Genomic DNA, 115,343 nt, shown 5'->3' with positions numbered 1-115,343 from the left:
TTTTTTAAAAATAAATAAAAAATAAAAAATATTTTTTTATCTAAATATTTAAGTATTTATCAAGTTCATAGTCAAATACTCGTGTTCTATAATCATCCCATTCTGCTCTTTTGATGTTATAGAATTGGTTATATACATAATCACCTAATGCATTTTTAACTACTTCATCTTTTTCTAGTGAGTGGTATGCTTCCCATAGACTTGTTGGTAATGTGTCAATACCTTTTGCTGCTATTTCATCAGGAGTTAATGCAAATGCATTGAATTCTGTAGGTTCTCCTGGTTCTATTTTATTGTCCATTCCATCAAGTCCTGCTTCTAGTAGTACTGCAAATGCTAAATAAGGGTTACATGATGGATCTGCGGATCTACATTCAATTCTTGTACCTAATCCACGTGAAGCAGGAATTCTAAGTAGTGTGGATCTGTTTCTGAATCCATATGCTATGTAGCATGGTGCTTCATAGCCAGGTACTAAACGTTTGTATGAATTGATTGTTGGTGATAATATTGCAGATAATGCTTTTGAATGTTTTAATAATCCTCCTATGAAGTACATTGCTTCTTGGGATAGTTGTGTTTCTGTATCTGGGTCATAAAATATGTTTTTACCATCTTTGAATAGACTTTGGTTACAGTGCATTCCACTACCATTTATTCCGTAGAATGGTTTTGGCATGAAAGTTACTTTATATCCTAAATTATCCACTAATGCTTTGATTGTTTGTTTGAATGTGATTACCGCATCTGCTGTTTTTAATGCATCATCAAATCTAAAATCAATTTCTTGTTGTCCTGGTGCAACTTCGTGGTGGCTTACTTCAATATTGAAATTTAATTCTTCAAGTCCTAGTATTATTTCTTTTTTTATGTCAATTCCTTGGTCTAATGGTTCCACATCGAAGTATTCTGCAGTATCTGCTGGAATATAATTTCCATTTTCATCTTTGTCTATTAAGAAGAATTCTGGTTCTGGACCCATATTGAATTGGTATCCTCTGTCTTCTGCTATTTTCAATGATTTTTTGAGAACTCCTCTTGGATCTCCTTCAAATGGTGTTCCATCTGTGTGATATACATCACATATGAATCTACATGTTTTTTTATCATCAGGTCTCCATGGGAGTGTTGAAAATGTACTTAAATCTGGTTTTAATTCTAAGTCACTATCATTTATTCCTACAAATCCTGCGACTGAGGATCCATCAAATAATAATCCATTTTCTATGATTGATTCTAAGTCATCTGGTTTGTTTAATGATACTGTTAGACTTTTGGGAGTACCATGTATATCTACAAATTGGAATCTCATAAATTTAGAATCATATTCATCTACTTTTTTAATAACTTCATCTATTTTGTCATCTTGTGTTGACATAAAATTTTCACCTAATATGTGTTCATAATGTTTTTTTTCTTGTATAGAATACTATTATTATTATGTTTATTCTATGTGTAAATTATTTCTATAGGAAATCCATTTCCTTTATTTTAATTTTAATCGGAAGTATACTTTATAATTGTTCTTATGATTATTTATATATATAAATGTTTTGAAAAGTAGTTTTAGAAAATTAATTTAAATAATGAAAATAATTTAAAAAAAATATAAAAAAATTAAAAAATAATATTATTTTTATCTAAAAATATAAAAAATATCTAAATTATAGATAATATGGTTTCGGCTATAAAAGTTGTTAAATAAGTTTCTATAAATGCAGCTATAATTAACAATATGATTACAAGAATTACAGACATAATAATACTTTTAATTAAATTTAAAGACTGAATTAATTGTTTTTTAACAGTTAACTCTTTATAAAATATTCCTTTAATCATTCTAATTATTAATTTTGTTATAATAAGAGCAGTTGCAAAAGAAATAAACAACGCTGTAAACTCAAAAATTCCATGTGGGATAATATATAATAAATATACATCAAGTGAAGTAAAGGTACTAAGAGATCCAAGTACTGCACCATTAATCATTAATGTACATATGGAAAATACTGAGAAAAATATTCCTCCTATCATTATAAGAAGATTTGCTTGTAAATTATGTTGAAATAGTGATAAAAACTCAATAGTAGGTGTCTCTTCAATAAGGTTATTGATAATTTCTATTAAAAATGGTTTAAATGAGTCTACAAAAAGTACTCCTAATATTATTGAAATAATGAAGAGAACTATTGCTATTAGAACATATTTTTTCATAAAATGACAATATTTTCTTAAATATTCTCTAGAAAAGAATTCTTTCAAACTAAAATATGAAATAATAAACACCTCTTATTTTTTAAGATATATTATTATTAGTAATATAATCTTATTTAATTTTAGTTTAAAAAATAATATATTTAGAATTCAATTATTCTAAATGAGCTTATGTCAAAAATATCCCATAAAAGTATTTTTGGAGCTAAAACAATGTCATCTCGTTTTAATATATATTTAATTGTTTCATTAACTTCTAAGGCTCCAAAGATTGAAGGTGTAATTCCAAGTACTTGTGGTTTTTTAGTACTTATATTTAATAAATATTCTTTAGATTCGTCTAATGTTTTTCCATATGATTTTAATTTAAATAATTCTTCGTAGGATGGTGTTGTTGAATCAATTACTGTTAATTGACCTAATGTTTTTTCTACTGCACTATGAATGAATGCAATACCTTGTTTTTTAGCTTCTCTTGAAATCATTACTCTTGTGTATACATTATCAACTGCATCAATTAGCACTTCTGTTCCTTCAAGAACTTCTGCTATGTTGGATGGAGTTATTGTTAAATCATAGCCTATAATATTTAGATTTGGATTTATTTTTAACATTGCTTCTTTTGTTATTTCTACTTTTGATTTATTAATTGTGTCTAAGTTACTTCTTATTTGTCTGTTTAGGTTTGTTTTATCAAATACATCTTGATCTATGATTGTTATGTTTTCAAAACCGGTACGTACTAGTTGTTCTATGATTGTACCTCCAAGACCGCCGCATCCTAAAACAGTTACTGGTGTAGTTCTTAGTTTTTCTTGTTCTTCTGGAGTAAATACTTCTATTTGTCTTGAAATCATTTGATTGTATAATTCTATCATTTTAATTCCTTTCAATATTTATTCTTATACTATTTTTCTATTATTATATTTTAAAATAATACTATATAACAATTGTTATATCTTTTTTTATAAAAATAAATTATAACATTAATTAATAAATAAAATTCTACAAAATAAGACTAAAAAAATATATGAATGAAATGTACATTCGATACATTTTAAATTTTAACTTATACTATTATTTTAGTATAAGTGCCGGGGGCGGGATTCGAACCCGCGACCTCACGGTATCCCAGGAAAAAGTCAGAGCTCTGCTTAATACCCTATGAGCCGTGCGCTCTAACCAGCTGAGCCACCCCGGCGTGGCTGCTTATTAATACTATATCTATGAATTAATATATATACTTTATGATATATTTAAATAATATTCTACTAAATATATAATATATAAGTTATTGGATTATGTGATTTCATGGTAAAAGATAAACATGTGATTGAAGCTTTAGGAAAATCAAAAGTAACAATAGAAAATGGTAGAGTAACTCATGTAGAAATGCCTAATATAGAGTATTGTCCAATATTTGGAAAGTATCATAAAATAGATAAACTCACACCAGAATTTATCAAAAAAAATATACAATATAGAATTAATGACTTTGGAATGTGTACTAAACACAGAAAAGTTAAACTAGATGATATGCTAAGTGTAGGAATCTCTGAAATCTTAAGAAGTAATGTTAAATTAGGACATATTGATTGTGTAGTAGGGGCATGTGATGGAGTAGGTACTCTATTAATGACAAATCCTGATATAATACAAGGAGTAGGTGGAAGAGTATCTGGACTTATAAGTACATCACCAATTCCTGAAGTAATAGAAAAAGTAGGAAAAGAAAATGTGCTATTTCCTGAAACTGCAGATTTAAATCCTATAAAAGGAATAGACTTAGCAATAGAAAGAGGTTATAAAAACATAGCAATCACAATACTTGCAGGCTCATCCCTACAAAAAATAAGAGAACATACAATACCTTCAGATGTAAATATATATTTATTCATAGCACATACAACAGGCATCTCTTCAAAAGAAGCCCAAGATGCATTCAAATATGGAGATATAGTAACAGCATGTGCTTCAAAACATATTATATATTATGCTGAGAAATTACAAGCATATTATTATGGAAATTCAGTTTCAATATATGCTGCAAGTGAAAAAGGACATGAATTCCTAGATAATAGATTGCAAGATATTAATAAACCTTTAAGTATAAATAAATATCCACAAGACAAAAATCGCATGTCAAGACCATTAATATAACAATTATATAAAATAATAAAAATTAAAGGAAGTATTATTAGTGACACAATTAAGACAAGCAAAAAAAGGAATAATAACACCAGAAATGGAATATGTTGCAAAAAAAGAAGAAATAGATGTTGAAAAATTAAGAAAATACATAGCTTTAGGAAAAGTAGTTATACCAAAAAATAACACTATTGATACTCTTCCAACAGGTATAGGAAAAGATTTACATACTAAAATAAATGCAAATATAGGTTCCTCAACAGAAATGGAAGATATTAATACAGAACTAGAAAAATTAGATATACTAGTAAAATATGGTGCAGATGCAGTTATGGACTTAAGTACAGGGCCAAAACTACATGAAATCAGAAAAAAAATAAGAGAACGAACTAATATACCTCTAGGGACAGTACCTATATATGAAGCAGGAGTAGAAACAACTAAAACAGGTAAAGCTATAGTGGATATGGATGATGACACTATATTTAAAACAATAATAAATCAAGCAAAAGAAGGAATAGATTTCATAACAGTCCATTGTGGGATAAATCAAGATGCAATTGAAGCAGTAGGGGATTCAGAACGGATTATGGGTATAGTAAGTAGGGGTGGTGCATTAACAGCAGCATGGATTATGCATAATGAAAGAGAAAACCCATTATACAAGGAATTTGATTACTTATTAGAAATTTGTAGAGAATATGATGTAACACTATCCTTAGGGGATGGTTTAAGACCAGGATGTACTGATGATGCAACAGATATAGCACAAATAAGAGAATTAACAACTCTTGGAAGATTAGTTAAAAGATCTCGGGCAGCAGATGTACAAGTAATGGTTGAAGGACCCGGTCATGTTCCAATAACACAAGTTAAAGTAAACATGCAAATACAAAAAACAATATGTGATGATGCACCATTTTATGTTCTAGGACCACTAGTAACTGATATAGCACCAGGATATGATCATATTACTGCAGCAATAGGTGGAAGTATAGCTGGAGCAAGTGGTGCTGATTTCCTATGTTATGTTACTCCCGCAGAACACTTATGTATACCAAACAAAGAACATGTTAAACAAGGAGTAATAGCTTCTAAAATAGCAGCAGAAGTTTCAGATATAGCAAAACAAATACCAAGTGCACTTAAAAAAGAACATGAAATGGCAGTAGCAAGAGATAATTTTGACTGGGAAAAACAGTTTGAATTAGCAATTGATGGAGAAACGGCTAGAAAATATTATGAAAGTACAAAAACATCTGATGAAGAAATGTGCAGTATGTGTGGGGATTTCTGTGCAATAAAAATGGTTAAAAATCATGAGAAAAAATAACAATACATACTCAAAATCAAAATAATTTAATATAACTTAAAACATAATTTAAATTAATAAAATATTAACTTAATATCTATTTAAAAAAAGGGTTTTTAAAACTATTAGAATACAAGGAGGTAAATTATGGCACGTAAAAATGATAAAACACTACCGGCAAGTGGGGCTGGTATTGTAAGATACTTCAATGACGATACATCTGGAATCAAACTATCACCTAATCAAGTAGTAATAGCAACAATAATTATAGCATTAATTTGTATAGCTTTAAGATTTACTACAAGTGTAGGTTACTAACAACCTATTTCTTTTTTTCAACTATTCTTACTTTTCTTGAATAATCTTTATTATCTATAAAAAATATAATTATTAATAATGATAATTATTTAAAGAACTAATAAGTTCGCCTAATTTATTTTTATCAGGGAGAATAATAAAATTAATTACTAACAAAATAATATATAATTAATATATACTGAAAATTGATTTATTTTTAAAAAATTATGGATGTTTTATAAAATAAATATGATAAATCAATTATTTTTGGGATAATGGGAATCTAAAAAAAATAATAAGGAATGGATTATTATGAGTAATATAGAAGGAAATTTTAATGATAATACTCCAGAAGTAAACAAACCACACCATATTTCTGGAAAAAATCCAAGATCAGCTCAAGTTTTACATAATGTACAAGCAAAACCAAAATCACAAGATAAGGATATCGTAGTTACAAAAGTAACTGAAGAAGAAACAGAATACCAAACAAAAGCATCATATCTTATCCAAAAAAGTTCAATTAAACTTAAAAGAAGAGTAGCACCAGGATTGTCACAAATCATTATTAGAAAAAATGAGGAAGCAAGACAAAAAGCAGCTGAAGCTAAAGCAGCAGCTGAAACTAAAGCAAAAGAAGCTAAAGAAGCTGCAGAAGCTAAAATAGCTGAAGAAAAAGCAAAAGCAGCTGAAGCTAAAACAGCAGCTGAAGCTAAAATAGCTGAAGAAAAAGCTAAAGCTGAAGCTAAACTTGCAGCAGAAAAAGCTAAACGTGCTGAAGAAAAAGCAAAAGAAGATGAAGAAAAAGTCAAACTCGAAAAAGAAAAAATGGCTGAAGAACTAAAAGTTGCAGCAGAAAAAACAAGAGAAAAAGTAAAAGATGTAGCAGAAAAAGCAACTAAAAAAGTTGAAAAAGTTGTTGAAGACATTAAAAAATCTGCAGAAAAAACTACAAAAGCTGAACCTTCAAGCAATGGAAAATCTTTCACTCAAAGTCTCAGAGAACAAGGTTTAATTGCTTCCGATGTTGCTAAAGATGAACCTGTTTCTGAAACTCCAAAAGAAACACCTAAAGCTGCTCCTAAAAAAGAAGTTAAATCTGAACCGGTTAAAGTTAGTGCTTCAAATGATGGTAAATCCTTCACTCAAAGTCTCAGAGAACAAGGTTTAATTGCTTCTGATGTTGCTAAAGATGAACCTGTTTCTGAAACTCCAAAAGAAACACCTAAAGCTGCTCCTAAAAAAGAAGTTAAATCTGAACCAGTTAAAGCTAGTGCTTCAAATGATGGTAAATCCTTCACTCAAAGTCTCAGAGAACAAGGTTTAATTGCTTCTGATGTTGCAAGTGAAGAAAGTATTTCTGAAGCTCCTAAAAAAGCACCTAAAAAAGAAGCTCCAAAAGAAACCAAAGCTTCCAAAAAAGCTGAAAATGGTGAAGTAAAAACATTCATGGATTTAATAAGATCTGAAGGTTTATTATAAAATAATTGAGGAGGCAACATACTGTATGTCTACAAATATTAAATGTAGAAAAATATCAAAAGGAAAAACTACTGGTAGTGCTATTGTAACTAAAGATTCTATTAGTTTTTTAGGTGGAGTAGATCCTAAAACAGGAATTGTTATAGATAAAAAACATGAATTATACAATCAGTGTATTACTGATAAAATATTAATAATACCTTCTGGTAAAGGTTCTACAGTTGGTTCATATGTTATTTATCAAATGGCTAAAAATAATACTGCTCCAAAAGCAATAATTTGTCAAAATGCTGAACCTATAATTGCAATTGGTGCTTTAATTTCAAAAATACCTATGGTTGATAATCCCGATAGTGATGTAGTTACTACAATAAATAATAATGATAATATTACTGTAGATGCAGATGAAGCTTTAATAACAATTAACTAATCTTCTTTTTCTATCTTTTTTATTTTTTTAATTTTTTATTAATACTTTTTTTAAGCCTAATCTTTAAATATAACAATAATTATATTAACATATATTGATGTTTTGATTTTTATAAAAAACTATATTTAGGTAAGACTAAATTAATATATTATTGAAAACAAATATAAAAATACAAATAAAATAAGAAGGAGTGAAAATAATGAGCAAAGAAGATACATTCATAGTTGAAGATATGCACTGTAATGCATGTGTAAACACAATTACAAAAACACTAACAAACAATGAAAACATAACTGATGTAAACTGCAATCTTGATTCCAAAGAAGTAACAGTTACTTATGATGACCAATTCGATGTTGAAGAAGTACTAAGTGCATTAGATACAATAGGATTTCCAGCAACTATCAAAAAAAAACCATAAATGTTGGTGGAATGACTTGTGTAATGTGTTCACGAGCAGTAACTTCAGCAGTATCAAAAACACCTGGAGTCTATTCTATACATGTTAATTTAGTGTCAGAAACAGCTGATGTAATATATAATCCAAAAAGTATAACAATAGAAGATATAGGAGATAAAATTGACAGTATAGGATACGACTACATGGGTATTCACGATAATAATTCTATTAATAATAATATAATTGAAGAAAAACGAGCAAAAAATCAAAGACAAAAAATATATAGAATTATTGTTGGATTCTTTTTTTCAATAATTTTAATGGCTATAATGTTTGGTGACTTCGGTTTAGGCGAAAATAAATCCTACATATCATTAGCAATTTCAATTATACCATTTATATATGTAGCATATCCAATATTTAACTCTGGATTCAATGCTCTAAAAAATAAAAACTTAAACATGGATGTCATGTACACATTAGGTATGAGTGTTTCCTTTGTAGCTAGTCTACTAAGTACATTTAACTTACTAGGCTCATCACAATTCATGTTATATGATACAAGTATCATGTTAGGTGCCTTCCTAATGCTAGGAAAATACCTTGAAGACAGAGCAAAATCCAAAACATCAGATTCAATAAATAATTTAATAAACTTAAAAGCAACAGAAGCTACTGTTGAAAAAATGAATCAAGATGGAGAAATATTCCAAGAAAAAGTTGACATAAATAATGTGCTAAAAGGAAACATAGTAATAGTAAAACCTGGAGAAAAAATACCAATTGATGGTCAAATAATAGAAGGTACAAGCTATGTTGATGAATCACTAGTAACTGGGGAATCAAAACCCGTACAAAAAGAAGTAGGGGATAATGTAATAGGTGGATCCATAAACAAAGATGGTTCTTTTAAAATCCGTGTAACAAACACAGGAGATAAAACAGTACTTTCACAAATTATATCAATGGTACAAGATGCACAAAACTCAAGTCCACCTATACAAAAACTTGCAGATAAAGCAGTAACATTATTTATACCAGTAATTCTAATAATTGCAATAATAACATTTATCATATGGTATGGTGTATTTGGAAGTCCATTTTTATACAGCTTAAGCATATTCATATCAATAGTTGTAGTAGCATGTCCATGTGCACTAGGTCTTGCAATACCTACAGCACTAACAGTAGGTGTAGGATTAGCAGCTAAAAATGGAATATTAATAAAAGATGGTGAAACACTGGAAGTATCTGAAAAAATAACACATGTATTACTTGATAAAACAGGAACAATCACAGTAGGTCATCCAGAATTATCAAATATTATAAATTATTCAGATAAAAGTGATGAAGAAATACTAAAAATTTCACAATCAATAGAACAATATTCACAACATCCAATATCTTCAGCATTATTTAACAATGAAGAAAAAACAGGATTTGAATTATATGCAGTAGAAGATTTTGAAAACATATCGGGTAAAGGAGTAAAAGGTAAAATAAATGATGAATATTATTTCATTGGTAATAAAAAATTATTGATAGAAAATAATATAAACATACCTGAAAATATTCTAAATGATCTTGAAAAAGAAGAACTAGATATGAAAACAAGTATTATTCTAGCTAATACAAATGAAGTAATAGGAATAATATCTGTTGAAGATATTATAAAAGAAAATAGTGTAAAGGCTATTGATGAATTACATAAAATGAATATCAAAACAACAATGGTTAGTGGAGATAATAAAAATAGTTCCAATAAGATTGCAGAAAAAGTAGGAATAACTGATGTAGTTTCAGAAGTTTTACCACAAGGAAAACTAGACTATGTTAAAAAACTACAAGCAGATGGTGAAATAGTTGCATTTATTGGGGATGGAATTAATGATGCTCCATCACTCACAAAATCTGATGTAGGTATCGCGATAGGTACTGGTACTGATGTTGCGATAGAATCAGGGGATATAATCTTAATTAATGGGGATTTATTAAATGCAGTTGCTGGAATTCAAATAAGTAAGAAAACAATGTCAAGAGTAAGACTTAACCTCTTCTGGGCATTTGCATATAATATAGTATTAATTCCAATAGCTGCAGGAGTACTAATTCCATGGAATATATTTTTCAGACCAGAATTCAGTGCTTTAGCAATGGCATTAAGTTCAGTTACAGTAATTACATTATCTTTACTACTTAGAAGATATACGCCCGAAATATTTGTAGATGAATAAAAAAGTTTATTCATCTTTTATCTTTTTTTTAAAAAATAGTTTTTTTTAGATATTCTTTTTTATAATTTCACGTAGAACTGCTGTAGCATAACATCCTCGTGGAATAAAGAATTCTACTCTAATTCCATTATTAATTTCCTCTACATGGGTATCTTCAATTTTAAAACGTATAGATCTACGTACACCATGGCTACCAAGTTTTGGTGTTTTTGGACATTCAAAAGATTTTTTTGTAATATTTTCTTCCTTAATTACTTTTTCTTCAATTTCTCCTTGAATACCTTCTGCTAATGGAACTTTAGATCCAAGAAGGGGTGCTGTAGGATTCACAGTGAAATTATTTATATCCTCTTCAATAGTAGTTTCATCAATTTCATGAATCCATCTTTCTTCTTGGTCAATAATTATATCTCCAGGATAATATTTGTTAATACCTATTTTTGAACGTTCATTTATTATCTTATTAAATAAGTATGATTCATATGCATTTACAAACATTCTTTTCAATGGTTTAGGTAGTGATTCTATAGCTTTGATGTAATCTTTTTCAGTAATTTCTCCTCGTTTTTCCTTTGCATGTATTAATTCTTTAAGCATGGATTTTTCATATCTCATACTTTTTGGCATAAGATTATATGATTCCTGTAATTTACCTTCATCATATAATTGTCTTGCTTCATGTGGCTGATTGTGTTCATTTTCATTAGGATTACCAATATATGTGTCTACTGCTTTTTTAATATCACTTTCAACTAAGCATTTACCAACAAGATGGGTTGTAGAACGAACTTCTCCAAATCTTTGATATCCATAATAGTTGGGAACTCCGGTTATTTTTAGTGATTCCAGAACTTCTTCTGCTATTTTTTTATCTTCACAGGGATCATCAGTATTTTTTATATTTATTTTAAATTTATTTCCCTTTAATTGTCCCATACGAAGTTTTTTCTGGTTTTGTTTAATATCTAGTACTTTTACATTATGAAGTACTTCTTCAAAGTTAGGTAATTCTTCTGGTGTTATATTGCTGATACATAGCCATTGTCTTGTTATTGCAGATCTATCTTTCATTCCTGCAAAACCTGTTCTTTTACGACTAATATGTAATGCTCTTGCCATGTCTAGTACAACATCAAGTGTTGTTCTACCATTTTTTTCTATTTGTATCCAAGTGTTTGGTCCTTCTCCTGTAGGTAGTGCTAGGGGAACTTCTTCAACATAGAAATCTTCATTTAATTCTCTTATTGTTCCATTAGTTCCTTTATTATTTGTTATGAATGTTTCTGCATTTAACATGATTTATCTAATCCTTATATTTTAACTATTTCGTGTAATTACTTTAAAAAAAGAGGGGGTGACGTGTTTTATTCTACATAAGCAGGGTTATATGTATGAGAATTATCTGAACTGCTTGAACTACTATCAGAACTACTTCCAGAACTAGAACTACTACTTCCTGAGCTTCCAGAATTTCCTGAACTACTTGAACTACTTCCAGAACTTCTAGTATTTCTTCCTGAAGTTCCTTGGCTACTACTTGATGATGTACTTGAAGAGGTACTTGACTGTGTACTAATTGATTGTTGTGATGATGTGCTTTGTGAATTATCTTGATTGCTGGTGGAATCAGCTATATCGGTTGATATATTTTCTGTTGTATTATTGTTATTGTCCGTTATTAATTCTATTAAACCATCATCAGTATTAGTGTCATTGGTTAAGTAAGGTATAGCACTGTATATGGCGACTATTAATAATATGATTATTATTGGTATTGATAGTAAAACTATTTTTTTTTCTTCCATAAGAATATCACGGTCTCATAGTATTATTTTAATTAATTGTTATTATGTATTATTTTTATAAAAAATGTATAATAAACTTTAAGAATTAATAATTAAATAAATATTATATAATATAATTCTTTTAAGAGAAATGAAGGGGGGAAACCTATGGTTAATAAATCATCAAGAAATATGATTATTCTATTAATATTAACATTGATATCTCTTGTCATAGTTGCATTTAATTTAGTTAATGATGCATATATAATTATAGCATTATTTGCAATAGACTTTATGATTGTAGGTATTGCAGCTACTGCTATTATTTATCCAGGATTATCATTTAAGAAATTAATTAGAAAATTTATATTGATAATAATATTTGGTATTATTTTCTCATTAATAAGTACAGTGGTCATGTTAAATATGTTAGATGTATCTGTGGGAAATATAGTTTTAACACTATCTGTAATTAGTTTTATATTACTGTTAATTGCAATACTTAGGAAAAGACGTATAGGTAATTCTGATAAAATTAGTCAAAAATCATCTGATAAACAAGGTATTTCTAAAAGAGATAATATAGATAACTCAGGTTCTGAAGAAAAAAACACACCTATACCAAGAACAATATTTGCAATATGTGTATTATGTATTGCTTCATTAATTGGAATGGAAGTACCACCATTTAGTATAATTCCATTATGGTTTGGTTTATGTGTACCATTTATTGTATTTATTCCAGGATATTATCTGATAAACATAGTACTTCCTCGTAAGGATGAAATAGAATTCTATGAAAGAGTAGGTATTGCAGTATTTACTAGTCTTATAATCACATCACTAATAGGACTTATATATGTACAACTTAATCACATGCTTAATATGAGACATGTATCTATGGTTGTTGTATTGTTCACATTATTTATAATAGTACCATGGTACATCTATAGACTACGAAAAATAGATGTTCGGGATAGATTCAGCAGTAGAAAAACAAATATATTACTAATATTAATTACAGGTATAGTGATTGTATGTGTAATAGGATCAGGGGTTTATTCAACAACACAAACAGTAGATCAAGGAAATACAACATTTGTAATTGAGGGTATTAATAAAACTGTTGATGAAAATGGATATTGTAATTTTACAAATGGTGAAGTAGTAAATAGTACATTCACAGTTACAAATAATGAACATAAAGCAATGAATTATACAGTAAAAGTAGAAGTACATAATGATTCAGTAGATAATGTATTATCTGAAGAAACATTCTCATTAAATGATGGAGAATCAATAACACGTCCAGTTAATATGACTATGGGTCTTGGACAAAAAGATATACAATACGTGTTATATACTGGTAATAATACTCCATACATAATACGTCATTTATATGCAAATGTATCTGAGGAATATTAACTAAAAATAAGAAAGAATGTTATGTTTTTTGTAGGGAATTATTTTCCCACAGCATAATATTCAAATCCTAATTTTTTCATATAATTATTTTCATATTGATTTCTACCATCAAAAATAATATTATTTTTGAGATAAGATTTAATTTTATTAAAATCAGGACTTCTAAATTCTTTCCATTCAGTTATTAAAACAATAGCATCAGCATTTTCTAGAACTGAATATTTGTCTTCATAATAATTAATATTCATGTCTTTGAAATAAAATGTTTTAGCAATATCTATTGATTGTGGATCATATACATTTATAGTAGCACCTGCTTCAAGTAATTCCTTGATTATTATAATTGATGGAGCTTCACGCATATCATCTGTCTCTGGTTTAAATGAAAGGCCCCATACTGCAAAAGTATAATCGGATAAATCATCACCAAATGTATTTTTTATTTTATGAACAAGATATTGTTTTTGTGAATTATTAACTTCTTCAATACTTTTTAGTAATTTAGGTTCATAATTATTGTCTGTTGCAGTTTTTATTAAAGCAGTAACATCCTTAGGGAAACAACTTCCACCATATCCACATCCGGGGTATAGGAAACTGTGGCCAATTCTTGAATCACTACCAATTCCTTTTCTAACATAGTCAATATTTGCTCCAATCTTATCACAAATATTAGCAATTTCATTCATGAAAGAAATTCTGTTAGCTAACATGGAATTAGCAGCATATTTTGTCATTTCAGCACTTCGAACATCCATTAGAATCATACGTTCATGATTTTTTGTAAATGGTTCATATAAGTTTTTCATATACTCTGCAGCATCACTATTATCAGTTCCAATTACTACTCTATCTGGGTGCATGAAGTCATTTACTGCATTACCTTCTTTTAAAAATTCTGGATTTGATACAACAGTTACATTATATTTTTTATTTCTTTTTTCTAGTTCTATTGTGATTATTTGTTTTACTTCATCAGCTGTTCCAACAGGTACTGTGGATTTATCCACAACTATCATGTCATGTGTCATGTTTTGTCCTATTTCTTTTGCTACTTGTTGAACATACTGTAAATCTGCACTACCATCTTCTCCCATAGGTGTTCCAACTGCAATAAAACATATTTCTGAATTTTCCAGTCCTTCTGTTAATTGGGTTGTGAAGTGTAGATTTCCTTTTTTGTAGTTAGTGTCTATTAAATCTTTGAGACCTGGTTCATATATAGGTACTATTCCCTTTTTGAGTGATTCTATTTTTTCTTCTATAACATCAACACAGTATACTTCATTTCCCATTTCCGAAAAACATGTTCCTGTTACTAGTCCTACGTATCCTGTTCCTATAATTGTTATGTTCATATTAATTCTTTCCTATTTTTTTTTATATTGTTTTATTATTTGACTTTACAAATTATAAATCTATCATTTTCAAATACTTTCTCAGTACTACTTAGTTTTATTGTTTCAAAGTTATTCTCATTAATTTCTTTGGTAAAGTAATATGATGGATAGTAACTTCCATTTACATATTTAACATTTAAATTATCATTTTCTGTTGAATTAGGAAGTACTAAGCTTTTATCATACACTATATAACCTATACTTTCATTTTTTAGTGTAGTGTATGATGATTTAGTTAGTGATTTATTAGTATATACATCAAATGCATAGTGTAGAGGTATTTCATCTACACTTGAAATAATTGTTCCAAAATATTGATTATTGATTAGTATTGATTTGTTTTGTGTATCTTCTGTATTGAACCAAGTTATTACTTCTGTTTCATCTACTGTAGGTGGAGCTATTTGAAATGTTGAAATTTCAGTACTGGTTGATGAATTTGTAGTTGACGTATCATTTATTGCACTATATCCAAATCCAAATGATATAATAATTAATAGTATAATTAATATTTTACCTATTTTAATATTTTTGTATGATACTTGTTTGATAAACTTAGAAACACCATAACCTCCAAGAATAACAGTAGGCATAATGAAGTATATTAACATTCTAAATGTATGAACTGGTATTCCAAACCAATGAAGATTACTAAAAATAAATGTAATCAAAGCCCAACAAGATATAAACAATAATTCCTTATTTTTAAATGAATAAAATAAACCTAAAACTCCAAATATTAAAGGAAGTATTCCTATACACTTAATATATCGTTCTAAACCCATAGCTTTTTGATTTATGAATAGTGAAAATGGATCAGATGTTATTGAAAAAATACCATCTAAGATTTGTGTTAAATAATGAGAATTACTTGAAAATAATAAAAACAATGCAACTACTCCCATAAATCCAATTACTAAACATACAATAATATAACTTGTTATTATATTACTTCTTCTATCAATAACAGTTTGAGTAACCATCAATGCAGTTAATAATATCACATAATAAATAAATGATGAAAAATGTATTGAAAGTATTAGTAAAGCAATAATTGCTGAAAACAATGAATATACTTTAGACTTATTTTCAAGAGTAGATAAATAAAAGAAATAAATACCCACAATGAAAAAGAGGATAGCTATAGATTCAGGAATTGGCAAAATCATTCTAGTAAATATAAAACTTGAAATTAATAACAATCCTGATGTAAATCCTGCCACTTCATCATATAATTTATATGAAATAAACATCACAATAAGTACACATATTACGGGTACAATAACCTGTAAAAGTCGTGCTGCATTAATAAAACTACCTTGAGTAATAATTGAAGCTATTATTAATAAAATATGAAACAATGGTGAATAACCAATGACTTTTCCATGAGGTGCATTAAGATAGGGATCTACACTAGTTAATCCATGATGTAAGTATGTTATTGCATAATTTATATGAATATAAATATCCCAACTTAAAGGCCAATTAGATGATAATGTGACTATTAGTGCTAATATTAAAACCAGTAGTGCTGGTAAAATCCAAAAATTTTTACTAGTTAATCTTAAATTCAGTTTATTCACCTTCTTTTTTTAATTTTTCTCATTTAATTAATATGCATTAGGATCAGTTAATAATGTTCTTAGAGTTTTAAAAAATATTTTAATGTCTAAGCTAATTGACCAATTTTCAACATAATAGATATCATGTTCTATTCTTTTAACAATAGATGTATTTCCTCTATATCCATTAATTTGTGCCCATCCTGTCATTCCTGGTTGTACATGATGTTTTATCATATATTTAGGAACTGTTTCACGAAATTTATTTACAAAGAAAGGTCTCTCAGGTCTAGGTCCAATAAGACTCATTTCACCCTTTAATATATTATAAAATTGAGGTAATTCATCAATACTTGTTTTTCTAATAATTTTACCTACTTTGGTTATTCTAGGATCATTTTTCTGAGTCCAGTTTTCATCATCAATATATTCATTTTCGGAATACATACTTCTAAACTTATACATGAAAAAAATCTTCCCATTTTCTCCAACACGTTCTTGTTTATAGATTACAGGACCTGTTGATGTAAGTTTTATAAGTATTGCTGTAACAAGTAATAATGGTGAAATAATTATAGAAACTATAATTACAAATAAAATATCAAAAATTCTTTTGATAATCTTATTATATGAAATATCAAGAGGTAAGTATCTAACACTTATTAAGGGTATATTATCAATTAATTCAATACTTGGATTGGATGTAATATACCTGTAATAATCAGGAACGATATCTGCCCTAACACCCATCTTTTCACAACTTTCCATAATATATTCTAATCTCGTATAATGCCTTGGTGAAATACTAACAATAACTCGGTCAATCATAACTTTACTTAATATATTTTCAATATCATCAACAGTTCCCATTACTTTAATATCATTCACTGTTCCAATAACATTATCATCTAGGAAACCAACTACTTTATAACCAAGGTATGTGTTAACATGAATTGTATCTACCAGTTTTCTACCAACTTCACCAGCTCCTACAATTAAAATATATTTTATATTAAATCCTCTTGTTCTAAGTACACGTAATATTCCTCTAAGTATTGCACGTTCAATAATTGCAAGAATAAGATTTACTACTAAAAATATTATTAAAAAATTCACGGGAACTATAAGTATGTCTAATGTACACATTACTGATAAAAATAAGTATTCAATGAAATTTGCTTGTGCAATCTTGGATGATTCTGAAAAAATACTTCTATTAGTTCTTTGAGGAGTGTATAACTTAAACATATAATATAAGAATAGATAAGATGGTATTAATAAAATAAATAAAACTAAAGTGGTTTCAAAATTAAAATGATAATTAAAACCGTGTTTTTCGAAGAGAGGGGAATTTATGAATAATATTGATATTAATAAAACGAATATATCTAACATAACATTTAATATGTTGAATACTTGTTGATTTTCTCTTATCATAGTCTTTCCCTCAATAATATAATAATATATATTTTTCATATCTATTAAAAATTATTAAAGTATATTGTAATAAATTTTTTTTTAAAGATAAGATATAATTAATTTAAGATAATATAATGTCCATATACTTAAATGGGTTATTATGTTAATTAAAAAATTATCTGTCTCTTTATAATGTTTATCGTAGAATATAGCCATAGATTTATGAAATGCATATAATAATTTTTTATTTTTACCACTACCGCCTTTATAATGAATAATTTCATGAGCACCATAATAAATTACGTCATAACCTAATTCTTTAATATTATAACATAATTCAATATCCTCTCCATACATGAAATAAGATTCATCTAATCCATCACATTCTATAAATATGTCTCTTGGAATTAACATGTATGCTCCAACAATACAATCAACAGGATATATTCCATTATCATCAAGGTATGATAAATTATACTGGTTGAAATGTTTACTATTTGGAAATAATTTTGAAAGACCAGTCATTCTATAAAATGATACTTTGAATGTTGGAAAAGATCTACGACAAGCCTTGTCAAGACTGCCATCAGGTAATGAGACTTTACAACCAAGAGCACCTATATTTTCATGTTGAATAATATAATTAAGAGAAGCATTAATAGTTTTATCTTTTACTACAACATCACTATTAAGTAATAAAATATAATTACCACATGAATTATTAAAACCTATATTATTTGCATAGGCAAATCCACCATTAGTTTTACTTCTAATAAATTGAATTCTATTGTTATTTCCAAAATCTTTAATTAATTTTTCTAAACTATTATCAATAGAAGCATTATCTACAACAATGATCTCATAATCTATTTTTTTAATAGTATTTAATAACGAAGTCAATGTATTTTTAGTTAAATTATATGTGCAGTAATTTACAATTATAATTGAAAGATCCATAGTTTATCTCCATTAAAAGGGGTATTTAAATACATTTTTTATCATGAGAAATTCAATTTTCAAATAATTATAAAATGATATGTCGGATGTTCTAGATAGTTTTTTTCTAGTTTTAATTCCTTCATGTATACCATCTAGGTAATATGTACCATAACCCTTTTTACTAAAAAAGATGTATTTAATAAGAATACCTATAAATATGAATGGACTGTTAATAATCTTCATCCATAAAGACCAATTTTTATAGATTAAATATATATTATTTCTTGCAGAAAGTTTTACCTTAAATGGATTATGTTTTGATCCACTAGTAGCACTACCATAATGATAAACATGGGCGCCTGCGGAGTAATATGATTTATAGCCATGTAGACGAGATCTAAAACTTAAATCCATATCTTCAACATAACTTTCAAAGTTATCATCAAAAAATCCTATTTTATCAAATAAGTCTCTTTTATATAATGCTGCTCCAGCACATGCACTAAATACTTCACAATCCTCACTATATTTACTAATTTCATGATTAAAACCTATCTTTTTACTCCAACCAAGTATATTATATTCATCACCTGCATCATCAATATAATCTGGGTTATGATACTGAATCATTTTGGATGATACTGAAAATATTTTTGAATCATGTTCAATTGTTTTAAGTAAATTATCAAGACATTTTTCTGTTACAATGGTATCATTATTTAATAAGAATACATATTTCGTTTTTGATGCTTTAATTCCTTGATTCACTGCATATGCAAAACCCTTATTTGTTTTATTTTCTATTAATGTTATATCTGGAAAATTAGTTTTAATAAATTTAACACTATCATCTATTGATGCATTATCAACAATTATGGTATTATGGGGTGTTTTAATTTTATTTAATGAGTTTAATAAGTTATTTAATAATTTTCTATTATTGTATTGGGGGATTATAATTGTAATTTGAGGATTGGATTTATTAATCATTAAAATCAACATAAAATTTTTTATAAAAAAAAGAAAGGAATTATTTTGTTATATTATTTACATGTTTCATGTATTGATTACATATCTTGTTAACTTCACCTTGAGCAACAACTTTTCCATGATCTAACCATATTGCCTTGTCACATAAGTCTCGAACTTGGTTTATGGAATGTGATACAAATAATAATGAAACATCTCCTTGCATCATTTCATTCATTCGTTTTTTACATTTTTTTTGGAAAGATGCATCTCCTACAGATAATACTTCATCTAATATGAGTATTTCAGGGTTTATTGAGGTTGCTATTGAAAATGCTAGACGAGATTTCATACCTGAAGAATAATTTTTCACAGGAACATCTATAAATTCACCTACTTCTGAAAATTCGACAATTTCATCATATTTTTTATTCATTTCTCTTTTTGAATGTCCTAGAAGTGATCCATTAAGATAAATATTTTCAGTACCTGTGTAATCTGGGTCAAAACCTGCACCTAAGGCTAGTAGTGGTGCCATTTGACCTTTTACATTCACTGAACCTTTAGTAGGTTTCATAACACCAGATATTATTTTAAGAAGTGTACTTTTTCCAGCACCATTTAATCCAATAAAACCTACTCTTTCACCCTTTTTAACCTGTACTGAAACATCTTGTAAAGCCCAAAAAGATTTAAAACGAAGTTCTCGTTTCAATGCTTTAATTACATATTCCTTTAAATTATCAGTTTTAATCTGGCTCATATTAAATTCCATACTGACATTTTTAACGTCAACTACTACATCATCACTCATTCTAATCCCTTTTTGTCCCTTATTAAATGTATAATATAAACTTATCTTGGTATCTGTATAGTAATAATAATCCAATTATTACAAGTATGACTCCACTAACCATTGCGTATATTAATGGATACATAGGATATAATTGGCCATATAGGAAGCAATCTCTTAAACATACAATCACTTGGTATAATGGATTATATGTTTGTATAAATCTAAATGCAGCAGGAACTATGTCTTCTGGATAGAATAAAGGCATACCATACATTAAAAGCATCATAAATACTGAGTATAAATGTTCTATATCTCTGAAGAATACATTTAAAGTCCCCATGATAAGTCCAGCACCAAAAGTCATTAAAATTAATGCAAGTATTGGTAAACTGGTAAATATTATGAATACTGTGAATTTCACATGTAATACTAACATTATAACAAATAAAATTACTAATGATAATAAAAATGTGATGAAGTTGGATAATACACTAGATAATGCATAAATGTATTTAGGAACATATATATTTTTCCAAATAGAAGAACTATTAACCATGCTCTTCATAGCCATACTAGAACCACTTCTAAAGAATTGGTAAGCCAAGAAACCTGTTAAATAAAATACAGGATAGTTCTGCACGCGATGGAATAATGTTGAAAAAACAATTGTTAATACAATCATCATTAGTAAAGGGTCAAGAAAACTCCATAAAATCCCTAAAACAGATTTACGATATTTAATTTTAACATCTCGTCTAACCAATTCACTTAATAATGATCTAAATCTATATAAGTTTGAAAATTTACCTTTCATTTGATTATTTTCCATTTCAATGCCTCATAATTTCATATTAAGTTAATTATTATTTAATTAAATAAATCTAAAAAAATAACAAAATATTGGTATATATCTAAATATACTTTTATTTTTTAAATATTTTATATATTTCTATGAATATTAATTCCATACTTCAAGTATTCTTTCGACTCTATTTGAATAACTATGCTTTTGAACTATATTTTTATCATAAACCTGTTTTTTACCTAGATTTTCTTTAATTAATCTATCTAATTCTTTTGGATTTTTATAAGTTTTCACTTGATTATTAAATAAGTTATCCATATCTATATCATCTGAGATTATACAAGCACCACATGCTACCGCATCAAATATTCGATTTGAAATAAATCCCTTTTCTCTCATATCATCCCAGTGATCATTTAATAAAATATCACATGATGAATATGCTTTATGAAGTTCTTTATTAGGTATATGTTCTCCATGGATGTACTTTGTATCAATTAAATTATTCCAATTTGCACCATACACTGCTAAATCATATTCTGTGGGTAGTAAATCCTTTAAAATCTTTCTATAAATTTCTCTAGAATTACCTACAAATAATAGTTGATGTTTATAGTGCTCGTCATATTCTGGATAAAATCTATCTGGATCTGTACATTGTAGTAGACAACTTACAGGAACATTAACTTGTTTTCTAATATGATTGCTCCATTTATCTGATGCAATAAATACATGATTATATTGATTATATTCATCAGTATCAATCATATCTGGGTGGGATATATTCCACATAATATTATAATGCTGTGTTTTGGGTTCATACTTTGATAATCCTCTCAAAACAAGTACCATATCAACAATAGAATCACCAGAATCATTCCATTCGGGTAATATTTGTATTTTAACTTCATAATTCTGTTTTAAAAATTCTTTTTCAAGACCTTCTGCAACATAGAAATCACCCCATGCATGAGTTTCATTCCAGGAAGGAACTGGTATTTTTATAGCAATCTTTTTTCTATTAATATATTCTTCAAGCACGTGTTTTAATGTGTTTGCTCTTTGAGTATATGTATGTTTGTTTAGTATAATTTCGTTTAGTTCACTAATTTTATTTTTCATTTCATCAGGATGTGTTAAATAATATGTTATTAATTCATTTAATTCTTCAGATGAATGATATTCTGGTATTTTTCCATCAAGAAGCTCTTGATTTCCAATAGAACCATTAGTTAAAACTAATTTACCTGATGCTGTTGCATCAAATACTCTACTATTTACAGATCCAAATTCTCTTGTCACATGATTAGCATCATCTAGTACTATTTTTGTTGAAGCATAAACTGAGGGTATTTCTTCATAATTAATAAATCCTTTATGGTATTTTTTTAGTTGGGATATCTTGTTCCAATTAGCTCCATAAATATTAAATTTATAGGCTATGTTTTCTGGATTTAAACAGTTTACTATTTCACGTTCTGCATCCCAATAACTACCAGTAAAACAATAATCACAAGAATATTCTTCTTTTGGTGGAATGGTTTCATTAAACATTTCAGGGTCTGTAGCTAATGGGTAGAGTATTGTTTTCTTTCCAGTTTTATCTTGTATATAATCACATGCTTTCTGACTACTTGCTAAGATAATATCATATTTCTTGAAAAAGGGGGCATCTGTCCAGCGTTTAAACCAATTTCTAGGCCATGCTATCTTAATTAATAATCCATTATCTGATTTTATTTTTCTTAAATCATATCTGTCAAGTAATGATATAATTACATCTATATCTTCATCAACATAGTACCAGTTCTTTTGACTTTTAGATGGACGTTGTGCAAGATACTTAATATTCCATCCAAATTCTTCTAATTTATTAGCAAGAGTTAAAGCAGTAAAATAATCTCCAGCAGTAGTGTTTTCATCACTCTGTGTAACTACAAATGCTACTGTTAATGATTTGTCTGTGAAAATATGTTTACTTTTAAGTTTATCCATTAATAATTCATGTCTTAGCCAAGTGTTCCATTTTTTTATGAAAATTTCTTTATTATTTAATCGACGATTTTTAACATCTTCATTATTATTTGTTTCCTGAGTACCAAATTCATAATGGTATAGTATAGCGTTTGGATTAAAATAATTAGTGTATCCTTTTTTATGAAGTTTTAAACATAAATCAACGTCTTCATAGCCGTACATATATTTTTCATCAAATTTATCTACATCTATGAATGTACTTTTTTTAATAAGTAATGTTGCAGCAGTAACTGCTATTATAGGAATAGTTTCTTTATTTTTTTGTGATATAAATTCTTCACCATTATCTTTGTTAAATGGTTTTATAAATCCATCAGATTCCTTAAATATTATTCCTGCATGTTGTGTTGTATATGATTTTTCCTTGTTAATTTTTGAAATAGAACAATCGGGGTAGAATAGATGAGCACCAACAGCACCCACATTATCTTTAGTTAGTATAGTGTGCATCATATGGTTAAGAAAACCATTTAATGGTTGTATATCGTTATTTAGAAATAATAAGTATTCTCCAGATGCTATTTCACATCCTTGATTATTTGCATATGAAAATGATTCGTTATTCTTATTTTGAATAACTTGCACAGGTATTTCTGGAAATTTATTCAATATGTCAAGTGAATCATCACTAGAAGCATTGTCTATGAGTATTAATTCATAATTTGGATAATAATCACTGATACTCTTAAATGAATTAAGAAGGCGAGATAAATGGTGTTTACCATTATGGTTTACAACGATTATAGAAACAAGAGGAGCAGTTTCATTAAACTCTGGAATCACTTCCTTATTATTTTCTTCTAAAATAGCTGAATTAATTTGTTCCATTTGTTCTTTTGTTAATATACGTTTGGGTCTGCGTCGTTCTTCAATTCTTGAATTAATTTTATCTTTCAGTATATTTTTTGAATCAGACATTTCATGTTTAAGCTTCCTTAATTTTTTGAATTCATTAGTATCTCTGATAAATTGAGGTATTTTCAATGCTATGCGCTCCCATAAATATAATTTAATATATATTCTTTAATTCATTGTATAAAATATTATAATTTTTCAATAATAATTATTAAATACTTTAATCAAAAAGTTATACATAATAAAAAAAATTTATAGATGATTATAATGGTATCTAAGAAAAAAATAGTTTTAATTGCAATCATTGCTCTTATTGTAGTGGTAGGAGTTTATCTCTTAGTAAATTATCATCAAGCAGAAACATCATTTTCAGGAGAACATCATATATTAGTATTATGTACTGATCCTTCTGAAAACCGTCCTGGTGTAGGTGCAGTGGATATGGCATTTGTTGTCACAGTAACTGATGGTAATGTTGGAAATATAACTCCAGTATATCCTGGAGGTTTAGCACATCCAACTTTAACACCTACTGCTGATATGCAAGCTGAAGGATTAAATTTATGGTATTTACATGATTCCTTATGGAGTGATGATTTAGAAAATGGTACAAAAATAGCACAAGAAATAGTTGAATATCATACTGGTATGACAACTGATTTTGTTGTAATAGTAACTCCAACTGCAATTGATGCATTAATTAATGCAGTAGGTCCAGTATATTCTGATGGGGAATTAGTAGAAAATGTAAGTTCTATTGATTTCTTAAGAGAAGATCAGTCAAATAATGGTGCAACAAGAGGAGATGCAGTAGAAGGATTAGCTCAAGGAATCATAGAGTCCGCTCAGAAAAATAATAATAAAGCTGATTTAATTAAAGCTGCATTAGAACAATATACTGCAGGTAATATTCAAGCAGTTCCTGCTGACAAATTCTCACAATTTGTATCTTATGAGGGTTTTAATAGTCTTCTAGGATAATTTATATAAATTATTCCTTTAAATTTCCTTTTTTTTAAAAAAATAAAAGGGGATTTATTATAATTGGGATGCAGCAAGTTTAGCATCTTCAATAACTTCTTTTTCATTAATAGTTTTAAGTTCTTTATCTTCAAGTAATATGTTTCCATTACAAATAACAGTATCTACATCACTACCAAGTGCAGAATAAATAATATTACTCAAAGCATTTCGAACTGGAGTCATATGTGGAACATTTGTATTAACAAGTATAATATCAGCTAACTTACCTTCTTTTATTTCTCCAGTATTAATTCCTAAAGCTTTTGCACCATTTTTTGTAGCCATATTAAAGGTTGATTTAGCTGGTAATACTTTAGAGTCTAATGTTTTTACTTTTTGAAGAAGTGGGGTTAATTTCATTTCACTAAACATATCTAGATTATTATTTGAAGAAACACCATCTGTACCAATAGACACATTAATATTATTATTTAAATAATCATGAACTGGTGCAATACCTGATGCTAATTTCATATTACTAGAAGGATTATGTGATATAGATACTTCTTTTTCTTCAAGAATTTTCATTTCATCATCTGTTGTCCACACGCCATGAGCTGCAATAGTATTTTTATCAAGTAATCCAATATTATTTAAATATTCAAATGGTGTTTGATTTTTATCATTTTTAAGATCAGTTACTTCTTGTTTTGTTTCGGAAACATGAATATGTAATTTTAAATCATTTTTATCTGCAAGTTTCTTAGATTCACATAATATTTCCTCAGAACAAGTGTAGGGAGCATGAGGTGCAACTGCAACTTGTACTCTTCCATCACAAGTATTATGACATTTACTTATAAAATCTTTTGTAACTTTTAGTTCTGATTTTCTTTTTTCTTCATCAAATAAGTCAATCATACCATAACCTAGAAGAGCTCTCATTCCTGATTCATCAACAGCTTTAGCAGTTTCTTCCATGAAGAAATACATATCATTAAATGTAGTTGTACCCGTTTTAATCATTTCTGCCATAGCTAGTTTTGAACCTGCATAAACTAGATTTTCATTTAATTTAGCTTCTTTAGGCCATATATATTCATTAAGCCATGTTTGTAAGTCTTGATCATCACCAACACCACGTAATAATGTCATTGCAACATGTGAATGAGTATTTATTAATCCAGGCATTGTTATTTTATTTGATCCATCAATGATTTTATCAGCATCACTATTTGTTAATTTATCATTAACTTCTTGGATTTTATCATCTACTATTAAAACAGATCCTTTTTTTATATCTTCTGATAAAATTATTGTATCTTTTATTAAAATACTTGTTGTCTCAGTCATTATATTACCCAATTTTTTCATTATTTATTAATTTTTAATATATAATTCTTTGTACAAATAGGTGTGTACTTGTTGAAGAAAAATCGTGTAAAAAAAAATGAGATGGGTTAGGGAGGAATGATTAATTATTATTTTTTTGATATAAATTTTGAAATTTCTATTCATTTTTCACATATATATATATATGTTTTTTTCATAATTATTATTAATTAATTAAAAATATTTTATTATAAATAAAGTAATCTTTAAATTTTCTTTTAGTATGAAAATAATAAAGTAAAAATTAATAAAACTTTTTTTAATTAATTATTTTTTAAAAATTTAATTAAATGGGGGAAGTTAGTTTTGAATGTCAGAAAAATATTTGGTATATTATCAATTATTTTCATTGTTTCTGTAGTATCATTATCAGCTATTTCTGCAACTGATTCAGATACATCAACATATTCTGAAAATATAGTAGAACAAACACAAACTGGTATTACAAATGATATTTCCGATATACAAACAGTAAATAATGATAATAAAACTAGTAAAACAACTGATATTAAAAAAACTTCTGTAAAAAATATAAAAACAGAAAATATTCAAACAGTAACTGATTATGACTCATTGAAAACTCAATGGAATAATATTCAGGAAAATGGAGTAAATGGTACAGAATATACCATTAATCTAAAAAATGGTGAATATAAAATATCTGAAACATTAATAGCAAATACATCATCACCAGCAGTGACAATCACACTAAATGGTGAAGATGTAAATAAAACAATAATTGATGGACAAGGATTACATAAATTCATCTATATAAATAATAAGATAAATAATAAAAACTCTGTTCTTAAACTTAATAATTTAACAATACAAAATTGTTTAGAAGATAATAGTACTGGTTTAGGGATGGATGGTGGTGCAATATATGCTAAGAATTATAAAACAATTGTAGATAATTGTAACTTTATTAATAATAGCATATTTATAAAAAATAAATTAACAGGTTTTGGTGGAGCAATACTTACTTATAATATAACTGTTAAAAACTCAACCTTTAAAAATAATAGTGCAGAATCTGGTGCAGCATTAGAAGTTGTGTCTGCTGGAAGTATAATTGAAGATTCTCAATTCCTTAATAATAATGCAACATTATATGCAGCTGTTTATTTTGCAGGTAATTTAACAGTAAATAGATGTGAATTTATTAATAATACAGCAGGTCAAGCTAGTGCATTATATAGAGTAGGTTATCTTCCATCTTTAACAATGGATAGATGTACTTTTATTAATAATAGTGGTCATAGTGCAGCATATGATTCATATTGGTTATATGCAGGTGCACCTCAAAATATTTCAAACTGTGTATTTATTAATAATACTGGTGGAAGCAGAGTTAATGATCTTTACCTATATGGTCAATGGGATTTTGAAGCAGTAGCAAACTATACTTATTTTGCTGGTGTAGCAAATCCTGTAAACTCATACTCTAAAAGTGCACTAATTGTTGATAACATAATAGCTGTTCTTGCTAATAATCATACTCAAGGTGCTACTGTCACACAACTTGAAAAACAATTAATTGTTAAAGCAACAGCAATAGGTATATATAACGATCATGAAGTTACAAGTATTGGGAATGGATATGAAATTCCACTTTCTGTTGATTGCGATTACTTTAATGTTAGTGGTGTAGTATTAAATGAAGAAAACAAATTCACTTACGTATTTGATTTAACTACTTTGCCTGAGAACTTTGATGATTTCACAATTTATGCTGATGGCGTTAAAGTAGCAACTGTAACTTATAAAAAAACAGACATTGAAATAAATCCAATCATAAGTAAAGCAGGTCAAAATATAACAATAAATGCAACTATATCAGAGAATGGCATGTTATTAAACAAAGGTAAAGTAGCATTTAAATTAAATGGTAAAACAATTGGACATGCAAACGTATCATTAGGAACAGCATCACTTAATTATCAAATACCATATTACACAGCAAAAAATTACACAATAACTGTAGTATATGGTGGAACAAATAAATTTAGTCCAGCAAGAGTAAACACAACACTCACACTAAAAAAACTAGCTACTAAAAACACTATAAAAACAACAACAGTTAACAATACTCTTAAAATAACAGTAGAAACAATAGATGAAAATAACAAACCAGTAACAAGAGGAAAACTAGCAGTTAAAATAAATGGTGCAACAATAAACACAACAACCACAACTGGAAACGAAACAATAGAATATAAAATAGCAAAATCATGGAATAATAAAAAAATAACAATAACTGCAATATATGGTGAAAACTCACTATATGATACAAACAGAGTAAATATCACAGAAACACTATCCATCCAAAAAAACAATACTACTACAACACAAAAAACATCACTAAAATCCACAAACACTACCACAACACAAAAAACATCACTAAAAACAGCAGATACAAATATTTACTACGTATCTAACACAGGTTCTGATAACAATGCAGGAACAGAATCAAATCCATTTAAAACAATAGAAAAAGCAATAAACACAATAAACACAACAAAACAAGCTTCAACAATATACTTAATAGAAGGAACATACAAAGGTAAAGGAAACACAAACCTCACAGTACCTGGAGATTTAACAATAAAAATAATCGGACTTGGAAACACAAGTATTGATGGAGAAGTAAACTACACTATAAAAACTCAACTTGACCCTGGAGAATATTATTGGGGATCAAGCCCTATATGGTATCCATATAGTAACACTAGTGGTAACTGGGCAATGAACATTACAAAAGGTAATGGAAAAATAACAATTGAAAACCTCACAATAAAAAATTGCTGGAGTCCAGGAGGATCATCAATAGCAGCATATGCTACAGCAAATATTGATAACTATGGTAACCTTGAAGTAAACAATGTTAGCTTCATATTCAACCATGGAGGTGTAGGTGCAAGTATACGTAATAATAACGGATCTACATTAACAGTAAATAATTCATTATTTGATGGAAATAGAAAATCATCCAGTACTGGAAACTATGGTCCAGGTATATATAACAATGGTACAGCAAGTGTATATAACAGTCTATTCCAAAACAACTATGCTCGTTGGGGAACAATAACCAATGATAAAATAATGACAATTGTAAACTGTACACTAAAAGATAACATAGGATATGATGGTGGAAGTACCTACAAAACAGGATCAGGAATAACAATAAACACAGCATCAACAGATTTCTATGCAAGTATGAATAACACTGGTGTTAAAACTGTAATCGATGGATGTACATTTATTAATAATGAACAATTAGATGTATATGCTGATATAAGTGAATTTAATCTAACAAACTCAGTATTTAATAAAAGTACTGGTGTTGTAGTTACAGGAAGTTCTGAAAACTATGGAATAACACAAATAATTGCAAACAATACATTTGTAGATTCAATAGGATCAACATTATACAACAGTCTTTCAAGTACAGATAAAATAATACTTACATTAAGATTAGAAGCAAAATACAAATATATTATAGAAAATAACACAGTATCTGGTCTAACAGGTACTTCTTCACGAGCTATAGAATTATCTGCAGATAATTCAATAATTAAAAATAATACCGTTGATAGAACAATATCAATCAATGGTAAAAATAACACAATTGAGGAAAATAATATAACAACATCTCAAGATGCATATACAATTATATTGAAAAATGGAAATAATTCAGTTAAAAATAATTACCTTTATACAAATGGATATAGAGGAAATGCAGCAGTAAACTCAACAAGCACAACAAACATAGTAGAAAATAATTTACCTGAAGTAGTTGAGATAACAATTGATGATGAATCATACAATACATTCTTTGATGAAAATGGTAATTTAAGACCTTCATTTGGAACAATAGAACAAATAACAATCACTGGAGCTCTAACTAATAAAAATATAATTATAAATAAAACAATTAGTATCATACAAGGTAATAATAAAATAACCTCATACAATGTTACTATAAAAGAAAATGGTGGAAAACTTGATGTATCTGGATTAATTATTCAAAATACAAATAATAATCCAATAATTATATTAAATAATAATGGTGTTGTTCAAAAAGTTAAATTCCAAACAAATAATGAATATGCTATTATTTTAAATGGTGAAAATAACATAATCAAAAACAATGAATTACTAGCAGATGTACTTGTAGGAGATAATGCAGTAAAATCTAGTCAAAATAATGAAATATCTTCAAACACACCAATATACATTAATTATGTATTGTCTGAAGAAACATACAACACATACTTTGATGAAAAAGGATATATTAAACAATTATCCTCTGATAAAGATATTCATTTCATGATAAATGGATCACTATCAAATAAAAACATAATCTTAGATAATAATAAAACAGTATCTATACTTTATTACAATAATTCAGTATTATATAATACAACAATTACAACACTCGGAACAACAAATCTCAATATAAGTAATATTACTATCATAAACAATAACAATAGGGAAGCTATTAACCTAAACACACCTACAAACACAATATCTTATGTAAATATAACAACAAATGCTAATGCTATAAACGTTATTAATTCAACAAAATTACTCATAAATTACAATAATATTAATGTAAATAGTAAATCTAATGTAACAGCAATAAGTATAAAAGATTCAAAAACATCAATTAGTATACAATATAATAATATTACAACAAAAGGACTTTCAACAACAGTTGATGAAACAGGACATGCAGGAACAACAGGTATTGAAGCATTAAACACAACTGGTTTAATAATACAAAGAAATAATTTAAACACAACATTTACCCATGTTGAAGGAGAATATGATACAATATATTCTATAAATTTAGTAAATCCTGAACTTTTAACATATGTACGGATATTGTATAACAACATAGTAACAGATGGTAATAGTTATGCATATGGAATAAACATGATAAATCAAACAGTACGTTTTGAATATAATAATGTAAGTACTGAAGCAAATGGTCAAGCAACAGGACTACAAGCAACAAATATAAATGCATATATTGCTGATATATATCATCCATGGGGAATAAGATATTCTACATTTAAATCAGAAACATCTAATTCATATGGGGTAATTTTATCTGCAGCTCATGATTTAGCTGTATTTTCAAATAAGTTTTATTTAAATGGACTTAACGCCATAGGTGTAAATACATATAAAACTAAAAATGTGACAATAGTAAGCGATACATTTGAAATGTATAATGATAATGTGAAAGCTATTGAAATTATAGATTCATTAAAAACAAATATAACTTCTAATGCAATAGATATAATTGCTAAAAATAATACAGCAATTGAATTATTAAACACTACAACTACATTAGTAACTAAAAATACAATAATAACAAATACAAAATACAGTGTACTTATAAATGAAAATTCCTATGAAAATGCGGTAACAAATAATATATTATATTCTGAAGAGTTAGCTGATGATTCTGTATTAAAACTTAATTCAAATAATCGTGTAAGAGAAAATCTTCCAGAAAGTATAACTACAGATTTCTATTTAACTGATAGTACATATTCTCAGTTCTTTGATGAAAATGGTATTTTAAGAAATAACGTACCTGCAGGAATTAAAATAATGCTTACAGGTAATTTACATGATAAAGTATTAAATATAACTAAACCATTAACTATTGTTTCTGATGGTACAACATATTATGATTGTAAATTAATACTTTCAGCTAATGAAATTAATATTACAGGAGCTAAATTCATAGGAAATAACACTAAAATAATAATAGATGGTAATTCATCTAATTTAGACTTTGCTCTAGATATTGAAGGTGTTTTAGGTAATCAAACTATAATAACAATAAATGGAAATTACAATACAATTAATTCAACAGGTACTATTGATGTAGATGCTGATAAAACTAATAATAATACTAATATTATTGTAGAACATGTAACTGGAAATTATAATACAATAACTCATGGTTATATGTATTCAGCTTATTCAAATAATACCATACTATTATTCTTAGAAAATGCAAAATATAATAATATAACAGCACAAACATTAGTAGCTCAATATGCTAATAGAGCAGTGGATGTTTATATGAAAAATTCTGATTATAATAACTTTACTTTTGGAGGATTACAATCTCAGTCATCTATTAACTTTATTGGAATAATATTAGATAATTCATCTTATAACTATATAAGTAAACGACCTAATGATTATTCAGCAAGTATTAGTGTACGTGGATCTAATCTTGAATCAAACATGGGATTACTCTTAATGAATCAATCTAACCATAATAATATAATTGGAATAACTTCCATGTTAAAACTGAACATGCCATCAATATTATTAATATTAAATTCCGATTTTAATAATATATATAATTGTACATTATATACACTAACTACTGATGGATTTGCAGTTAACATTACAGAAGGTAGAAATAACACTGTTGAATGGAACTTTTTAAATTCAACTAGTCTTTTAGGAGATAATGCAGTAATACAAGAAATGGATGGTGAAACAGTACAGAATACTGTAAGATATAATTACGGATCAACTTCTTTATATAAATCTAGTCAAATAAAATTAGATGATATTGTAGGTCATATTGGTGATATGGTTGAATTAAGTGCTAATGTAACATATAGAAATGGTACTATGTGGAATTCACCATATGTATCTATTGATAAAGGTTATGTTGTATTTAAAGAAAATGGTGTTGTAATTGGTAAAGTGGATGTTGATGAAACTGGATTTGCTAAATTAAATTACACAATTCCTGATACATCTAAACAATTAAATATATCTGCTGAATATTATGATACTTCACTTGCATATTATCACAGTTCAATTAATAAGGTATTATCTGTAAATAAATATGGATCATCTGTTTTATTGTCTGATGTGGTTAGTGTTGGTACTCGTGCTACTATAATTGCTATAGTACAAGATGAGAATAAAAATATCATATCTAGTGGTAAATTAGCATTTAAATTAAATGGTGTAACTATTGGTTATGCTTTTATTGAACAGAATATAGCAATGTTTAATGTGGATATAACTAAGTACAGTCCTAAGAATTATACTATAACTGCTGTGTATGAGGGAAGTAATAAGTATGAATCTGCAAGACAAAATTCAACTTTAGTTATTCAAGCAGGAGAACCTACATCTGTACAATTAACGAAACAAAATAGTACTCATTTCAAAGTATCTGTAATGGATAGTCAAGAAAAATTAGTAAATTGTGGTAAAATCGCTGTTAAAATTAATGGAGTTACAATTAATGTTACTAATTTAGTAAATGGATCTGCAATTATAAACTATGAAATAAAAAAACCAGTCTTAGTTACTGTAGTTTATGATGGTAAGAATATTTATGCTAATAATAGGGTAAATATAACTGTAACACCTTAAGAATAGAAACAGAGAATATATTAAATGAAAATTTTATTTCATTTTAATATATTTTTTTTATCATATTTTTTTTTTTGAATGATATTTGTCTTTTTGAGAAAAAATTATTTTTTTTATATTATATTGGATTCTTATTTTTTTATACTTGTTTTATTTAAATTACTAGTAGTATTATTAGTATTATTATGATGATTAGTAGTATTGCAAGAAATGTTATGTTGTTATTGGTTGTAGTAGTTTCTGGTTTTGTTTCTTTGATTTCTTCTTTTATTGGTTCTGGAATTTCATCTATTTTCTCTTTTACTTCTTCAACAACTTTTTTTTCTTCTGTTGTTGTTTGTGGTTGGGTACCATTTATAAATCCATCTTTTCTTAATTTCTGTGTGAATGATAATTTTTCATCAGTCATATGGGTAATCTCCTAGATAACTTTTTTTCTTATTTTTTAGTTTTCTTTCTTTTATTTTTTAATAGTATGTATTATTTTTAATTGTTTTATTTGACTTATTATCAATTATGGTTGATTATTATCTTTTGTTTATTTTATTTAAACTTTATTTTAATCATGTATTAATTTTTGATTTATTTTTGCTTTTTATTTATAAAATACTTGTTTTTTAAAGTTTTTTTATAAAATATTATTTTTAATTATTAATCATGATAATTCTGCAAGTGATTTAAAATATATTCTATTTTAAAAAATTTTTTACTAATGAAAAATAAATAATATAATATAAAAAACTAGAATAAAACTATTCACACTATTTTTTTTAAAATAAATATAGGATAAGATGATAATTATGTTTGATGAATCAATAAATAAAGAATGGAAAATGAATTATTTCAAAATATTAGCTACAAAACAAGATGATGTAACAGAACTTAAAGAAGCAGATAAACTTAAAATAGAACATTTTCCACCCGTAATAGGAAAATACTATTCAAACAAAATTGATGAAGAACATCTTAAAAAAAATATGCAATGGAAAACTCAAACTATCCAAATCAAAACTATCACCAAATTACCATGAAAACATCGTTAAAATAGATTATGAAAAAGCAATAAAAACACAACTAAACTCATTAATGGAACAACAAATAGCAAAACTAGAACAGGAAGATCCAAACTTCCTAAAAGATGATGAAAAAGAAGAAATTGAAAATTCAAACTTTCCATTTATTAAATTAATGACATTAGTATACTCTAAAGATACAAATGAAATGACAGAAGAAGACCAGGAAAAATGGAAAGCATACATGAATCAATTTATAACACAACAAATAGGATTTGTAGTAATAAACACCTATTTCACAATACAACTATATCAAGATAATATGTACACAACACTATTCCAAACACCCTACAATAAAGAAGAAGTATGGAATAAATACACAGACAATCAAAATGCAATATGTGTAGCATATGATTTTAAAGAAATAACACCAACAACAGTAAAACAATTACAGAAAATATTCCCAGTACTTTATACAAAACAAGCACTCACATTAGAAGATATTGAATATCCAATATATAATAGACACTGTGCATCATTAATAAAAATAGTAGAAACAATCAATGAATATGATAATGAATGGACATACATAACAAACCATAAATACTCCGAAACAGAATATCGTATGCTAGATGGATTACTAGAGCCAGTATATACAAATACGATGAACAATACAAAAATACAAGAAATACTATCAGATAACTATCTAGAAATAAAAAATTCCCAACTAAGCTATAACTATGAAAAACTAATCACTAAGTTAAATAAAGTACTAGAATCAAAAGAACTTCATAATATAATTGATGATAAATTTAATGAAGTACTAAATATAACACCAGAAACAATAGAAGTAGACTTTATAAAACCAGAAGCAATATATCTTGGAAATAAACTATCAAAAGAAGATGAAGAATACTATAAAACAATAATTGAAAATGAAAATGTAAAAATCTTCAAAATAAAAGAAAAAGATGGAAGACTATTCAAAGCCCTAATATAGTGATTAAAATGACAAAAACTTCCTATACAAAATTAGTAGAAGTTTATGAAAAAATAAGTAATACTTCTAGTAGATTAGAAAAACGGGATATAATATCTGATTTTCTTAAAGAAATTAAAGAAACCGACCCTGAAATAACATATGATATAACACTACTTCTTCAAGGAAAAATATTTCCACCATGGAGTGATAAAGAAATGGGTATCTCCACCCAATTAATTATCAAATCACTATCCAAACTTCTTGGAGAAAAAACAAAAACAATAGAAGATAAACTAGCAACAGTAGGAGATATGGGAGAAATCACACAAGAACTAGTAAAAAACAATAAACAAGTAACATTCTTCAAAGTACCTCTAACAGTAACAAAAGTAATCTCAAATCTTCGAAAAACAGAATCAATCACAGGAAGCAATTCACAAAACAAAAAACTTAACTTCATACTAGAATTATACACTTCAGCAACACCATTAGAGGCAAAATACATAACAAGAACAATAACAGAAAAACTCAGAATAGGCGTAGGTGAAGGAACACTGGTGGATGCAATAGCACAAGCATACAACATGGATAAAGAAATAATAGATAAAGCATACATGTTATCCAATGATTTAGGTGAAGTAGCAATAAGAGCACAGGAATCTGAACAATCAGTTAAAAATCTGACAATAACACCAGGTAAACCAATAAAACCAATGTTAGCACAACTAAGTCCTGGAATAAAAGAAAGTATAAACGAAATGGAACATGTTATCTGTGAAACAAAATATGATGGAATACGTGTACAAATACACCACTATGATGGAAAAACAAAAATATTCACAAGACGTTTAGAAAATGTAACAAATGCATTACCAGAAGTAGTTGAATACATAGAAGAAGCACTACCAAATAAAGACTTCATTGTAGAAGGAGAAGTAATAGCTACAAAAGATAACAAGCCAATATCATTCCAATACATTCTTCAAAGAGTAAAAAGAAAATACGATATAGAAAAAATGCGTGAAAAAATACCATTAAAAGTATTTTTATTTGATGTATTATTCTTTGATAAACCAATAGCAGAAAAACCACTAGGAGAACGAAGAAAACTATTAAATGAAATAGTAACACCATCAAATAATGTAGAACTAAGTACTATGAAAATAGTAACACCATTAAATTACATTGAAGCTGAAGAACTATTCACATGGTCTATAGATGCAGGACATGAAGGAATAATGTTCAAAGACATAACAAGTCCATACTCACCAGGAAAACGAGGAAAAAATATGCTTAAATACAAGCCAGTACGTGAAACACTAGATTGTGTAATAACTGGTGGAACATATGGTAAAGGAAAAAGAGCAAAATTCTTTGGATCATACCTATTATCATTATATGATGAAAAAACAGGAGACTATAAAACATTAGTTCATGCAGCAACAGGAATGGATGATGAAATGTTAGCCTCATTAACAGAACGTATGGAAAAATTAGTAATAACTCGTGCAGAACAACAAGTAACATTTAAACCCGAAGTAATACTAGAAGTAGCCTATAGTGAAATAGTGGAGAGTAATGAATATGAAACAGGATATTCTCTAAGATTTCCAGCAATCAAAGGACTTCGGGATGACATAGGATTAGATCAAGTAGATACAATTTCTAAATTACAACAAATGATTGAGTTACAAAATAATTAAATACTATTTAAATTATATGAATTAACAAGAAAAAAGGTTATGCAAGATAAACAAATATTTAAAATTTCGACAATAACTGTACTAATTGGAATACTTGGCTTAATTTTAACTTATGGCTATGTAACTCCAGAACAATTAACAATAGATAAGATAGATAATTCAAAACTAGATAATCAAGTTGAAATAGTTGGTGTAATTGAATCACAAACAATTACAAAATCAGGAACTAGAATAATTAAATTAACTGATGATACAGGTAATATTAACTTAGTTATTTTTTCATCTACTCTTATCGAAACAGAATTATATAATGGTATGAATATTACTGTAACTGGAAAAGTAACAAATTATAATGGTCAAATAGAATTAATTTTAGAAGAAGAAAATAATTTAAGAATTTAATTATTCTTCTTTATTATTTTCCATATGTTCTGTTGTGTAATGATTAGTTTTTTCTTCATCTTCAGGGGCTTGACTTAGTTCTTTTATATTGTTTGGATATTTTCCCAGAACTCTTTCTCTAAGTGACATCTTTTTTATTTCTGCAAATAGCACACGATAATTTTTATTTTCATTTTGTAAATTATTATATTCTTCTTGTAGTTTATTTAATCGTTCAACAATATGTCTGTAATCATTACGTGCTCTTCGGGTATCTTTTTGTTGTTGTTTAAGATCTTCGTTTATTGTTTTAAAAATTTCATTAATATTTTTATTATCTTCTCTTAATTGTGTGTAATTTTCTTCGAGTAAATCATAATTTTTTTGAAGAAGTTTATTTTCTTGTTCTGGAAATTCTATTTTACTACTAAGTTCAATGTTCTTATTTTGAAGATCTATTTTTTCAGAGTTAATTGTCCTATTTAACTCTTCTATTTCTGAGTATCTTTCTTGTATTTGGTTATACTTTATTTCTAATTCATCATATTTTGCATGAGTAATATTGATGTCATCTTGTAATTTTTTATTTTCTTCTTCTAATTGTGCTGTATCATTCTCAGCATGGTCTTTTTCGAGAAAATCTATTTTTTCTTGTAATTTTTTGTTTGTTTCTCTTAGCTTATTTATAGTATCTATGGTTATGTTTGGGTCGTTAAGATATAATTCAATGAGATTTTCAACTGTTAATCCAATGTATCCTCTAGTAGTTCCATTGTTTTCTTCGATACTTTTTAAAAATTCATCCCATTTTTCTCCATTTTTAAATCTTATGGTAGCTGTTTTTGAACTCATTTTTTTTAATCCCTTGAATATTTGATGTGTACTTTATGTGTACTATATTTTTTCCTGTGAAAATGCTTTATTTATATTATAACTATTTGTTGGGTTATTTATTTTTTTAAGTAAACATGTATGTGTACATTATGTATATTTTATTTTTTCCATACATCATCATGTGTAAACTTATTATTAAGCATCTTTTTTTAATATAACATCTTGTGTACTTTAAGTGTACATCTGTGTTTGATTAATATAATTTATATTGTTCATTGTTATATATGTTTTGTGTAAAGTGTACTTTTTCTTAATATTATGTGTACTTGAAGTGTACATTTGTATTTCTTAATTAATTGTTATTTGGGTGTATAAATGATATATTGTATTTTTGTTTACATTATGTATACAAAGTAAAGTTGGATGTACACAATAAAATAGATTATGTAAACATGTATTTCTAATAGGTATACATTATGTATACAACACATAGTTAATGATAGATTATATTTAATTAATTTAAACTCTATATATGTGATTTAACATATAATATTTTAAAAAAAAGTTGTGTTATAAATGAATATCGATAAAGAAAATAAGAAATTACTTTTAATACCTGCTATTTTTTCATTTATAATTGCTTCTATACTCATATATAAATTCACATATCCTATATCATGGGATGTTTATTATCATATTCACATGGCTGATTTATATATGAAACAAGGACTAGTTTTTTGGGATTATGAAACAGTTGCACCTATAGGTAGATTAATAATGTATCCACCATTGTTTCATCTAATGCTAGGATTATTTTCTAAGTTATCTGGAATATCTTTAATGAATTTAACAAGAATATTACAACCCTTTTTTTCTTTTTCTTAATTTTTGTAATAACGTATTGTGGATATAAATTTTCAGATAATATAATAACGGGTATGTGTACAGGATTTCTAGGAATGTTTTCATTTGTCACATTCAATAGGAGTGTAATATGTACACCTGCAACAATTGCAATAGCTTTATCTATGTTAGCTTGTCTTTTCTTTTATCAAGCTATTCAATATAGTAAATCTTCTAATATAATATTATCTGCAATTTTATTGGGTTTAATTTGTAATTTACATATGGCCACAGCATTAATGACAATTGGTGTTTTAGGATTATATGGATTAATTCAATTATGTAGATTTAAGTTTAAAATTAATCATGTTTTATTATTTATCTTTGTGGTTGTAGTAGTAGGTTTGCCATGGTGGACTTATGTGTACATTAAGTACACATTAATTTTCAATTCAATTTCAGGTAATTCATTACTTCTGACAGATTTTATCTTCAAATACTATGGAATAATATGTTTTATATTCACAGTTATTGGTTTTTATAAATTATTAAAGGAAAAAGAAGATAAATCTTTATTTTTAATAGTATGGGCATTGTCATTAGTATTATTAAGTCAAATAACATATCTTGGTGTTGAAACAGTTTCAATTAGAATTTTGGAAGTTGCATCATATCCACTTATAATTATATCTGGAATTGGTTTTATGTATTTTATATATTCATTAAAATCAGTTAAACTAAGGGTGATAATTATCATTATGTTAGTCATAGTTTCTACTTTTTCAACAATAATGTATGTTGATAGTTATACACCTGATTTATTAGGTGAGGATGATTATAATACGACAATATTTCCTGAGAAAATGCATGTATGTATAGATCCAATTGGTACAATTATAAAGCCAACAATCATATCATCTCGGTTTGGAAATTCACAATTAGCTTATGATAGATATGATGTCATGTCATGGTTTATGAAAAATTCTAATAATTCCTTTGTAGTATCAGAGGATTCAATAATGGATACAATTATAGTATGTAGTAGTAATTCATCAGTTGTTTATGGTGGTTTCACTGAATCTATTCCGGATTATGTGGTTGATCCAGTACATATTGTTAAAAATCATTCAACAATCTATGAACTAAATGATTTAGGTATTGATTACATATTACTAAGACAAAATACATCAACTCCAAGTTATGTGCAAGTAGAATACACTAACCAAAATTACAAAATATGCTCTATTAAAACATAAATGGTGAATTTGCAATGAAAAAACAAAGTAAATACGTAGTAATAATATTGGTTATTCTCTTGATTGGAATAATTCTAATTAATAATATATATGTTAATTCAATAGATGTTTCTGAAAAAACAGTGATAATATCAACATGTACTGGTGAAATGAGAGGATTAGAAATAGGAGTTTCTGTATATGCAGGATATAATCAAGTTCCATTAATATTATCTGATAAAACATTACCCAATCAATTAGACGAGTGGTTACCCAAATATGTAAAACAAAATGATATTAAAAAAATAGTAGTTGTAGGACCAATATCAGCACAACAATTACTCAAATTACATTCCATGAATATACAAGTTCAACAAGTAAATGGTAATTCTATAGCAGATATTTTAACAAAAATAGCAGATAATACAAATGATAAAAACAATGATACAATAATATTCACAGCATCGGATCCTATGGCTGGTTTACTTGGTGCATATACAAGAACACCTGTTTTTGTCACAGCAACAAATAGTACATATGATTCATCAGAGTATTTAAATCCTGATTATGAAGATTATATTAAAAAACATGATATTAAACATATAATTATTGTAGGATATTTACCTGAAACAATAAAAGACACATTTAAGAAGTATAATTTAACAATAGAAGAAATAAGTGGTTCTACATCCGAAGAAATAAGTGAAAATGTAAATAATAAATTAAAATATGATGGATTAATAAATAACACAACTCGTGCTTACTATGGATTTTATGGTGAACTACCAACAATAGTACCAAATGCCATTAAAGATAATGCAATGCTTATAGAAGATTCATCAGGTCAAAAAGAAATAATAGATTATATTACACAAAATAATATAACAGAAGTATACATTACAAGAAACACAGAATCCGATTATATACAAATGGAAGAAGAAGATTATGTCTCAAGTGATATAATAAATCAACTTAGAAAAAATAATATTACAATAAAATATCTTACAAGAAACAGAACACTTGATGAAGCCACAGGATTATATGATGTTAAAATAATTAGTGTAGAAAACCTAGAAAACCAAACAACAAACCAAAAAAACATAGAATTAACAAACACTATTAAAACAAAACCGCCATTATTATCCATGTTAACATATTCCAAATGGGTTGATTCAAATAATATATCATCAACTATAGAAAATAACAATAATAACTATGCTGTTAAATGGAGTACAATACATCCATACTATTGGAAGAAAATAAATGAAACATCCTACTATGCAACAACAAACACTGGATATGAATATCAATGGAACTTCAATGGAACATTATGGAATGTAGACTACATATTTAATGGTTCAAAGTACTATAATGTAACATGGATTGAAAACAATGATAACTCATGGACTGAAATACAACCATACCAGAACTATACATGGATGTATAATAATAAAACATGGGCATGTTATGATGAAAACAATAATCTAGTTTACTATATTGAGAAAATATAAAAAAATGTATACATTAAAAAATGCATATAATAACATACACTATAATTTTTTTTATTTAATTATAAATTTAATTTAAAGGAGAATATTAATATATGAAACAATTATTCGGGACTTTTGGTGTAAGAAGAGTAGCTAATACAGTTTTAACTCCTGAATTTGCATCAAAAATTGCAGCAGCTTATGGAACAAAAGTAACTGGAACAATAGCTGTAGGTTCAGATCCAAGAACTTCATCTGAAATGATAAAATATGCAGTAACTGCAGGATTATTATCAGCAGGATGTAATGTAGTGGATCTTGGAACACTTCCAACACCAGCCGTACAATACGCAGTAAGACAATACTATGATGGTGGAATAATGATTACTGCTTCACACAATCCACCAAAATACAATGGACTAAAACTATTAGATGCTGATGGAATAGGAACACCTGATGATTTAGAAGAAGAAATCGAAGACATTTATTTCAATGATAAACAAAAAAGAGTAACATGGGATAAAATTGGAAAAGCATACAAAAGAGATATCATTGACGAATACATTGATGAAGTACTAAAAAGAGTAGATGTAGAAGCAATAAAAGAAGCAAATCTAAAAGTAGTACTGGACTGTGGATCTGGAGCAGCATGTGGAACAACTCCATACATTATAAGAAAATTAGGCTGTGAAATCACAACACTTAACTGTCAACCAGACGGAGCATTCCCTGGAAGAAATCCAGAACCAACAGAAGATAATTTAGGTGACCTAATAAATGTTGTTAAAGCAACAGGTGCAGATATAGGAATAGCACATGATGGGGATGCTGATAGAACAATATGTATTGATGAAAAAGGTCAATTTGTATTTGGGGATAAATCATTTGCATTAGTAGAAAAATCCATGCTTGAAAAAAATAATGGTGGAAAAATTGTAACAACAGTTGCTACAAGTAATGCAATAGCAGATATAGCACTAGAAAACAATGGTGAAATCATACTTACAAGAGTAGGAGATTTAGTAGTAGCACGTAAACTACAAGAAATTGATGGATTATTTGGTGGAGAAGAAAATGGTGGATTAATCTTCCCTGATTTTGTATATGGAAGAGATTCTGGATTAGCTACAGCAATGCTACTTGAAATATTAGCAACAAGTAAAAAACCATTATCTAAATTAATAGATGAACTACCAACATACTTCTCAGAAAAAAGAAAAGTTGAATGTCCTGATGATAAAAAAACAGTAGTTGCAGAAGGAATAATAAATGATACTACTGAATATGAAGTAGATACAACTGATGGTGTAAAAGTAATAACAGATGATGGATGGGTAATTATCAGACCATCTGGAACAGAACCAATCTATAGATGTTTCTCTGAAGCAAAGACTCCTGAAAAAGCAGCAGAATTAGCTGACTGGGGAATGACTTTAATAGAAAAATATTTGGATTAAATATTCATATTTTTTCTATAATCACTTTTTTATCTATTTTTTCATAACTTAATTTTTTAATTTAGTATTTTTTATATATCAAGTTCAATATAATTAATTTATAGTCTTTATTATAAGATTTCATATAAGAAAAATTATTTTTAATTTACAAAGAAAGTAGTATAAATAATTTTAATTAATACTTTTCAATTTTAATTTTTTTTTAGTTTATTTTAATTCAAATAATCAAATATTTAAGGAGAATATGAATCATGGTAGATATTCAAACAGAAATAGCTAGTCGTGTTAAAGACATGAGAGAAGTTTGTGAAATAAGTGTACAGGACATGGCAAGTAAACTAGATGTACCTGTTGAAACTTATACTAAATATGAAACAGGAGAAATAGATATACCTGCAAGTATTCTTTATGAAGCAGCTGCTATATTTAATGTGGATACAAGTCTACTTTTAACTGGGGAAGATACAAGAATGAGTGTATTTGCAGTAACTCGTAAAGATAAAGGAATACGAATTGACCGTAGAGAAGCATATGATTATGAAAATTTAGCATCAAACTTCACCCATAAAGCAATAGAACCATTCATAGTTACAGTAATGCCACGTGATGATAATTACATACCAGAACCAAATTACCATAAAGGTTATGAATTTGTCTATGTACTTGAAGGAAATCTAAGAATATATATTAAAGATAATATAATTGACTTAAATCCGGGAGATTCAATCTACTTTGACTCGTTACATAAACATTCAATGGTAGCAATAGGTGATAAAAAAGTTAAATTCTTAGATGTACTAAACAATAAAGGTGGTATTGATTAATATGGCATCCTTATTAGATAAATTTGTACCAAGAACAGAATTTGAATCTTATGATGATTTCAATGAAAATCTAGAGATAAATGTACCTGAAGACTTTAATTTTGCTTATGATATAGTTGATGTTTATGCAAGAGAACATCCGGATAAAGTAGCATTATCTTGGTGTGATGATAATGAAGATAAAGTATTCACATTCAAGGACTTAAAAATCTTAAGTGATAAAGCAGCAAATTTCTTTCAATCAATTGGAGTTACTAAGGGTGAACCTGTACTTTTAACACTTAAAAGTCGATATGATTTTTGGTATTGTATGTTAGCTTTACATAAACTTAAAGCAATAGCAGTTCCTGCAACACATATGCTTAAACCTGAAGATATTGAGTATCGTATAAGTGCAGCAAATATAAAAACTGTAGTAACTATCAGAGAAGATGGTGTACCTGAAAGCTATGCTGAAGTGGAAAAAACATTAGGACTAAATCTAAACAAAGTATTTGTTGGAACTGAAGATAAAGAAGGATGGTATGATTTAAGAAAAGAAGTTGAACAAGTTTCAGATAATTTTGAAAGACCTGTTTATGAAGATGATAGTGTTGAAGATATCTCAGTAATTTTCTTTTCATCAGGTTCAACAGGACAACCAAAAATGATTCAACATAGCTTTGGTTATCCATTAGCACATATTGTTACATCATATTACTGGCATCAAGTTGTGGAAGATGGCCTACACTACACTATAGCTGATACTGGTTGGGGAAAAGCATTATGGGGTGAAATATATGGACCATGGATTGCAGGATCTGGAATATACATATATGATTATGAAAGATTTCATCCATTCGATGTTCTTTCAAAGGCATTAAATCATAAAATTACAACATTATGTTGTCCACCAACAATGTATCGTTTTTTTATTAAAGAAGACATTGATAAACTGGATTTTTCTTCTCTAAAACATGTAACAACTGCAGGTGAACCATTAAATGATGAAGTGTATTATAAATTTAAGGATTTAACTGGTCTTAGTATAAGGGAATCATTTGGTCAAACAGAAACAGTTGCAACAATAGCAAACTTCCCTTGGTTAGATATAAAATTAGGGTCTATGGGAAAACCAGCACCATTATTTAATATTAAATTATTAAATGCTGAAGGAAAAGAATGTGATGTTGGAGAAACAGGTGAATTAGTATTTGATATATCAGATGGTTATCCACTAGGATTATTCAAAGGATATTATAATAATCAAGAAAAAACTGATGAAACAATATATGGTGGTTATTATCATACTGGTGACTCTGCATGGCTGGATGAAGATGGTTACTATTGGTATAAGGGACGTATAGATGATGTAATTAAAAGTTCTGGATATAAAATAGGACCTTTTGAAGTAGAAAGTGCATTATTATCACATAGTGCAATTCTTGATTGTGCAGTAACTGGAATACCACATCCAATAAGAGGTCAAATAGTAAAGGCAACTATTGTATTAGCAGATGGTTATAAACCAAGTGATGAGTTAACAAAAGATATACAAAATCATGTAAAACATGTTACAGCACCTTATAAATATCCACGTGCAATAGAATATGTTGATGAGCTTCCAAAAACTATTAGTGGTAAAATCATGCGAAAGAAAATAAGATTGGATGATGCTAAAAAATACAATGAATAATTGTATTTAATTTCTTCTTTTTTTTATCAAAAACTTAATTTAGGATATAACTTTTCGTTTAATTTATTTAGTTCATTGTTTTATTAAATTAATACTTTTTTTAAGAAATATATTTTATTTGGTAGAAAAATACATATAATTTAAAGTTACTTTTATTTTATAAAAAATACTTGGTTGTATATAGGTATAGTATTTCAAAAATAAAAAATTTAGAAAAAGATTATTTAAGGAGGTTATTTTTTTTTAAATCTAGTTATGTCTTTGAATTAATTCATCAAAAACATCATCTAATGGAATACCTTTGTATGCAAGGTTTAACAAGGTAAAAAAGATGAGGTCTGCAGATTCATGAACAAGATCTTCATTATTTTTTGAAGCTAAAATAACTTCTGTTGCTTCTTCACCTAATTTTTCAAGTATTTTATCTTCTGCTTTCTTATGGGAATCTTGCATTAACTCTGAAGTATATGAGTCTATAGGATTTTCTTTTCTATCTACTAATGTATCATAGATTTCTCGAATTATATCATCTTTCATTTATCTCACTTCTTTATAGTTGTATTTTTATCTCTTAAACTACCTGTTATAGCTATTAGTGGGTGTTGAGCATCAGATATGATTTCAATGTCATCTAAAGTGAATATTCCATTTTTCTCAGCAGTTTTTTCAATACCTAACTTAAATTTCTTACTAAGTTTAATAACATATGCTGTAATAGTATCATTACCCATCTGATTAGATGCTACTAGTCGATGATGACCATCAACAACTAAATATTTATGAGGCTCTGTTTTTACAACAATAATTGGCTCTGCAAGACCTCTTTCAATTTCATAAGTTCTACCTTGTAATTCATCAGCATATACCTTATCTTGAGTAGGTTTTAATTCATTTATAGGAACTTGTTCTTTAGAAAGAAATGTTTTAACACCATATAATTGTTCCAGAGTATTTCTGAATTGATCCACTTTTTCAGGAGTTGATCTTTCAATATGAGATCTTAAAATATCTGTATTAGTAATAATACCTAAAACCTTTTTATTTTCATTTGTTACAGGTAGTCTTGAAATTCCCATACGGAACATTACTCGTGATGCATCACTAATAGATAATTCTTCATTAGCTATAACAATGTCATCGGACATCATTCCTTTAACAGTAGGTGTTATATCACGAATAAGAAGATCTGAAGTAGTGATTATTCCAACAATTTCCCCATTTTCCTCTACAGGAAATCCATCATGACCGGTTTCTTTGATTATTTCTTTTATTCTACTTATTGGCATATCGGGTGTTACTGTTATTACATCACGAGTCATATAATCTTTTACTTTTTTATGATCACTCATTCTTAATATCCTCCTTATTTGAAGTTATAGCACATGAAAAGATAAATTAAATTACAATTGGTCTAATTTATCTTTAATCATTTTATTGGTTTCTCCAGCATTAGCTTTTCCTCTAGTTAACCTCATTACTTGACCAACAAGGAAGTTAACTGCATTTTCTTTTCCATTTTTATAATCTTCCACAGCATTAGGATTTTCATCAATTGCTTGATTAATAGCATTTGCTATAGCATCATCTTCAACAACACCAATAATATCCATTTCTTTACCAATTTCTGTTGGTGTTTTACTATTATTAGGCATTTGTTCAATTAATTTATGTGCTGCTTCTGGTGTTACTTGTTTGCTTTCAATTAAATTAACTAATTCAATAATATCTGATGCGGTTATTTCACTTTCAGCAAATTCTAATTTATTATAGTGTAATACCCGTTTTAATTCATCTCTCATTAATCTTGCTGCAACATTAGCATCTACTTCTTTACAAACTTCTTCAAATGCATCAGCTAATTCAAGTTCAGAAGTTAATACTTTTGCATCAGCTTTATCAATTCCATATTCTTCTACAAATCTTGCAGTTTTCAAGTGAGCTGGTTCAGGCATATTTTGTCTGATTTCTTCAACATGTGCTGGATCAATTTTTAATGGTGGAAGATCCGGATCTGGTATGTATCTATAATCATCTGCATCTTCTTTTAATCTCATTGGAACTGTAATCATTTGAGATTCAAGATATGCACGTGTTTCTTGTTGAACTTCTCCACCTCTTCTAAGAATATTCTTTTGTCTGATTAATTCAAATTTAAGTACTTTGTAAGCTCCTCTTATTGAGTTAACATTTTTAACTTCAGCTCTTTTTCCACCTTCAATAGATATGTTAACATCAGCTCTCATTGTACCTTCACCACGAGCACTTCCACTGTAGTTTAATACTCTTATTAATTCATTTAAGAAATTTCTTGCTTCTTCAGGTGATTTCATGTCTGGTTCAGTTACAATTTCTATAAGTGGAATACCTGATCTATTAAAGTCAACAGTTCCTTTATCTGGTTTGTATTGTCCTGGATCTTCTTCAACGTGGATTTCATGGATTCTAACTCCATTTAATTCTCCATTAATTCCCACAGGAACGGATGTTCTTTGATATCCACTTGATAAGTCAGGATAATCATAGTGTTTTCTCATGAAATACACTATTTCATCTGAAATCTCACAACCAAGCATCAATGCTACTTTTATAGCATTGTCTAATGCAGATTGGTTTGGTGGATATGGTTTTGCACCAGGTTGGTTTAAACATACTGGGCATATATTAGTGTTATTAGGTGCTGATTGATAGTTTGTAGGACAACTACAAAATAGTTTTGAATTTGTGTTTAATTGTACGTGGATTTCTAGTCCACACATCATATCTGTAATAAGTATTCCTCCAATTTTAAATAATCTTTTATTATAATATTTTATTATATGTTTATTTTTGATTCTCTATTAATTTAAATTTTTAGTTTTATTTAAAGTGAGTTAATAATTTTTTTATAGATTTGTATTAGAAATAGTATTTAATTAATTAAACATGTGTTAAATAATAAAAAAATAGTTTTTGGGGGATATTATATTTTTTTGATATCTAAATTGTCATAACACATATCAATATATCTTTGAATAAATGGGTCTAGTTCAGGTCTAAGATTATTTCCTTGACTTAGTAAGTTCATATCGGAGAAGCTACCTTTTAAGTTTTTACCTGCCCAGTAAACTTCTTCTTCGACTCGTTTTCCAAAACGATTTCCATACATTTTAAATAGGGGGAATTTTGTTAATCCATTACTTCCTGCTTTAAGAAGAACTCCTATATTTGCAAGATTATCGGTCCATGTTCCGGTTATTATTTCAATATTAGGGAATTTAATTCGTACAGCTGCAACAATACTTGCATAATACAATGATGATGGTTGTGGTGTTAAATGGTATTCTGTATCAGGATGAGGGTTTAATGAATAAAATATTATTCTATCTATATCTAATTCTTCTATAAGTTCAAATAAATCATTTAAATGTTCTATTTCTTCACCTAAACCTATTATGATTGTGATAGCTTTTTTATATCCTAATTCTCCTGCTTGTACTAACATATTTTTAATGTCTGTTATGGATTTACTTGGGCATATTTCTTTGTGAAACTGTGGATTTGCTGTTTCAATAGCGCCTGTAACTCCGATGATTTCTTCACCATATTGATCTAATTCCTCAGTAATTCCAATATTTAACCATACAGGGTTGTCTGTAATATCATATATAGTTTGTGAAATTTCTATTAATTCATCTGTACTATATATTCCATAACCACCTGATAAAAATTCAATATTCCAATTCATTCTTTTTGTTAGTTCAGCTTCAGCATATATTCCTTTCACATGTCTTTTTGCTTTTTCTGGGTCTTGTATTCTATCTTTTTGTGATGACATATAACAGAATTTACAATCACCTTTTTCACACCACCATGATAGAAATATTGCTCGTTCAAGACTAATGTCTTTTCCATGTATTTTTTCAGTTATGGCGTTAGCTTCTATTAATAAATCAAATATTTCTTTGTTTTTTACTTTTTCAATTACGTCCATGTCTTTTATTACTCCCTATTTTTAAAATATATCCTGTTATGTTATTTGTTTTTTATTAAGTATAAATATCTTTGTTTCATAGTTTATTGTTAGTATTTTTTTTTGTTTGTATATGGTTGTTGTTTTTGTACATGTATTTTTTAGTTTTTATTTTCATAACCGTAATGTTTAAATACTATGAAAACAAACATTATATTGTGCCTCAAAAACAATACTTATTCTTAAAGTTTGAGAGGTAAGTTTATATATAACTAATTATAAATAAACTATTGTAAGATGGAATAAAAATTATGTGCCGTCGTGGCTCAGTAGGTAGAGCGTTCGGCTGTTAACCGATTGGTCACAGGTTCAAGTCCTGTCGACGGCGCTATAACTTTTGGGCCCATAGCTTAGCCAGGTAGAGCGCCCGGCTCATAACCGGGCGGCCATGGGTTCGAACCCCATTGGGCCCATTTTACATATTACAAAAAAATTTGCTCCGATAGTGTAGTCCGGCCAATCATTTCGGCCTTTCGAGCCGAAGACTCGGGTTCGAATCCCGGTCGGAGCATTTTCTAGAAACTTTATTTTATTATATTTAATTATTAAATTTCAGATTCTAGAATTATTTTAAGCGAAACATTCCTTATATAAAGTATGCGGATTTATATTTTATATGCGGGGGTGCCCGAGCTGGCCAAAGGGGACAGGCTTAGGACCTGTTGGCGTAGGCCTCCCAGGGTTCGAATCCCTGCTCCCGCACTTCAGAAGGATTGTGTTCATAATTATTTTAAATGCCGGGGTAGGATAGTGGTTATTCTTCGGGACTGTGGATCCCGTGACTCGGGTTCGATTCTCGGCCCCGGCCCCATTTAAAAAACAAATATTATTTAATTAATATTTTTCATAAGTATTTGCTCCGATAGTGTAGTCCGGCCAATCATTTCGGCCTTTCGAGCCGAAGACTCGGGTTCGAATCCCGGTCGGAGCATTATTTTTATTGAAGGTATGTAATACTTTTTACTATTTTTGTATTATCAATAATTTAAAAAAATAATAAAACAAAAAAATGTTTTATTTATTAACTTCTTTCATAAATCTATTTTTAATTTGTGATGGACTAAGATCAATAATAGGTGCATCAGTATTTCCTGGTTCTACTTTTATATGTAAAAATACAGGTCCTTTTTTATTTAAAATAACATTCATATCTATATCATCAGTACTTTTTCTAGCATCAATATATGTTACTTCTGTATATCCAATACTTCTTGCAATATTTGATAAATTCACCTTTGAGGCATATGTTTCCTGAGACCCTGTTGAACCATATGCTTCATTATCAATCAAAGCAATAATTAAATTACTTGGATTTTGAGCATAAACTGTGATAAGTTCTCCAAAATTCATAAGTAATGAACCATCACCATCAATAACAATAACTTTTCTTGAGTCATCTTTTTCTTCTAATGCAAGAGCTAAACCTAAACCTATTGGAGTAGCCATACCCATAGATCCAGACATATAAAAATTTTCTTTTCTATCACACATTCCATATAATTCACGGGAAGGAAATCCAATATTAGAAATAACTAATTCATCACTAAGATTTTCAACTATCTTTTTTATTGCATCATATCTTTGCATTATTATACACTCCTCTTCCAATAACTTATATCAAATAATAATGCATATGATTCACCTGATATTTCTGATAAATCCCATGCTTTTTTAATAATTTCCTTACTTTCACAAGGATTAATAACTTTTTCATATCTTATATCTAAACTATCAAAAATCTTAGTTGTAGCTTTACCCATAGGTACTTGACCATATACTGCTTCACCAAATGTACCTCTATGACTAATAATCATAATTATAGGAAAATTATATAATTTCATAAGAGAAGCTAAAACATTAACACTATTTCCTAGTCCAGAATTCTGCATTAAAATTGCTGGTTTTAGACCTCCCATATAGGCTCCAGCACATATACCAAAACCTTCTTCTTCTCTAGTTACTGGTACATGTTTTATTTCATCATCTTCATCAATTAATTTTAATAATTTTTTTAAGTTTGCACATGGAACACTTACTATAAAATTAATTCCAGCATCTTTAAGTCCATCATATATAACATCAGTACTATCCAAAAATAATCACCATATTTTTTCATGAAAAATAATTGTTATTGTATAAACATAAGTATACTACTTATTTTATTTAATTTTAATTAAAAAATAGTTTTTTTACTTAATAAAAAAAAATTGGAAGTTAAAGTTTTTTAAAGAAATAAAAAGTTTATTCTTCAAAATAGTTGGATATATCTAATCCTTTTTTATCTGCAATATTTGTTAATTGTTCATGTAATGTAGAATCTATTGGAACTCCATTATTATAACGTTCATCAATTGTTTGAATTTCACGATCTCCTGGTACTACTCCATTTTCTTCTCTTATTTCACGAACAAATTGATCTACATAGAATTTAAATTGCATGGAACCTGCAAAAAATTCAGGATTAATAGCAATAAGTAAATCTCCTTTAGTACACATTTCTTCAGGAGTTGCTGTTCCCTGAACTTTATCTCCACATTCTGCTCCTACAAGGGGTCCTGCAAGTAATTCAAACATAAATGCAAGAGCATATCCTTTAAATCCACCAAATGGTAATATTGATCCTTCAAGTCCTTCAGCAGGATCAGTTGTTGGATTTCCCTCTTTATCTAAAGCAAATCCTTCTGGTATTTCTTCATTTTTTCTTTTTGCTTCAAGTAGTTTTCCACGAGCAGTTATACTAGTAGCCATATCTACACAAATATAATTATGAATATCATCGGAAGGTATGCTTATTGTTATAGGGTTAGTTCCAAGTAATGCGGTTTTACCTCCAAATGGTGCTATTGCTGGTTCTGTATTTGAAATTACAATACCAATCATATCTTGTAATGAAGCTAAGTCTGCATAGTATCCTGCAATACCATAATGGTTACTATCATGAATACCTACAATTCCAACTCCAGTTTCATCAGCTTTTTTCACTGCTAAATCCATAGCTTTTACAGTTACATAATGTCCAAATTTATGGTTTCCATTAATTAATGCAGTTGATGGAGATTCTTTTTCTATTTCATAATCTCCTTCAGTTTTAATAGTTCCAACTTCCATACTTTTTATGTATTGTGGAAATCTTCCAATTCCATGTGTTGAAAAACCTTTAAGATCACCATCAGTAATTACATCAGCAACAATTGATGCTTCATTAGAAGCAACTCCATATGCTTCTAATATTTCTTTAATTAATTTAGTTTCATTTTCTATGCTTATTTTCATGTAGTAGTCTCCTTAGTATTTATGGTTATAATTCTATGTTTTCATTGTCATGTGTGGTAATTAACACACGATTATCTTTGTCTTCTTTGATTTTACCAATAATATATGCATCATGATATTTATTAAGTAATTCTAATGCTTGTTCTTGGTATTGTTTATCTAGTATTACTGTAAATCCAATTCCCATATTAAATACATGATACATTTCTTTATTTTCAATACCTGTTGCTTGTATTGCTTTAAAAACAGGTAATGGTTCTGGTAAATTATCTATGATATAAGTCATATCATGATTTAATCTTTTTAAGTTACTGAATCCTCCACCTGTAATATGGCCTAATCCGTGTACTTCAATATCAGAATTTAATAATTCTATAATTGGATCCACATAAATTATTGTAGGTTCAAGTAATGCTTCTCCAACTGTTATATTATTATTAGTTGGTAATTTGTCATTTACATCATAGTTTGCTATGTCAAGTAATGCTTTTCTAGCTAAACTTAATCCATTACTATGAACTCCACTACTTGCAATACCAATAATAACATCACCATCTTTTATATCAGTACCCGTTACTATTTTATCTTTATCAACAGTACCAATTCCAGTACCTGCAAGATCAAAATCTTTAATTATTTTTGGTAAAGAAGCTGTTTCACCACCAATCATTGCTATTTTTGCTTGTTGACAACCTACTTTTAAACCTTTACCTATTTCACTTGCAATTTCAGGGTCTGGTTGTTCTACTGCTAAATAATCAACCATAGCTATAGGTTCTGCACCTACACATAAAATATCGTTAACAACCATAGCAATACAATCAATACCTACAGTATCAAATTTATTCATTAAATTTGCTATTAATATTTTACTTCCAACACCATCAGTACTCATAGCTATTGCACGTGACCCGAAATCAACCAATGCTGCAAAATGTCCTTTATTTTTTATAATATTTCTGTACTCTAGTGTTTCAGAGAGTTCTCCAGTTAGTGCACGTACAGTTTGTTCTTCTAAACTAATATCTACACCTGCTTCAGAATATGTAACCATTATTTCACCTATAACTTTATTGATTTTTTCATTTTTTTAAATTAATTTATTATATATAATTTATTCATGTCTTATTTTATAATAGGTTATATTATATTAACTTGAATAATGTTATTTTAGATATTTTAAGACATTAATATAAATTTTTATAATAGTTATCTTGTTTCATAAAAAGAAAATTATATTTTATTATAATTTTTTGATTTAGTTATAATGTATATATCTTTTTTTTAATTCTTAAATATTAATCTATTTTTTTTATTTTTTCTTTTAAAAAATAAGTTGAAAATGGGGGTGAATTTTGAGAGAGTTCCTTTTTTTTATTGTAATCTTGTAGTTTCCAGATTCATAGGAGTTTTTGTTTCAATTTTATATGATCTGTAAATACTACTTGCAAGATCTAATGCTTTATATGCATCTCCGTGACATACTAATATTTTATCAGGTTTAGGAGATAATCTTCTCACATATTCCATTAATTGTTTACGGTCACTATGACCACTAAATCCATCAATTGTTATTGTTTCAAGATTTACTTGGAATAGTTGCATTACTCCATCTTTTTCTAAAGGTACTTCTTCAAATCCTTTTTGTATTCTACGACCAAGTGATCCTTCTGATTGATATCCTACAAAGATTATTGCATTTTTCTCATCTTCACATAATTCTTTGAAGTATTCTACGGAGTTACCACCAGTTAACATACCTGAAGTTGATAATATAATACATGGCTCAGGATTATCAATTAATTTACGTCTTTGTTGATTGTTTGTAACTTTTTTAAATACTTCTGATGTGAATGGATTTTTACCTATATGGAATATTTGATCTCTTAAATCATTACTTAAGTATTCTGGGTGTGCTGTATGTATTGCTGTAGCTTCCCAAATCATACCATCAATATATACAGGTACATCTTTAAGAATTCCATGATTTATGTATTCTTCAAGTACAATCATAATTTCTTGTGCACGTCCTACTGCAAATACAGGGATGAGTATTTTTCCACCTCTGTTTAGGGTATTATATATTGTTTTAATTAATTCTTTTTCAGCAGTATTACGTGTTGGTGTTATATCTTCATGTCCTCCATATGTACTTTCCATCACCATTGATTCAATACGTGGGAATCTAGTCACTGAAGGTTCGAGTAATCTACTTTTCTCGTTTTTAAAGTCTCCTGTATATACAAAGTTGTGTTTACCATTTCCTATATGTAAATGTGCCATTGCTGATCCTACAATATGTCCTGCATTATGTAATGTTAATCTTATATCTGGTGAAATATCAGTTACTTCTCCATAATCTAATGTAATTGTTTTATTTATTGTTTCTTTCACATCTTTTATATTAAATGGCAATGGTTTATCTTCTCTGTGGGATATATCTAGATGGTCTTGTTGTAGAAGAGTCATCATATCTCTTGTTGGTGTAGTACAATATGTTGGTCCATCATATCCATAGTGATATAAGTATGGTACAAATCCAGTATGGTCTAAGTGTGCATGAGTGACAATAACTGCATCAAGTGTACTTAAGTTGAATTCTGGTACATTTAAATAGGGAAATGCTGTTTTTTCATCTACTCCCGCTACATTAACTCCACAATCTAATATAACTTTACTATTAGGTGTTTGTAAGAATAAACATGAACGTCCAACTTCTCTAAATCCTCCAAGGGATGTTAAACGAACCCAATCATTGTCAAATGAGGCTTCACGATGGATTCTTTTTCCGAGTTGTTGTAAGAATTCTTTTCTTTCTTTACTGTTTCTTCTTAATGTTAATCTAATTCTTTGAACAGTTTCTGATGTAATTGGGGGTGTTCTTAATATTTTTGGAGCCCATCCTGTTTGTTTTACAATTTCACGTGAAGTTGCACCATATTTTCCAATAACAAGTCCTGGTTTTCTAGATTCTATGATAACTTCACAAGTAACTTCATCAAATGAAATATCTGTAATATTAGCATCTGAGGGTACAATTTCTTCTATTTTTTCAATGGTTTCTGTTGGGTCTAGAAGTACTGATTTATCTGATCTTATTATTATACGTTTTCTAATATCTTTAGCTAAATCTCTTATTATATTTCCATTATCTTTGATTATTTCAGGATTTTTTGTATATATAACAATTTCAGGTCCTTCAAATTCAACTTTTGCTAGTTTTACTTTCTCTGGTAAATATTCAGTAATTTTTTCTGTGATCTCTTCAATCATACTCATAATTATCACTCTCTCATATTGTTCATAGTTTCTTTTTTTAAAATTATAGAAACTTTTATTTTTAATTATAAGTTTTTTTCTTACTTTAATTAGCTATATTTAGTTAATTCTTAGAGTTTAGTAAAATTGAAAAAAAATTAATAATTTTATTTCTCTGTCATAATTCGTGTTTTATTGATAAATTCAAGTATAACTAGTATAATATGTAGGTTAAATATTATTAAAATTTGAATTATATCGTTTTATTATCTTATTACTTTCTTTAAAATTAAGTTTCATTTATTTATACAGATTTAATTTTATAATAATTAGCGTATGTAGTTAAATTCTTGTATAAATTAATTTGCTATTAAATTATCAAATTTATTGAAAGCAATTTTTTAAAAATAATTAATAATTAATTTGTTTTAACTTATATATAACTTTTTTATTAAGTTGGTATAATATTTTAATATTTTAAAAAAAAGAAGAAGAGGTATATTATTTATATTTGTGCTTTTATTTCAGCAATTTCTTCTTCAGTATATATTTTCATTCCATCTTTTGTAATGGTTCCTAATCTGTAACCATTTCCAGAGTAAACGTCACGTTCCATTGCTGATGTAATTGCTTTAATTGCTACTTTTTTACCTTCTTCAACTGTTAAATCTTCAGTGTATCTGTCTTCAAGTACTCCAAAAGCATATGGTGATCCAGAACCTGTTGCAGTACATTTTTCTTCCATGTAACTTCCACTTGGATCTAATGAGTATAATTTTGCACCATTTTTATCTACTCCACCAAGAATAGTTTGTACATAATATTGTCCTGATTTTAGTATGTTACTTGTTAAAACAGCAACTGCATCCATAGACATTTCTTTTTCGTTTCTTAATTCATATAATGTAATTTCAGCACTGATTATGTCCATTAATGATTGTGCATGTGATACTGTTCCTGCTATGGTAGCTCCAATCCTATCATTTAATTGGAAAAGTTTTTCGGCTCCTTTGTTTGCAACTAAACTACCCATAGTAGCACGAGTTTCTGTTGCTAAAACAACACCATCTTTACATACAAATCCTACGGTGGTTGTTCCTTTAACATCTTTATCTGATTGGTTCATTATTTACACCTCATTTATCTTAATTTAGTGATTATTTTTATATTACTTTTATTGATAATATCTTTGATTTTTCTAATGATATCTCTTTTAATTTTTCTTTTTAGATATTTTCAATTTAAAGTATTCTTGTTATTATTTCTTCAATTTTTTTTATTTACTTTGGTATGGTAATATTTTATTAATTTTATTTTATATACTTTTGGTTATTAAAATATATTTCAATATAAATAATTATGGTTTAGGCTGGTATAATTTTAAATAATTTATTTTTTTAAAAAAAAGAATTAAAGATTAATTTTAAAACTAATCTTTTGTCATATATTTTGCCTTAATTTCTTCAGCAATTTTCATAAATCCTTCTGATGCTTTAGATTCTGGTTCGGATTTAACAATAGGTACTTCATATTTATCAGCAGCTTCAGATACGCTGGTCCTAAATGGTAAATCACCTAAATAATCAACATCCATAGCTTCAGCAAATTCTTTACCTTTGCTTTCTCCGAAAAGGTTTATTTTTTTGTTACAATCAGGACATTCGAAGTAAGACATGTTTTCTACTAGGCCAATATTTTTAATATCTAACATTTTAGTCATACTGACACATTTAACAACATCTTCTTCAGAAACTGAACTTGGAGTTGTAACCATAATTGCTGCATCTAAATCTGGAATCATTTGTAAAACAGTTAAAGGTTCGTCACCAGTGCCTGGAGGGTTATCAAAAATCATAACATCAAGATTACTCCATGCAACATCAGATATTAATTGTTTAATTGCTCCTGTTTTTTGTGGACCTCTCCAAATAATAGGTGAACCATTATTTTCAATTAAGAAAGCCATTGATGCAACGAGAATACCATCATCAGTTTCAACAGGTATTAATTTATTACCTTTAACATTTAATTTTTCATTTTCAATACCTAACATTTTAGGTACATTAGGTCCGTGAATATCCACATCATAGATAGCAGTTTTTAATCCCATAGCATTAAATGCTTGAGCTAAATTAACAGCTACTGTAGATTTTCCTACTCCACCTTTACCACTCATAACAGCAATTTTATATTTAATATTTGCTAAATTACGAGTTATATTAATATTTTGTTCAATTATAGCTTTTTTATCTTCATCAGATAAATTTGCTCCATGTTCATGTGCCATTAGTTATAACTCCTTTAGTAAATAGTAACTATTTTTCTATACTATTCACATATTTATATAAAAATCGTATTATTTTCTTTCTTATAATATTCTATATATTAAAGTTATATGTTGCTATCTTATAAAATTAATTAATATTTATTATCCTAATTAGTTACCAGTATAGCTCTATATATTAATAATCAAAATAAATTAAAAAAAAATTAGAAAAATGGAAGGGAAATAGAATTAAAGAAAATAATATTTTATATAATTGCTGTTTCAGGAAGTATTTTAACTAAAATATGGTCATACATTTTAGATTTTTTAATTTCAGCAATATCACCTAATCTATATCCTTCAACAACCACATTTTCAATTTCTTCATGGAACTTATCATATGGAAGTTTCACACGAACTCCATCTAGTTGACTTACAATAGCCATTGGTGAGTTAACATGTTCTACTTCAGGAACATTTCTTTCAATTGCAATTTTAACAATAACTGGTGATATTATCAATGGATCATCATTTAAATCTTCTTTTTGTTTTGAAATTATTGTTTCAGCAGTATTGGCTAATTTTCTTAAAGCTCTTATATTTTCTCCACGTTTAAGTCGACGAGGAATTCTTCCAAAACCTTCAATGTAAGCATTAGCATTTATTTCATCTGCATCTATTACAGGACTACCTGTTACAATAACAGGAATGTTAATATCTTCAAATAAAAATTTCTTTTTACGAATACATTCTTCAAAACTACCTAAAGAAAAAATAGCAAGATCATGTTCTTCAATAAGATCTTTTTCTTCTTTATTTATTTGTGCAATACCTTTTCCAGCACCTCTTGCAAGTCCAATCATATTTGTTTTAGTACCATATCTTCTCATATATTCAGCAATATCACAAGCAGCATGAGGAAGATGTTGATGTGCAAGAGTTGGTGAAACTACAGCTATTTCAGTACTGGCTAGAGGTGATACTTCAACAGCACCTAATAATTCCTTAGCTTTTTTTTCAATTTTATCAGTATCCTCAGATGGAATTGCTATAGTTAAAGTTATATCAAGTTGTGATTCATTTTTCTGTAAAATAAATCCACCTAAATCTTCAATTAACTCTTCCATTTCATAATGTTTATGAACTCCACCTGTATAGGTCATTGTTTCATACATAATTTATTCTCCAGTAATTCATATCTTTCTTTAATTCTTTGAATAATATTCTTTGATACATTTTTATGTGAAGGAATTATAATGACATTATCATTATCTTCTAATTCAATATTCATATAATCAGGTAAAACTATGAAATCATAATCTACATTACTAATTATATAACCCATATCAGAAACAATATCTTTTAAAAAATTACTATATACTTTAACTTTAGTATTATTTCTACTACTTTGTTTATTAATATTAGTATTAATTAATTCTGTAATTTTTTCTATTTCATCTATATTAGCGGATGTATTGAATTTATCTTCTAAAATACGTATACTTTCATATAACTGTGAATATGTATTTAATTTAATAGCGATTGTTGGAATATCTGTTTTTGTTTCAGAAAGTAATACAGCAATATCTGCATCATTTATATCTGTTGGTTTTACAACAGAATATTCTTTCACACCAGCTATTTTCAAAGCATCTTCACACATAGGAGTGGTAATAATTTTCATAGTATTCACCAAAGAGTATAATTTTTTTCTTATATTATTATATGTTGAATTTAGTATTTCTATTATACATATTATTATAATTAATTAAAAATAAAACTATTAAATATTTAAATTAAAAAGGATAACTAAAAGATTTTAAGAATAATATTTTAAATTAGTTTAATCAAACAAAAATTATGGGGTGGTACTATAAAAATCGATGTTAAATTATATAATGCAAATACAACTGATGTAGCAATAGTCATAGATTTATTAAGAGCAAGTACAACAATAACAGTAGCATTAAATAATTTTAAAGAAATAATTCCAGTCAATGATATAGAAAAAGCATTTAAACTAAAAGAAAAATATAATGCAGTTCTAGCTGGTGAAAAAAAAGTTCTAAAATTAGATAAATTCGATGTATCTAATTCACCATACTATATTCAAAACTTCAAAGGAAATACATTAATCCTAAAAACAACCAATGGAACAAAAGTACTAGAAAATATGCAAAACAACAATAAAAATGCAGATATATTAATTGGATCATCAATCAATGCTAAAGCAATTGCTGAAAAATCATTAGAAATGGCAGAAGATGAAATTCAATTAATCATGGCTGGTAGACATCAAAATTTCACAATAGAAGATGGGATAGGTGCTGGAATAATAATTAATGAAATAGTAAACCTTGCAAAAATAAAAGAAATACCTCTAGATATCACAGAATCAGGTCAAGTAGCTCAAATGATAGCAGAAGATCATAAAATAGCTCAAGATTTAATATATACATCAAACAGTGCAGATATATTACGATCACTAGGATATCCAGAAGATATAGATGTATGTGCTAAAATCAATGAATCGAATATAGTGCCAATTTATAAAAATAATAAAATAACTCAATTATAATAATTCTCAATCATCAGGTGATACTATGACTAATGAAAATATGAACATGGATAATATTCCTAAAAGAATCTTTATCAAACCACCTATTGTACATTTACCTAAAAATATTCCTAAAATTTCTGATAATGAAGCAATAGATAATGCTGAGGAAATAATTGAACCTATACATGAACCATCCTTAGAAATAATTGGAACTGCACACATATCTGATAAAAGTATAGATACAGTAAGAGAAGTAATATATGATAAAAAACCAGAAATAGTAGCTATTGAATTAGATGCAGGTAGATTTCAAAACTTAATTGATGAAATGAATGGAATTAAAAGAGAACAAAACTTTGATTTAAAAAATATATTGAAATCATCAAATCTAACTGTTACAATAGTAAGTCTATTTCTATCAAATATGCAAAAGAGAATGGGTGAGGAAGTAGGAGTAAAACCTGGTTCTGAAATGTTAGAAGCATATAAAATTGCAAAAGAAGTAAATGCAGATATTGCATTAATTGATAGAAATATTCAAACAACATTTAAGAGGACATTAGATGGGATGAGTTTAAGAGAAAAACTATCATTTGTCTGGGAATTAATAAAATCATACTTAATAAGTGATGATGAAGAAGAAGAGTTATTTAAAGAAGAAGTAGAACATCTAAAACAAGATGATGTAATTATAGAAGTTATGGATTATTTTAAAGAAACATCCCCTGGTGGATACAATGCCCTAGTTCATGAACGTGATGCATATATGGCATATAATTTAAAAAGTTTAGAAGATAAAAATGTTGTAGCAGTAGTAGGGGCTGGACATAAAAATGGAATAATGGACTATTTAAAAAAACCGAGTACGATACCACCCATTGAGTCAATTAATACAGTAAAAGAATCAAAAATATCCTTTATAAAAATAATTCTCTATCTAATACCTGTATTATTTATTGTAATGTTCATAGGAGCTTTCATGCAAGGTATTAATATTCAAGGAGGAATAATAAACTACTTAATTTTTGCTTGTGGTGGAGCATTCATTGGTTCATTATTATCTGGATCAAAAATACAATCGGCTCTTGTGGGTATGGTTGTAGCACCAATTACGATAATACATCCATTATTGGCTGCAGGATGGTTTTCAGGAATTGTTGAAGGAAAATTAAGACATGTGGGAGTAAATGATTTAACAGAACTATCAAATTTCGAGTCATTCAAAGATTTATGGCATAATTCCTTATTTAGAGTGATTTTAGTAGTTCTTGGAACAAATATTGGATGTACAGTTGGATTTCTATTAACATTAAATAATGTGTTTTTACCCTATGTGAATATAGTCTTTGGAATTTAAATTAAAAAGTGAGTGTTATGGTATATTATATATTTAGGTGTGATTGTGGAAGAGTACTATACTCTAAGGATATTTATAAAACCAAGAAATGTACTTGTGGAAAAACATTAACTGTTAAGAAAAGAAGAATTTTTAAAACAGTAGATACAATGGAACAAGCAACAGAAGCAGTTCAAGATATGCAAGAGGAGATATATGGGGGGTCTTGTTTTAAAACAGCAGATAAACTATAATTTATTTTTTATTTCTTCTGTCATTACACATGCTTTACATGGGCTTTTAGCAGTAGCTTGTCCACAAAGTTCACAAGTGGTTAATTGTACTTCTTTAGATGGTAGTTTAAATGTTTTTTTAAATGAATTAAATATATTTTTCTTAATACCTTTTTCTTTTTCTTCTAGTTTATTTAAGTATAATTTAACATCACTTCTTAGAGAAGTAACAGAATATGGGCATTCTTCATCATGAATTGGTATATTATTTACAACACACCATATTCCCACATCTTTTTCAGGTAACTGCCATAATGGTTTTATTCGTGGAACCATATTTTTATGAATTCTATTTAGTGCGGGTGTAAATTTTGGAAATTTATTTTGATCGTTTCTAGCAAAAGTCATTAAAAATGATTGAATTTCATCATCCATATTATGTCCTGTAGCAATTTTATCACAATGATACATATCTGATATCTTATTTAGTAAATATCTTCTATAAACTCCACAGGGCATACATGTACTTTTATATAAATCATGAATTTCATCTAGGGAATAACCCCATTCATCTTTAAATGAATGAATTACAAGGGAAATATCTAAGTTTTCACAATTTTCTTTAGCAGAATTTATTCCTTGTTCTCTGTAATCACAAATTCCCTCATCAATACAAACAGCTTTTATTTCAAAATTTATATCTGCTTCTTGTTGGTATTGATGTAACATATGTAATGTGAGAATACTGTCTTTTCCACCAGATACTCCAATCATAACTTTATCATTATCTTCAATTAATTTGTAGTTAGTAATTGTATTGAAAACATTATTCTTAACATATTCATTAAATTTTTCTGGTTCTATTTTCATAATAAAACATTTTCCTTAGATTTAATATAAAAAGAGTAAAAAGAAGGGAGGTTAATTATAGTAGTTCTTCAGAACCTTTTTTAACAGTTTCTATAATTGTATCAAGTTCTTCAGTAGTTAATGAAGGATGTACTGGGAGTGAAATAACCTGACTTGCAGCTTTTTCAGCTTCAGGACAATTACCTGTAATTCCTAGTGTTTGATAATATGGTTGTTTGTATAATACAATTGGATAATGAATACCAGTTCCAATTTCATTATCAGTTAAATATTGTTTAAAATTATCTCTATCTTTAGATACTCTTATAGTGTATTGGTGGAATACATGAGTAACATTATCTGCAGTATATGGTGTGGTTATACCTTCAACATCAGCTAATCCTTCATTAAGATATGATGCATTTTCATTTCTTTTTCTATTGAATTCATCAATATGTTTAAGTTGTATTAATCCGATACTAGCTGCAATATTAGTCATACGGTAGTTGTAACCAAGTAATGATTGTTCATATCTTTTACTTTCACCATGTGCTCTTATCATTCCTGATTTTTCAGCTAAATCATCATCATTGGTTGTAACCATTCCACCTTCTCCAGTGGTCATATTTTTTGTTGGATAGAAACTAAAACAACCTAAATCACCAATACTTCCTATTTTTTTCCCATGATATACAGCACCATGTGCTTGAGCTGCATCTTCAATAACTTTTAAATCATGTTTTTCAGCAATTTCCATGATTGGATCCATATCTGCTGGCTGTCCGTATAAATGAACTGGCATTATTGCTTTAGTTTTATCTGTTATTTTTTCTTCTATTTTTTCTGGGTCAAGATTAAATGTTTTTGGATTTATATCTGCATATACTGGTGTTGCTTGGGAATATAATATTGAATTGGATGTTGCTGCAAATGTAAATGGTGTTGTAATTATTTCATCACCTGGTTTAATGTCTGCAGCAATTAATGCTGTATGTAGTGCTGTTGTTCCAGAAGTAGTAGCAATTCCATATTTTGCTTCAACATATTTTGCAAATTCATTTTGGAATTCTTCTACTTTTGAACCTTGAGCTAACATACCTGATTTTAAAACTTCAGTTACTGCTTCTATTTCTTCATCACTGATTATTGGTTTTGCTATATTTATCATATAATTCCCCTTTTATTTTATTATTCATTTTTTATTGATGATAATTGTTAATTATAATAAAAATAATTGTTTATATTAATTTTAACTTTTTTTAATCTAAGTAATAATAATGATTACTTATTTGAATTTTAAGTTCTGTTTTAATATTTTTAATTTAATCTATAAGAATATTAGTATTATTCATTTTTAGTTTGTAGTTATTTAATTTTAATTATTTCACTATTCTTGTATTTTAATTCTAAATTACCTAATTTTTTTTATATCTAAATAATATAATAGAATAATATAGATTTTAATAATTTAATATTTTAATTATTTAGGACGTAACATGAATGGATACACATATTATTGAAGAAGGATTAGTTAAAATAGAAGTGCCTGATTTTGAAAAAGTATCAGCAAAGGCACCTGTATTTTATAATCCTGTAATGGAAATGAATAGGGATATATCGGTTGTAGTAATTAATCAGTATAGAAAAGAAGTAGATCATGATATTTCGATATGTGATGCTTTTGGAGGAACAGGTATTAGAGGTGCAAGATATTCTAAAGAAATACCTGGTGTTGAAAGTGTTGTGGTAGGTGATGTAAATCCATTAGCAGTAGAAATAGCTAAAAAGAATATGGAACTTAATGGCATTTCAAATGTGGATGTTCAAAAAAATGATGCTAATATACTATTACAATCCAATAAGGGATTATTTGATGTTGTGGATATAGATCCATTTGGAACACCTGCAATGTTTATTCAATCAACTGCTGCAAATATTAGGCCTGGTGGATTAATATGTATAAGTGCAACAGATACTTCAGCTTTATGTGGAACTTATCATGATCCTTGTCTTAGAAAGTATGGTGCAGAGCCTCAAAAAACAGAGTATTGTCATGAAAATGGGATAAGAATATTAGCAGCATCAATTGCAAGAAATCTTGCAGTTAATCAAAAATATTTACATATACTATTTTCACATAGTACTGAACATTATATGAGAATTTATGCAATTGTAAAAAGAGGAGGTAAAAAGACAAATGAATCTCTTGATAATATTGGATTTATAGCTCATTGTCCAAATTGTTTACATAGAGAATTAATTCATGGGTATGCACCAACTATTCCTGAGAGTTGTCCAAATTGTGAGGGTAAATATGATGTGGCAGGACCATTATGGTTAGGTTCTATATGGGATAAAGATTTTTTAGGGAATATGATAAAAACTGCTGAAAATCTAGAATTAAATAAGAAAGATGAATTATTAAAGTTATTCAATAGTTGTTATGAGGAAGCAGAAGGGCCAGTAACTTTTTATGATATTCATAAAATCTGTAAGAAATTAAAAATAAGTTCACCTAAAATCAATGATGTTATTGATGAAATTAGAAGTAGGGGTTATTTTATTTCAAGAACTCATTTTAAATTAACAGGACTTAGAACAAATATGCCATTAGATGAATTAAAACAATTAATTCTTGATATAAAAGAAGAAAAACTAGGTGTTGAAGCTTAGTTCTATTCGAACTATTTTTTTTTAAAAAAATAATAAACTAGTAATTTTTACTAATTTATTCATAATTTAACATGTTATGTGTGTAATAATATTGTAATTCTGATGCATGTTGTATTTCATATGATCTGTATGGATTGTTAAAGTAAGGGAATATAGATCCTGTTGCAGCATGTAGAATTCCACCCATGTGACCAAATTGTTTACAACATACTTGGTAATATAATGGGAATCCACATCCTGGATTTACAAATATACTTCCTTGACGTACAGTTCCATGCCATACCATTGGCATAGGTCCTTCTTGACCATGTTCTGAAGCTAATTCCATTACTCTGGACCAGGCATCATCAAAATTATCATATATTTCACCATCTACTTTATAATTCCATTTATCGTCAGGTACACCATTTATACCATAATCTAATACTTGGTTCCAATCAATATTTACTTGAGCACCTGCAGTATCCATAAATGCCATTTCTATAATGTAAATATTTCCATTCATGAAATTTCTATAATTAGAACTACCTGCATAATGTAATACTATAGCACATTTGGAGCCATGTTCTTCAGCATATTGTGCTAAAAGATTTGCATGAACATGTTCTGGATACATGTCGGGATTTGCAATTTTTACAAAAGCTAAACGTCCTAGTGGTTCAACATCATCGGATGTTTGTTCAGATGTGACATAAACTAATCCTATAAGTAGAAAAATGATAATGATAAATGCTACATACCATTTCATTAATTTTCACCCTTTTGTTTTTAGGATTTATTTTATTAAATTTTAATCCTTATTATTATATGTATATATTTTTTTAACTTTTTAATCTTTTTTTTAATAATTTTACATGTAATCTATAATCAAAAATTTATTATAAAAAGTAATATTTTTGTTATAATCAGTTAATTTCTAGTGTAAACATAACTACAAAGAGGAATAATACTAATTTAAAAAGGAGATTACACCTAAAATGAGAAATATAATTAGATGAATCTAATGGATTTTACTGTTAGTAATATGTATTATTTCAACAATTGTTCATAATGTCTTATTATAAATATTTTTTTTTATTTTCCAATATTTGTTTAAGAAAAAAATAGTAGGTGTAATATATCTACTATGATTTTATTAGTTTTCCTATTTTTTTTACAATATATATTAGTTATTTAAGAGATATTGTTTTAAACAAATTTTTTTAACTAATAGTATATGTTTGTAAATAATTTATTCATTTAATTATTTTTTTGATTTTTTTCAAAAACTATATAAATATGGATAATTATAAGATAAGTTATCTATAGTTTCAATAGAATATAGGAAACTATAAATTAGAATTTTATTTAAAAAAATACGGATAATCAAAAGGGATTACTATGGATGACATGTATACTGAATATGGTGCAGAACCAGAAAATATGGCTTTATCTATGGATAATTTAGATAAACAAATATTAGAATTATTAAGTGATGATGGACGTAAGTCTTATAGGAAAATATCCAGAGAATTAGGAGTTTCAGTAGGAACTATTCATAATAGGGTTGATAAACTAACAAAATCTGGTATAATAAATAAGTTTGTTCCAGTAATTGATCATGAGAAATTAGGTTATACATTAACTGCAATCATAGGTTTAGAAATAAAAAGTGGAACAATAGCTTTTTTAGCTGATAAAGAAGAATTTAAAGATAATTTATTAGCAGTATATGATGTAACAGGACAATTTGATGGTATTATTGTTGCTAAATTTAAAAATACATTTGAATTAAATAAATTTATTAAATTATTATTAAAAGAAGAAATTGTTATTAGAACATATACACAAACAGTACTTAACATAGTCAAAGAAGAATTAAATTCATCTATGATTAATTTTGAAAGTTAATTTCTCAGACTTGTTATTTTTTCATAAGAATCATTAGATTCTTACTATTTTTTTTATTATCTTTTTTATTTTAGAATATATTTTATTCAATATCTACAAATCATATTTCTTTAAGAGTTATCTATGAATATTAAGAAAAAGATATTAAATTATAATTATCAATATAATAAAAAAAATTATTAATTTTCATGTTTTAATAAATTATTAAAAAAATAGAGGGGAGCGATTTAAATAATGTTAGTTCCAGAATTTCCAGATACTCAAGATAAACAACCTACTATTCCAATTTCATTAACTAGGGTAGGTGTTACAGGTGTAAAAAAACTATTAAAAATAAAAAGAGAAGATAAAAGACCTATTATTTTATTACCAACATTTAATGCGTTTGTGGATTTGCCAAGTACTCAGAAAGGAGTACATATGTCAAGAAATCCAGAAGTAATCTCTGAAATAGTAAATGAAATGGAGTATGAATCTGAAGTACATATGGAAACTATATGTGCGAATATTGTAAAAAAATTACTTGAAAAACATGAGTATGCAGTATGTGCAGAGACAGAAGCAAGAAGTGAATATATAATAAATAAGTTATCTCCTGTAACAAAAAGAAAAACTCAGGAAACAACTCAGATTATAGCAAAAGCTGTTGCATTAAAAGATGATGATGGTAATATTAAAATAAGAAAAATGATTGGTGCTGAAGTAGTTGGAATGACTGTTTGTCCATGTGCACAAGAATCTGTTGAGAAAGATTCAAAAGAGAAATTATTAGAATTTCTAGATGAAGAAACTACTGAAAAAGTATTAAATGTTGTAACATTTGCTTCACACAATCAAAGAGGAATAGGTACTATTCTTTTAGAAGTATCAGAACAACAAGAAGTAAATGTGGATGATTTAATAACAATTATTCAAAATGCAATGAGTTCTCCTGTTTGTGAAATTCTAAAACGACCTGACGAAAATAGAATTGTTACTAATGCTCATCAAAATCCTGTTTTTGTAGAAGATTGTGTTCGTAATATGGCAAAGGGTTTATTAGAAAAATATCCTGATTTACCAGATAATTCAACAGTAACAATCAAACAAGTAAATCAGGAAAGTATACATCAACATAATGCATATGCAGAAAAAACAGCATCTCTTGGTGAACTAAGAGAAGAGATTAATTAAAGAGGTATTTTTTATGGAAGTAATGGAGTTATCAAGACAAATAATGGATTATTTAGATGCATTCAAAGGTTCAAAACCAGTGGTTCATAATCCAGAGGCAATGATTATTAGAGGAACTTCTGGAACAAAATTAAAACCTGATGAAATAATTCCAAAAATAACAGATTTATTCAATGAATTAAATATTACAAAAGTGGAAGTTAATTCTGAAAAATCTAGGCAAATGATTGAACAAGTAGATGCAACATTTAGGAAAACAACTGAAGTTTTTGATGAATCAAATGGTGTTGCAGGAATTGAAAAATTAAAACACACATTTGAAATAACAGGTTTTGTAGCTGATTATTTAATGGGGCAAATAGAAGATATTGGAATTTATGTAGTTATGTGGATGGATAAATCAGGATTTGGACCAATGTTTGTAGAAACAATGGTTGTAAAATTACATCCACTTGAAGAAGATTAATTAATCTAATTTAATTTTTTTTTCAGAGGTTGATTTTCTTTATGACTTTATCTAAAACAGAAGCACGAAATATTTTAGATTTTAATCTGCCAGATATACTTAATTTACTTAAAAAAATCAATACAAATCGATTCAACAATAATATTACATTTTCAAGAAATGTTTTTCTACCTTTAACTCATATATGTCAAAATAATTGTGGTTATTGTACTTTTAAAGAAACTCCTGAAAATACTGATATTTTATTAATGAATCCTACTCAAGTTGATCAACAAATATTCAATGCTATAAATTACAAATGTACAGAAGCATTATTTACATTTGGTGAATCTGCAGATAAAAATGAATTAATTCAAGAAAAATTAAAAGAATATCATTGTGAAACAATGGTTGATTATGTGTATAAACTATCTAAAGCTACTTTAAATAATTATGACATACTGCCTCATACAAATATGGGCATTATATCTAAAGATCAACTTCATCAGCTAGCTAAAGTAAATGCATCAATGGGATTAATGCTAGAAACAACAAATAAATCTCTCTTAAAAACAATAGCACATAAAGATAGTCCTGGTAAAAATCCTAAAAAAAGAATAAATTATATTAAAAATGCTGGAAAAGAAAAAATACCATTTACAACAGGATTACTAATAGGAATTGGAGAATCAAAAGAAGATCATATTGACTCATTATTCGAAATCAAAAAATTACATGAAAAATATGGACACATACAAGAAATAATTATACAAAATTTCACACCAAAAAAAGGAATACCTATGGAAAATTATCCAGAACCACCCATCATTGACTTAATTAAATTAACAATATTATCTAATATAATGTTTCCTGATGTAAGTATACAAATACCACCCAATTTAAATCAAAAACTCATATCTATTTTTACAATAGCAGGGGCTGATGATCTTGGCGGAATATCTCCAATAACAAAAGATTATGTAAATCCTGATGCACCATGGCCAAAAATAGATGAAATAAAACAAGAATTAAACAGTATTAATTATAATCTAGTAGAAAGATTACCAGTATATAAAAAATATATTAATAAAAATTATTTAAGAGAAGAAGTTTATGAAAAAACAGTTAAACTTCAAAAACGAATTGAAACTAATTGACTTTTATATCTACAACCGTATGATAAACACCGGGAGAATATTTTTTAATAGAACGTTTATTCAAAACTTCTATTTCTCTATCTTGTTTTGCTGCAGCTTCTTTAACACGTTCAACTGGACGTGTAAATAGTATAGGTTCTGGTGTTGACTCATGATAATGAATAATACCTCCTTTTTTAAGATAACTTATTGCACTATCTAAGTAATGATGTGTTGTACCAATATAGCCCATCATAATTCTATCTGCAACATGATTAAAATCTTGAAGACCACAATCACCAAGAATTGGTTCAACAATATCTTCTACTTTGTTTAATTTAATATTTTCACATAGGAAATTATATGAAACTGGATTAATTTCTATAGCATAAATTTTATTCGGTTTCGAATGTACAGCCATAGGTATTGTAAAATAACCAATTCCTGCAAACATATCAATAATTGTTTCATTACTATCTGGTAATGTACTCATATGTTGACGCTCACCAGTATTACCCTTAGACCACATTACCTTCGCAACATCAATTTTAAATTTACAATAATTCTCTTTATGAATAGTTTCGGTACCTTCACCATAAATCATTTCAATGTCAGGTTCTCTTTTTTGGCCGTGTATTTGTCCGAGTTTTACAACTCTGTTAATGTAGGGAAACTTAATTAATTCCTCTAAATTATCTGGTTCTTTTTTAACGACCAATATATCTCCAATTAATTTACCTTTCATATATTATCCCTTTATTATATATGTACACCCATGTAATTTATTAGTTCAATTAACTCTTCGAATGCCATTAATTCATTTTTCAAAACATCATTTTTATTCATACTTCCAGTCATTTCTCCATCTAATGTTAACATATCAGGACCTCTATGTACAAGACGGAATTTACCATCAGATCTAAATATTTCCTCAGCTCTTAAATCATGTACAAAACATCTACCAGGAATTATAACAGTATCTTTAACTTCTCCTAAATCCAATGATTTCAAATCATCTTCAGTAATTAAGCAAGCGATTTCTTGTTCAGTAGCAACAACATTAACATAATCAGATGCATTAAGATTTTCTAATATTTTTTCAATATAGGGGGCCGATATTTTACTAGTAATAAGTGTAGCTTCTGCTCTAATATCTGTTAATATTTCAAGATATTCCTTATTTTTATCTTTAGATAATGCATAAGGACTATCTGTTTCAGGATCACAAATAGGTGTTCCAGTAACACGTAAATTATATTCTTTTGCAGTATTTCTTACAAGTTGTTCAAATTCAGCTAAACTTTGTTCTTTAATTCCGGGAATCACAGGATCACTATTTAATATTAAACCTTGATTTCTAGTATTAGCAAATCGCATTAAAATTAATGCTTTTGCACCCCAACTTTCAAGATTTTCACAAGTTCTAGCTAATTCCTCCCCATCATTAACACCAGGGATTATAATAGATGCTGCGTGAACATCACATGATTCACAAAATCGTTTCAAGGATTCAATGGATGCTTCAGGAGTTGGATCATGCATCCATGTTTTTCTAAGTGCTGGATTTGTTGAAAATGCAGTAAATGTAGTTTCAATAACATTATTATTAATTAATTTGTCAACAATAGCAGGATCATCAATTCCTTTTCCACTAGTATAACCTAAATGAGAAGATAATCCCATATCCTGTATTCCTTGGGTTAATTCAATTAAATGAGGATAACAACTCACATCACCATCACCAGTAATATTAACTAATGTGTCTTTAGGAATTTCTGTTTGAAATATGTTTGTTTGTAATGTACTTAGTACTTGATATGCTGGGAAATAATCTCGTTTCATATTTGTATCGGTTGTACAATGTGAACATCCAATTTGTCCTGGTGGACAGTTTTTACAACCTAGTATTTTTGTTTCTCGAACATTTTTAAAATAACAATATTCACAGAAACCTCTACAGTTTTTACCGGGAATTCCCCCAACATCAGCCATTATTTGCATACATATGTATTTCTAAATTATGAGTTTTAATAGTATCGTTACATTGAATATAATAATATAATTTTCATAATAATATCCTGTTACAAATTTAAATTTTTTGAAAACTAATTTCAATCTTATTTTATCTATGTTTTTTAACAATAACTCTTTTTAAAATAAAATTTTATAATTAATGTAAATCATATATTTATATATTAATTAAAAATCGAAACTATTAATGATTTAATAAGGTAGTAAAAATGATTGGAAAGAGTACACATATTGTTGATTGTCGTGAAACAAGAGGTATTGGTGAAGGAGGTGGAATTGCACAGCGTGGTACATATGCTCAATGTGGTGATGATTTACTGGCTGTAGCAATGTCCCCCGGTCGTAGACATATTACTAAACCTGTTTGTGAAATAACATTTGCATTAAGGGAAGCAAATATTCAAACAAGCACATTAGTTCTTAATGCAGGATCAGGAGTACCAAAAGACACACCAACTGGTGGAGGACAGGGGTTATTTGGTGTAACACCAAAAGAAATTTCTCAAATGAACAGACATAAAATAGTTTTAATCCACTTTGGTGGAGTGAAAAATCATATTATTTACAAAGCAAGGCATGTTTTAAAAAATATCAATAAACCTGTTATTATAATATCACAGTATCCAGTTGATTTCGAAGATTTTGCTAAAATTGGAGTAAAAACAGCAGGGGTAATGCCTGAAAAACCAGAAACACAAGGGACTATTGTTGAATTAATAACAGATGTTATTCGTGGTGAATCATGCACTCAACAAAAATTGGATGAAATTATTGATAAAGTTGAGAATGCAATTATAAAATATGGTAATTAAATTGGGGTAAACATATGGATATACTATATAATCTTGGTTTAGTTATCTTGATGAGCTTTTTTGCAATAATTGCAGGTATTTTTGAGGATTTGGAGTCTGATGTTGCATCTACTAGTAATCCAAATTCTCAAGTTCAACTAGCACCACAAATAGGTAACTTACATAAATTATTTAATAGAGCAGTATCTGGAGAACCATTACTTGTAGGAACAATGGCTGTTATAGCTGGAGCAATAGCACAAGTATTATTAACATTAAACCAGCCATTACTTGTTGTATTAATTTTATCTACAGGAATAGCAACAGGAATACAGGTTATTTTTTCAATTACTTCATATATGGGACGAATAACAAGTCAAGCTTTATATAATCAACCTTTATTTATGGATGTACTATACAAACACGTACCTACAGCAGCAGCTCATGCTTTTATAAACTTATTTTCAATTACAATAGTTTCATATATTATGGTTTATATGTTAACACCATCAATTCCATTAACATTACCAATAGTATCATTACTTCTAGGATTATCTCTAGGATCTATTGGTTCAGCAGTGGGTGATATACATTATGGTGCTGAAAAGTTATATCAACATCATAAATTTGGTTCTGGAATTCCAGTATCTACAAATGGGGATATAACTACAAAAGAAGCATTAGGTTCAAGAAATTCCATTGATGTTGTAAATTTCTGTTCTAAGTTTGCAGGACCATTAACAGGGTTATGCTTTGGAATAATCATATTTTTAAATTTCTGGATATTTTTAGTATTTGATGTTTCAACAGCTTTAATTGTAAGTGGTGTAATAGTAATAGGAATAACAATTTTAAATTATATACTAGAACGTAAAGCTCGTTCTAATTATGGTAAATATGAAAAATAATTGGAGAATTATATAATGATTGAATTATTAATAAGTATAATCTTAGGCGCAACACTCATTGGAATAGGTGTACATTTCATACCTGTGGGTGGTGCACCTGCAGCTTTATCTACAACAGCAGGTATACCTACTGGTGCTCCAATGATAACAATAGGTATGGGAATTACAGGAATTCTAGCAGCAACATCTGTTATAACACAACCTGAATTAATAATTATATTAGCTGGAGCATTAGGTTCTATGATTATGATGTCTATAACTATGTTATTTTCAAATATGATTCATATTTATGGTGTAGGTGTTCCACCAGCATCAGCAAATTTTGAGAAAGATCTCGTAACTGGTTTTAAACAAGAAGAATATGTAAGTCCTGGAACCACAGGACATGGAATTCCAACAATATCATTTATCAGTGGATTGATAGGTTCTCTATTGGGTGGAATTGGTGGAAGTTTAGCTTTCTGGGCAATATTTAATGAAGTTCAATCTAAACATACACTTGAAATAGCTGTTAGTGGATCTATTTCAGCAATTCTTGCAATAATGATTTTCTTTATAATTGCAGTTGTAGCATCATATAATATTGGTGGAACTATACAAGGATTCTATGATAAAAAATTTAGACTTAAAATAATACCAGGTACAATTTCATGTTTCATAGCTTCTGTAATGTTAGCTATAATATATATGGTAATATTAGGGGGAATGTAATTGGCAGATGATTTAATTCCACATCAAATCATAATTCTAGTAGCAGTAATAATTGGTACAATATCTATTTATTTAAGTGGTATTTCTATTATTGGAGGTATTTTTTCCATAATTGCAACAGTACTAGCAGTAATCATGGGAACAAACACATTACGTTACATTGGAAAATATAGTTTAGGTACTGGAGTACCTTCAATTATTTACATGTTAACAGCATGTAGTTTAGTAAGTGTACTTGCTGGATTATTTTTATCTTTAAGCTTAAATCAAAGTATACTATTTCCTATATTTAGTTTAATTATTGCAGTAATTGTAAGTTTAATAGTGGCATTAATATGTAAAACAGTATTTAAAATCCAAGTAGAAATTTTACCAAAATCATTCATGTTAATTGCATTAGCAGCAACTTTATCAATTGTCTCCATGTCAACATTAATAGTTTCCACACATGATGCTATATCAATATATAATCATGTGATTAAAACAGGGTTAATAATATTATTGATGATAATAACAGTAATGGCTATTCAAAATCCATATAATTCATGTATGGGTCCTAATGAAGATCAATATAGAACATTAGCTCTAGCAATGTCAAATGCATTTTTAATGTTAATTGTAGTTTCAATGATTAGTTTACTTAATAATGCCTTTTGGTATATTTATTTAATAATATCATTTATAGGATGGATAATAACCATAAAACAATATTTCAAATACACAAAACAACAAGCAGCATCTATCAGATGGTCTGGACTTTGGCCAAATAGCGATGATGAGGAGTTATAATGGTAAATAATACAACAATTATAATTGATGATGATTTAGTTTTAGATGTAAATTCAGGAATAATAGGGACAAAAAATAACTTGAGCTCAAAAACAGCTCAAAATTTTCCAATAGAAGACGTGATACATGAAATTGATAGGTTGGAAGCGAGTATAAATAACTTAGAATCTTCTTTAAATCCTAAAACAACATCTAATCTATCTGAATCTGGACGAGAAGGAGTATATGAAAAAGAAGGATTATTGACAAATATAATAATTGGTGTAATCATTGCATTAATTTTCATTATCTTATTATTATAATTAATGGAGGTAATTTTTTGGTAGATAAAAAAGAAGTAATTCAAGGATGGCCTCTTGAAACAGGAGATTATAGTGTGGGTGATGAAACAAGTCCAGTAGCTGTAGTTTCATTAGGTTCTAATATGAATGAAGATTTAGTAAACGCAGGAGCTGCTATATCGGGTCCATTACATACTGAAAACTTAGGTATTGAAAAAGTAGTGGCTAATGTAATTTCAAATTCAAATATACGCTATGTTTTAATATGTGGGTCTGAAGTTCAAGGACATATAACTGGAAAAACAGTAGAAGCATTATATGAAAATGGTATTGATGCAGAGAAAAAATCAATAATTGGATCTCCAGGAGCAATTCCTTTTGTTGAAAACTTACCTATTGAAGCTGTTGGACGATTTCAAGAACAAGTTTCAATTATAAGTATGATTAATAATGAAAATATTGATGAATTATCTGAAAAAATAAAGGAATGTTTAGATAATGATCCTGGAGCTTATGATGAAGAAGCAATGATTGTAGAATTAAATGAATCTGAAGAAGAGGACGTTGAATCAACAGATGATGAAATAGAAACACCTATTTCAGGGGAATCTGTAGATACAATATCTTTAAATTTATTAGCTATTGAAAATAGGATACGATTAATGCAGGATGAAATTAAACAAATAGCCAGTCAAGAAAAAATATCTTCAGGATACTATGCTGGAAAAATTGAAGGTATTGTTATAGGATTTATATTAACAATAATTCTTGTACTAATAGTAGTTTCAGGTATGTGAATAAAATGAATACTTTATTAAAAAATATTGGTGAATTAATTGATTCTGTTGATTACAGGGTGCAACTAATTAGTAGAAATCAACGATTAATAGCAGGGATTGAAAATACTCGAATTAAGGGTATATTAATTGGAATTATATTCACATTACTCCTTGTAGGAGTTCCTATTATATATTATAAGGGAGGATTTTAATGTCTGATAATTTAAAAGAAGATCTTGAAGTTATTGATGAAAGATTAAGTCGTCTAGAAGAAAAATTAGAAGAATCACATGGAGAATTTTCTCAAAAAACAGGAAAATATATTGGAAGGGATATTGGAATATTATATGGTATTGTAATTGCACTATTATTAGTAATAATTTTAATGAAACTTCATATAATTTAATAAAAAGAGGTATAATATGTTCAAATTTGAAAAAAAACAAGAAGTATTTGATATTTATGGTGTAAAAATAGGTGGACAACCTGGTGAATATCCTACAGTATTAGCCGGAACAATTTTCTATGCAGGTCATAATATATTGTCTGATGAAAATAAAGGCGTATTTGATAAAGATAAAGCAGAAACATTATTAAATACAATGGATGAAATGACTGATAAAACAGGAAACCCTAATATAGTTCAAGTATTCGGCGCAACACCTGAAGCATTAATTAAATATATTGATTTTGTCTCAGAAGTATCTGATTCACCATTTCTTATAGATTCTACATCTGCTGATGCACGTATTGCTGGGTCAGAATATGTAACAGAAGCAGGACTCGCTGAAAGAACAATATATAATTCAATTAACATGTCTATTGATGATGAAGAAATTGATGCTATAACAAAATCAGATATTACTTCTTCTATAATTTTAGGATTTAATCCAACACAACCTGGTGTAGATGGTAAAATAAGTTTATGGGAAGATGGTTCTGGAATATTAGATAAAGGTTTACTTGAAATTGCAGAAGATTGTGGTATTTTCAAACCATTAATGGATGTGGCTGTTACACCACTTGGTCAAGGAGGGGGCAGTGCTATAAAAACAACATTAAATGAGAAAAGTAGGTTTGGTTATCCTGCAGGTAGTGGAGTACATAATGTTCCTTCATCATGGGATTGGATTAAAAAATATAAAAAAGAATACCCTGAAGTTTGGCCAGTATGTGATGTAGGTGCTAACATAATACAACAAATGGCTGGTGGAGATTTTGTTTTATTTGGACCTATAGAAAATACAAGAAAAGCATTCACTGCATGTGCAATGACTGATATGTTTATTGCAGAGGCAAATGAAACAATAGGAGTTACACCTATAGATTCTCATCCATATAAAAATCTATTATGATATTATGACAATTCAAGAAGTTACAATACCAATTATTTCTTCAAAGGAACTTAAAGAACAATACTTCACAGTATTATCTGTTGAGCTAGGAAACACAACTATTAAATCTATAATTCTAACAACCAATATTAAAACAAATAAGAATTATCAATTAAATAAAGTAGTTAGATTAACTCGAGATATTCGTCTTCCTAGAAATGATGAAGAAATATTTGGACATACTATATGGAATAAACCATTATCAAAAGAAGCAATTGAAGAAGCAGTAATGGATATTATTTTAGATTCCTTATCTGAGATAAATATGTCTGTTTCAGATTTAGATTTTGCTGTAAGATCCACAGGTATTGTAGCTATATCTTCTTTATCTAAAGAATTAGGTTCTATTATCAAAGCATTATCTAATGGATGTTTAAGTGCAGGAATTAAACCTTCACAAATGACAGCTCCGTTTTCAATTAATAATATTCCTAAACACATACGAAAATTCTCTTTTTTTAATAATATACCTTTTGATGGATCAATTGTTAGTGTAGCTTCACCAAAAGTAACTGGTAGGGTTGCCAATGAAATGGAAGGAGAACTAGTAACAGCAGGTATTAAACTTGCTGCAAAAAGTTCTATAATTGATTATAGAAATCCTGTAATATCTATTGACATGGGTACTACTCTAGCAGGACAAGTGATTGATAATTCAAAACCTTATGCTAATGTATTATGTAATTATGTAGGGTTAGCTGGTGGAATTTCTGATGTTATATTAAGAGGATGTAATATTATAGATACAAATCATTCTACAATAGATGTGGGAAATTATGAAAGTAATGTTCAATATAATATGAAAAATATACATAACAATACTATTAAATTACATGAATTTATTGATATAATGAAAGTACCATCAAATGTTAATGAATTTGGATTAGTGACTATAGACTCTAAACTAGTAAAACAATCAAATATAGGATTAATAGGATGTCAAATAAATAATGAAAAAAAATTAATTAACACATTTAATAAAATTATACAAAATTATCAAATTAATGAAATACAATTTCAAATTGATGATTTATATGCATACATGATAAAACGATTAATTGATGAAACAATTAAATTAAATATATTACCTCAAAATACAACACTGGGAATAACTGGAAGAGCAGGAATCACTGGGAAAAAACCAGAACTTATTGAAAAATATATATCTACTCAAGTTAATGATATTATATTTACCTCTGATGGGCTTGCATTAGGTGCTCTGATGGTTGCAAGATGTATGAACTCACTTGGAACTCCAATAAATCCTGTAGGAGGTTCTAGAAAAGGTATGTGTATAATGCAAGAAAGAATTTCAATAAATAAAAAAGAAAAATAAAAAAAGAATGATAAATTAATTTCCAACCATATTTTCTAATCTTTTTATTCTATCTGCTGTACTAGGATGTGTTGAAAATAAATTTTTAATTTTACTTGAAGCATTTCCAAAAGGATTCATAATAAACATATGAGCATCAGTACTTTTAGCATTACTCATAGGATGTTGTATAGTACCAAATTCTATTTTTCTAAGAGCACTAGCTAGTGCTAAAGGATTACCACAAATTTCAGCACCAACTGCATCTGCTTTATATTCTCTATTTCTACTAATAGCTAATTGAATAATTGTTGCAGCAATAGGTGCTAAAATTGCTATTAATAAGGTACCAATAAGAGTACTTGTATCATCATCACTAAAAATTGTTGCAAAGCGTCCCCAATCAGCAATAGCTACAATAATACCTGCAATAGTTGCTGCCACGGAACTAATTAGGATATCTTTATTTCGAATATGACCTAATTCATGTGACAATACACCTCTAAGTTCATCTTCATTTAACATTTGAAGAAGTCCTGTAGTAACAGCTACCACTGCATTATTCTGATTACGTCCTGTTGCAAAAGCATTTGGATCGTTTGACTGAATTATTGCTACTTTTGGTTTTTTAATATTGGCATTTTTTGCTAAATCTGAGACGATTCTATGTAAATTTGGTGATTCTTGTTCTGATACAAGTTTAGCATTATATGAAGATAATGCAATTTTATCAGAATAGAAGTAGGATACAAAATTCATAATAATTGCAAATAATAATCCAATAAGTATACCTACACGGCCAAAGTTTAAAACTGCACCTATGAATCCACAAATTATTACAAGTAATATTGACATTATACCTAATAAAAGTGCTGTTTTCAAATTTTCTAACATGATATTCTTATTTCCTATAATTTTTTGTATTTGTTTATATTATTGTTATAATTATATTAATCTTATTGTATTTTTCAAATAATTTAATTTTTAGATGTATTAAAAAATAGTGAGAAGTGATTTATAATATTTAATAGCCAGTTTATATAAATATAATATTAGAAAAAGGATAAGTGGGATAATAATATGACAACTGCATTAATTATGGCTGGTGGAAAAGGTACTCGAATGGATTTGGATTATGAAAAACCAATGATTAAGGTTAATATGAAACCAATGATAAGCTATGTAATTGATGCCTTAGTTGGTTGTAAATATGTTGATAAAATATTAGTAGCTGTAAGTAAAAATACTCCCTGTACTGCAGATTATGTAAAAAAATTTCCTGTGAGAATAGTGAATACTGAAGGTAAAGGTTATATTGAAGATTTATCAGCTATTTTATCTAATAGGAAATATGTTGAAGAAAATGAGGTTGTCATGACTATTGTCGCTGATTTACCATTTATTACTTCTGATCAATTAAGTGATGTGTTGGAAAATTATTATAAGAGAAACAAACCAGCAATGTGTGTTTCAGTTCCTGATTATTTGTTTGAAAAATATAAAATAACACCTACTCTTGTATATAAAGGTTTAGTACCTACTGGAGTTAATTTATTGTTAGCAAATAATGAAGAACAAGATCAAACTATTTATGTATCTAAAAATGTGGAGTTAGCATTTAATATAAATACACTTAATGATTTGAATTTATCGGAACATTATATTAAAAAAGGATAATATTTTATTAACAAATTTTATATAGTTTATAAAATAGAGATATATTTATATTATTATCAACCAGGTAACATGATAAAACATTTAGGTGGACATGTATGACAGAAAGGGAATTAATCAAAGGCGAAGAAAAATTATGGAATGATATTGCAGGATATCAAGTAGCAACTAATAGTGCACGTATTCTAGGACAACTAGAAGAATTAACAATCGATGAAAGAACTGGTAAAATTACTGAAATAATTATTAAAACTGATAGTGAAAGAAATGTCAGTGTTAAAGGTGCTAAACGTAATGGTGACTTATTAAGTGTACCATTTGGTAAAGTTGAAAAAGTCGGTGAATTTATAATTATTTCAGGATAATTTCAGGGAAACAGGAGGATAATCTCTGGGATTATCCTATTTTTTTTTAAATATTCTTTTTTTTAGACATTCTTTATCTTATTTTCAAGTTATTTTATCATGTAATAATCTATTTTTTTATTAGTTTAGTGAATGTTCTCTTAAAGTCATAAATTATTACAAATAATAATAGTTGTAGTTTAAATTTGATTTATTATATTATATATTACAAAAATTCAAAAAAAAGTATTCTGTATGTGATATTTTAGAATAAGAAGAAGGATGTTGGGAAGAATGTATTACATTCCTTCCATACTCATTTCCATGAGTTTTTTGGTTTCTTTAGCTAATTCATCAGGTAATCCTTTAATATCGATATCTAGGAATCCTCTTACAATCATAGATGCAGCTTCATCTTCAGTTAAACCTCTAGCCATTAAGTATTGTATTTCATCTTCAGCTATTTTTCCAACTGCAGCTTCGTGTGATAATTCCATGTTTGTACATTCACCTCTAAGTTCAGGTATTGAATATATTTTTGAATCATCTGATAATATCAATCCCATACATTCTAGATGTCCTCTAACATCTTGTGATTTACCTAATAAATCACCTCTAGTTATGATGGTGGATTCATCTTCAGATATAGCTCTTGTAATCATTTCAGCTTGTGAATTTTTTCCTTCAAGTATTGTTCTAGATCCTTGATCTATTAATGAATCTTCTTTTCCTGCAAGAATTGATTGGAAGAATACTTTACAGTTCTCTCCATTAGCATAAGCGGTAGGGTATGATTGTAGGTTTCTAACTGGATTTGCTAGTATATAATTTGATATGTATGTACTGTTGTCTTCCATTATAACTCCAGTTCTAGGTCTAACATCTACTTCTTTAGCCCAGTTATGTACCATGGTGAATGTTATTTTAGCTCCTTTTTTAAGGTAGAATTCAGATACTCCAATATGTGCAGCATTATCTACATGGGCTGCTGTTGAACATCCTGTGATAATATTTATTTCAGAATTTTCTTCAGCTATGATTATGTTATGGGCAGTTTGTCTTACTGCATCGTCACCGATGTACATACATGCTTGAATAGGTATGTCTAGTTTGGTATTTTCTTCACTTCTTATGAAGTATCCACTTGTTTCTCCTAATTCTGTAGTTGCTGTGTATTTATCTGCATCTACTTGTACAGCTTTCCACATATAGTCTTGTAGCCAATCATATTTATCTAATGCTTGTGCAGTTCCCATTACTTCTACTCCTGGGAACATATTATTTACGAAAACTTCTGATTGGTCCATTTGTAGGAATGATGCTGCTCTTTCTTTTTCATCAATTTCTATTCCTACACTGGTGAGGGTTTCTTTGTCACTTTTAGTTAAATCATTTAATGAATCAAGATGTTCATGTGCGTCTATGTCTGATGCATGATATTCATCTAAATCTACATCAGCACCAACAGCTGCTTTTTTATTTGCTGCTTTTTCTGCTTTATCTTTAATTGAAACCATTTTATGCATCTCCAAATCCGGATGTTCTTATATCATTCATTATTTCTTCAGGTTTTCCTGTTCTGTTTATTTTTCCATCGATTAATACATGGGCATGTGTTGCTTTTACAAATCTAAGTATGTAACCAAGATGAGTTATTAGTAATCCACTTTTTTCACTATTTTCATTGTTTTGATCTAGAAGAGTGCTGATTTCTTTGGATATTAGTTCAACATTTTCTATATCAACACCGGAATCTGGTTCGTCGAACATTATGAAATCAGGTTGTTGTGCTAATAATTGGAGTAATTCTGATCTTTTTACTTCTCCACCTGAAAAGCCTAGGTTAACATCTCTTTCTAAGAAATTTTCATTTAATTTTAGTCTTTCACCTAATGCAAGTACTTCTTCTGTAAGTTCTTCATCTGTTTTATATTCATGTTTTTCATCTTCAATTTTGAGTAAATCTTTTAATTTAACTCCTCTTATTGCTGGTGGATTTTGGAATGTTACTCCTAGTCCTAGTTTGATTCTTTCATGAGTTTCTAAGTTTGTAATGTCTTGGTCTTTGTAAAATATTTTTCCATTTGTAACTTTGTATTTTGGAAATCCAAGTATTGTCATGAATAAAGTACTTTTACCTGCACCATTTGGACCAAGTAATACGTGTGTTTCACCTTCATTTATATTGAGATTAACTCCCTTTAGTATTTTTTTTCCTTCTACTTCTACTTCTAAGTCTTTAATTTCAAGTAGCATTTAATCACCGAATTATTTTCTAGATTTAAAAAATAATATTTATTATAAGAAAATATTTTTCTAAATTAATATCTTTTTATTTTCTTTTAATGTAATTTAATTTCTATATTTTTTATCTTTTATACTTAATTCGTGTTATATAACACTGTTATTTAAATGGGTTTATTTAACAATGTTATATCTTAATTAACAGTGTTATATTATTTCTTTTATATTTAATTGCCTGTATTATTTGTGTAATGCTTGTGTTTTGGTATGTGTAATTGTAATAATTTATCATAATATTTCTTTAGGTATCCCTAAATTTTTAGGTATTTTATATTTATATTATCAAAAAATAAAATTAGTTTTAATCGCTTTAATTACTTTTTAAAGATATTATAATTGTTTTTTTTATTTATTTTTTTTATTTATATTAACCTAAAATAGACAAAATTTTAGTTCATTATATTTAAACTTAACGGTTCTTATTTTTAAACAACCTTTATAATAATAGTAATAGTGATATAATATTGTACATTATTTTAGTTTGTACATTTTTTTTAATATTGTACTTCAACTTATTATTAATAATAAAAACAGTACAATAAACACGTGTTTAAATATTAATTTAAATGTCGAAATCATTTAGATGATAAAATGAGTTAGATTATTTGAAAAAATAATCATGTTTTTTAAATAGGAGGAAAAAATATGGCTAACGACGATATCAAAATAATCGTTTTCAGTTGTAACTGGTGCTGCTATGGTGGAGCAGATACCGCAGGAACATCAAGGATGCAATACCCACCTAATATAAGAATGATCAGAGTAATGTGCTCTGGAAGAATTGAACCTCAATTTGTTCTCAAAGCTCTAAGAGAAGGAGCAGACGGAGTATTCATTGGTGGATGTCACATGGGTGACTGTCACTACGATGCAGGTAATTATAAATTTGACAGAAGAATGAGATTAGTTTACAGATTATTAGATGAACTTGGAATTGAAAAACAAAGAGTTCAACATGACTGGATTTCAGCTTCTGAAGGTGAAAAATTTGCTTCTACAATCAGAAGAGTAACTGCTGAAATAGAAGAATTAGGTCCTTCACCACTCAAAGCACAATTAGCACAGGAGGCATAAGTACATGGCAGATAAAGTAAAAATAGGAACAATGTGGCTCGGTGGATGTTCTGGATGTCACATCGCATTAACAGATTTACACGAATTATTATTAGATGTATTAGAACTCACTGAATTTGAATTCAGCCCAGTATTAATGGATACAAAATATGATGAAATTCCACACATGGACATCTTATTAATTGAAGGTGGAATCCGTAATGAAGAAAACCGTGAATTAGCAGAAATCTTAAGAGAAAAAGCTGACATGGTAATTGCATACGGAACTTGTGCTGAATTTGGAGGAATTCCAGGATTAGGTAACTTACACACAGTTCAAGAATTAGAAGAAGAAGCATACTTCAATTCATGCTCTACTGTAAACCCTGATCAAATCATACCTAGTGAATCTGTACCACACTTAGAAAGCAGAGTAAGACCATTATCTGACGTAATCAAAGTAGATGCAGCATTACCTGGTTGTCCACCAAAATCTGATGTAATTGCTCAAGTAATAATTGCATTAGTAAAAGGTGAACCAGTAGAAATACCTGATAACAACCTTTGTGATGTATGTGAAAGAGAAAAACCACCTACGGGTATGGCAATGGATACCATTAAAAGACCATGGGAAGTTGGAGCAACAGACAAAGACTTATGTCTTGTACCACAAGGTATCATCTGTTTAGGACCAGCAACACGTCCATTATGTGGAGCACAATGTCCAACAGTAGATACACCATGCCGTGGATGTTACGGACCTACTGACAAAGTATTAGATGCAGGTGCAAAAATGATAAGTGCTATCTCATCTGACTTTGGAGTAGAAGAAGATAAAACAGTAGACCCTGAAGCAGTTGCTGAACAAGTAGAAGATATTGTAGGAACATTCTACACATACACATTAGCATCAGCTTTAATCCCAATGAAACTTAAAAACTAGATTAGGAGGATAACATAAATGGTAGAATTAACATTAGAACCTGTTACAAGAATTGAAGGTCACGCAAAAATTACCGTAGATCTTGACGAAGAAGGAAATGTAAAAGATACAAAATTACATGTAATGGAATTCAGAGGATTTGAAAAATTCTTACAAGGAAGACCAATTGAAGAAGTACCAAGAATCGTACCTAGAATCTGTGGTATTTGTGATGTACAACATCACTTAGCAGCAGCTAAAGCATGTGATCAAATATTCGGATATAATGATGATGAAATTGCACCAGCAGCTTACAAAATGAGAGAAATCATGAACTGGGCTTCTGTAATGCACTCACACACATTAAGTTTCTACTTCTTATCTGCACCTGATTTCATAGGTGGAAGTGACAGAAAAACCAGAAACGTATTCCAAATCATTAAAGATGCTCCTGAATTAGCTAAAAAAGCTTTAGAATTAAGAAGAAATTCACAAGATATTGTAGCTGCAGTCGGTGGAAGACCAATTCACCAAGTATCTAACACTCCTGGTGGAATTACCACAGAATTAACCGATGAAGAACAAAAAGATAACTTAGTAAAAGCACAAAGAGCTCTTGAACTTTCATATGATACTTGGGATGCTGCTCAACCTATTTTCGAAGAAAATATGGATTTAATCAAAACATTAGGTTACGTTAACACATACCACTGTGGATTAGTTAACAAAAAAGATGGAAGTTGGGATATGTACAACGGTAACGTAAGAATGTGTGATAATGAAGGAAACAAATATGCAGAATTCGGATCACAAGATTACACCGATTACATAGCTGAAGGCGTAAAACCATACTCCTGGTTAAAATTCCCATACATTAAAGATATAGGATACCCTGAAGGTGTATACAGAGTAGCTCCTCTATCAAGAATTAACGTATGTACAAAAATGCCTGACCCAGCAGAAAGAGCACAAGAATTATTAAATGAATTCAGAGACAACTTTGGATACGCTCAAGAAACATTATTATTCCACCCAGCAAGACTCATCGAATTAGTTGCAGCATCAGAATTAGCTGTAGATGGACTTGAAGGAGACTTAAGTGGAGAAAAACGTCCTGGAGCTATCGACCGTGAACAAATCACTGGTAAAGGTGTAGGTATCGTAGAAGCATCAAGAGGTACTTTAACCCACCACTACGAAACTGATGAAAACGGTTTAGTAACCAAAGCAAATATTGTAGTAGCTACAGTACAAAACAACCCAGCAATGGAAATGGGTATTCAACAAGTAGCAAAAACCTACATAAAACCTGGAGTAGAAGTTGACGACAAAATCTTCAACTTAATGGAAATGGTTATTCGTGCATACGATCCATGTCTTTCATGTGCTACTCACCAATTAGATACCCAAATGAAATTATCTACTGTAGAAGTATATGATCACATGGGTAACTTAGTAAAAAAAGTCTAAGTAATATCTAAAAATACAATCTTCTAAAGAAGAGTGTATATTAAGAATAAGATTTTCCAATCTTATTCTTTTTTTCTTTCAAATATTAATTAGTTTGTTTAAACAATAGGGTATTGTATTTTACATATTGTTTGTTGCATCTTGAACAAATTATGACTAAAATAATACAAATAGGGAATAGAATCATAGTATGAGAGTTTATCTTGACTAATGAATCTATACTTTTTATTTTTTTATCAAATTCTTATTTTCTATTTCATTTAAAAATTCTTTTATAAAAATTCATTAATTTTATCTATATTAAATAATTGGGGTTGTGTATCATCTGTGTAAATACCACTAATTTTATTCACACCTATTTTTAAAATATTGTTGAAGTCATTATTTTTATTTGAAGCATATTTAATTTTTAAATTAGTTTTTGGAAATATAATACGTAATATTGCTATAATTTTTCTCAAATACATGAGGGAGTATTGGGGATTATATTCATATGGTGAATCATAAAATGGATCATAGCCTACAATTTCAATTGTATCTGGGTTAATGTTTATAATATTGTCAATTGTATTTTTTAAGTCTATATGTGTTTCACAATTATTAATCATAAATTCACATACTATCTTAATTTTAGAAGTACTGTTTATTATTTTATATAGTTTATCTATTTGCTTCTTATTTTCTGCAAGGTTTCTTTGATTATATCTATTGTGATTTGTTAAACTAGAATCTATTATTAATGAGTTAATATGATGATTGTTAATTTTATAATAATTGGAAAGATTATTTAATTTTAAATTTAGTGGTATATCATAGTTTTTTAATATTTTAAGAATGTTTTCTAATTCAAAAAAATTAGATGTTCCTTTATTATAACAATTAATTGCAGTTATGTTATAGTCAAATATTTTTCTTAAATTATGATTAACAATACTTTGAATATATTTTGGATTATATTCTTTTTTAGATTCAGGTGTTTTATAACCACAAGTAGGACAATTATCTTTAATTTTATAAATTGTTGGATAATATATGCAAGTTTCAAGAGATATTGAGTTATGATTATGTTTATGGATAGTTGATGCTTTCTCATATAGTATGTTAAGTTTACGTTCATTTTTTTCAAGAAGTATTTTTGCAATGTCTTCTCCAGAAAAATTTCTTTCTTCAATATTATTTATCATGATTTTTATCATTTATTATCTCCATCTAATTTAACATCAATTGAATTTAAGTTAATTTTATTATTAATAAAGTATCTTGAATATTTTTTAGATATAACTAAAATTAATTCAGTGATTACTGGACTTAAAAAAAATTCATTATAGTTTATTTGTTTTATTTTTTCAAAATAAAAATTAAAAACATTTATATGTCTATTCTTAATATATATTTCAATTGTAAGAATATTTATTACAAATACATAGGGTATTATAAAATATTCATAATAATGTTTATATTTTGTATTACTTATGTCAATTAAACGTACTAATAAACGGTTATTAAATTACATCCTAAGTTGTATAATTATGTAAATTAATTACATTTGGAGTATTATAGGATATTAGGAGTATTATTCTTTGTATGAATATTTGAGCACAATTAAGGAAATGTATTTTTAGATAACAGTTGGAGGGGTATATTTCTGTTACTTAAATTTAATCCAAAAAATTCAATCAATTGGTTAAATTGAATTCTTTTTCACATAAAACATTATTAATTTAAATTAATGTAAAAACACGTGGTTATAATCTTGTTTCATTAAATATTTTTACCAACTAAGTATTTGATGAGCTGTAACAAGTATTATAATTGTGAAATTAGAAGAGATTTATGGAAATACAAACCCGGAATGAATATGATATTTTCATTTCTTAATGAATATAATTTAAGAGGTGTACATATAAATGCCAACATATGACGACAAAATAGATTTGTATGGGGTAGATGGAAAAATTTTAGAAGAACAAGTACCTCTAGAAGCAATAAGTCCATTAGTAAACCCAACAATAAAAAGTATTATACAAGAAATTAAGCGTTCCGTTGCTGTAAACTTAGCAGGTATTGAAAAATCATTAGCAAACGGAGCATACGGTGGAAAAGCTAACTTTATTCCTGGAAGAGAATTAGAATTAGACATTGTTGACAATGCAGATGCAATTGCTGACAAAATGACTAAAATCTTAAAAGTTAGTGACGATGATGATTTCAATTTAAAAATCTTAAACGATGGAAAACAAGTATTAGTACAACTTCCTTCCTCAAGATTAGACATTGCTGGAGATTACTCAGTAGCACCATTAGCAACAGGAGCAGCATTAGTTCAATCAATTCTTGATACATTCGATATTAACAAATATCAAGCTTCTGAAATTAAAACAGCAGCTATGGGTGGATACCCACACAATGTAAAATTAGGCGGAGCATTAACCACTTTATTAGGTCAAACAACTCACCTTGAAGGTTTAGGTTACAGTCTAAGAAACATTGGTGCAAACCACGTAGTAGCTATCACAAAGAAAAATACTCTTAACGCAGTAGCTTTATCTTCAATCCTCGAACAAACTGCAACATTCGAAATGGGTGATGCAATAGGTGCATTCGAAAGAAGCCACCTCTTAGGATTAGCTTTCCAAGGATTAAACGCAAACAACTTAGTTTATGACTTAGTAAAAGAAAACGGTAAAGGTACTCTTGGAGATGTAATAATAGCTTTATTATCCAGAGCATTAGATGACGGAGTAATCAAAGTAAAAGAAACATTACCTTCCGGATACAAATTATATGAACCAGTTGACTGGGCATTATGGAATGCATATGCAGCAGCAGGTCTTATCGCAGCTACCATTGTAAACGTAGGTGCAGCAAGAGCAGCTCAAGGTATTGCATCATCTATCTTATACTTTAACGATATCTTAGAATACGAAGCAGGTTTACCTGGAGTAGACTTTGGTAGAGTAATGGGTACAGGAGTAGGTATGAGTTTCTTCTCACACGGTATTTACGGTGGTGGAGGACCTGGTATCTTCAACGGTAACCACGTAGTAACAAGACACAGTAAAGGTTACGCTATACCATGTAACGCAGCAGCTATGTCCTTAGATGCAGGTACACAGATGTTCTCTGTAGAAGCTACATCCGGATTAGTTGGAGAAGTATACAGTAGTGTAGATAACTTAAGAGAACCAGTAAAATATGTTGCTGAAGGAGCTAGTCAAATAAAAGATAAAATCTAATTATGGAAGTTAAAAAAATGTCAACAGATGTAGATGAAACAAAAATAAATGTTATCAAAGCAACCGATGTGAAAATATTTCCAGATCGGATTCTAAAACCAAAAACTACTGAAACTATCTTAAGCCAAATAATGGAATTAGATGGAATTCTAAGAGTTTTAATTAATGGTGAATCATTACCTACAGTGGTTACTATGGGTCCTGCAAGAGGAGAACCAGTAAATCACACAGATAGAAAAACTATTAATATAAATGGTAATGAAGTTCCACTACGCGTATCTGTTGGTGAAATTATTTTAACAGTCCAATTAGACAATCTTGAAGATTTTGTAACAGAAGTCAATAATATTTTAGATGAAACTTTGAACTTTGGATATAATGTGTCAGTAGGTATCTTTACAAAGACAACCACATCAGTTTCAGATTATATGAAATATGGACAAGGTTTCGAAGATAAAATAGATTCAAGACTTATCGGATTAGTTGATCCAAATGCAAAATCATCAGAAACTATAAGATATATCAGGTGATTGTAAATGGCATATGACGTACAATATTACCCTGGAGAAAGTGTTATTGCAGAAAACCGTAAAAAACACATGAATCCAGATTATGAACTTAAAAAACTAAGAACTATTGCAGATGATGACATCGTAAAACTTTTAAGTCACAGAAACCCAGGAGAAGGTTACAAAACAGTACACCCACCTCTTGATGAAATGGACTTTGAAGAAGATGCAATGAAAGACTTCGTAGAACCAATCGACGGAGCTAAAAAAGGAATTCGTGTAAGATACATACAATTCGCAGATTCCATGTATAATGCACCAGCTCAACCATACGACAGAGCAAGATCATACATGAGAAGATTCAGAGGAGTAGACACAGGTACACTCTCAGGAAGACAAGTAATTGAAATGAGAGAATCTGACTTAGAAGAAACCTCAAAATTATTATTAGAATCCGAATTCTTCGATTCAGCAAAAACAGGTTTAAGAGGAGCAACCGTACACGGACACTCTTTAAGACTTGATGAAAACGGTTTAATGTTCGACGCATTACAAAGATATGTATTCGATGAAGAAACCGGTCACGTAGTATACGTAAAAGATCAAGTAGGAGTAGAACTTGACGAACCAGTTGATGTTGGAGAACCTTTACCAGAAGAAGAACTCAAAAACATCACAACCATCTACAGAAACGACAACGTAAGTTTAAGAGACGACGCTGAAGTTATCAAAGTAGTAGAAGAAGTACACTTTGCAAGAACTGAAGGTGGATATGGAATAGATGTATTCAATAAAGATTTACAAAGTAAATTAGGTGGTAACTAATGGATAATGATAAAAAATTATTCTTAAAGGCTTTACAAGAAAAATTCGATGAAGACCCTAAAGAAGAAAACACTAAATTCTACTGCTATGGTGGATGGGAACAATCCGCAAGAAAAAGAGAATTCAATGAAGAAGCAGTAAAAGCAATGGAAGAACGTGACGGACTACCATTCTACAACCCAGACATAGGTGTACCTCTTGGACAAAGAAAATTAATGGCATACCAAGTATCTGGAACAGACACATACGTAGAAGGAGACGACCTTCACTTCTGTAACAACTCTGCTATCCAACAATTAGTTGACGATATAAAAAGAACAGTAATTGTAGGTATGGATACAGCTCACGGAGTACTTGAACACAGATTAGGTGTAGAAGTAACTCCTGAAACAATCAACGAATACTTAGAAACAATCAACCACGCACTCCCTGGAGGAGCAGTTGTACAAGAACACATGGTAGAAGTTGACCCTGGATTAGTTACAGATTCCTACGCAAAAATCTTCACTGGAGACGATGACTTATTAGATCAATTAGATCAAAGATTCGTTATTGACATCAACAAAGAATTCCCTGAAGAACAAGCTGAAATGCTTAAAAAATACATAGGTAAAAAAACATACCAAGTAAGTAGAGTACCTACTTTAGTAGTACGTGCTTGTGACGGAGGTACAACCTCAAGATGGTCTGCTATGCAAATTGGTATGAGTTTCATTTCTGCATACAAATTATGTGCAGGAGAAGCAGCTATTGCTGATTTCTCATACGCAGCAAAACACGCAGACGTTATCTCCATGGCATCTGCAATGCCATCAAGAAGAGCAAGAGGACCTAATGAACCTGGAGGTGTAACCTTTGGTGCATTCTCTGATATGGTACAAGCAAGCAGAGTAACCGATGATCCTGCAGAAGTAACTTTAGAAGTTATTGGTGGAGCAGCACCATTATATGACCAAGTATGGTTAGGTTCATACATGTCTGGTGGTGTAGGATTCACACAATATGCTACTGCAGCATACACAGATGAAATCTTAGACGACTTCATTTACTACGGTAAAGATTATGTAGAAAACAAATTCGGTGGATTATGTCAAGCTGAAGCAACCTCTGATGTAGTAAGAGACATTGCAAGTGAAGTAACATTATACGGATTAGAACAATACGAAATCCCTGCAGCTTTAGAAGACCACTTTGGTGGATCACAAAGAGCAGCTGTACTTGCAGCAGGTGCAGGTTGTTCCGTAGCATTCGCAACTGCTAACTCAAACGCAGGTGTAAATGGATGGTACTTAAGTCAATTATTACACAAAGAAGGACACAGCAGATTAGGATTCTATGGTTACGACTTACAAGATCAATGTGGATCATCCAACTCACTTTCCATTAGAAGTGACGAAGGACTTATTCACGAATTAAGAGGTCCTAACTACCCTAACTACGCAATGAACGTAGGTCACCAACCTGAATATGCAGGTATCGCTCAAGCACCTCACGCAGCAAGAGGAGATGCATTTGCACTTAACCCACTAATCAAAGTAGCATTTGCAGATAAACACCTCAAATTCGATTGGACTCACCCAAGAAAAGCAATCGCAAAAGGTGCAATCAGAGAATTCATGCCTAGCGGTGAACGTGACTTAATCAACCCTGCTTTATAAGTAAGATGATTACGTTTATAAAATAAGGGCAATATAAGGGTATAGTTTATATATGATGTATTACATAAGTATAAACTGAAGTTTTCCAAGTAAACTTTAAAGTATTAAATATTTTAAAATAGTTTAGAAATAGGGTAGGCAAGGTACGATCTGTATTACTTAGGTAGACAAGGTACGACCTGCATTACTTTATTCAAAGAACTATTGTACTTTTTTACTAGGAAATAATAAAAAGGAACAAGTTCTTACTATGGAAACTTAAACCTTATATTTATTTCCTTTATTTTTTACTTTTCAATTTTCTAATTTTTATTTTAAAATCTAGTTCTATATTATAAAATAAGCTAATTTTTTTTTGATTATAAGATATTCTATTTATAAAAAAAAGGAAATATTTGGGAATATTTATTCTATTTTTTAATATATGTATTTTGTATCATGTTTGTATACTTCATCATTTTCACAGATAATATTTCCTCTATTTATAGTCATAATATTATTTCCTTTGTATGATTTATTTTCAAATGGACTGTATTTTCCATGGGTGTAGAATGTATCTATGTTAATTTTCCCAGTTTCTTTCATATCAAGTACTGTGATATCCGCATCATAATTTTTTGTTATTTGTCCTTTATTTGGAATTTTAAATATTTTTGCAGGATTAGTACTTAGTAGATTTACCACTTGTTGTAATGTTAAATTATTATTGTTTACTTCAGTTAATATTAATTTTAATGTTGTTTCAAGTCCTGGAATTCCTGCAGCACTAGTCCATGTGTCTTTTTCTTTTTCTTCTATTGTGTGAGGTGCATGATCAGTTCCTATACTATCAAATTCACTTAGATTATTTAATGTTATATTATGATTTTTATCTCTTAGTGGAGGATTTGTTTTTGCTTTTATACCATATGTATTGTATGTATTATTATCTAAGAATATGTGGTGTGGTGTGGCTTCTATGGATATGTTTATTTTTTCTCTTGCTTCATGTATAAGTTCTAGTGTTTGTCTTGTACTAATATGACATAAATGTAGTTGTAAGTCATATTTTTTTCCAAGTTCAATTGCTCTATTTACTGCTATGAGTTCTGCCAGTGCACTTCTTGCATAACTATATGTTATTGTTTTATGTTTATTTTCAGGATTTTTACTTAGTGTTTTTATATTATAATCGACTATTGTTTTATCTTCACAGTGTAGGCATAGTGGTTTGTTTGTTTGTTTTATGAAACTAAACATTTCATCTAGTTCTTTATTTGTATGTAAGTCCATGAATATTTTGTATGCTGCAGGATTTTCTTTTTGTATCTCTTCAACATCTTTTTGACTTTTTACTCCTGCTTGTAGTGCAAAGTCAACATATGATTTTTTTTTGCCTATTTCTTTTTTTTCTAGAAATGCGTTTCGTGTATCTGTGACGGGTATTGTATTGGGCATATCTATTATTGTTGTGTATCCTCCATGTGCAGCTGCTTGACTTCCACTTTCCCATGTTTCTTTATATGTTAATCCAGGGTCTCTTAGATGAACATGTGTGTCAATTAGGCCAGGAATAATTATATTTTCATGAATATCCATAATTTTATCAGTGGTTTTATCAGAGGGTAGTAATGAATTTTTTATATTTTTGATTTTTCCATTTTCAATAATGAGGTTTGTTATATTATTATCTATTGTTTTACAATTTTTTAGTATAATATTTCCCATTTAATGCACATCCTATTTTTTTAGTTGTATTATTTCTATATAAGTATTCTCTTTCTAAAAAAGATTTATTATATTAGTTTAAACATAACTTTTTTTATATAGTTTATATTATTAATTTAGTGTTGGTTGTTTATGGAAATTGATGAATTTGTTGAGAATAATTTGATGAATGATAGAAAACAATTTTACAAGGATTTAAAATTACATGGCTTAGAAATATTGGATAAAAAAAATATAACTCCTGTGATTGCAGACTTTACAGAATATTCTCCTTTACATAAGGGACATTTATTTTGTATGAATGAAGCTAAACGTTTACATCCTGAATGTTTATTTGTTGCAATTATACCGGGTCTTTTTGAACGTAATGGTAGAGGTTTACCATATATATTACATAGAAGAAAAAGAGCCCAACTTGCAATAGATGTGGGTGCAGATATTGTTGTAGAAGGACCACCTATGGGAATTATGGGTTCTGGACAATATTCACTTTGTTTGTCATTAATGTTCAAAGCATTAAATACTGATTATATTCCAAGAGGTTATATTAGTAATGACCCTAAATTTAAAATAATACTTGATTACATAAATAATGGTAAGGGTGTAGCACCAAAACCATATAAAATTATTTCTATGGAAGATAAAAAAGTGTTACTCGAAGGGAAATTAAACAATGATGATTATGTTATTGTATCCCTATCTAAATCATTAACAAAACTTAATTTTGATTATAAGGATAAATTTATTTTTATTCCAAGATTAGAAAATGTAAGTGGTACTAAGATACGTGAAAAAGTATCAAATAATGATTTCAATGATTTATCAGACATGTTGCCTGAAGAAACAATTTCAATGTTAGAAAAAGAAATTAATTTGAATCAAGCACCACTACATGATATAAGAGCAGAAAAAACATTATTAAATAATGTTAATTCTTTATCAAGGGATGATTTATTAAATTTAGCTCTTATGGATTCTAGTACCGTTGATAATATAATTAATAATAGACCTTTTGATAGTATTAATGACTTATCAGAAAATATTACATTTGGATTTAGTAGTCATAGAAAACAAAGAATTCTAAGTGTTTTAGAAGCATGTATTTTAAAGGATGAAGTACATAAATATATTAATAATTATCCACAAACGATTAGAATATTAGGATATAAAAATAAAGAAGTTCTAAACAAATTTAAACTTAATTTAAAAAATAATTTAATAGGAGATAATGGAATAATATGCCAATAGATGAAAAAGATTTTGTAAAATTAAATTACACTGGAAGAGTAAAAGAAACTGGAGATGTATTTGATACTACATATGAAGAAGTTGCTGAAGAAGCAGGTATCAAAAATGAAAACAAAGACTATGAACCTATGGTTTTAGCAGTAGGATCTTCTCAATTAATTCCAAAATTACATGATGAAATTAAAGAATTAGAAGTAGGAGACAAAAAAACAGTAGTTATTCCATGTGAAGAAGCATTCGGTAAAAGAGACCCAAGTTTAATTCAATTAATTCCAATGAGAGAATTCAAAAAACAAAACATTAAACCATTTGTAGGCATGCCTTTAACCTTAGAAGGAAATCCTGGTGTTGTAAGAACAATTGATGGTGGAAGAGTAAGAGTAGATTTTAACCATGAATTAGCAGGTAAAGATATTGAATACGAATTAGAAATAGTAGATACAATTACAGACAATGATGAAAAAATCAAAGGATTAATTAAAGTATACTATGGAAATCCAACTTTAGATGTTGAAAAAACAGAAATTGAAATAGAAGATGCTGTAGCAAAAATCACTTTAGATAAATTAGCAGGATTTGAACAAAGATCTGTACAAGAAGTAACATTATCTAAATTCAGAGTAGCTAGAGAAATCTATGAAAACATCGAAGAAATTGAAAAAGTTCAATTCATAGATGAATATGAAAAACCAGAACCAGAAGAAGAAACAGAAACTGAAGAAGCTCCTGAAGTATTATCTGATGATGAAGAATAAGTAATTAATAGGGATTTTTATCCCACTTATTTTTTTTTTAAATCATGGTAGAAGTCATTTCTATCATTTTTTCACAGTGAATTAAATCTTCAATAGTATTTAAAACACTGGTTATTTTCTCATTTTCAATATAACAAATAAGTTTATTGTCTTCAACATGAGATTCTATAAAATCAGTATTATCTGGATATAATGAGTTATATGCGATTTTTGCATATTTATTTTCAATATATGTAAAAGTTATTTTAGTTTTTATTTTCATAATTATAAATCCTATATTAATAATTAATTATATATTATGTTTTATTTTTATATAATAAAATTATATGAATGTTTTCTTAGAACAATACTAGATATTCTGTTTAATTAATTGTTTTATTTAGACTTTAATAATAGTATTATTTATACTATGAATTTTTATTAACACTATTTTTATATAATATCTTTAACATATCATAAACTAGTATATTCGAATTACATCATTCAATGATTAATTTGATTTTAAGAATACTATTTATTGTATTATTACTTAATATTTTTTAGATATTTTTTTTAAAATAAAAAAATCTTTTATTTAAAAGGAGGAGAATTTAAATGGTTAGACCATACATGAGAAAAGAATATATTAGAAAAATCCCAGCATCAAAAATTGTACAATATGATATGGGTAATTTATCAGAAGAATTTCCATTAGAAGTAAGTTTAGCAGTTAAAGAACACACACATTTAACACACAATTCTTTAGAAGCAGCAAGGATTGCTTCAAACAGATATTTACAAAGAACAACTGGTAAAATGGGTTACAGATTAAAAATTAGAACATACCCACACCACATAGTAAGAGAAAATCCTATGGCTACTGGTGCAGGAGCAGATAGGGTTCAAAGTGGTATGAGAGGAGCTTTCGGTAAAGCAGTTAGTTCTGAAGCTTTAGTAAGAGCAAACCAAAGAGTAATTACAGCATATGTAAATGTAAAAGATTTCGAAAGTGCAAAAACTGCACTTAACAGAGCTGCAATGAAATTACCAGTTAGTTGTAAATTAGTAATTGACAAAGGTAACGACCTTGTTCAATACTAAATAGACAAATTATAACTTTTTACAAAGAATATACAAAAGGATTTAATAATAGAATAAATAGTGGAATTTATATAACCCACGAATTTAACTAATTATTTCCTTCAAAAAATTAGTTTTAATCCTTTATAAGTTATATAAATAAAATTTCAGAAATAATGGAATAAATATTAAGAAGAGTGTTACATATGAATTATGTTGAATTTTTTGAACAAATAGGTAAAGAAGATATTCCTATTGCTGGAGGTAAAGGAGCAAACCTAGGTGAATTAACAAATGCGGGAATTCCTGTACCTCCTGGTTTTGTAATAACTTCAGAAACATACCTTAAATTCATAACAAAAACAGGAATAGTTGATGAAATTAATAAAATGCTAGAAGGCCTTGATATTAATAATACTTCGGAATTACAACAAGTAGCAGAAGATATTAAAGAATTAATTACAACAACTGAAATTCCTGATGATATCCAACGTGTAATAATTGAAGCATACAATGCGTTATGTGTAAATGTGGATTTTGATGATGTTGTAGTAGCTGTAAGATCATCAGCTACTGCAGAAGATTTACCTGATGCTTCATTTGCTGGACAACAAGAAACTTACTTAAATATCTCTGGAATAGATGATGTTTTATTCAATGTAAGAAAATGTTGGGCCTCATTATTTGAAGCAAGAGCAATATTCTATAGAGCAGAAAATGATTTTGATCATTCTCAAGTATTAATTGCAGTTGTAGTACAACAAATGGTAAATTCTGAAAAAGCAGGTGTAATGTTCACAGTTGACCCATCAACAGGTGCAGAAGAAATGCTTATTGAAGGAGCATGGGGTCTTGGAGAAGGAGTAGTGTCTGGAACAGTAACTCCTGATACTTGTCGTTATGATAAAGTTAATGATGAAATAAAATCATACAAAATAAATACCAAAAAAACCATGTTCACAAAAGATCCAGAAACAGGTGCTACTGTACAAGTAGAAGTTCCAGAAGAACTTAAAGATAAAAAAGTTCTAGAAGATAGTGATCTTGAACAACTAACAACTCTTGGTAGAAGAATACAAAAACATTATGGTGCTCCAATGGATACTGAATGGGGTGTTGAAAATGGAAAAGTATACATGCTACAAGCAAGACCAATTACAACATTAGATGATATAACTGATGTTGATGATGGAATTTCTTTAGATGACTCTGAAAGAGTAATTCTCACAAGAGGTTTAGGAGCAAGTCCAGGTTTAGTATCAGGTACTGTTAAAGTTATCAAAAACTTAGAAGAACTTGATAAAATACTTGATGGAGATATACTAGTAACAACCATGACAACACCAGACATGGTACCTGCTATGAAAAGAGCAAATGGTATTGTTACAGATGAAGGTGGAGTAACTTGTCATGCAGCAATTATTTCAAGAGAACTTGGAATTCCATGTGTATCTGGAACTGGTGAAGCAACAACAGTTCTTAAAGAAAATACAAAAATAACCATTGATGGTAAAAAAGGATTAGTTTATGAAGGGGACTTTGTAAAAGAAGAAGCAAATACTCAAGAAGTAACATCAACCCAACAAGTAGCAACACCATTAATTACAGTAACTGATGTAAAAGTAAATGTAAGTATGGCAGATGCAGCAAAAAGAGCACATGCTACAGGAGCTGATGGAGTAGGATTACTCAGAACTGAGCATATGATGTTAGAAACAGGAACAGTACCATACAAATTCATTGATGAAGGACGTGAAGATGAACTTGTAAAAGTTCTTGTAGATGGAATATTAAAAGTAGTTGATGTATTCTATCCAAAAACAGTATGGTATAGAACACTTGATGCACCAACTGATGAATTTAAAACATTAGAAGGTGGAGAAAATGAACCTGATGAAGCTAACCCAATGCTTGGTTGGAGAGGAATCAGAAGAGAAATAGATCAACCAGCTATTCTCAAAGCTGAATTCAAAGCTATCAAAAAATTACATGAAGAAGGTTATACTAATATTGGGGTAATGTTACCATTATTACATAAACCTGAAGAATTACATCAAGCTAAAGAAATAGCAAAATCTGTAGGTTTAGAACCTCATAAAGATGTAGACTTTGGTATGATGGTAGAAACACCAGCATCTGCAATAATTATAGAAGACTTCATAGAAGAAGGACTTGACTTTGTAAGCTTTGGTACAAATGATTTAACTCAATATACTCTAGCATTAGATAGAAATAATGAGTTAGTAGCAAAACATTACACTGAAGCACATCCTGCAGTAATTAAATTAATTAAAAGTGTAATTAAAAAATGTAAAGCTGCTGGAGTAACAACAAGTATTTGTGGACAAGCAGGTAGTAAACCTGAAATAGTGGAAATATTAGTAGAAGCTGGAATTGACAGTATTTCTGCAAATACTGATGCAGTTGATACAATAAGAAGATTAGTTGCTAAAGTAGAGAAAAAAATCATGCTTGAAGCAGCTAAAAAAACATTAAATGGTGAGTAAATATAAAAACACTCTTCACCTCCCATTTTTCTAATTTTATACTTTAATTTTTAATTCTAAATTTTTAATTCTATTTTTCAAAGTTAGTTTATTTAGTAAAAAAAATAGTGTTTTTTAAGTATTATTTTCAAAGTAAATTTTTAATTCTATGTGATACATATTTAATAATAGAATATTGATTGTGAAAGTTATGTTATACTAATCATAATTCAATTTTTATTTTAAGGGTAAAATAATGAGGGAAAAAGGAAGAAAAAAGGAAGATATTTTTAGAGATTTATCTAATTTTCAAGATTTGGATATGACTTTTGATTCAGGTAAAATATTAAGTTCTATGTGTACTAAACCTGATCCTATTGGTATGGAAGCTTATAAGATGTTTATTGAAACAAATTTGGGTGATGAAGGATTATTTAAAGGAACTAGTATGATGGAAAGGGAAGTAATTAAATCTTTAGGAAATTTATTAAATTTAGATCATGCTTATGGACATATTGTTACTGGAGGAACTGAAGCAAATATTATGGCAATGGCTGTTGCTAAATATTTATTTGAGGAAGAAAATGATGGAATTCCTGAGTTAATATTACCTAAAAGTGCTCATTTTTCGTTTAAGAAAATTTTATCAATGTTTTCAATTAAACCTGTCTATGTTTCATTAAATGATGATTATAAAATTGATGTTTCCATGTTGGAAGAATTAATTACTGATAATACAATGGCTATGGTTGCTATTGCAGGAACAACGGAGTTGGGTCTTATTGATGATATTCCATGTATATCAAAAATAGCTAAATCAAACCATATATATCTACATGTGGATGCTGCACTAGGTGGATTTATGATACCTTTCTTAAATTATAAAAATAACAATCAAATAAACTTTGACTTTAGATGTAAAGGTGTATCTTCTATGACTATAGATCCACATAAAATGGGTCTTGCGCCAGTACCATCAGGTGGAATTATTTTTAGAAAGAAAGAATACCTTGAAAAACTAGCAGTTAAAACACCTTATCTTACTAAAGATAAACAGACAACAATTGTAGGTACAAGAACGGGTGCTTCAACAGCAGCTACATGGGCTTTATTAAATTATTATGGGATGGATGGATATAAAAAAATAGTTATGGATACAATAAATTTAACTGATTATACATACAATAAACTAAGAACTATGAATCATGTCAATGTTATTCATAAACCTGAATTAAATCTAGTTTCATTTACTGTAGATAATATGGATGTTGACATATTACAAGAAAAATTAAAATATTATGGATGGCAAGTTTCAGTTGCAGAATATCCTCATGCTATAAGAATAGTATTAATGCCTCATGTTAAAAAACAACATATTAATCAATTTATCATTGATTTAAAAGAAGTTTTAAATTTATAGAAGTGGATAAGTAAGAATAATTGTTTTTTATAAATGAGTATTATCCACCATAAATTACTTTTATTACTTCAAGTTCATCATTATCATTTACAATTTCATCTTCCGTTACAGTTACACCATTTAATTTAGCAACTACTGTTTCAATAGGGATTTCTTCTTTTTTTAATATATCTTCTACTGTTGTATTTTCAGTAATTTCTATTTCTTTTTTATCTTTTTTATTAATTAGTGTTATAGTCATGATTTATTCTCCTATTTTTTCATGTATTTTTTCGAGGAATTTACATGATTTACATATTTTTTGTGAAGCAGGTTCGCCACAAATTTCACAAGTACCATTTGGCAGTCCTGTTTTTTTGGTCATGTAATCTTTTTTAATTGCAGGTTTTATTTTTTCAAATCCATTAAGAATTGAATACATCATTGTCGGATGTTTAAGGGTAGTTTCTCTTAGAAAGTCTCCAATTTCCATTCTGAATGATTCATGAGCATATGGACATCCATCAAAATGAACTTCAAAACCACTTTCTAGAACATATAATCCTATTTCTTTTTCAGGTATTTTACGTAATGGTTTAATTTTTTGTGTGAAACGTTTATCACTTGACTGAGTTTTATAACCTATACGTACCATATTATTAACATTACCTTCCATGTAATTCATAAGTATACTTTGTGTTTCATCATCAAGATTATGTCCTGTTGCAAGTTTAGTAGCTTTAACTTCTCGTGCTATTTGATTAAATATTTGTCTTCTGAAAACTCCACAATATGTACATGCATGCTGTGGATTTTTTTCTTTCATTTCTTCTTCCATTATACGGTCAATAGTGAAATTGTATTTATCTTTGAAAGATATTATATGGTGTTTTATGTTGAGTTGAGCTGCAGTTTCTCTTGCAATTCTAACTCCTTCTTCTCTATAGCCAGAGATTCCTTCATCTATAGTCACTGCTTCAAGTTCAATTATATTCTTTTCTTTAAGAATATTTAGTATTTTTAGTAAAGCTACACTATCTTTTCCACCAGATAAACCTACTAGAACTTTATCTCCTTTTGTAACTAGTTTTTCTTTTTTTATTGTTGTAAGCACTTGTTTTTCAATGGAATCTTTAAAACAGTTACTACATAATCGTTGTCCATTATATTTTCTATGAATAATTACATGTTTATTTCCACATTGAGTACAAATATTTTCTGTCAATATTTAATCTCCCATTTCTATTAGTATTCAATATTGTTACTATTTTTTGGATATTATATTTTAATTCCTACAATTAAAATTATTGTATTTGCTGTGATATATTTTTTATTAGAATATTTCTGATGATTTTAAAGTTATTAAAATATTGGAAAATCTTGAACATATTTCTTATTTAATTTTAATGCAATTTCTGCCTTTTCTAATTCCATACCTAAATATGCTGCATGTTCCATTCTACTAATTAAATTTCTACGAAGTATTTCTTCATAAATTGCTCTTGATGTAGTACCTGTAATAACTGCTGTTTTCTCGTAGTTCTGATAAAGAATTGCCTTGATGAGGTTATCTTCGATAATAATTTTAAAACTACCTTTTAGGTCAGGTACAAATTTTCCATCAGCAACAGCAGGGATATGTGGTAAATCATTAGTATCAATTATAATATCATCTTTATCGTATGCATCCTTTAATTGAATAAGATTAATACCTATATTTTTAGGAATAGTTTCCTTTTGTTTTGCAATAAACATCATACTTGAAGCAGTTTTTAATTCATTTATACTATTTTTTGTTTTAAGACTAGCTTCAGGTGTGAATAATATGCTTATTTCTAGTTCCATTGCAATACCACATAATACAGCATTAACTCCATTACTATCTGCATCTAATAATTCTGAAACATTACCTACTCCGAAAAATAATAATTTTTCGGGATTTCTTTGTCTATACATAGAGCAACATACAATAGATTGTGTTAATGAGGGACTATTAATTGGGTCAAGTAATGGATCAGCTATAGTTGTAATATCTGAACATAACATATCTAGTTTTTCTAAGGATTCTACACGTTCAATAGGTGTTTGTGGAATATAATTTTTTGAATAATTAGTGGGTAATATTACAGCTTTAGCATCATAGTCTTTGATATCTTGGATAACTTTATTATAATTTCCATGATCTATGCTAAGAATAAGGTCAGCTCCAGCATTTAATCCACTTTTTATTTCTTGTGGATTTAATGTATCAATACTAACGGGTATGTCAAAATTATTTTTAACTAATTTAATCATATGGCCTGCATGTTTTGGATTATTTTCTCCAGCATGCATTCCAATATCAATCATATCTGCACCTGAATCAATATAATATTCAACTTTCTTAAGTATTTCATCATCACTTAATGTGGGTGCATTTGCAATTTCTCCAAGAACACGCATAGGAAAATCAGGGCCTGTTGGACAATTATTAATAAGAATATTCGATTTTTTTTGAAGTAATGTATTAATTGTTTTATTTCTTTTTTTATAATTGTTTATAATGTCCATAGCTTCATTATATTGTTGGTCACGAATTAATATATTAGCTGCTTTTTTAGTAGATAATTGTATATTATCAACTATGTCTAATGTAAGCACAATATCTGCAGCATTAGCAGGTCCTTTGTATGTTGGAATATTTAGTTTTCTTTGGATTTCATTAGTATCTTGTTGCATAAGGCCCGGTGTGATTATCATATCAATATTATCTATTGGTGAAGTATTATGTGTATTGATTGAATGTAATATGTTTTTTTCTTTTAAGTGATAAATTATTAGTTTTGGTGTTATAAATGCAGCAATAGGTATAGGTAGTACTTTCAAATATAGTTCGTGTTTGGAATAGTTTCTTATTTTTTTCTCTATAACCTCTTTAGCTAGTAGTCCTGTTATTATTAGAATTTTCATATTTATCACATTATTATTTTAAACATATTTTTTTTAGTATATATATGTATTTTTAAATATTTGCATTTTTTTCATTAATTAATCTCTTTTTTCAAATTGTCTAATTTCATATACCACAATTATAAATATAATAAAGAATATAATTAAAAAATATAATGATTTAATATGATTAATTATAGTGTAGATATTTGATGAAAAATACTATTAATAATACAAACATTTATCTAAGACGTGACTATTTTTATTCACATACTATAAAATAATTTATGAGATGATTTTGGAGGATATTCTCAATGATTGAAATAAGATTTCATGGACGTGGGGGTCAAGGAGCTGTAACTGCAGCTGAAATTTTGGCTAAAGCAGTATTTGAAGAAGGTAAATACACACAAGCTTTCCCCTCATTTGGTGTAGAAAGAAGAGGAGCACCAGTAACTGCATTCGCAAGAATCAGTGATAAACCAATTAGAAGAAGATATCAGATATACGAACCAAAATATGTGGTAGTATTAGATGAAACATTAGCTAATGTGGTTAATTTATCATCAGGATTACAAAAAGATGGTTCAGTTTTAATAAACTCTGAAAGAGAAAGTTTATCTTTCACAGAAGAAAAAAATGTAGAAACTCATGCAGTTGATGCAACAGGAGTAGCATTAGATATTATTGGAAGAAACATTGTAAACACAATAATGTTAGGTTACTTATCTGCAAAAACAGGTGTAGTATCTATAGATTCCTTAGTAAATACAATTAATGATACATTCAAAGGAAAAGTAGCAAAATCAAATGTTGAAGCTACAGAATACATCTATAATAAATATATAAATGAGTAAATTAAGGAGAATAGGTGAAATTATGGAATCAATAGGAGCAGCTGTAAAAGAACCTGGAAGTACTAGAAAAAATAAAACTGGAAGTTGGAGGACATTCAAACCAGTTGCAGATAAAGATAAATGTATAAATTGTGGTATCTGTTATTTATTCTGTCCAGATGGATGTATTAATTTAGAATATGATCCTGACTATGACTACTGTAAAGGTTGTGGAATATGTGCAGAAGAATGTCCAGTAAAAGCAATTGAAATGGAGAGGGAATAATATGGTTGTAAAAGTTATATCATCTGCAGAAGCAATATCAGAAGCAGTAAAACGTGCAAGACCAAGTGTTATACCAGTATATCCAATTACACCACAAACAGTAATTTCTGAAAGATTAGCAGATTATGTTGCTGATGGTGACTTAGATGCAAATTATATAAGAGTAGAATCTGAACACAGTGCAATGAGTGCAGCAATCGGTGCAGCAGGTGCAGGTGTAAGAGTATTCACTGCAACATCAAGTCAAGGTTTAGCATACATGCATGAACCAGTATTTGCAGCAGCAGGTATGAGATTACCAATAGTAATGGCAGATGCAAACCGTGCATTATCTTCACCAATCAATATATGGAACGACCAACAAGATTCCATATCCGAAAGAGATGGTGGATGGATACAACTTTATGCAGAAACAGGTCAAGAAGCTTTTGATACAATATTACAAGCATACAAAATAGCTGAAAATCCCGAAGTATCACTACCAACAATGGTATGTGTAGATGGATTTATCTTAACACACACAGTAGATCCAGTAGATTTAATTCCACAAGAAGAAGTTGATGAATTCTTACCTAAATTTAAAAGAACACACTTCTATTTAGACCCTGAAGACCCAATGTCTCTTGGTACATTAGCAGACCCTGAATACTACTATGAATTAAGACATGACTTAGAAAAAGCATTAGAAAAATCAAAATCTGTAATTGAAGAAGTAGGTAAAGAATTTGGGGATAAATTTGGTCGTTACTATGGTTTAATAGAAGAATACAAATCTGAAGATGCAGATTTAATCTTACTAGCTATGGGTTCAATTTGTGGAACAATTAAAGATGTAATTGACGAACAAAGAGAACAAGGTAAAAAAGTAGGATTAGTAAGAGTAAGATCATTTAGACCATTCCCTAAAGAAGCTATAGAAGCTGCAGTTAAAGATGCAAAACTCGCTGTAATTGATAAAAATGTATCATTTAGTGCTGGTGGAGCATTATACTTAGAAGTAGCTGCTGCATTAGATAATGAAACACATGGATTTATCATTGGTTTAGGTGGACGTGACATAACTCCAGCTGAAATTGAAGAAATAATTGAAAAAACTGAAAATCCTTCTGGTAAAGTAGAATGGATAGGATTAAAGGAGTAGATTAAGATGGATGGCATTGATGAAAAAGAATACTTAGCACCAGGACACAGAGCATGTTCTGGATGTGGAGCTACAATAGCTGTAAGATTAGCTTTAAAAGCATTAGGAGCAAATACTGTAGCAGTATCTGCAACTGGATGTCTTGAAGTAGTAACCTCACCTTATCCAGAAACTGCTTGGGAAATACCATGGATACATGTAGCATTTGAAAATGCTGCAGCAGTAGCAAGTGGAGTAGAAGAAGCACTTAAAGCACAAGGAAAAGAAGATACTAATATTGTTGTATTTGGTGGAGATGGTGGTACAACTGATATAGGTTTACAATCATTATCTGGAGCAATGGAAAGACAACAAAACATAATTTATATATGTTATGATAATGAAGCATACATGAATACTGGTATTCAAAGAAGTAGTTCAACACCATTTGGTGCATCAACAACAACTTCTCCTGCAGGTAAAGTAAGTTATGGTGAAGATAAACCTAAGAAAAACATGGCAATGATTATGGCTGCACATGGAATTCCATATGTAGCAACAGCAAGTATTGCTCATCCACAAGATTTAATGGCTAAAGTTAAAAAAGCTTCAGAAATCAAAGGTCCTGCTTATATTCACGTGTTACAACCATGTGCAACTGGATGGGGTTATGCACCTGAAAAAACAATTAAATTAGGTAAATTAGCAGTAGATACACATTCTTGGATACTTTATGAAATAGAGGATGGTAAATTAAATATTACTGTAAAACCATCTGAGAAAAAACCAGTTATTGAATACTTAAAAGTTCAAAAACGTTTCAGACACTTAGATGAAAAACACGTAAATGCAATTCAAGAATTTGTAGATCAACAAAGTAAAGAATTAGGTTTACTTGAATAATTATATAGTTAATATAATTATCCTCTTTTCATCTTCTTTTTTTTTAAATTACATTTTTTTTATAAAATTATTTTCTATTAATACAACTTCTTTATCTATATAAATTTAATACTTAGTTTTAACATATTTCTTTATAAGAAATAACTAAAAAAATATTTTTTTAAGGATGTAAAATATGATTACTCAAGAACAAGTTGCAGATGCAGTATGTCAAATATATAAAGAAGCTGCTATAGTTTTACCTGATGATATAAAAGAAGCATTAAAGAATGCATATGATAATGAAGAAAGTGATATTGCTAAACTTAACATTAAATCTATTTTAGATAATATAGCAATTGCTGAAGAAAAAAGTATACCTATGTGTCAGGACACAGGACTTCCAATAATTTTTGTTAAATTAGGAAAAGTTGATGTGGAAAACCTACAAGAAGGAATAATTGATGGTGTTAAACGTGCAACTGAAACAGTACCTTTAAGAACAAATGTTGTTGATCCATTAACTAGACAAAATTCTGGAAATAATATTGGTAACGGTATTCCACAAATTAATGTTGAATTATCTGATGAAGAAGAATTAGAATTAACAGTATTTCCAAAAGGTTTTGGTTCAGAAAATAATAATAAATTAGCAATGCTTCTACCTGGTGAAGGAATTGATGGAATTAAAAAATTTTTTGAAGAAGCAATTTTATCAGCAGGAGGTAAACCTTGTCCACCTACAGTTATTGGTGTGGGTATTGGGGGATCATCTGATATGGTTATGAAATTAGCTAAAAAAGCATTACTTAGACCTATTACTGAACATAATAATGATGAACGTTTAGCAAATCTTGAAGAGGAATTACTTTCTATTGCAAATGGTACTGGTATTGGTCCTATGGGTCTTGGTGGAAAAACAACTACTCTTGGTGTAAATGTTGAAATGGCTGATACTCATACTGCTGGACTTCCGGTGGGGATTTGTGTTCAATGTTGGGCTGCTAGGCATGCTACAGTTATCCTAAAAGATGAATAATTAATCTATTTTTCATCTTCATTCATTATTTTTAATTAATCTATTCTAATTTTAATACTTTAGACTTACTTTATTAATTTAATTAATTATTATTTTAATATAATTTAAGTTAATAATTATTTAAAAAATTACTTTTGGAAAGTAATCTAATTATACAATAAATATAATTTTGAAAAATAAGAAATGTGAACTAATAGTGTGAATTTATTTTTTATTATTCAAATATTTCAAGTTATTAGCATTTAATGTTGATTGATTTTCAATATAAAATTGTGTGGTAGCCTCTGTAATTTCAATAGAAATATCACCAATACGTTCAAATGATTTAACAACTCTGAATAATACAAGATAGTATGTCGAATTATTTTTATTAATATCATCTCTAGCCATCTGACTTGAAATTTTTTTAGTAGCTAATTTTTGTAGATTAGTTAATTCATTCTCATATCTATCCATTTTTTCTTTAATATTCATGTCATATTTAAGAAAACTTTGCACTGCTTTTTTAAACATAGTATTTGACATTTCATACATTTCTTCTAAAACGTCAATAACTGGTTCTTCCACTTCCTTATTTTCTTCAAGAACAAACTTAGGAATATGACATATATGGTCTCCAATACGTTCCATATCATATGCAATTTCATTAAACATAATAGTATTGTTAAATTCAAAATATGGATCTAGTGATATAACAGTATCTGTTGATGACTTTATTTTATTATACATATGGTTTGTATTTTTATCTTCATCAAGAGCTCTTTGTGCAAGGTCAATATCATTAGTTTTCATTGATTCAAAGGACCATGCAAATTGTTTACATATCTGTTCACCCATTTCTTTTAACATTTCTTTTATAAAGTATTCTCCAGAATATGCTGGTACTGAGTGGTCTGTTTCGTAGTTTTCAGAAATTTCATTAAATTTTTTTAAATCCACAACATATGCTTTTTTAATTACATTTTCATCTATTAATGGTTTTAGTAATTTTGTTACATAACGTCTACTGATATTTAGTTTATCAGCAATTTCATCCTGAGTAGATGGTGCTTCATATAATATAATATCGAGAATTTCTTTTAATGTGTTATTTTTTATGTTCTTAGGCATAGTTTAGCTCACTGTTTATGAAAAATTTTATCTAGTCAAGTTAGTTAGTAAATATATTTTTACAGTAATATTAAATTTACTTATTTTATATTACAATATAATGAGTTTCATGTTTATAAGAATAATTAGGCGTGTTGGAGTTATTGATTATTGGTATAAATTATAATAATTTATGTGTTAAAAAACATAAATTACTATGTTATAAACTTGTTTTATAGTCCATCTTATTTTATTGAAAATATTGCAAAAATGTATGTGTATGTGTTTTTAATTGAATTTATTTTTATTTCATAAGATATGCATAAAGTATATATATAACTTAATTAAAATATAATATTGTTCTAATATGGGTTAGAACGTAATTATTTAAAAACTAAAATTTTTTTATATGCAGGGGTGCCCGAGCTGGCCAAAGGGGGTGGACTTAAGATCCTCTGGCGTAGGCCTACGTGGGTTCGAATCCCATCTCCTGCACTTATTAAAGAAACTAATTTAACTAAAAATTGCCTTAGTGGCTCAGGGGTAGAGCGATGCCTTGGTAAGGCATAGGTCGAGGGTTCAATTCCCCCCTAAGGCTTAATTTATTCTGTAAAAAAAGTATAAATGAAAAACAATAACTAATTTTTTATATGCAGGGGTGCCCGAGCTGGCCAAAGGGGGTGGACTTAAGATCCTCTGGCGTAGGCCTACGTGGGTTCGAATCCCATCTCCTGCACTTTTCAAAGAACTATATTTAATTTTAATGTAATTATTTTATTTTTCATTTTTAATCTGTAAATTTAAACACTACTTTTAAAATTTAAACAAACTAATTTTATTGAAGTTATTAATTACAAATATATGTATATATAAATAAAATATCCTTTAGATAATTATTATAATTAATAATTAAAACAATATTTAAAATTATATGAATAAATGAGAGGTTATTATTGAAAATAGTAGATTTACCTCCAAATTCAGAAAATAAAAGTTATTATAAATATATTAATATGGAATTAACTCTCATTGGAAAAGAAGAAGAAAAACAATTAACTTCATTAGAACAATATAAATTAAATGCTTTAGAATTTAAAGATATGGGAAATTTAACTAAAGATGATTTTATTCCAGAAGAAGAAGGATATTATAAATAAAAAATAACTAACTTATCTCCAAACTATTTTTTTTTATTAACTTGAATTAAGTAGTTCCCCCCCCTTTTTTTTTAAATGATTAACTTAGACATATATTTTTTTTTCAAATAATTTATTAATTATGAAAAATATATATTGAAACTTAAGAATGAATAATTTATATTAAGGAAGTGAAATTTAATGGCATCAAAATCACAAATTTCAGATATCTTAATATTAGGACTTATTTCTGGAATTGTTGCAGTACTCACATCAGTAATGGGTATTAGTGGAACTATTATAGGATCTGTTGTATCATCTATTATTGCAGAGTTTCTAAAAACATATTTCAAAGAACCTGTTAAAGATAAAATATCTGAATTCGATAAAACTGATGAATATCATTCTTTTGAAATAAATAACCACTCTACAAGGAATAATTATCAACGAGGGACTTCTTATCCAAAATATGATAGAACTCAAAAACAAAGTGAATCACATATTAGTACAAGAGCACTTTTCTTATTCCCATTAGTAGTGATATTAATTATAGAACTTATTCACTTCTTAGGTGCTATAGGTATTATACCATATGATATATTTTTAGGTTTAGAATCAATTACTAATTGGACTTTACTTAGAACAATAGGTTATGCTTTAATTGTAATGGGTATATATCCTCTAGTTTCTAAAAAATTAGGAACACATCATGGAATTATACTAATTATAGTAGGAATAATTGAATTAATTATGGGTTATGCAGATACTAATGTACATGCTTCATTATTATATTCATTATTCAGTTCAATAAGAGAATATGTAAATATAGCAATAATTATATCCATTTTATACACTGTTCTTACAGTACCTAGTGAAATTAAAGATAATAAAAAAGAATTATATCATTATTCTAATAAGAGTTATGTGGATAATAATGTAGATAAACATTTAAGAAATAAAAGACAGTACAATGAATACTACAATGATTACTCAGATAACACTAATTATAGAAAATCAAGAAATAAGAAAAATGGAAATAATCAGTATAAAAAATATGAAACTAATATAAAAGAAGATGAAGATGATTATTTCTACTACTAACCTCCATCCTTTTTTTAGAAAATAAAAAATTCTATTCTTTTTGACTAGATAAATAGGATTCTATAACACCACGTCCAGTATTTCTAAATGCACGTGCAACCCCGCCCTGACCTAATTTAATACCACCAAATTTACGTGAAATCATAATCATGTAACCATCAAGTTTATATTCATGTAATAATTCTAGTAATACACGACCAGGAGAACCTACTTCACCATCATTACGTGAATCTTCATCATTACCACATAATGCAGCATAACAATGATGAGCTGCTTTTTTATATTTTTTGTTATGAATTTTTTGTATCTCTAAAACATCTGATTCTAAATTACTAATTTTATATAAATGTGCATAAAACTGTGATTTACGATCCACTAGTTTACCTGCACAAACTTCTTCAACTACCATAAAAACACCTAACTTATTGGATATTTATAACTCTTTTTAGGTTTACTTGCATCTACCACATCATTTTCTGTAATATCTAAGAATTGCATATATAAATAACGACGAGTATATGTTTGTACTTTGCCTATATTTTGTAATTGATTATTTACATTTCCCTCATTAGGTAATTCTTTACCGGGCATGGAAAATTCAATTTCCTCTAAATTATCTAAGTCATATACTCTAAGAACATAACGATTATATTCATAGGTAAATTGTGTTGCTATATTTAATTCTAGACAAATTTCTATAGCTTCAGGAATTATATCTTTAAGTTCGTAATATGAAAATTTTTGAAATTGATTATATCCTGACTTTTTTATTCCTTTATCTTTAAACATTTTTCGTGCTTGCATTATTTTCTTTAGTAAATGTACAGGCATATCTTCTTTATGAGTTTTTTCTGTGAACATAATTTTTTCCAAATAATATATTTTAAAAATTGAATATTATTATTTATAATTTTTATTTTATTTATCAATTTAAAGAAAAATATTTTATTGAATATTAATGTATGATTTTTAAGTTTAATGTAACATATTTTTGTTCCAATATTTTATGCAGTACCTTTTCAAAATTTATTTCATAAAAATAATTCTGTTTTTTTAATGAATTGTACCTATTTTCTTACAAAAATAATTGCAATATTTTCTAATAAAATTGTGATGGTTGATTTGTTGTATATAGTATGTGCTACAAAAAGCGTAACACTTGAACAAATTGAACATTATGTTCATTGTGATGAAAGTTGTTTTTTCCAAGTGTAGCAATATAATTTTTATTTAATAATGAAAACTAGAAAAAATTTGTCTAAGGCAAAATTTTTAGTTTGATGTACGTTAAGCGATGTATAACAATACATGATGTGGTAAATATATTAGAATTAATATATCACTGCCAATAGATAATTTGAAATTATTTATTAATCCTTTATTTTGTTTACTTATACTTCTATTAAAAACAGTGTGTATACTATTTTATTCGCTTAGATTAAAATT

Annotated in this window: 106 protein-coding genes and 10 tRNA genes; 68 read left to right on the top strand and 48 right to left on the bottom strand. The window is 28.2% G+C overall.

Annotated elements, in window-relative coordinates:
- Positions 1–40: 40 nt before the first annotated feature.
- From glnA to NL43_RS03935, 4 genes are all read right to left on the bottom strand, one after another.
- The gene (glnA, locus tag NL43_RS03950) at positions 41–1,378 is read right to left on the bottom strand and encodes a type I glutamate--ammonia ligase (protein WP_069592743.1); all 1,338 of its coding nucleotides are present in this window, start codon (positions 1,376–1,378) and stop codon (positions 41–43) included.
- A gap of 281 nt (positions 1,379–1,659) precedes the next feature.
- Positions 1,660–2,214, bottom strand: coding sequence for a stage II sporulation protein M (locus NL43_RS03945; RefSeq protein ID WP_069592742.1), 555 nt, complete (start codon positions 2,212–2,214; stop codon positions 1,660–1,662).
- Between the two features lie 143 nt (positions 2,215–2,357).
- On the bottom strand, positions 2,358–3,092 hold the full coding sequence (locus tag NL43_RS03940) for a HesA/MoeB/ThiF family protein (protein WP_069592741.1): 735 nt from the start codon (positions 3,090–3,092) through the stop codon (positions 2,358–2,360).
- A gap of 214 nt (positions 3,093–3,306) precedes the next feature.
- Positions 3,307–3,415, bottom strand: a tRNA-Met gene (locus tag NL43_RS03935).
- A gap of 110 nt (positions 3,416–3,525) precedes the next feature.
- Here NL43_RS03935 and NL43_RS03930 point away from each other — a divergent pair.
- The 7 genes from NL43_RS03930 to NL43_RS03905 all read left to right on the top strand — a co-directional run bounded on the left by NL43_RS03930 (position 3,526) and on the right by NL43_RS03905 (position 10,517).
- Positions 3,526–4,374, top strand: coding sequence for a methanogenesis marker 8 protein (locus NL43_RS03930; RefSeq protein ID WP_069592740.1), 849 nt, complete (start codon positions 3,526–3,528; stop codon positions 4,372–4,374).
- Between the two features lie 40 nt (positions 4,375–4,414).
- A complete protein-coding gene (gene thiC / locus NL43_RS03925; protein WP_069592739.1) occupies positions 4,415–5,695 on the top strand; it encodes a phosphomethylpyrimidine synthase in 1,281 nt (426 codons plus the stop codon).
- Between the two features lie 126 nt (positions 5,696–5,821).
- Complete coding sequence (locus NL43_RS03920; RefSeq protein ID WP_069592738.1) at positions 5,822–5,992, top strand: preprotein translocase subunit Sec61beta; 171 nt, start codon at positions 5,822–5,824, stop codon at positions 5,990–5,992.
- A gap of 291 nt (positions 5,993–6,283) precedes the next feature.
- The gene (locus NL43_RS03915; protein WP_069592737.1) at positions 6,284–7,453 is read left to right on the top strand and encodes a hypothetical protein; all 1,170 of its coding nucleotides are present in this window, start codon (positions 6,284–6,286) and stop codon (positions 7,451–7,453) included.
- 25 nt (positions 7,454–7,478) lie between these two features.
- Positions 7,479–7,883, top strand: coding sequence for a DUF126 domain-containing protein (locus NL43_RS03910; RefSeq protein WP_069592736.1), 405 nt, complete (start codon positions 7,479–7,481; stop codon positions 7,881–7,883).
- A gap of 199 nt (positions 7,884–8,082) precedes the next feature.
- Positions 8,083–8,304 carry a heavy-metal-associated domain-containing protein gene (locus tag NL43_RS08145; RefSeq protein ID WP_084790394.1) on the top strand — a complete coding sequence of 74 codons (222 nt, stop codon included), beginning with the start codon at positions 8,083–8,085 and terminating at the stop codon, positions 8,302–8,304.
- Between the two features lie 11 nt (positions 8,305–8,315).
- Complete coding sequence (locus tag NL43_RS03905) at positions 8,316–10,517, top strand: cation-translocating P-type ATPase (protein ID WP_084790393.1); 2,202 nt, start codon at positions 8,316–8,318, stop codon at positions 10,515–10,517.
- A gap of 45 nt (positions 10,518–10,562) precedes the next feature.
- Here the strand turns inward: NL43_RS03905 and truD are convergent, their stop codons facing one another.
- The gene (truD, locus tag NL43_RS03900) at positions 10,563–11,813 is read right to left on the bottom strand and encodes a tRNA pseudouridine(13) synthase TruD (protein WP_069592735.1); all 1,251 of its coding nucleotides are present in this window, start codon (positions 11,811–11,813) and stop codon (positions 10,563–10,565) included.
- 68 nt (positions 11,814–11,881) lie between these two features.
- On the bottom strand, positions 11,882–12,322 hold the full coding sequence (locus NL43_RS03895) for a hypothetical protein (RefSeq protein WP_069592734.1): 441 nt from the start codon (positions 12,320–12,322) through the stop codon (positions 11,882–11,884).
- Positions 12,323–12,469: 147 nt separating this feature from the next.
- Here NL43_RS03895 and NL43_RS03890 point away from each other — a divergent pair, with 147 nt between their 5' ends.
- On the top strand, positions 12,470–13,726 hold the full coding sequence (locus NL43_RS03890) for a DUF1616 domain-containing protein (protein ID WP_069592733.1): 1,257 nt from the start codon (positions 12,470–12,472) through the stop codon (positions 13,724–13,726).
- A gap of 38 nt (positions 13,727–13,764) precedes the next feature.
- Here the strand turns inward: NL43_RS03890 and NL43_RS03885 are convergent, their stop codons facing one another.
- From NL43_RS03885 to NL43_RS03850, 8 genes are all read right to left on the bottom strand, one after another.
- Complete coding sequence (locus NL43_RS03885) at positions 13,765–15,084, bottom strand: UDP-glucose/GDP-mannose dehydrogenase family protein (RefSeq protein WP_069592732.1); 1,320 nt, start codon at positions 15,082–15,084, stop codon at positions 13,765–13,767.
- Positions 15,085–15,119: 35 nt separating this feature from the next.
- Positions 15,120–16,709: a hypothetical protein gene (locus tag NL43_RS03880; RefSeq protein ID WP_069592731.1), complete on the bottom strand. Its 1,590-nt coding sequence runs from the start codon at positions 16,707–16,709 to the stop codon at positions 15,120–15,122.
- Positions 16,710–16,736: 27 nt separating this feature from the next.
- Complete coding sequence (locus tag NL43_RS03875; protein WP_069592730.1) at positions 16,737–18,125, bottom strand: undecaprenyl-phosphate glucose phosphotransferase; 1,389 nt, start codon at positions 18,123–18,125, stop codon at positions 16,737–16,739.
- Positions 18,126–18,206: 81 nt separating this feature from the next.
- The gene (locus NL43_RS03870; RefSeq protein WP_069592729.1) at positions 18,207–19,064 is read right to left on the bottom strand and encodes a glycosyltransferase family 2 protein; all 858 of its coding nucleotides are present in this window, start codon (positions 19,062–19,064) and stop codon (positions 18,207–18,209) included.
- 12 nt (positions 19,065–19,076) lie between these two features.
- Positions 19,077–20,036 (bottom strand): glycosyltransferase family 2 protein, encoded by a 960-nt coding sequence (locus tag NL43_RS03865; protein ID WP_069592728.1) that lies wholly within the window; start codon positions 20,034–20,036, stop codon positions 19,077–19,079.
- A 40-nt stretch (positions 20,037–20,076) separates the two neighbouring features.
- Positions 20,077–20,829, bottom strand: a complete 753-nt coding sequence (locus tag NL43_RS03860) for an ABC transporter ATP-binding protein (protein WP_069592779.1) — start codon at positions 20,827–20,829, stop codon at positions 20,077–20,079.
- 22 nt (positions 20,830–20,851) lie between these two features.
- Positions 20,852–21,640, bottom strand: coding sequence for an ABC transporter permease (locus tag NL43_RS03855; RefSeq protein WP_084790392.1), 789 nt, complete (start codon positions 21,638–21,640; stop codon positions 20,852–20,854).
- 129 nt (positions 21,641–21,769) lie between these two features.
- Positions 21,770–24,637 carry a glycosyltransferase gene (locus NL43_RS03850; RefSeq protein ID WP_069592727.1) on the bottom strand — a complete coding sequence of 956 codons (2,868 nt, stop codon included), beginning with the start codon at positions 24,635–24,637 and terminating at the stop codon, positions 21,770–21,772.
- Positions 24,638–24,775: 138 nt separating this feature from the next.
- Between NL43_RS03850 and NL43_RS03845 the strand changes: the two genes are divergently transcribed.
- The gene (locus NL43_RS03845) at positions 24,776–25,489 is read left to right on the top strand and encodes a DUF4012 domain-containing protein (protein WP_069592726.1); all 714 of its coding nucleotides are present in this window, start codon (positions 24,776–24,778) and stop codon (positions 25,487–25,489) included.
- Between the two features lie 57 nt (positions 25,490–25,546).
- Here NL43_RS03845 and NL43_RS03840 read toward each other — a convergent pair whose 3' ends face one another.
- Entirely contained in the window at positions 25,547–26,824 is a 1,278-nt protein-coding gene (locus NL43_RS03840) for an amidohydrolase family protein (RefSeq protein WP_069592725.1), read from the bottom strand.
- Positions 26,825–27,169: 345 nt separating this feature from the next.
- On the opposite strand from NL43_RS03840, the gene NL43_RS03835 reads away from it, so the two are divergent.
- Positions 27,170–34,294, top strand: coding sequence for an Ig-like domain repeat protein (locus tag NL43_RS03835; RefSeq protein WP_069592724.1), 7,125 nt, complete (start codon positions 27,170–27,172; stop codon positions 34,292–34,294).
- 154 nt (positions 34,295–34,448) lie between these two features.
- Here the strand turns inward: NL43_RS03835 and NL43_RS03830 are convergent, their stop codons facing one another.
- Complete coding sequence (locus NL43_RS03830) at positions 34,449–34,703, bottom strand: hypothetical protein (RefSeq protein WP_069592723.1); 255 nt, start codon at positions 34,701–34,703, stop codon at positions 34,449–34,451.
- A 391-nt stretch (positions 34,704–35,094) separates the two neighbouring features.
- Between NL43_RS03830 and NL43_RS03825 the strand changes: the two genes are divergently transcribed.
- Genes NL43_RS03825 through NL43_RS03810 form a run of 4 tightly spaced genes read left to right on the top strand, consistent with a single transcriptional unit; the run spans position 35,095 to position 38,394 of the window.
- Positions 35,095–35,325 (top strand): hypothetical protein, encoded by a 231-nt coding sequence (locus NL43_RS03825; protein WP_069592722.1) that lies wholly within the window; start codon positions 35,095–35,097, stop codon positions 35,323–35,325.
- Positions 35,249–36,307, top strand: coding sequence for a hypothetical protein (locus tag NL43_RS03820; protein ID WP_158005551.1), 1,059 nt, complete (start codon positions 35,249–35,251; stop codon positions 36,305–36,307). The genes NL43_RS03825 and NL43_RS03820 overlap by 77 nt, the downstream gene beginning before the upstream one ends.
- Positions 36,308–36,315: 8 nt before the next feature.
- Positions 36,316–37,992 carry an ATP-dependent DNA ligase gene (locus NL43_RS03815; RefSeq protein ID WP_069592720.1) on the top strand — a complete coding sequence of 559 codons (1,677 nt, stop codon included), beginning with the start codon at positions 36,316–36,318 and terminating at the stop codon, positions 37,990–37,992.
- A gap of 39 nt (positions 37,993–38,031) precedes the next feature.
- The gene (locus tag NL43_RS03810) at positions 38,032–38,394 is read left to right on the top strand and encodes an exodeoxyribonuclease VII large subunit (RefSeq protein WP_069592719.1); all 363 of its coding nucleotides are present in this window, start codon (positions 38,032–38,034) and stop codon (positions 38,392–38,394) included.
- Here the strand turns inward: NL43_RS03810 and NL43_RS03805 are convergent, their stop codons facing one another.
- On the bottom strand, positions 38,395–39,225 hold the full coding sequence (locus NL43_RS03805; protein ID WP_069592718.1) for a hypothetical protein: 831 nt from the start codon (positions 39,223–39,225) through the stop codon (positions 38,395–38,397).
- A gap of 558 nt (positions 39,226–39,783) precedes the next feature.
- On the opposite strand from NL43_RS03805, the gene NL43_RS03800 reads away from it, so the two are divergent.
- From NL43_RS03800 to NL43_RS03775, 6 genes are all read left to right on the top strand, one after another.
- Entirely contained in the window at positions 39,784–40,092 is a 309-nt protein-coding gene (locus tag NL43_RS03800) for a hypothetical protein (protein ID WP_069592717.1), read from the top strand.
- A 74-nt stretch (positions 40,093–40,166) separates the two neighbouring features.
- Positions 40,167–41,306, top strand: a complete 1,140-nt coding sequence (locus tag NL43_RS03795; RefSeq protein ID WP_069592716.1) for a glycosyltransferase family 39 protein — start codon at positions 40,167–40,169, stop codon at positions 41,304–41,306.
- Positions 41,307–41,320: 14 nt separating this feature from the next.
- Complete coding sequence (locus tag NL43_RS03790; RefSeq protein ID WP_069592715.1) at positions 41,321–42,796, top strand: hypothetical protein; 1,476 nt, start codon at positions 41,321–41,323, stop codon at positions 42,794–42,796.
- Between the two features lie 92 nt (positions 42,797–42,888).
- Positions 42,889–44,232, top strand: a complete 1,344-nt coding sequence (glmM, locus tag NL43_RS03785; protein ID WP_069592714.1) for a phosphoglucosamine mutase — start codon at positions 42,889–42,891, stop codon at positions 44,230–44,232.
- Between the two features lie 251 nt (positions 44,233–44,483).
- Positions 44,484–45,056 carry a helix-turn-helix domain-containing protein gene (locus NL43_RS03780; RefSeq protein ID WP_069592713.1) on the top strand — a complete coding sequence of 191 codons (573 nt, stop codon included), beginning with the start codon at positions 44,484–44,486 and terminating at the stop codon, positions 45,054–45,056.
- A gap of 1 nt (position 45,057) precedes the next feature.
- Positions 45,058–46,731, top strand: a complete 1,674-nt coding sequence (locus tag NL43_RS03775; RefSeq protein ID WP_069592712.1) for an AMP-binding protein — start codon at positions 45,058–45,060, stop codon at positions 46,729–46,731.
- A gap of 249 nt (positions 46,732–46,980) precedes the next feature.
- On the opposite strand, the gene hisE is transcribed toward NL43_RS03775, so the two are convergent.
- The 4 genes from hisE to NL43_RS03755 all read right to left on the bottom strand — a co-directional run bounded on the left by hisE (position 46,981) and on the right by NL43_RS03755 (position 50,701).
- Positions 46,981–47,268, bottom strand: a complete 288-nt coding sequence (hisE, locus tag NL43_RS03770) for a phosphoribosyl-ATP diphosphatase (protein ID WP_069592711.1) — start codon at positions 47,266–47,268, stop codon at positions 46,981–46,983.
- Between the two features lie 5 nt (positions 47,269–47,273).
- Positions 47,274–48,080 carry a CBS domain-containing protein gene (locus NL43_RS03765; RefSeq protein WP_069592710.1) on the bottom strand — a complete coding sequence of 269 codons (807 nt, stop codon included), beginning with the start codon at positions 48,078–48,080 and terminating at the stop codon, positions 47,274–47,276.
- A 51-nt stretch (positions 48,081–48,131) separates the two neighbouring features.
- Complete coding sequence (gatB, locus tag NL43_RS03760) at positions 48,132–49,490, bottom strand: Asp-tRNA(Asn)/Glu-tRNA(Gln) amidotransferase subunit GatB (protein WP_069592709.1); 1,359 nt, start codon at positions 49,488–49,490, stop codon at positions 48,132–48,134.
- Between the two features lie 200 nt (positions 49,491–49,690).
- The gene (locus NL43_RS03755; protein ID WP_069592708.1) at positions 49,691–50,701 is read right to left on the bottom strand and encodes a radical SAM protein; all 1,011 of its coding nucleotides are present in this window, start codon (positions 50,699–50,701) and stop codon (positions 49,691–49,693) included.
- Positions 50,702–50,995: 294 nt separating this feature from the next.
- Here NL43_RS03755 and NL43_RS03750 point away from each other — a divergent pair.
- From NL43_RS03750 to NL43_RS03725, 6 genes are all read left to right on the top strand, one after another.
- A tRNA-Asn gene (locus NL43_RS03750) sits at positions 50,996–51,068 on the top strand.
- An 11-nt stretch (positions 51,069–51,079) separates the two neighbouring features.
- Positions 51,080–51,153: transfer RNA gene (locus tag NL43_RS03745), tRNA-Ile, on the top strand.
- 23 nt (positions 51,154–51,176) lie between these two features.
- Positions 51,177–51,251, top strand: a tRNA-Glu gene (locus tag NL43_RS03740).
- Between the two features lie 107 nt (positions 51,252–51,358).
- Positions 51,359–51,442, top strand: a tRNA-Leu gene (locus tag NL43_RS03735).
- A 34-nt stretch (positions 51,443–51,476) separates the two neighbouring features.
- Positions 51,477–51,551 (top strand) — tRNA-His (locus tag NL43_RS03730).
- Positions 51,552–51,596: 45 nt separating this feature from the next.
- Positions 51,597–51,671, top strand: a tRNA-Glu gene (locus tag NL43_RS03725).
- An 83-nt stretch (positions 51,672–51,754) separates the two neighbouring features.
- On the opposite strand, the gene comE is transcribed toward NL43_RS03725, so the two are convergent.
- The 10 genes from comE to NL43_RS08430 all read right to left on the bottom strand — a co-directional run bounded on the left by comE (position 51,755) and on the right by NL43_RS08430 (position 61,535).
- The gene (comE, locus tag NL43_RS03720) at positions 51,755–52,327 is read right to left on the bottom strand and encodes a sulfopyruvate decarboxylase subunit beta (RefSeq protein ID WP_069592707.1); all 573 of its coding nucleotides are present in this window, start codon (positions 52,325–52,327) and stop codon (positions 51,755–51,757) included.
- 2 nt (positions 52,328–52,329) lie between these two features.
- Positions 52,330–52,833, bottom strand: coding sequence for a sulfopyruvate decarboxylase subunit alpha (gene comD / locus NL43_RS03715; protein WP_069592706.1), 504 nt, complete (start codon positions 52,831–52,833; stop codon positions 52,330–52,332).
- A 148-nt stretch (positions 52,834–52,981) separates the two neighbouring features.
- Complete coding sequence (gene comC / locus NL43_RS03710; RefSeq protein WP_069592705.1) at positions 52,982–54,013, bottom strand: L-sulfolactate dehydrogenase; 1,032 nt, start codon at positions 54,011–54,013, stop codon at positions 52,982–52,984.
- A 25-nt stretch (positions 54,014–54,038) separates the two neighbouring features.
- Positions 54,039–55,067 carry a phosphoribosylformylglycinamidine cyclo-ligase gene (gene purM / locus NL43_RS03705; protein ID WP_069592704.1) on the bottom strand — a complete coding sequence of 343 codons (1,029 nt, stop codon included), beginning with the start codon at positions 55,065–55,067 and terminating at the stop codon, positions 54,039–54,041.
- A gap of 320 nt (positions 55,068–55,387) precedes the next feature.
- Positions 55,388–57,286: a beta-CASP ribonuclease aCPSF1 gene (locus tag NL43_RS03700; RefSeq protein ID WP_371325641.1), complete on the bottom strand. Its 1,899-nt coding sequence runs from the start codon at positions 57,284–57,286 to the stop codon at positions 55,388–55,390.
- A gap of 490 nt (positions 57,287–57,776) precedes the next feature.
- Entirely contained in the window at positions 57,777–58,397 is a 621-nt protein-coding gene (psmB, locus tag NL43_RS03695) for an archaeal proteasome endopeptidase complex subunit beta (protein ID WP_069592702.1), read from the bottom strand.
- 303 nt (positions 58,398–58,700) lie between these two features.
- Positions 58,701–59,558 carry an Mrp/NBP35 family ATP-binding protein gene (locus tag NL43_RS03690; RefSeq protein ID WP_069592701.1) on the bottom strand — a complete coding sequence of 286 codons (858 nt, stop codon included), beginning with the start codon at positions 59,556–59,558 and terminating at the stop codon, positions 58,701–58,703.
- A 245-nt stretch (positions 59,559–59,803) separates the two neighbouring features.
- The gene (locus NL43_RS03685; RefSeq protein WP_069592700.1) at positions 59,804–60,712 is read right to left on the bottom strand and encodes a methanogenesis marker 7 protein; all 909 of its coding nucleotides are present in this window, start codon (positions 60,710–60,712) and stop codon (positions 59,804–59,806) included.
- Entirely contained in the window at positions 60,697–61,221 is a 525-nt protein-coding gene (locus tag NL43_RS03680) for a hypothetical protein (protein WP_069592699.1), read from the bottom strand. The genes NL43_RS03685 and NL43_RS03680 overlap by 16 nt, the downstream gene beginning before the upstream one ends.
- 149 nt (positions 61,222–61,370) lie before the next feature.
- On the bottom strand, positions 61,371–61,535 hold the full coding sequence (locus NL43_RS08430; protein ID WP_241776213.1) for a hypothetical protein: 165 nt from the start codon (positions 61,533–61,535) through the stop codon (positions 61,371–61,373).
- Between NL43_RS08430 and comB the strand changes: the two genes are divergently transcribed.
- From comB to NL43_RS03665, 3 genes are read left to right on the top strand one after another with little or no spacing between them, the layout of a single operon-like run.
- Entirely contained in the window at positions 61,459–62,115 is a 657-nt protein-coding gene (gene comB, locus NL43_RS03675; RefSeq protein ID WP_371325642.1) for a 2-phosphosulfolactate phosphatase, read from the top strand. The two genes, NL43_RS08430 and comB, sit on opposite strands and share 77 nt — an antisense overlap.
- Before the next feature lie 25 nt (positions 62,116–62,140).
- Positions 62,141–63,454 carry a TraB/GumN family protein gene (locus NL43_RS03670; protein ID WP_084790390.1) on the top strand — a complete coding sequence of 438 codons (1,314 nt, stop codon included), beginning with the start codon at positions 62,141–62,143 and terminating at the stop codon, positions 63,452–63,454.
- Between the two features lie 17 nt (positions 63,455–63,471).
- Positions 63,472–63,687 (top strand): DUF1922 domain-containing protein, encoded by a 216-nt coding sequence (locus NL43_RS03665; RefSeq protein ID WP_069592697.1) that lies wholly within the window; start codon positions 63,472–63,474, stop codon positions 63,685–63,687.
- On the opposite strand, the gene NL43_RS03660 is transcribed toward NL43_RS03665, so the two are convergent.
- Both NL43_RS03660 and NL43_RS03655 read right to left on the bottom strand, forming a co-directional pair.
- On the bottom strand, positions 63,682–64,536 hold the full coding sequence (locus NL43_RS03660) for a TIGR00269 family protein (protein WP_084790389.1): 855 nt from the start codon (positions 64,534–64,536) through the stop codon (positions 63,682–63,684). The genes NL43_RS03665 and NL43_RS03660 overlap by 6 nt on opposite strands.
- Positions 64,537–64,591: 55 nt before the next feature.
- The gene (locus NL43_RS03655) at positions 64,592–65,683 is read right to left on the bottom strand and encodes a DegT/DnrJ/EryC1/StrS aminotransferase family protein (RefSeq protein ID WP_069592695.1); all 1,092 of its coding nucleotides are present in this window, start codon (positions 65,681–65,683) and stop codon (positions 64,592–64,594) included.
- A gap of 332 nt (positions 65,684–66,015) precedes the next feature.
- Between NL43_RS03655 and NL43_RS03650 the strand changes: the two genes are divergently transcribed.
- Complete coding sequence (locus NL43_RS03650; RefSeq protein WP_069592694.1) at positions 66,016–67,188, top strand: tRNA (guanine(10)-N(2))-dimethyltransferase; 1,173 nt, start codon at positions 66,016–66,018, stop codon at positions 67,186–67,188.
- 55 nt (positions 67,189–67,243) lie between these two features.
- Here NL43_RS03650 and NL43_RS03645 read toward each other — a convergent pair whose 3' ends face one another.
- A complete protein-coding gene (locus NL43_RS03645) occupies positions 67,244–67,936 on the bottom strand; it encodes a hypothetical protein (protein WP_069592693.1) in 693 nt (230 codons plus the stop codon).
- A 632-nt stretch (positions 67,937–68,568) separates the two neighbouring features.
- On the opposite strand from NL43_RS03645, the gene NL43_RS03640 reads away from it, so the two are divergent.
- The 4 genes from NL43_RS03640 to cofG all read left to right on the top strand — a co-directional run bounded on the left by NL43_RS03640 (position 68,569) and on the right by cofG (position 71,853).
- Positions 68,569–69,078 (top strand): Lrp/AsnC family transcriptional regulator, encoded by a 510-nt coding sequence (locus NL43_RS03640; protein WP_084790388.1) that lies wholly within the window; start codon positions 68,569–68,571, stop codon positions 69,076–69,078.
- Positions 69,079–69,312: 234 nt separating this feature from the next.
- Complete coding sequence (gene mptA / locus NL43_RS03635) at positions 69,313–70,251, top strand: GTP cyclohydrolase MptA (RefSeq protein WP_069592692.1); 939 nt, start codon at positions 69,313–69,315, stop codon at positions 70,249–70,251.
- A 13-nt stretch (positions 70,252–70,264) separates the two neighbouring features.
- Positions 70,265–70,717 carry a DUF2120 family protein gene (locus NL43_RS03630; protein WP_069592691.1) on the top strand — a complete coding sequence of 151 codons (453 nt, stop codon included), beginning with the start codon at positions 70,265–70,267 and terminating at the stop codon, positions 70,715–70,717.
- A gap of 41 nt (positions 70,718–70,758) precedes the next feature.
- Positions 70,759–71,853: a 7,8-didemethyl-8-hydroxy-5-deazariboflavin synthase subunit CofG gene (gene cofG / locus NL43_RS03625; protein WP_069592690.1), complete on the top strand. Its 1,095-nt coding sequence runs from the start codon at positions 70,759–70,761 to the stop codon at positions 71,851–71,853.
- Here cofG and NL43_RS03620 read toward each other — a convergent pair.
- A complete protein-coding gene (locus NL43_RS03620; RefSeq protein ID WP_069592689.1) occupies positions 71,846–72,577 on the bottom strand; it encodes a class I SAM-dependent methyltransferase family protein in 732 nt (243 codons plus the stop codon). The genes cofG and NL43_RS03620 overlap by 8 nt on opposite strands.
- 14 nt (positions 72,578–72,591) lie before the next feature.
- Entirely contained in the window at positions 72,592–73,833 is a 1,242-nt protein-coding gene (mmp10, locus tag NL43_RS03615; RefSeq protein ID WP_069592688.1) for a methyl coenzyme M reductase-arginine methyltransferase Mmp10, read from the bottom strand.
- Between the two features lie 239 nt (positions 73,834–74,072).
- On the opposite strand from mmp10, the gene mcrC reads away from it, so the two are divergent.
- From mcrC to NL43_RS03565, 10 genes are read left to right on the top strand one after another with little or no spacing between them, the layout of a single operon-like run.
- Entirely contained in the window at positions 74,073–74,675 is a 603-nt protein-coding gene (gene mcrC / locus NL43_RS03610) for a methyl-coenzyme M reductase I operon protein C (RefSeq protein ID WP_069592687.1), read from the top strand.
- A 14-nt stretch (positions 74,676–74,689) separates the two neighbouring features.
- Entirely contained in the window at positions 74,690–75,562 is an 873-nt protein-coding gene (gene mtrE / locus NL43_RS03605) for a tetrahydromethanopterin S-methyltransferase subunit E (protein ID WP_069592686.1), read from the top strand.
- Positions 75,563–75,577: 15 nt separating this feature from the next.
- Entirely contained in the window at positions 75,578–76,273 is a 696-nt protein-coding gene (gene mtrD, locus NL43_RS03600; protein ID WP_069592685.1) for a tetrahydromethanopterin S-methyltransferase subunit D, read from the top strand.
- Positions 76,274–77,062, top strand: a complete 789-nt coding sequence (mtrC, locus tag NL43_RS03595) for a tetrahydromethanopterin S-methyltransferase subunit MtrC (RefSeq protein ID WP_069592684.1) — start codon at positions 76,274–76,276, stop codon at positions 77,060–77,062.
- Positions 77,062–77,364 (top strand): tetrahydromethanopterin S-methyltransferase subunit MtrB, encoded by a 303-nt coding sequence (gene mtrB / locus NL43_RS03590; RefSeq protein WP_069592683.1) that lies wholly within the window; start codon positions 77,062–77,064, stop codon positions 77,362–77,364. Before mtrC ends, mtrB begins: the two co-directional genes overlap by 1 nt.
- Before the next feature lie 17 nt (positions 77,365–77,381).
- Complete coding sequence (gene mtrA / locus NL43_RS03585; RefSeq protein WP_069592682.1) at positions 77,382–78,140, top strand: tetrahydromethanopterin S-methyltransferase subunit A; 759 nt, start codon at positions 77,382–77,384, stop codon at positions 78,138–78,140.
- A gap of 5 nt (positions 78,141–78,145) precedes the next feature.
- Complete coding sequence (gene mtrF, locus NL43_RS03580) at positions 78,146–78,334, top strand: tetrahydromethanopterin S-methyltransferase subunit F (RefSeq protein ID WP_069592681.1); 189 nt, start codon at positions 78,146–78,148, stop codon at positions 78,332–78,334.
- Positions 78,334–78,528 carry a tetrahydromethanopterin S-methyltransferase subunit MtrG gene (gene mtrG, locus NL43_RS03575; RefSeq protein ID WP_069592680.1) on the top strand — a complete coding sequence of 65 codons (195 nt, stop codon included), beginning with the start codon at positions 78,334–78,336 and terminating at the stop codon, positions 78,526–78,528. The genes mtrF and mtrG overlap by 1 nt, the downstream gene beginning before the upstream one ends.
- Positions 78,529–78,544: 16 nt before the next feature.
- A complete protein-coding gene (mtrH, locus tag NL43_RS03570; RefSeq protein ID WP_069592679.1) occupies positions 78,545–79,477 on the top strand; it encodes a tetrahydromethanopterin S-methyltransferase subunit H in 933 nt (310 codons plus the stop codon).
- Positions 79,478–79,481: 4 nt separating this feature from the next.
- Entirely contained in the window at positions 79,482–80,852 is a 1,371-nt protein-coding gene (locus tag NL43_RS03565; protein WP_069592678.1) for a methanogenesis marker 14 protein, read from the top strand.
- 15 nt (positions 80,853–80,867) lie between these two features.
- On the opposite strand, the gene NL43_RS03560 is transcribed toward NL43_RS03565, so the two are convergent.
- A complete protein-coding gene (locus tag NL43_RS03560) occupies positions 80,868–81,725 on the bottom strand; it encodes a zinc metalloprotease HtpX (protein WP_084790386.1) in 858 nt (285 codons plus the stop codon).
- A gap of 186 nt (positions 81,726–81,911) precedes the next feature.
- Between NL43_RS03560 and NL43_RS03555 the strand changes: the two genes are divergently transcribed.
- Together NL43_RS03555 and NL43_RS03550 are read left to right on the top strand one after the other, a co-directional pair.
- On the top strand, positions 81,912–82,508 hold the full coding sequence (locus NL43_RS03555; RefSeq protein WP_069592676.1) for an NTP transferase domain-containing protein: 597 nt from the start codon (positions 81,912–81,914) through the stop codon (positions 82,506–82,508).
- A 95-nt stretch (positions 82,509–82,603) separates the two neighbouring features.
- Positions 82,604–82,870 carry a PRC-barrel domain-containing protein gene (locus NL43_RS03550; RefSeq protein WP_069592675.1) on the top strand — a complete coding sequence of 89 codons (267 nt, stop codon included), beginning with the start codon at positions 82,604–82,606 and terminating at the stop codon, positions 82,868–82,870.
- 278 nt (positions 82,871–83,148) lie between these two features.
- Here the strand turns inward: NL43_RS03550 and NL43_RS03545 are convergent, their stop codons facing one another.
- Positions 83,149–84,366: a SufD family Fe-S cluster assembly protein gene (locus tag NL43_RS03545; RefSeq protein WP_084790385.1), complete on the bottom strand. Its 1,218-nt coding sequence runs from the start codon at positions 84,364–84,366 to the stop codon at positions 83,149–83,151.
- A gap of 1 nt (position 84,367) precedes the next feature.
- Positions 84,368–85,105, bottom strand: coding sequence for a Fe-S cluster assembly ATPase SufC (gene sufC, locus NL43_RS03540; protein ID WP_069592673.1), 738 nt, complete (start codon positions 85,103–85,105; stop codon positions 84,368–84,370).
- Positions 85,106–85,798: 693 nt separating this feature from the next.
- Between sufC and NL43_RS03535 the strand changes: the two genes are divergently transcribed.
- The 3 genes from NL43_RS03535 to NL43_RS03525 are packed head-to-tail and all read left to right on the top strand — an operon-like array spanning position 85,799 to position 88,598.
- Complete coding sequence (locus NL43_RS03535; RefSeq protein ID WP_069592672.1) at positions 85,799–86,227, top strand: hydrogenase iron-sulfur subunit; 429 nt, start codon at positions 85,799–85,801, stop codon at positions 86,225–86,227.
- A 4-nt stretch (positions 86,228–86,231) separates the two neighbouring features.
- On the top strand, positions 86,232–87,149 hold the full coding sequence (locus NL43_RS03530) for a F420-nonreducing hydrogenase (RefSeq protein ID WP_069592671.1): 918 nt from the start codon (positions 86,232–86,234) through the stop codon (positions 87,147–87,149).
- An 18-nt stretch (positions 87,150–87,167) separates the two neighbouring features.
- Positions 87,168–88,598, top strand: coding sequence for a Ni/Fe hydrogenase subunit alpha (locus tag NL43_RS03525; protein ID WP_069592670.1), 1,431 nt, complete (start codon positions 87,168–87,170; stop codon positions 88,596–88,598).
- Positions 88,599–88,870: 272 nt separating this feature from the next.
- Here the strand turns inward: NL43_RS03525 and NL43_RS03520 are convergent, their stop codons facing one another.
- Positions 88,871–89,794, bottom strand: a complete 924-nt coding sequence (locus NL43_RS03520) for a hypothetical protein (RefSeq protein WP_069592669.1) — start codon at positions 89,792–89,794, stop codon at positions 88,871–88,873.
- Positions 89,795–90,505: 711 nt separating this feature from the next.
- Between NL43_RS03520 and mcrB the strand changes: the two genes are divergently transcribed.
- The 4 genes from mcrB to mcrA are packed head-to-tail and all read left to right on the top strand — an operon-like array spanning position 90,506 to position 94,826.
- Entirely contained in the window at positions 90,506–91,834 is a 1,329-nt protein-coding gene (gene mcrB / locus NL43_RS03515; protein WP_069592668.1) for a coenzyme-B sulfoethylthiotransferase subunit beta, read from the top strand.
- Between the two features lie 17 nt (positions 91,835–91,851).
- Positions 91,852–92,364: a methyl-coenzyme M reductase operon protein D gene (mcrD, locus tag NL43_RS03510; protein WP_069592775.1), complete on the top strand. Its 513-nt coding sequence runs from the start codon at positions 91,852–91,854 to the stop codon at positions 92,362–92,364.
- Between the two features lie 6 nt (positions 92,365–92,370).
- On the top strand, positions 92,371–93,168 hold the full coding sequence (gene mcrG / locus NL43_RS03505; protein ID WP_069592667.1) for a coenzyme-B sulfoethylthiotransferase subunit gamma: 798 nt from the start codon (positions 92,371–92,373) through the stop codon (positions 93,166–93,168).
- Complete coding sequence (mcrA, locus tag NL43_RS03500; RefSeq protein WP_069592666.1) at positions 93,168–94,826, top strand: coenzyme-B sulfoethylthiotransferase subunit alpha; 1,659 nt, start codon at positions 93,168–93,170, stop codon at positions 94,824–94,826. Before mcrG ends, mcrA begins: the two co-directional genes overlap by 1 nt.
- A 417-nt stretch (positions 94,827–95,243) precedes the next feature.
- Here the strand turns inward: mcrA and NL43_RS03495 are convergent, their stop codons facing one another.
- Entirely contained in the window at positions 95,244–96,533 is a 1,290-nt protein-coding gene (locus NL43_RS03495; RefSeq protein ID WP_069592665.1) for a dihydroorotase family protein, read from the bottom strand.
- A 132-nt stretch (positions 96,534–96,665) separates the two neighbouring features.
- Between NL43_RS03495 and NL43_RS03490 the strand changes: the two genes are divergently transcribed.
- Both NL43_RS03490 and NL43_RS03485 read left to right on the top strand, forming a co-directional pair.
- Positions 96,666–97,781 carry a nucleotidyltransferase family protein gene (locus NL43_RS03490; RefSeq protein WP_069592664.1) on the top strand — a complete coding sequence of 372 codons (1,116 nt, stop codon included), beginning with the start codon at positions 96,666–96,668 and terminating at the stop codon, positions 97,779–97,781.
- Positions 97,772–98,536 (top strand): peptidylprolyl isomerase, encoded by a 765-nt coding sequence (locus NL43_RS03485; RefSeq protein ID WP_069592663.1) that lies wholly within the window; start codon positions 97,772–97,774, stop codon positions 98,534–98,536. Before NL43_RS03490 ends, NL43_RS03485 begins: the two co-directional genes overlap by 10 nt.
- 37 nt (positions 98,537–98,573) lie before the next feature.
- On the opposite strand, the gene NL43_RS03480 is transcribed toward NL43_RS03485, so the two are convergent.
- The gene (locus NL43_RS03480) at positions 98,574–98,798 is read right to left on the bottom strand and encodes a KEOPS complex subunit Pcc1 (protein ID WP_069592662.1); all 225 of its coding nucleotides are present in this window, start codon (positions 98,796–98,798) and stop codon (positions 98,574–98,576) included.
- Positions 98,799–99,130: 332 nt separating this feature from the next.
- Here NL43_RS03480 and rplJ point away from each other — a divergent pair, with 332 nt between their 5' ends.
- From rplJ to mfnA, 3 genes are all read left to right on the top strand, one after another.
- Complete coding sequence (rplJ, locus tag NL43_RS03475; RefSeq protein WP_069592661.1) at positions 99,131–99,616, top strand: 50S ribosomal protein L16; 486 nt, start codon at positions 99,131–99,133, stop codon at positions 99,614–99,616.
- 185 nt (positions 99,617–99,801) lie between these two features.
- Positions 99,802–102,102, top strand: a complete 2,301-nt coding sequence (gene ppsA, locus NL43_RS03470) for a phosphoenolpyruvate synthase (protein ID WP_069592660.1) — start codon at positions 99,802–99,804, stop codon at positions 102,100–102,102.
- Between the two features lie 235 nt (positions 102,103–102,337).
- The gene (mfnA, locus tag NL43_RS03465) at positions 102,338–103,501 is read left to right on the top strand and encodes a tyrosine decarboxylase MfnA (RefSeq protein WP_069592659.1); all 1,164 of its coding nucleotides are present in this window, start codon (positions 102,338–102,340) and stop codon (positions 103,499–103,501) included.
- A 40-nt stretch (positions 103,502–103,541) separates the two neighbouring features.
- On the opposite strand, the gene NL43_RS03460 is transcribed toward mfnA, so the two are convergent.
- From NL43_RS03460 to NL43_RS03450, 3 genes are all read right to left on the bottom strand, one after another.
- Positions 103,542–103,742, bottom strand: a complete 201-nt coding sequence (locus NL43_RS03460) for a MoaD/ThiS family protein (RefSeq protein WP_069592658.1) — start codon at positions 103,740–103,742, stop codon at positions 103,542–103,544.
- Between the two features lie 3 nt (positions 103,743–103,745).
- On the bottom strand, positions 103,746–104,705 hold the full coding sequence (locus tag NL43_RS03455; protein WP_069592657.1) for a TIGR00269 family protein: 960 nt from the start codon (positions 104,703–104,705) through the stop codon (positions 103,746–103,748).
- Positions 104,706–104,842: 137 nt separating this feature from the next.
- Positions 104,843–106,429 (bottom strand): dihydropteroate synthase-like protein, encoded by a 1,587-nt coding sequence (locus NL43_RS03450; protein WP_069592656.1) that lies wholly within the window; start codon positions 106,427–106,429, stop codon positions 104,843–104,845.
- Positions 106,430–106,722: 293 nt separating this feature from the next.
- On the opposite strand from NL43_RS03450, the gene NL43_RS03445 reads away from it, so the two are divergent.
- The 5 genes from NL43_RS03445 (at position 106,723) to NL43_RS03425 (ending at position 110,571) form a co-directional block, all read left to right on the top strand.
- Positions 106,723–107,265: a pyruvate ferredoxin oxidoreductase subunit gamma gene (locus NL43_RS03445; RefSeq protein ID WP_069592655.1), complete on the top strand. Its 543-nt coding sequence runs from the start codon at positions 106,723–106,725 to the stop codon at positions 107,263–107,265.
- Between the two features lie 22 nt (positions 107,266–107,287).
- Positions 107,288–107,530, top strand: a complete 243-nt coding sequence (gene porD, locus NL43_RS03440; protein ID WP_069592654.1) for a pyruvate synthase subunit PorD — start codon at positions 107,288–107,290, stop codon at positions 107,528–107,530.
- Between the two features lies 1 nt (position 107,531).
- Positions 107,532–108,671 (top strand): pyruvate synthase subunit PorA, encoded by a 1,140-nt coding sequence (gene porA, locus NL43_RS03435; protein ID WP_069592653.1) that lies wholly within the window; start codon positions 107,532–107,534, stop codon positions 108,669–108,671.
- Between the two features lie 6 nt (positions 108,672–108,677).
- Positions 108,678–109,553: a pyruvate synthase subunit PorB gene (porB, locus tag NL43_RS03430; protein ID WP_069592652.1), complete on the top strand. Its 876-nt coding sequence runs from the start codon at positions 108,678–108,680 to the stop codon at positions 109,551–109,553.
- 175 nt (positions 109,554–109,728) lie between these two features.
- The gene (locus NL43_RS03425) at positions 109,729–110,571 is read left to right on the top strand and encodes a fumarate hydratase (RefSeq protein WP_069592651.1); all 843 of its coding nucleotides are present in this window, start codon (positions 109,729–109,731) and stop codon (positions 110,569–110,571) included.
- A gap of 204 nt (positions 110,572–110,775) precedes the next feature.
- Here the strand turns inward: NL43_RS03425 and NL43_RS03420 are convergent, their stop codons facing one another.
- Complete coding sequence (locus NL43_RS03420) at positions 110,776–111,681, bottom strand: phosphate uptake regulator PhoU (protein ID WP_069592650.1); 906 nt, start codon at positions 111,679–111,681, stop codon at positions 110,776–110,778.
- A gap of 390 nt (positions 111,682–112,071) precedes the next feature.
- Here NL43_RS03420 and NL43_RS03415 point away from each other — a divergent pair.
- From NL43_RS03415 to NL43_RS03395, 5 genes are all read left to right on the top strand, one after another.
- Positions 112,072–112,155, top strand: a tRNA-Leu gene (locus NL43_RS03415).
- Positions 112,156–112,186: 31 nt separating this feature from the next.
- Positions 112,187–112,258: transfer RNA gene (locus NL43_RS03410), tRNA-Thr, on the top strand.
- A 54-nt stretch (positions 112,259–112,312) separates the two neighbouring features.
- A tRNA-Leu gene (locus NL43_RS03405) sits at positions 112,313–112,396 on the top strand.
- Positions 112,397–112,613: 217 nt separating this feature from the next.
- Complete coding sequence (locus NL43_RS03400) at positions 112,614–112,817, top strand: hypothetical protein (RefSeq protein ID WP_069592649.1); 204 nt, start codon at positions 112,614–112,616, stop codon at positions 112,815–112,817.
- A gap of 180 nt (positions 112,818–112,997) precedes the next feature.
- Complete coding sequence (locus NL43_RS03395; RefSeq protein ID WP_069592648.1) at positions 112,998–113,897, top strand: hypothetical protein; 900 nt, start codon at positions 112,998–113,000, stop codon at positions 113,895–113,897.
- Positions 113,898–113,928: 31 nt separating this feature from the next.
- On the opposite strand, the gene NL43_RS03390 is transcribed toward NL43_RS03395, so the two are convergent.
- Together NL43_RS03390 and NL43_RS03385 are read right to left on the bottom strand one after the other, a co-directional pair.
- Positions 113,929–114,306 carry a YigZ family protein gene (locus NL43_RS03390; RefSeq protein ID WP_069592647.1) on the bottom strand — a complete coding sequence of 126 codons (378 nt, stop codon included), beginning with the start codon at positions 114,304–114,306 and terminating at the stop codon, positions 113,929–113,931.
- A gap of 8 nt (positions 114,307–114,314) precedes the next feature.
- Positions 114,315–114,758, bottom strand: coding sequence for an ERF family protein (locus NL43_RS03385; RefSeq protein WP_069592646.1), 444 nt, complete (start codon positions 114,756–114,758; stop codon positions 114,315–114,317).
- Positions 114,759–115,343 lie beyond the last annotated feature (585 nt).

The sequence above is a fragment of the Methanosphaera sp. WGK6 genome (assembly GCF_001729965.1).
In the GTDB taxonomy this organism is placed as follows: Archaea; Methanobacteriota; Methanobacteria; order Methanobacteriales; family Methanobacteriaceae; genus Methanosphaera.
The sequence above is the reverse complement of the archived record's forward strand: the minus strand, read 5'-3'. Positions and strand labels throughout refer to the sequence as shown.

What these genes read in the sequence shown, in the direction of transcription:
- glnA (WP_069592743.1), bottom strand. Translation starts at nt 1,378, where the DNA reads ATGTCAACACAAGATGACAAAATAGATGAAGTTATTAAAAAAGTAGAT.
- NL43_RS03945 (WP_069592742.1), bottom strand. Translation starts at nt 2,214, where the DNA reads ATGAAAAAATATGTTCTAATAGCAATAGTTCTCTTCATTATTTCAATA.
- NL43_RS03940 (WP_069592741.1), bottom strand. Translation starts at nt 3,092, where the DNA reads ATGATAGAATTATACAATCAAATGATTTCAAGACAAATAGAAGTATTT.
- NL43_RS03930 (WP_069592740.1), top strand. Translation starts at nt 3,526, where the DNA reads ATGGTAAAAGATAAACATGTGATTGAAGCTTTAGGAAAATCAAAAGTA.
- NL43_RS03920 (WP_069592738.1), top strand. Translation starts at nt 5,822, where the DNA reads ATGGCACGTAAAAATGATAAAACACTACCGGCAAGTGGGGCTGGTATT.
- NL43_RS03915 (WP_069592737.1), top strand. Translation starts at nt 6,284, where the DNA reads ATGAGTAATATAGAAGGAAATTTTAATGATAATACTCCAGAAGTAAAC.
- NL43_RS03910 (WP_069592736.1), top strand. Translation starts at nt 7,479, where the DNA reads ATGTCTACAAATATTAAATGTAGAAAAATATCAAAAGGAAAAACTACT.
- NL43_RS08145 (WP_084790394.1), top strand. Translation starts at nt 8,083, where the DNA reads ATGAGCAAAGAAGATACATTCATAGTTGAAGATATGCACTGTAATGCA.
- NL43_RS03905 (WP_084790393.1), top strand. Translation starts at nt 8,316, where the DNA reads ATGACTTGTGTAATGTGTTCACGAGCAGTAACTTCAGCAGTATCAAAA.
- truD (WP_069592735.1), bottom strand. Translation starts at nt 11,813, where the DNA reads ATGTTAAATGCAGAAACATTCATAACAAATAATAAAGGAACTAATGGA.
- NL43_RS03895 (WP_069592734.1), bottom strand. Translation starts at nt 12,322, where the DNA reads ATGGAAGAAAAAAAAATAGTTTTACTATCAATACCAATAATAATCATA.
- NL43_RS03890 (WP_069592733.1), top strand. Translation starts at nt 12,470, where the DNA reads ATGGTTAATAAATCATCAAGAAATATGATTATTCTATTAATATTAACA.
- NL43_RS03885 (WP_069592732.1), bottom strand. Translation starts at nt 15,084, where the DNA reads ATGAACATAACAATTATAGGAACAGGATACGTAGGACTAGTAACAGGA.
- NL43_RS03875 (WP_069592730.1), bottom strand. Translation starts at nt 18,125, where the DNA reads ATGATAAGAGAAAATCAACAAGTATTCAACATATTAAATGTTATGTTA.
- NL43_RS03870 (WP_069592729.1), bottom strand. Translation starts at nt 19,064, where the DNA reads ATGGATCTTTCAATTATAATTGTAAATTACTGCACATATAATTTAACT.
- NL43_RS03865 (WP_069592728.1), bottom strand. Translation starts at nt 20,036, where the DNA reads ATGATTAATAAATCCAATCCTCAAATTACAATTATAATCCCCCAATAC.
- NL43_RS03860 (WP_069592779.1), bottom strand. Translation starts at nt 20,829, where the DNA reads ATGAGTGATGATGTAGTAGTTGACGTTAAAAATGTCAGTATGGAATTT.
- NL43_RS03855 (WP_084790392.1), bottom strand. Translation starts at nt 21,640, where the DNA reads ATGGAAAATAATCAAATGAAAGGTAAATTTTCAAACTTATATAGATTT.
- NL43_RS03845 (WP_069592726.1), top strand. Translation starts at nt 24,776, where the DNA reads ATGGTATCTAAGAAAAAAATAGTTTTAATTGCAATCATTGCTCTTATT.
- NL43_RS03840 (WP_069592725.1), bottom strand. Translation starts at nt 26,824, where the DNA reads ATGACTGAGACAACAAGTATTTTAATAAAAGATACAATAATTTTATCA.
- NL43_RS03830 (WP_069592723.1), bottom strand. Translation starts at nt 34,703, where the DNA reads ATGACTGATGAAAAATTATCATTCACACAGAAATTAAGAAAAGATGGA.
- NL43_RS03825 (WP_069592722.1), top strand. Translation starts at nt 35,095, where the DNA reads ATGTTTGATGAATCAATAAATAAAGAATGGAAAATGAATTATTTCAAA.
- NL43_RS03820 (WP_158005551.1), top strand. Translation starts at nt 35,249, where the DNA reads ATGAAGAACATCTTAAAAAAAATATGCAATGGAAAACTCAAACTATCC.
- NL43_RS03815 (WP_069592720.1), top strand. Translation starts at nt 36,316, where the DNA reads ATGACAAAAACTTCCTATACAAAATTAGTAGAAGTTTATGAAAAAATA.
- NL43_RS03810 (WP_069592719.1), top strand. Translation starts at nt 38,032, where the DNA reads ATGCAAGATAAACAAATATTTAAAATTTCGACAATAACTGTACTAATT.
- NL43_RS03805 (WP_069592718.1), bottom strand. Translation starts at nt 39,225, where the DNA reads ATGAGTTCAAAAACAGCTACCATAAGATTTAAAAATGGAGAAAAATGG.
- NL43_RS03800 (WP_069592717.1), top strand. Translation starts at nt 39,784, where the DNA reads ATGAATATCGATAAAGAAAATAAGAAATTACTTTTAATACCTGCTATT.
- NL43_RS03795 (WP_069592716.1), top strand. Translation starts at nt 40,167, where the DNA reads ATGTTTTCATTTGTCACATTCAATAGGAGTGTAATATGTACACCTGCA.
- NL43_RS03790 (WP_069592715.1), top strand. Translation starts at nt 41,321, where the DNA reads ATGAAAAAACAAAGTAAATACGTAGTAATAATATTGGTTATTCTCTTG.
- glmM (WP_069592714.1), top strand. Translation starts at nt 42,889, where the DNA reads ATGAAACAATTATTCGGGACTTTTGGTGTAAGAAGAGTAGCTAATACA.
- NL43_RS03780 (WP_069592713.1), top strand. Translation starts at nt 44,484, where the DNA reads ATGGTAGATATTCAAACAGAAATAGCTAGTCGTGTTAAAGACATGAGA.
- NL43_RS03775 (WP_069592712.1), top strand. Translation starts at nt 45,058, where the DNA reads ATGGCATCCTTATTAGATAAATTTGTACCAAGAACAGAATTTGAATCT.
- hisE (WP_069592711.1), bottom strand. Translation starts at nt 47,268, where the DNA reads ATGAAAGATGATATAATTCGAGAAATCTATGATACATTAGTAGATAGA.
- NL43_RS03765 (WP_069592710.1), bottom strand. Translation starts at nt 48,080, where the DNA reads ATGAGTGATCATAAAAAAGTAAAAGATTATATGACTCGTGATGTAATA.
- gatB (WP_069592709.1), bottom strand. Translation starts at nt 49,490, where the DNA reads ATGATGTGTGGACTAGAAATCCACGTACAATTAAACACAAATTCAAAA.
- NL43_RS03755 (WP_069592708.1), bottom strand. Translation starts at nt 50,701, where the DNA reads ATGGACGTAATTGAAAAAGTAAAAAACAAAGAAATATTTGATTTATTA.
- comE (WP_069592707.1), bottom strand. Translation starts at nt 52,327, where the DNA reads ATGCAAAGATATGATGCAATAAAAAAGATAGTTGAAAATCTTAGTGAT.
- comC (WP_069592705.1), bottom strand. Translation starts at nt 54,013, where the DNA reads ATGAAAATAAGCATAGAAAATGAAACTAAATTAATTAAAGAAATATTA.
- purM (WP_069592704.1), bottom strand. Translation starts at nt 55,067, where the DNA reads ATGGTTACATATTCTGAAGCAGGTGTAGATATTAGTTTAGAAGAACAA.
- NL43_RS03700 (WP_371325641.1), bottom strand. Translation starts at nt 57,286, where the DNA reads ATGATTGAAGAGATCACAGAAAAAATTACTGAATATTTACCAGAGAAA.
- psmB (WP_069592702.1), bottom strand. Translation starts at nt 58,397, where the DNA reads ATGAACCAATCAGATAAAGATGTTAAAGGAACAACCACCGTAGGATTT.
- NL43_RS03690 (WP_069592701.1), bottom strand. Translation starts at nt 59,558, where the DNA reads ATGGCACATGAACATGGAGCAAATTTATCTGATGAAGATAAAAAAGCT.
- NL43_RS03685 (WP_069592700.1), bottom strand. Translation starts at nt 60,712, where the DNA reads ATGTATGAAACAATGACCTATACAGGTGGAGTTCATAAACATTATGAA.
- NL43_RS03680 (WP_069592699.1), bottom strand. Translation starts at nt 61,221, where the DNA reads ATGAAAATTATTACCACTCCTATGTGTGAAGATGCTTTGAAAATAGCT.
- NL43_RS03670 (WP_084790390.1), top strand. Translation starts at nt 62,141, where the DNA reads ATGACTAATGAAAATATGAACATGGATAATATTCCTAAAAGAATCTTT.
- NL43_RS03665 (WP_069592697.1), top strand. Translation starts at nt 63,472, where the DNA reads ATGGTATATTATATATTTAGGTGTGATTGTGGAAGAGTACTATACTCT.
- NL43_RS03660 (WP_084790389.1), bottom strand. Translation starts at nt 64,536, where the DNA reads ATGAAAATAGAACCAGAAAAATTTAATGAATATGTTAAGAATAATGTT.
- NL43_RS03655 (WP_069592695.1), bottom strand. Translation starts at nt 65,683, where the DNA reads ATGATAAATATAGCAAAACCAATAATCAGTGATGAAGAAATAGAAGCA.
- NL43_RS03650 (WP_069592694.1), top strand. Translation starts at nt 66,016, where the DNA reads ATGGATACACATATTATTGAAGAAGGATTAGTTAAAATAGAAGTGCCT.
- NL43_RS03645 (WP_069592693.1), bottom strand. Translation starts at nt 67,936, where the DNA reads ATGAAATGGTATGTAGCATTTATCATTATCATTTTTCTACTTATAGGA.
- NL43_RS03640 (WP_084790388.1), top strand. Translation starts at nt 68,569, where the DNA reads ATGGATGACATGTATACTGAATATGGTGCAGAACCAGAAAATATGGCT.
- mptA (WP_069592692.1), top strand. Translation starts at nt 69,313, where the DNA reads ATGTTAGTTCCAGAATTTCCAGATACTCAAGATAAACAACCTACTATT.
- NL43_RS03630 (WP_069592691.1), top strand. Translation starts at nt 70,265, where the DNA reads ATGGAAGTAATGGAGTTATCAAGACAAATAATGGATTATTTAGATGCA.
- cofG (WP_069592690.1), top strand. Translation starts at nt 70,759, where the DNA reads ATGACTTTATCTAAAACAGAAGCACGAAATATTTTAGATTTTAATCTG.
- NL43_RS03620 (WP_069592689.1), bottom strand. Translation starts at nt 72,577, where the DNA reads ATGAAAGGTAAATTAATTGGAGATATATTGGTCGTTAAAAAAGAACCA.
- mmp10 (WP_069592688.1), bottom strand. Translation starts at nt 73,833, where the DNA reads ATGCAAATAATGGCTGATGTTGGGGGAATTCCCGGTAAAAACTGTAGA.
- mcrC (WP_069592687.1), top strand. Translation starts at nt 74,073, where the DNA reads ATGATTGGAAAGAGTACACATATTGTTGATTGTCGTGAAACAAGAGGT.
- mtrE (WP_069592686.1), top strand. Translation starts at nt 74,690, where the DNA reads ATGGATATACTATATAATCTTGGTTTAGTTATCTTGATGAGCTTTTTT.
- mtrD (WP_069592685.1), top strand. Translation starts at nt 75,578, where the DNA reads ATGATTGAATTATTAATAAGTATAATCTTAGGCGCAACACTCATTGGA.
- mtrB (WP_069592683.1), top strand. Translation starts at nt 77,062, where the DNA reads ATGGTAAATAATACAACAATTATAATTGATGATGATTTAGTTTTAGAT.
- mtrF (WP_069592681.1), top strand. Translation starts at nt 78,146, where the DNA reads ATGAATACTTTATTAAAAAATATTGGTGAATTAATTGATTCTGTTGAT.
- mtrG (WP_069592680.1), top strand. Translation starts at nt 78,334, where the DNA reads ATGTCTGATAATTTAAAAGAAGATCTTGAAGTTATTGATGAAAGATTA.
- mtrH (WP_069592679.1), top strand. Translation starts at nt 78,545, where the DNA reads ATGTTCAAATTTGAAAAAAAACAAGAAGTATTTGATATTTATGGTGTA.
- NL43_RS03565 (WP_069592678.1), top strand. Translation starts at nt 79,482, where the DNA reads ATGACAATTCAAGAAGTTACAATACCAATTATTTCTTCAAAGGAACTT.
- NL43_RS03560 (WP_084790386.1), bottom strand. Translation starts at nt 81,725, where the DNA reads ATGTTAGAAAATTTGAAAACAGCACTTTTATTAGGTATAATGTCAATA.
- NL43_RS03555 (WP_069592676.1), top strand. Translation starts at nt 81,912, where the DNA reads ATGACAACTGCATTAATTATGGCTGGTGGAAAAGGTACTCGAATGGAT.
- NL43_RS03550 (WP_069592675.1), top strand. Translation starts at nt 82,604, where the DNA reads ATGACAGAAAGGGAATTAATCAAAGGCGAAGAAAAATTATGGAATGAT.
- NL43_RS03545 (WP_084790385.1), bottom strand. Translation starts at nt 84,366, where the DNA reads ATGGTTTCAATTAAAGATAAAGCAGAAAAAGCAGCAAATAAAAAAGCA.
- sufC (WP_069592673.1), bottom strand. Translation starts at nt 85,105, where the DNA reads ATGCTACTTGAAATTAAAGACTTAGAAGTAGAAGTAGAAGGAAAAAAA.
- NL43_RS03535 (WP_069592672.1), top strand. Translation starts at nt 85,799, where the DNA reads ATGGCTAACGACGATATCAAAATAATCGTTTTCAGTTGTAACTGGTGC.
- NL43_RS03530 (WP_069592671.1), top strand. Translation starts at nt 86,232, where the DNA reads ATGGCAGATAAAGTAAAAATAGGAACAATGTGGCTCGGTGGATGTTCT.
- NL43_RS03525 (WP_069592670.1), top strand. Translation starts at nt 87,168, where the DNA reads ATGGTAGAATTAACATTAGAACCTGTTACAAGAATTGAAGGTCACGCA.
- NL43_RS03520 (WP_069592669.1), bottom strand. Translation starts at nt 89,794, where the DNA reads ATGATAAAAATCATGATAAATAATATTGAAGAAAGAAATTTTTCTGGA.
- mcrB (WP_069592668.1), top strand. Translation starts at nt 90,506, where the DNA reads ATGCCAACATATGACGACAAAATAGATTTGTATGGGGTAGATGGAAAA.
- mcrD (WP_069592775.1), top strand. Translation starts at nt 91,852, where the DNA reads ATGTCAACAGATGTAGATGAAACAAAAATAAATGTTATCAAAGCAACC.
- mcrG (WP_069592667.1), top strand. Translation starts at nt 92,371, where the DNA reads ATGGCATATGACGTACAATATTACCCTGGAGAAAGTGTTATTGCAGAA.
- mcrA (WP_069592666.1), top strand. Translation starts at nt 93,168, where the DNA reads ATGGATAATGATAAAAAATTATTCTTAAAGGCTTTACAAGAAAAATTC.
- NL43_RS03495 (WP_069592665.1), bottom strand. Translation starts at nt 96,533, where the DNA reads ATGGGAAATATTATACTAAAAAATTGTAAAACAATAGATAATAATATA.
- NL43_RS03490 (WP_069592664.1), top strand. Translation starts at nt 96,666, where the DNA reads ATGGAAATTGATGAATTTGTTGAGAATAATTTGATGAATGATAGAAAA.
- NL43_RS03485 (WP_069592663.1), top strand. Translation starts at nt 97,772, where the DNA reads ATGCCAATAGATGAAAAAGATTTTGTAAAATTAAATTACACTGGAAGA.
- NL43_RS03480 (WP_069592662.1), bottom strand. Translation starts at nt 98,798, where the DNA reads ATGAAAATAAAAACTAAAATAACTTTTACATATATTGAAAATAAATAT.
- rplJ (WP_069592661.1), top strand. Translation starts at nt 99,131, where the DNA reads ATGGTTAGACCATACATGAGAAAAGAATATATTAGAAAAATCCCAGCA.
- ppsA (WP_069592660.1), top strand. Translation starts at nt 99,802, where the DNA reads ATGAATTATGTTGAATTTTTTGAACAAATAGGTAAAGAAGATATTCCT.
- mfnA (WP_069592659.1), top strand. Translation starts at nt 102,338, where the DNA reads ATGAGGGAAAAAGGAAGAAAAAAGGAAGATATTTTTAGAGATTTATCT.
- NL43_RS03460 (WP_069592658.1), bottom strand. Translation starts at nt 103,742, where the DNA reads ATGACTATAACACTAATTAATAAAAAAGATAAAAAAGAAATAGAAATT.
- NL43_RS03450 (WP_069592656.1), bottom strand. Translation starts at nt 106,429, where the DNA reads ATGAAAATTCTAATAATAACAGGACTACTAGCTAAAGAGGTTATAGAG.
- NL43_RS03445 (WP_069592655.1), top strand. Translation starts at nt 106,723, where the DNA reads ATGATTGAAATAAGATTTCATGGACGTGGGGGTCAAGGAGCTGTAACT.
- porD (WP_069592654.1), top strand. Translation starts at nt 107,288, where the DNA reads ATGGAATCAATAGGAGCAGCTGTAAAAGAACCTGGAAGTACTAGAAAA.
- porA (WP_069592653.1), top strand. Translation starts at nt 107,532, where the DNA reads ATGGTTGTAAAAGTTATATCATCTGCAGAAGCAATATCAGAAGCAGTA.
- porB (WP_069592652.1), top strand. Translation starts at nt 108,678, where the DNA reads ATGGATGGCATTGATGAAAAAGAATACTTAGCACCAGGACACAGAGCA.
- NL43_RS03425 (WP_069592651.1), top strand. Translation starts at nt 109,729, where the DNA reads ATGATTACTCAAGAACAAGTTGCAGATGCAGTATGTCAAATATATAAA.
- NL43_RS03420 (WP_069592650.1), bottom strand. Translation starts at nt 111,681, where the DNA reads ATGCCTAAGAACATAAAAAATAACACATTAAAAGAAATTCTCGATATT.
- NL43_RS03395 (WP_069592648.1), top strand. Translation starts at nt 112,998, where the DNA reads ATGGCATCAAAATCACAAATTTCAGATATCTTAATATTAGGACTTATT.
- NL43_RS03390 (WP_069592647.1), bottom strand. Translation starts at nt 114,306, where the DNA reads ATGGTAGTTGAAGAAGTTTGTGCAGGTAAACTAGTGGATCGTAAATCA.
- NL43_RS03385 (WP_069592646.1), bottom strand. Translation starts at nt 114,758, where the DNA reads ATGTTCACAGAAAAAACTCATAAAGAAGATATGCCTGTACATTTACTA.